This window comes from Pseudomonas sp. PAGU 2196, assembly GCF_022179005.1.
GTDB lineage: Bacteria > Pseudomonadota > Gammaproteobacteria > Pseudomonadales > Pseudomonadaceae > Aquipseudomonas > Aquipseudomonas kermanshahensis.
In genome coordinates, this window is sequence record NZ_BNTL01000005.1 from 1 (window position 1) to 104501 (window position 104501).

133 protein-coding genes and 1 tRNA gene (1 of these 134 running past the window's edge) are annotated in these 104501 nt (G+C 61.9%); 64 read left to right on the forward strand and 70 right to left on the reverse strand.

Annotated elements, in window-relative coordinates; genetic code table 11:
- Positions 1-58: 58 nt before the first annotated feature.
- From MFF34_RS05210 to MFF34_RS05225, 4 genes are read right to left on the reverse strand one after another with little or no spacing between them, the layout of a single operon-like run.
- The gene (locus MFF34_RS05210; RefSeq protein WP_238210809.1) at positions 59-1339 is read right to left on the reverse strand and encodes a TRAP transporter large permease; all 1281 of its coding nucleotides are present in this window, start codon (positions 1337-1339) and stop codon (positions 59-61) included.
- Positions 1333-1968: a TRAP transporter small permease subunit gene (locus tag MFF34_RS05215; protein ID WP_238210810.1), complete on the reverse strand. Its 636-nt coding sequence runs from the start codon at positions 1966-1968 to the stop codon at positions 1333-1335. Before MFF34_RS05215 ends, MFF34_RS05210 begins: the two co-directional genes overlap by 7 nt.
- Positions 1965-3032 (reverse strand): TRAP transporter substrate-binding protein, encoded by a 1068-nt coding sequence (locus MFF34_RS05220; protein WP_238210812.1) that lies wholly within the window; start codon positions 3030-3032, stop codon positions 1965-1967. The genes MFF34_RS05215 and MFF34_RS05220 overlap by 4 nt, the downstream gene beginning before the upstream one ends.
- A 47-nt stretch (positions 3033-3079) precedes the next feature.
- On the reverse strand, positions 3080-3748 hold the full coding sequence (locus MFF34_RS05225) for an RraA family protein (protein WP_238210820.1): 669 nt from the start codon (positions 3746-3748) through the stop codon (positions 3080-3082).
- Positions 3749-3860: 112 nt separating this feature from the next.
- On the opposite strand from MFF34_RS05225, the gene MFF34_RS05230 reads away from it, so the two are divergent.
- On the forward strand, positions 3861-4760 hold the full coding sequence (locus tag MFF34_RS05230) for a LysR family transcriptional regulator (RefSeq protein ID WP_099428862.1): 900 nt from the start codon (positions 3861-3863) through the stop codon (positions 4758-4760).
- Between the two features lie 63 nt (positions 4761-4823).
- On the opposite strand, the gene MFF34_RS05235 is transcribed toward MFF34_RS05230, so the two are convergent.
- The 5 genes from MFF34_RS05235 to MFF34_RS05255 are packed head-to-tail and all read right to left on the reverse strand — an operon-like array spanning position 4824 to position 9328.
- On the reverse strand, positions 4824-5624 hold the full coding sequence (locus tag MFF34_RS05235; RefSeq protein WP_238210822.1) for an HpcH/HpaI aldolase/citrate lyase family protein: 801 nt from the start codon (positions 5622-5624) through the stop codon (positions 4824-4826).
- 25 nt (positions 5625-5649) lie between these two features.
- Positions 5650-6453 (reverse strand): carbon-nitrogen hydrolase family protein, encoded by an 804-nt coding sequence (locus tag MFF34_RS05240; protein WP_238210824.1) that lies wholly within the window; start codon positions 6451-6453, stop codon positions 5650-5652.
- Between the two features lie 50 nt (positions 6454-6503).
- Positions 6504-7499 carry a TRAP transporter substrate-binding protein gene (locus MFF34_RS05245; protein ID WP_085273087.1) on the reverse strand — a complete coding sequence of 332 codons (996 nt, stop codon included), beginning with the start codon at positions 7497-7499 and terminating at the stop codon, positions 6504-6506.
- A gap of 27 nt (positions 7500-7526) precedes the next feature.
- Positions 7527-8810, reverse strand: coding sequence for a TRAP transporter large permease subunit (locus MFF34_RS05250; protein ID WP_238210826.1), 1284 nt, complete (start codon positions 8808-8810; stop codon positions 7527-7529).
- Positions 8810-9328: a TRAP transporter small permease gene (locus MFF34_RS05255; protein WP_027596106.1), complete on the reverse strand. Its 519-nt coding sequence runs from the start codon at positions 9326-9328 to the stop codon at positions 8810-8812. Before MFF34_RS05255 ends, MFF34_RS05250 begins: the two co-directional genes overlap by 1 nt.
- A gap of 341 nt (positions 9329-9669) precedes the next feature.
- Between MFF34_RS05255 and MFF34_RS05260 the strand changes: the two genes are divergently transcribed.
- The gene (locus MFF34_RS05260) at positions 9670-10239 is read left to right on the forward strand and encodes an SPOR domain-containing protein (protein ID WP_027596107.1); all 570 of its coding nucleotides are present in this window, start codon (positions 9670-9672) and stop codon (positions 10237-10239) included.
- Positions 10240-10416: 177 nt separating this feature from the next.
- Complete coding sequence (locus MFF34_RS05265; protein WP_027596108.1) at positions 10417-10842, forward strand: GTP pyrophosphokinase; 426 nt, start codon at positions 10417-10419, stop codon at positions 10840-10842.
- Positions 10843-10845: 3 nt separating this feature from the next.
- Here the strand turns inward: MFF34_RS05265 and MFF34_RS05270 are convergent, their stop codons facing one another.
- Positions 10846-11538 carry an endonuclease gene (locus MFF34_RS05270; protein WP_238210828.1) on the reverse strand — a complete coding sequence of 231 codons (693 nt, stop codon included), beginning with the start codon at positions 11536-11538 and terminating at the stop codon, positions 10846-10848.
- Between the two features lie 6 nt (positions 11539-11544).
- A complete protein-coding gene (locus MFF34_RS05275) occupies positions 11545-11787 on the reverse strand; it encodes a DUF1654 domain-containing protein (protein WP_027596110.1) in 243 nt (80 codons plus the stop codon).
- A gap of 219 nt (positions 11788-12006) precedes the next feature.
- Here MFF34_RS05275 and MFF34_RS05280 point away from each other — a divergent pair, with 219 nt between their 5' ends.
- On the forward strand, positions 12007-14130 hold the full coding sequence (locus MFF34_RS05280) for a TonB-dependent receptor (protein ID WP_238210835.1): 2124 nt from the start codon (positions 12007-12009) through the stop codon (positions 14128-14130).
- Positions 14131-14248: 118 nt separating this feature from the next.
- Here MFF34_RS05280 and MFF34_RS05285 read toward each other — a convergent pair whose 3' ends face one another.
- The 9 genes from MFF34_RS05285 to MFF34_RS05325 all read right to left on the reverse strand — a co-directional run bounded on the left by MFF34_RS05285 (position 14249) and on the right by MFF34_RS05325 (position 22948).
- On the reverse strand, positions 14249-15004 hold the full coding sequence (locus tag MFF34_RS05285; RefSeq protein WP_238210837.1) for an SDR family NAD(P)-dependent oxidoreductase: 756 nt from the start codon (positions 15002-15004) through the stop codon (positions 14249-14251).
- A 117-nt stretch (positions 15005-15121) separates the two neighbouring features.
- Positions 15122-15883 (reverse strand): GntR family transcriptional regulator, encoded by a 762-nt coding sequence (locus MFF34_RS05290; protein WP_238210844.1) that lies wholly within the window; start codon positions 15881-15883, stop codon positions 15122-15124.
- Positions 15884-15937: 54 nt separating this feature from the next.
- Positions 15938-16963, reverse strand: a complete 1026-nt coding sequence (locus MFF34_RS05295; protein WP_238210846.1) for a proline racemase family protein — start codon at positions 16961-16963, stop codon at positions 15938-15940.
- 9 nt (positions 16964-16972) lie between these two features.
- Entirely contained in the window at positions 16973-18454 is a 1482-nt protein-coding gene (locus MFF34_RS05300) for an aldehyde dehydrogenase family protein (RefSeq protein WP_238210848.1), read from the reverse strand.
- Positions 18451-19731, reverse strand: a complete 1281-nt coding sequence (locus tag MFF34_RS05305; protein ID WP_238210850.1) for an FAD-binding oxidoreductase — start codon at positions 19729-19731, stop codon at positions 18451-18453. Before MFF34_RS05305 ends, MFF34_RS05300 begins: the two co-directional genes overlap by 4 nt.
- A gap of 125 nt (positions 19732-19856) precedes the next feature.
- On the reverse strand, positions 19857-20732 hold the full coding sequence (locus tag MFF34_RS05310; protein WP_238210852.1) for a dihydrodipicolinate synthase family protein: 876 nt from the start codon (positions 20730-20732) through the stop codon (positions 19857-19859).
- Between the two features lie 36 nt (positions 20733-20768).
- The gene (locus MFF34_RS05315; RefSeq protein ID WP_238210854.1) at positions 20769-21434 is read right to left on the reverse strand and encodes an amino acid ABC transporter permease; all 666 of its coding nucleotides are present in this window, start codon (positions 21432-21434) and stop codon (positions 20769-20771) included.
- A gap of 10 nt (positions 21435-21444) precedes the next feature.
- Complete coding sequence (locus MFF34_RS05320; RefSeq protein WP_238210862.1) at positions 21445-22116, reverse strand: amino acid ABC transporter permease; 672 nt, start codon at positions 22114-22116, stop codon at positions 21445-21447.
- 10 nt (positions 22117-22126) lie between these two features.
- Positions 22127-22948: an amino acid ABC transporter ATP-binding protein gene (locus MFF34_RS05325; RefSeq protein WP_238210864.1), complete on the reverse strand. Its 822-nt coding sequence runs from the start codon at positions 22946-22948 to the stop codon at positions 22127-22129.
- Positions 22949-23379: 431 nt separating this feature from the next.
- Here MFF34_RS05325 and MFF34_RS05330 point away from each other — a divergent pair, with 431 nt between their 5' ends.
- Both MFF34_RS05330 and MFF34_RS05335 read left to right on the forward strand, forming a co-directional pair.
- Entirely contained in the window at positions 23380-24213 is an 834-nt protein-coding gene (locus MFF34_RS05330; RefSeq protein WP_238210866.1) for a transporter substrate-binding domain-containing protein, read from the forward strand.
- 80 nt (positions 24214-24293) lie between these two features.
- Positions 24294-25064, forward strand: coding sequence for an SDR family NAD(P)-dependent oxidoreductase (locus MFF34_RS05335; RefSeq protein ID WP_238210868.1), 771 nt, complete (start codon positions 24294-24296; stop codon positions 25062-25064).
- 8 nt (positions 25065-25072) lie between these two features.
- On the opposite strand, the gene MFF34_RS05340 is transcribed toward MFF34_RS05335, so the two are convergent.
- The 5 genes from MFF34_RS05340 to MFF34_RS05360 all read right to left on the reverse strand — a co-directional run bounded on the left by MFF34_RS05340 (position 25073) and on the right by MFF34_RS05360 (position 31259).
- Complete coding sequence (locus MFF34_RS05340; protein ID WP_238210870.1) at positions 25073-26368, reverse strand: FAD-binding oxidoreductase; 1296 nt, start codon at positions 26366-26368, stop codon at positions 25073-25075.
- 55 nt (positions 26369-26423) lie between these two features.
- On the reverse strand, positions 26424-26846 hold the full coding sequence (locus MFF34_RS05345) for a RidA family protein (protein WP_099428869.1): 423 nt from the start codon (positions 26844-26846) through the stop codon (positions 26424-26426).
- Between the two features lie 27 nt (positions 26847-26873).
- Positions 26874-28013: a tyramine oxidase subunit B gene (locus MFF34_RS05350; protein WP_238210872.1), complete on the reverse strand. Its 1140-nt coding sequence runs from the start codon at positions 28011-28013 to the stop codon at positions 26874-26876.
- Between the two features lie 258 nt (positions 28014-28271).
- Positions 28272-29582, reverse strand: coding sequence for an alginate export family protein (locus MFF34_RS05355; RefSeq protein ID WP_238210874.1), 1311 nt, complete (start codon positions 29580-29582; stop codon positions 28272-28274).
- Between the two features lie 189 nt (positions 29583-29771).
- A complete protein-coding gene (locus tag MFF34_RS05360; protein WP_238210876.1) occupies positions 29772-31259 on the reverse strand; it encodes an aldehyde dehydrogenase family protein in 1488 nt (495 codons plus the stop codon).
- 277 nt (positions 31260-31536) lie between these two features.
- On the opposite strand from MFF34_RS05360, the gene MFF34_RS05365 reads away from it, so the two are divergent.
- The 3 genes from MFF34_RS05365 (at position 31537) to feaR (ending at position 34654) form a co-directional block, all read left to right on the forward strand.
- The gene (locus MFF34_RS05365; protein WP_027596117.1) at positions 31537-33033 is read left to right on the forward strand and encodes an APC family permease; all 1497 of its coding nucleotides are present in this window, start codon (positions 31537-31539) and stop codon (positions 33031-33033) included.
- Positions 33014-33598: a DUF3156 family protein gene (locus MFF34_RS05370; protein WP_238210883.1), complete on the forward strand. Its 585-nt coding sequence runs from the start codon at positions 33014-33016 to the stop codon at positions 33596-33598. Before MFF34_RS05365 ends, MFF34_RS05370 begins: the two co-directional genes overlap by 20 nt.
- A gap of 114 nt (positions 33599-33712) precedes the next feature.
- Positions 33713-34654 carry a transcriptional regulator FeaR gene (gene feaR, locus MFF34_RS05375; protein WP_238210885.1) on the forward strand — a complete coding sequence of 314 codons (942 nt, stop codon included), beginning with the start codon at positions 33713-33715 and terminating at the stop codon, positions 34652-34654.
- Positions 34655-34796: 142 nt separating this feature from the next.
- Here feaR and MFF34_RS05380 read toward each other — a convergent pair whose 3' ends face one another.
- Positions 34797-35162 carry a cupin domain-containing protein gene (locus tag MFF34_RS05380; RefSeq protein ID WP_238210887.1) on the reverse strand — a complete coding sequence of 122 codons (366 nt, stop codon included), beginning with the start codon at positions 35160-35162 and terminating at the stop codon, positions 34797-34799.
- Positions 35163-35192: 30 nt separating this feature from the next.
- Entirely contained in the window at positions 35193-36491 is a 1299-nt protein-coding gene (locus tag MFF34_RS05385) for an FAD-binding oxidoreductase (RefSeq protein WP_238210889.1), read from the reverse strand.
- Positions 36492-36731: 240 nt separating this feature from the next.
- Here MFF34_RS05385 and hpaR (MFF34_RS05390) point away from each other — a divergent pair, with 240 nt between their 5' ends.
- The 3 genes from hpaR (MFF34_RS05390) (at position 36732) to MFF34_RS05400 (ending at position 39541) form a co-directional block, all read left to right on the forward strand.
- Positions 36732-37154, forward strand: coding sequence for a homoprotocatechuate degradation operon regulator HpaR (hpaR, locus tag MFF34_RS05390; RefSeq protein WP_085273095.1), 423 nt, complete (start codon positions 36732-36734; stop codon positions 37152-37154).
- Between the two features lie 203 nt (positions 37155-37357).
- Complete coding sequence (locus MFF34_RS05395; RefSeq protein WP_238210891.1) at positions 37358-38527, forward strand: p-hydroxyphenylacetate 3-hydroxylase oxygenase component; 1170 nt, start codon at positions 37358-37360, stop codon at positions 38525-38527.
- A gap of 75 nt (positions 38528-38602) precedes the next feature.
- Entirely contained in the window at positions 38603-39541 is a 939-nt protein-coding gene (locus MFF34_RS05400) for a p-hydroxyphenylacetate 3-hydroxylase reductase component (protein ID WP_238210893.1), read from the forward strand.
- A gap of 108 nt (positions 39542-39649) precedes the next feature.
- Here MFF34_RS05400 and hpaI read toward each other — a convergent pair whose 3' ends face one another.
- The 8 genes from hpaI to MFF34_RS05440 all read right to left on the reverse strand — a co-directional run bounded on the left by hpaI (position 39650) and on the right by MFF34_RS05440 (position 47069).
- Positions 39650-40453 carry a 4-hydroxy-2-oxoheptanedioate aldolase gene (gene hpaI / locus MFF34_RS05405; protein ID WP_238210895.1) on the reverse strand — a complete coding sequence of 268 codons (804 nt, stop codon included), beginning with the start codon at positions 40451-40453 and terminating at the stop codon, positions 39650-39652.
- A 10-nt stretch (positions 40454-40463) separates the two neighbouring features.
- Entirely contained in the window at positions 40464-41267 is an 804-nt protein-coding gene (gene hpaH, locus MFF34_RS05410) for a 2-oxo-hept-4-ene-1,7-dioate hydratase (protein ID WP_027596126.1), read from the reverse strand.
- Between the two features lie 17 nt (positions 41268-41284).
- A complete protein-coding gene (locus tag MFF34_RS05415; RefSeq protein ID WP_238210897.1) occupies positions 41285-42592 on the reverse strand; it encodes an MFS transporter in 1308 nt (435 codons plus the stop codon).
- Positions 42593-42643: 51 nt separating this feature from the next.
- Positions 42644-43054, reverse strand: a complete 411-nt coding sequence (locus MFF34_RS05420; RefSeq protein WP_238210903.1) for a 5-carboxymethyl-2-hydroxymuconate Delta-isomerase — start codon at positions 43052-43054, stop codon at positions 42644-42646.
- Positions 43055-43113: 59 nt separating this feature from the next.
- The gene (gene hpaD / locus MFF34_RS05425) at positions 43114-44037 is read right to left on the reverse strand and encodes a 3,4-dihydroxyphenylacetate 2,3-dioxygenase (protein WP_027596129.1); all 924 of its coding nucleotides are present in this window, start codon (positions 44035-44037) and stop codon (positions 43114-43116) included.
- A 130-nt stretch (positions 44038-44167) separates the two neighbouring features.
- On the reverse strand, positions 44168-45628 hold the full coding sequence (gene hpaE / locus MFF34_RS05430) for a 5-carboxymethyl-2-hydroxymuconate semialdehyde dehydrogenase (RefSeq protein WP_027596130.1): 1461 nt from the start codon (positions 45626-45628) through the stop codon (positions 44168-44170).
- A gap of 5 nt (positions 45629-45633) precedes the next feature.
- Positions 45634-46398, reverse strand: coding sequence for a fumarylacetoacetate hydrolase family protein (locus MFF34_RS05435; protein ID WP_027596131.1), 765 nt, complete (start codon positions 46396-46398; stop codon positions 45634-45636).
- An 11-nt stretch (positions 46399-46409) separates the two neighbouring features.
- Entirely contained in the window at positions 46410-47069 is a 660-nt protein-coding gene (locus tag MFF34_RS05440; protein WP_238210918.1) for a fumarylacetoacetate hydrolase family protein, read from the reverse strand.
- A 172-nt stretch (positions 47070-47241) separates the two neighbouring features.
- Here MFF34_RS05440 and hpaA point away from each other — a divergent pair, with 172 nt between their 5' ends.
- Together hpaA and hpaR (MFF34_RS05450) are read left to right on the forward strand one after the other, a co-directional pair.
- Entirely contained in the window at positions 47242-48147 is a 906-nt protein-coding gene (gene hpaA, locus MFF34_RS05445; RefSeq protein ID WP_027596133.1) for a 4-hydroxyphenylacetate catabolism regulatory protein HpaA, read from the forward strand.
- 175 nt (positions 48148-48322) lie between these two features.
- Positions 48323-48745, forward strand: a complete 423-nt coding sequence (hpaR, locus tag MFF34_RS05450; protein ID WP_238210920.1) for a homoprotocatechuate degradation operon regulator HpaR — start codon at positions 48323-48325, stop codon at positions 48743-48745.
- A 54-nt stretch (positions 48746-48799) separates the two neighbouring features.
- Here the strand turns inward: hpaR (MFF34_RS05450) and MFF34_RS05455 are convergent, their stop codons facing one another.
- Positions 48800-49888, reverse strand: coding sequence for an asparaginase (locus MFF34_RS05455; RefSeq protein ID WP_027596135.1), 1089 nt, complete (start codon positions 49886-49888; stop codon positions 48800-48802).
- Positions 49889-50233: 345 nt separating this feature from the next.
- On the opposite strand from MFF34_RS05455, the gene MFF34_RS05460 reads away from it, so the two are divergent.
- The 7 genes from MFF34_RS05460 to MFF34_RS05490 all read left to right on the forward strand — a co-directional run bounded on the left by MFF34_RS05460 (position 50234) and on the right by MFF34_RS05490 (position 57254).
- Positions 50234-51190: a sugar ABC transporter substrate-binding protein gene (locus MFF34_RS05460; RefSeq protein WP_238210922.1), complete on the forward strand. Its 957-nt coding sequence runs from the start codon at positions 50234-50236 to the stop codon at positions 51188-51190.
- A gap of 21 nt (positions 51191-51211) precedes the next feature.
- A complete protein-coding gene (locus tag MFF34_RS05465; RefSeq protein ID WP_238210924.1) occupies positions 51212-52765 on the forward strand; it encodes a sugar ABC transporter ATP-binding protein in 1554 nt (517 codons plus the stop codon).
- On the forward strand, positions 52762-53757 hold the full coding sequence (locus tag MFF34_RS05470; protein WP_238210926.1) for an ABC transporter permease: 996 nt from the start codon (positions 52762-52764) through the stop codon (positions 53755-53757). The genes MFF34_RS05465 and MFF34_RS05470 overlap by 4 nt, the downstream gene beginning before the upstream one ends.
- A gap of 4 nt (positions 53758-53761) precedes the next feature.
- The gene (locus MFF34_RS05475) at positions 53762-54784 is read left to right on the forward strand and encodes a LacI family DNA-binding transcriptional regulator (protein ID WP_027596139.1); all 1023 of its coding nucleotides are present in this window, start codon (positions 53762-53764) and stop codon (positions 54782-54784) included.
- Between the two features lie 9 nt (positions 54785-54793).
- Complete coding sequence (gene rbsK / locus MFF34_RS05480) at positions 54794-55702, forward strand: ribokinase (RefSeq protein WP_238210940.1); 909 nt, start codon at positions 54794-54796, stop codon at positions 55700-55702.
- Positions 55699-56097, forward strand: a complete 399-nt coding sequence (gene rbsD, locus MFF34_RS05485) for a D-ribose pyranase (RefSeq protein WP_027596141.1) — start codon at positions 55699-55701, stop codon at positions 56095-56097. Before rbsK ends, rbsD begins: the two co-directional genes overlap by 4 nt.
- Before the next feature lie 152 nt (positions 56098-56249).
- Positions 56250-57254, forward strand: coding sequence for a nucleoside hydrolase (locus MFF34_RS05490; protein ID WP_238210943.1), 1005 nt, complete (start codon positions 56250-56252; stop codon positions 57252-57254).
- Here the strand turns inward: MFF34_RS05490 and MFF34_RS05495 are convergent.
- The gene (locus MFF34_RS05495; RefSeq protein ID WP_027596143.1) at positions 57226-57438 is read right to left on the reverse strand and encodes a hypothetical protein; all 213 of its coding nucleotides are present in this window, start codon (positions 57436-57438) and stop codon (positions 57226-57228) included. The two genes, MFF34_RS05490 and MFF34_RS05495, sit on opposite strands and share 29 nt — an antisense overlap.
- 288 nt (positions 57439-57726) lie before the next feature.
- Between MFF34_RS05495 and MFF34_RS05500 the strand changes: the two genes are divergently transcribed.
- A complete protein-coding gene (locus MFF34_RS05500) occupies positions 57727-58044 on the forward strand; it encodes an I78 family peptidase inhibitor (protein WP_238210951.1) in 318 nt (105 codons plus the stop codon).
- Positions 58045-58105: 61 nt separating this feature from the next.
- Here the strand turns inward: MFF34_RS05500 and MFF34_RS05505 are convergent, their stop codons facing one another.
- Positions 58106-58318 carry a cold-shock protein gene (locus tag MFF34_RS05505; protein WP_027596145.1) on the reverse strand — a complete coding sequence of 71 codons (213 nt, stop codon included), beginning with the start codon at positions 58316-58318 and terminating at the stop codon, positions 58106-58108.
- Between the two features lie 162 nt (positions 58319-58480).
- Positions 58481-58783, reverse strand: a complete 303-nt coding sequence (locus MFF34_RS05510; RefSeq protein ID WP_238210953.1) for a hypothetical protein — start codon at positions 58781-58783, stop codon at positions 58481-58483.
- 334 nt (positions 58784-59117) lie between these two features.
- Here MFF34_RS05510 and thrS point away from each other — a divergent pair, with 334 nt between their 5' ends.
- The 9 genes from thrS (at position 59118) to MFF34_RS05555 (ending at position 66592) form a co-directional block, all read left to right on the forward strand.
- Positions 59118-61040: a threonine--tRNA ligase gene (gene thrS, locus MFF34_RS05515; protein WP_027596147.1), complete on the forward strand. Its 1923-nt coding sequence runs from the start codon at positions 59118-59120 to the stop codon at positions 61038-61040.
- A complete protein-coding gene (infC, locus tag MFF34_RS05520) occupies positions 61040-61591 on the forward strand; it encodes a translation initiation factor IF-3 (protein WP_016487884.1) in 552 nt (183 codons plus the stop codon). Before thrS ends, infC begins: the two co-directional genes overlap by 1 nt.
- 60 nt (positions 61592-61651) lie before the next feature.
- Positions 61652-61846, forward strand: a complete 195-nt coding sequence (gene rpmI / locus MFF34_RS05525) for a 50S ribosomal protein L35 (protein ID WP_008100408.1) — start codon at positions 61652-61654, stop codon at positions 61844-61846.
- A 28-nt stretch (positions 61847-61874) separates the two neighbouring features.
- Complete coding sequence (gene rplT / locus MFF34_RS05530) at positions 61875-62231, forward strand: 50S ribosomal protein L20 (protein WP_003250671.1); 357 nt, start codon at positions 61875-61877, stop codon at positions 62229-62231.
- Positions 62232-62340: 109 nt separating this feature from the next.
- Entirely contained in the window at positions 62341-63357 is a 1017-nt protein-coding gene (gene pheS, locus MFF34_RS05535; protein WP_027596148.1) for a phenylalanine--tRNA ligase subunit alpha, read from the forward strand.
- Between the two features lie 33 nt (positions 63358-63390).
- On the forward strand, positions 63391-65772 hold the full coding sequence (gene pheT, locus MFF34_RS05540; RefSeq protein ID WP_085273105.1) for a phenylalanine--tRNA ligase subunit beta: 2382 nt from the start codon (positions 63391-63393) through the stop codon (positions 65770-65772).
- 4 nt (positions 65773-65776) lie between these two features.
- Positions 65777-66079 carry an integration host factor subunit alpha gene (ihfA, locus tag MFF34_RS05545; RefSeq protein ID WP_003250679.1) on the forward strand — a complete coding sequence of 101 codons (303 nt, stop codon included), beginning with the start codon at positions 65777-65779 and terminating at the stop codon, positions 66077-66079.
- A complete protein-coding gene (locus MFF34_RS05550) occupies positions 66060-66416 on the forward strand; it encodes a MerR family transcriptional regulator (protein WP_008100384.1) in 357 nt (118 codons plus the stop codon). Before ihfA ends, MFF34_RS05550 begins: the two co-directional genes overlap by 20 nt.
- 99 nt (positions 66417-66515) lie before the next feature.
- A tRNA-Pro gene (locus MFF34_RS05555) sits at positions 66516-66592 on the forward strand.
- Between the two features lie 79 nt (positions 66593-66671).
- On the opposite strand, the gene MFF34_RS05560 is transcribed toward MFF34_RS05555, so the two are convergent.
- From MFF34_RS05560 to MFF34_RS05690, 27 genes are all read right to left on the reverse strand, one after another.
- Complete coding sequence (locus MFF34_RS05560; RefSeq protein WP_238211283.1) at positions 66672-67838, reverse strand: tyrosine-type recombinase/integrase; 1167 nt, start codon at positions 67836-67838, stop codon at positions 66672-66674.
- A complete protein-coding gene (locus MFF34_RS05565; RefSeq protein ID WP_238210956.1) occupies positions 67724-68128 on the reverse strand; it encodes a hypothetical protein in 405 nt (134 codons plus the stop codon). The genes MFF34_RS05560 and MFF34_RS05565 overlap by 115 nt, the downstream gene beginning before the upstream one ends.
- Positions 68129-68156: 28 nt before the next feature.
- A complete protein-coding gene (locus MFF34_RS05570) occupies positions 68157-68333 on the reverse strand; it encodes a hypothetical protein (protein ID WP_238210957.1) in 177 nt (58 codons plus the stop codon).
- A gap of 35 nt (positions 68334-68368) precedes the next feature.
- Positions 68369-69010 (reverse strand): hypothetical protein, encoded by a 642-nt coding sequence (locus tag MFF34_RS05575; protein WP_238210959.1) that lies wholly within the window; start codon positions 69008-69010, stop codon positions 68369-68371.
- Between the two features lie 56 nt (positions 69011-69066).
- Entirely contained in the window at positions 69067-69300 is a 234-nt protein-coding gene (locus tag MFF34_RS05580; protein ID WP_238210961.1) for a hypothetical protein, read from the reverse strand.
- A gap of 46 nt (positions 69301-69346) precedes the next feature.
- A complete protein-coding gene (locus MFF34_RS05585) occupies positions 69347-69586 on the reverse strand; it encodes a hypothetical protein (protein ID WP_238210963.1) in 240 nt (79 codons plus the stop codon).
- Complete coding sequence (locus MFF34_RS05590) at positions 69579-69974, reverse strand: phage protein NinX family protein (protein ID WP_238210965.1); 396 nt, start codon at positions 69972-69974, stop codon at positions 69579-69581. Before MFF34_RS05590 ends, MFF34_RS05585 begins: the two co-directional genes overlap by 8 nt.
- Positions 69971-70306 carry a hypothetical protein gene (locus MFF34_RS05595; protein ID WP_238210967.1) on the reverse strand — a complete coding sequence of 112 codons (336 nt, stop codon included), beginning with the start codon at positions 70304-70306 and terminating at the stop codon, positions 69971-69973. The genes MFF34_RS05590 and MFF34_RS05595 overlap by 4 nt, the downstream gene beginning before the upstream one ends.
- Positions 70303-70554 carry a hypothetical protein gene (locus MFF34_RS05600; protein ID WP_014591205.1) on the reverse strand — a complete coding sequence of 84 codons (252 nt, stop codon included), beginning with the start codon at positions 70552-70554 and terminating at the stop codon, positions 70303-70305. The genes MFF34_RS05595 and MFF34_RS05600 overlap by 4 nt, the downstream gene beginning before the upstream one ends.
- A complete protein-coding gene (locus MFF34_RS05605; protein WP_238210969.1) occupies positions 70551-71141 on the reverse strand; it encodes a hypothetical protein in 591 nt (196 codons plus the stop codon). The genes MFF34_RS05600 and MFF34_RS05605 overlap by 4 nt, the downstream gene beginning before the upstream one ends.
- Before the next feature lie 92 nt (positions 71142-71233).
- Positions 71234-71887, reverse strand: a complete 654-nt coding sequence (locus MFF34_RS05610) for a hypothetical protein (RefSeq protein WP_238210971.1) — start codon at positions 71885-71887, stop codon at positions 71234-71236.
- Complete coding sequence (locus MFF34_RS05615; protein ID WP_238210973.1) at positions 71884-72471, reverse strand: hypothetical protein; 588 nt, start codon at positions 72469-72471, stop codon at positions 71884-71886. Before MFF34_RS05615 ends, MFF34_RS05610 begins: the two co-directional genes overlap by 4 nt.
- Before the next feature lie 10 nt (positions 72472-72481).
- A complete protein-coding gene (locus MFF34_RS05620; protein ID WP_238210975.1) occupies positions 72482-74143 on the reverse strand; it encodes a DNA cytosine methyltransferase in 1662 nt (553 codons plus the stop codon).
- Between the two features lie 326 nt (positions 74144-74469).
- Complete coding sequence (locus MFF34_RS05625) at positions 74470-75033, reverse strand: hypothetical protein (RefSeq protein ID WP_238210981.1); 564 nt, start codon at positions 75031-75033, stop codon at positions 74470-74472.
- Positions 75008-75355 (reverse strand): hypothetical protein, encoded by a 348-nt coding sequence (locus tag MFF34_RS05630; RefSeq protein ID WP_238210983.1) that lies wholly within the window; start codon positions 75353-75355, stop codon positions 75008-75010. Before MFF34_RS05630 ends, MFF34_RS05625 begins: the two co-directional genes overlap by 26 nt.
- A 253-nt stretch (positions 75356-75608) precedes the next feature.
- Positions 75609-76121 carry a hypothetical protein gene (locus tag MFF34_RS05635; RefSeq protein ID WP_238210985.1) on the reverse strand — a complete coding sequence of 171 codons (513 nt, stop codon included), beginning with the start codon at positions 76119-76121 and terminating at the stop codon, positions 75609-75611.
- On the reverse strand, positions 76118-76885 hold the full coding sequence (locus MFF34_RS05640; RefSeq protein WP_238210993.1) for a lambda exonuclease family protein: 768 nt from the start codon (positions 76883-76885) through the stop codon (positions 76118-76120). The genes MFF34_RS05635 and MFF34_RS05640 overlap by 4 nt, the downstream gene beginning before the upstream one ends.
- Positions 76882-77643: an ERF family protein gene (locus MFF34_RS05645; RefSeq protein WP_238210995.1), complete on the reverse strand. Its 762-nt coding sequence runs from the start codon at positions 77641-77643 to the stop codon at positions 76882-76884. Before MFF34_RS05645 ends, MFF34_RS05640 begins: the two co-directional genes overlap by 4 nt.
- A gap of 10 nt (positions 77644-77653) precedes the next feature.
- Positions 77654-78778, reverse strand: a complete 1125-nt coding sequence (locus MFF34_RS05650; protein ID WP_238210997.1) for a hypothetical protein — start codon at positions 78776-78778, stop codon at positions 77654-77656.
- A gap of 165 nt (positions 78779-78943) precedes the next feature.
- Positions 78944-79165 carry a hypothetical protein gene (locus tag MFF34_RS05655; protein WP_238210998.1) on the reverse strand — a complete coding sequence of 74 codons (222 nt, stop codon included), beginning with the start codon at positions 79163-79165 and terminating at the stop codon, positions 78944-78946.
- Positions 79162-79383, reverse strand: a complete 222-nt coding sequence (locus tag MFF34_RS05660; protein ID WP_186663796.1) for a hypothetical protein — start codon at positions 79381-79383, stop codon at positions 79162-79164. Before MFF34_RS05660 ends, MFF34_RS05655 begins: the two co-directional genes overlap by 4 nt.
- Complete coding sequence (locus MFF34_RS05665; RefSeq protein ID WP_232555101.1) at positions 79380-79574, reverse strand: hypothetical protein; 195 nt, start codon at positions 79572-79574, stop codon at positions 79380-79382. The genes MFF34_RS05660 and MFF34_RS05665 overlap by 4 nt, the downstream gene beginning before the upstream one ends.
- A complete protein-coding gene (locus tag MFF34_RS05670; protein WP_238211000.1) occupies positions 79571-79984 on the reverse strand; it encodes a hypothetical protein in 414 nt (137 codons plus the stop codon). Before MFF34_RS05670 ends, MFF34_RS05665 begins: the two co-directional genes overlap by 4 nt.
- A gap of 407 nt (positions 79985-80391) precedes the next feature.
- Entirely contained in the window at positions 80392-80697 is a 306-nt protein-coding gene (locus MFF34_RS05675) for a hypothetical protein (protein ID WP_238211002.1), read from the reverse strand.
- Between the two features lie 26 nt (positions 80698-80723).
- Positions 80724-81290 (reverse strand): hypothetical protein, encoded by a 567-nt coding sequence (locus MFF34_RS05680; RefSeq protein WP_238211003.1) that lies wholly within the window; start codon positions 81288-81290, stop codon positions 80724-80726.
- Between the two features lie 82 nt (positions 81291-81372).
- Positions 81373-81585, reverse strand: a complete 213-nt coding sequence (locus MFF34_RS05685; RefSeq protein WP_019751323.1) for a hypothetical protein — start codon at positions 81583-81585, stop codon at positions 81373-81375.
- 74 nt (positions 81586-81659) lie between these two features.
- Positions 81660-81812, reverse strand: coding sequence for a hypothetical protein (locus MFF34_RS05690; protein ID WP_238211005.1), 153 nt, complete (start codon positions 81810-81812; stop codon positions 81660-81662).
- Between the two features lie 530 nt (positions 81813-82342).
- Between MFF34_RS05690 and MFF34_RS05695 the strand changes: the two genes are divergently transcribed.
- Positions 82343-82663, forward strand: coding sequence for a DUF1654 domain-containing protein (locus MFF34_RS05695; RefSeq protein ID WP_238211007.1), 321 nt, complete (start codon positions 82343-82345; stop codon positions 82661-82663).
- A 50-nt stretch (positions 82664-82713) separates the two neighbouring features.
- Here the strand turns inward: MFF34_RS05695 and MFF34_RS05700 are convergent, their stop codons facing one another.
- Complete coding sequence (locus MFF34_RS05700; protein WP_238211009.1) at positions 82714-83538, reverse strand: S24 family peptidase; 825 nt, start codon at positions 83536-83538, stop codon at positions 82714-82716.
- Positions 83539-83627: 89 nt separating this feature from the next.
- On the opposite strand from MFF34_RS05700, the gene MFF34_RS05705 reads away from it, so the two are divergent.
- From MFF34_RS05705 to MFF34_RS05770, 14 genes are all read left to right on the forward strand, one after another.
- Positions 83628-83837, forward strand: coding sequence for a Cro/CI family transcriptional regulator (locus tag MFF34_RS05705; protein ID WP_238211011.1), 210 nt, complete (start codon positions 83628-83630; stop codon positions 83835-83837).
- Between the two features lie 32 nt (positions 83838-83869).
- The gene (locus MFF34_RS05710; RefSeq protein WP_020193011.1) at positions 83870-84073 is read left to right on the forward strand and encodes a hypothetical protein; all 204 of its coding nucleotides are present in this window, start codon (positions 83870-83872) and stop codon (positions 84071-84073) included.
- Between the two features lie 319 nt (positions 84074-84392).
- On the forward strand, positions 84393-85193 hold the full coding sequence (locus MFF34_RS05715; RefSeq protein ID WP_238211013.1) for a transporter: 801 nt from the start codon (positions 84393-84395) through the stop codon (positions 85191-85193).
- Positions 85190-85600 (forward strand): DNA translocase FtsK, encoded by a 411-nt coding sequence (locus MFF34_RS05720; RefSeq protein WP_238211021.1) that lies wholly within the window; start codon positions 85190-85192, stop codon positions 85598-85600. Before MFF34_RS05715 ends, MFF34_RS05720 begins: the two co-directional genes overlap by 4 nt.
- Complete coding sequence (locus MFF34_RS05725) at positions 85597-86373, forward strand: hypothetical protein (protein WP_238211023.1); 777 nt, start codon at positions 85597-85599, stop codon at positions 86371-86373. The genes MFF34_RS05720 and MFF34_RS05725 overlap by 4 nt, the downstream gene beginning before the upstream one ends.
- Positions 86370-87095, forward strand: a complete 726-nt coding sequence (locus MFF34_RS05730; protein WP_238211025.1) for a replication protein P — start codon at positions 86370-86372, stop codon at positions 87093-87095. The genes MFF34_RS05725 and MFF34_RS05730 overlap by 4 nt, the downstream gene beginning before the upstream one ends.
- A complete protein-coding gene (locus MFF34_RS05735) occupies positions 87095-87493 on the forward strand; it encodes a hypothetical protein (protein ID WP_238211032.1) in 399 nt (132 codons plus the stop codon). Before MFF34_RS05730 ends, MFF34_RS05735 begins: the two co-directional genes overlap by 1 nt.
- The gene (locus MFF34_RS05740; RefSeq protein WP_238211034.1) at positions 87493-87933 is read left to right on the forward strand and encodes a hypothetical protein; all 441 of its coding nucleotides are present in this window, start codon (positions 87493-87495) and stop codon (positions 87931-87933) included. Before MFF34_RS05735 ends, MFF34_RS05740 begins: the two co-directional genes overlap by 1 nt.
- The gene (locus MFF34_RS05745) at positions 87933-88283 is read left to right on the forward strand and encodes a hypothetical protein (RefSeq protein ID WP_238211036.1); all 351 of its coding nucleotides are present in this window, start codon (positions 87933-87935) and stop codon (positions 88281-88283) included. The genes MFF34_RS05740 and MFF34_RS05745 overlap by 1 nt, the downstream gene beginning before the upstream one ends.
- Before the next feature lie 121 nt (positions 88284-88404).
- Complete coding sequence (locus tag MFF34_RS05750; RefSeq protein ID WP_238211038.1) at positions 88405-88806, forward strand: ead/Ea22-like family protein; 402 nt, start codon at positions 88405-88407, stop codon at positions 88804-88806.
- Complete coding sequence (locus MFF34_RS05755) at positions 88799-89266, forward strand: recombination protein NinB (RefSeq protein ID WP_238211039.1); 468 nt, start codon at positions 88799-88801, stop codon at positions 89264-89266. The genes MFF34_RS05750 and MFF34_RS05755 overlap by 8 nt, the downstream gene beginning before the upstream one ends.
- Complete coding sequence (locus tag MFF34_RS05760; RefSeq protein WP_238211290.1) at positions 89266-89868, forward strand: recombination protein NinG; 603 nt, start codon at positions 89266-89268, stop codon at positions 89866-89868. The genes MFF34_RS05755 and MFF34_RS05760 overlap by 1 nt, the downstream gene beginning before the upstream one ends.
- On the forward strand, positions 89865-90011 hold the full coding sequence (locus tag MFF34_RS05765; protein ID WP_238211041.1) for a hypothetical protein: 147 nt from the start codon (positions 89865-89867) through the stop codon (positions 90009-90011). The genes MFF34_RS05760 and MFF34_RS05765 overlap by 4 nt, the downstream gene beginning before the upstream one ends.
- Complete coding sequence (locus MFF34_RS05770; RefSeq protein ID WP_238211043.1) at positions 90008-90679, forward strand: hypothetical protein; 672 nt, start codon at positions 90008-90010, stop codon at positions 90677-90679. The genes MFF34_RS05765 and MFF34_RS05770 overlap by 4 nt, the downstream gene beginning before the upstream one ends.
- A gap of 376 nt (positions 90680-91055) precedes the next feature.
- Here MFF34_RS05770 and MFF34_RS05775 read toward each other — a convergent pair whose 3' ends face one another.
- Positions 91056-91481 carry a type II toxin-antitoxin system HicB family antitoxin gene (locus MFF34_RS05775; protein WP_238211045.1) on the reverse strand — a complete coding sequence of 142 codons (426 nt, stop codon included), beginning with the start codon at positions 91479-91481 and terminating at the stop codon, positions 91056-91058.
- A gap of 79 nt (positions 91482-91560) precedes the next feature.
- On the reverse strand, positions 91561-91743 hold the full coding sequence (locus tag MFF34_RS05780) for a type II toxin-antitoxin system HicA family toxin (RefSeq protein ID WP_186663778.1): 183 nt from the start codon (positions 91741-91743) through the stop codon (positions 91561-91563).
- 98 nt (positions 91744-91841) lie between these two features.
- Here MFF34_RS05780 and MFF34_RS05785 point away from each other — a divergent pair, with 98 nt between their 5' ends.
- From MFF34_RS05785 to MFF34_RS05820, 8 genes are all read left to right on the forward strand, one after another.
- Complete coding sequence (locus MFF34_RS05785; protein WP_238211047.1) at positions 91842-92171, forward strand: MFS transporter; 330 nt, start codon at positions 91842-91844, stop codon at positions 92169-92171.
- Positions 92168-92515, forward strand: a complete 348-nt coding sequence (locus MFF34_RS05790) for a hypothetical protein (RefSeq protein WP_238211049.1) — start codon at positions 92168-92170, stop codon at positions 92513-92515. The genes MFF34_RS05785 and MFF34_RS05790 overlap by 4 nt, the downstream gene beginning before the upstream one ends.
- A gap of 57 nt (positions 92516-92572) precedes the next feature.
- Complete coding sequence (locus tag MFF34_RS05795) at positions 92573-92803, forward strand: hypothetical protein (RefSeq protein ID WP_238211051.1); 231 nt, start codon at positions 92573-92575, stop codon at positions 92801-92803.
- A gap of 221 nt (positions 92804-93024) precedes the next feature.
- Positions 93025-93315 (forward strand): hypothetical protein, encoded by a 291-nt coding sequence (locus MFF34_RS05800; RefSeq protein ID WP_238211053.1) that lies wholly within the window; start codon positions 93025-93027, stop codon positions 93313-93315.
- 220 nt (positions 93316-93535) lie between these two features.
- Positions 93536-94144, forward strand: coding sequence for a hypothetical protein (locus tag MFF34_RS05805; RefSeq protein WP_238211054.1), 609 nt, complete (start codon positions 93536-93538; stop codon positions 94142-94144).
- A 2-nt stretch (positions 94145-94146) separates the two neighbouring features.
- Positions 94147-95634 carry a terminase gene (locus tag MFF34_RS05810; protein WP_238211062.1) on the forward strand — a complete coding sequence of 496 codons (1488 nt, stop codon included), beginning with the start codon at positions 94147-94149 and terminating at the stop codon, positions 95632-95634.
- Positions 95635-95642: 8 nt separating this feature from the next.
- Complete coding sequence (locus MFF34_RS05815; protein ID WP_238211064.1) at positions 95643-97067, forward strand: DUF4055 domain-containing protein; 1425 nt, start codon at positions 95643-95645, stop codon at positions 97065-97067.
- Positions 97057-98100, forward strand: coding sequence for a phage head morphogenesis protein (locus MFF34_RS05820; protein WP_238211066.1), 1044 nt, complete (start codon positions 97057-97059; stop codon positions 98098-98100). Before MFF34_RS05815 ends, MFF34_RS05820 begins: the two co-directional genes overlap by 11 nt.
- A 37-nt stretch (positions 98101-98137) precedes the next feature.
- Here MFF34_RS05820 and MFF34_RS05825 read toward each other — a convergent pair whose 3' ends face one another.
- Positions 98138-98440 carry a hypothetical protein gene (locus MFF34_RS05825; protein WP_238211068.1) on the reverse strand — a complete coding sequence of 101 codons (303 nt, stop codon included), beginning with the start codon at positions 98438-98440 and terminating at the stop codon, positions 98138-98140.
- 126 nt (positions 98441-98566) lie between these two features.
- Here MFF34_RS05825 and MFF34_RS05830 point away from each other — a divergent pair, with 126 nt between their 5' ends.
- From MFF34_RS05830 to MFF34_RS05875, 10 genes are all read left to right on the forward strand, one after another.
- Entirely contained in the window at positions 98567-99286 is a 720-nt protein-coding gene (locus tag MFF34_RS05830) for a hypothetical protein (protein ID WP_238211070.1), read from the forward strand.
- 10 nt (positions 99287-99296) lie between these two features.
- Complete coding sequence (locus MFF34_RS05835) at positions 99297-100241, forward strand: major capsid protein (RefSeq protein WP_238211072.1); 945 nt, start codon at positions 99297-99299, stop codon at positions 100239-100241.
- 48 nt (positions 100242-100289) lie between these two features.
- Entirely contained in the window at positions 100290-100886 is a 597-nt protein-coding gene (locus MFF34_RS05840; RefSeq protein WP_238211079.1) for a hypothetical protein, read from the forward strand.
- A gap of 39 nt (positions 100887-100925) precedes the next feature.
- Entirely contained in the window at positions 100926-101318 is a 393-nt protein-coding gene (locus tag MFF34_RS05845; RefSeq protein WP_238211081.1) for a protein singed, read from the forward strand.
- A gap of 2 nt (positions 101319-101320) precedes the next feature.
- The gene (locus MFF34_RS05850; RefSeq protein ID WP_238211082.1) at positions 101321-101713 is read left to right on the forward strand and encodes a hypothetical protein; all 393 of its coding nucleotides are present in this window, start codon (positions 101321-101323) and stop codon (positions 101711-101713) included.
- 1 nt (position 101714) lies between these two features.
- Positions 101715-102389, forward strand: a complete 675-nt coding sequence (locus MFF34_RS05855) for a hypothetical protein (protein ID WP_238211084.1) — start codon at positions 101715-101717, stop codon at positions 102387-102389.
- Positions 102386-102799: a phage tail terminator-like protein gene (locus MFF34_RS05860; RefSeq protein ID WP_238211089.1), complete on the forward strand. Its 414-nt coding sequence runs from the start codon at positions 102386-102388 to the stop codon at positions 102797-102799. The genes MFF34_RS05855 and MFF34_RS05860 overlap by 4 nt, the downstream gene beginning before the upstream one ends.
- A gap of 104 nt (positions 102800-102903) precedes the next feature.
- The gene (locus MFF34_RS05865; RefSeq protein ID WP_238211090.1) at positions 102904-103428 is read left to right on the forward strand and encodes a hypothetical protein; all 525 of its coding nucleotides are present in this window, start codon (positions 102904-102906) and stop codon (positions 103426-103428) included.
- A gap of 68 nt (positions 103429-103496) precedes the next feature.
- A complete protein-coding gene (locus tag MFF34_RS05870) occupies positions 103497-104156 on the forward strand; it encodes a phage tail protein (RefSeq protein ID WP_238211092.1) in 660 nt (219 codons plus the stop codon).
- Between the two features lie 9 nt (positions 104157-104165).
- On the forward strand, positions 104166-104501 hold the 5' portion of the coding sequence (locus MFF34_RS05875; RefSeq protein WP_238211094.1) for a phage tail assembly chaperone. It continues 48 nt past the right edge of the window; 336 of the gene's 384 nt are visible here — the first part of the coding sequence; its start codon is at positions 104166-104168; its stop codon lies off the right edge, out of view.

Sequence of the window (104501 nt, forward strand, 5' to 3'; positions counted from 1 at the left end):
TTGTGCCTACCAAATCGAAAAAGGGCGATCTACACAGATCGCCCTTTTTTATTGCCTGCTAGAAAGCTGCTGGCAACCACAGCGCCAGTTGCGGGAAAGCGATCAACAGTCCGATCAGCACCAGCAACGCCAGGCAGAACGGCAGCGCGCCGTACACCACGTCCATGAAATTGCCACGCCCACGGATGCTCTGCACCACAAACAGGTTCATGCCGAACGGCGGCGTAATCTGGCCCATCTCGCACAACACGATCAACACCACCCCAAACCACAGCGGATCGAAGCCCAAGGCGACGACAATCGGCACGATCAGTGGCGCGGTGGTGATCAGCATGGCCAGTGTGTCCATGAAACAGCCCAGTACGATGTAGAAGAGGATGATCGCCAGCAGTGTGGCCATCGGCGACAGGTTCAGGTCGGTGACAAAATTGACCAGTGTGGTGGTCAGTCCGATGGACGCCAGCACAAAGTTGAGAAAGAACGCCGACAGGGTGATGAAAATAATCATGCCGGTGGTGCGCAGGGTAGCCTCGAACGCCTGGCCCAGGCTTTGCCAGGTGAATGCCCGGCGCCACAGGCCCAGGCCAAAGGCACTGAGCACCCCCAGCGCGGCTGATTCGCTGGCCGTGGCGAAACCGCTGTAGATCGAACCAATCACCAAAGCGAAGATGGCCAGCGGCGGTAGCAGGTCAGGCAGGCAGGCCAGGCGCTCGGCCCAGCGGGTAGTCTCCTTGCGGCCGCCCAACTGTGGGCGAATCAGGCAGGCCACCACGATCAGTGCGGTGAACAGCATGCTCAGGATGATGCTGGGAAGCGTCGCGGCCAGGTACAGCTTGGGCACTGACACGTTGGCGATCAAGGCAAACAGGATCATGTTGATCGAGGGCGGAATCAGGATGCCCAGCGTGCCGCCGGCGGCAATCGAGCCGAGAAACAGCGGCGCGTTGTAGCCTTTACGTTCCTGTTCAGGGATGGCCAGGGTCGAAATGGTAGCGGCGGTCGCCACGCTGGAGCCACTGGTGGTGGCGAACAGTGCGCTGGCGCCGATGTTCGAATTCATCAGGCCACCCGGCAACCACGACAGCCACTTCTCGACGGCCTGGTACATGCGCCCGGCGACGCCTGAACACACCAGCAGCTCACCCATCAGGATGTACAAAGGGATCGCCACCAGCAGGAATTCGCTGCTGGTGTTCCAGGCAATTTCGCCCATGGCGCTACTCAACGGCAGCGTCGAGAACAGCTGCGACAGCGACATCCCCAGCAGGCCGACACTGACGGCGGCGGCTACGCTCAACGCCAATAGCGCCAGCAGCATGAACAGGGTAAGGCTCAGCATGGCGTGCGCTCCTTGCCCGGGGTGCTGTCTGGGTAACGTTCTGCCTGGATGTCCTCTTCCACCGAGTTGATGCCGATCAGTGGGCTGATAGCGTGCCAGCGGCCCTTCAGCAAGTGGCCCAGGCAGGTGATCGCCAGGCTCGCGAGGGTCAGGGCAAAGAACAGGTAGCCGGCGAACCACAGCGACTGGGGTATCCACTGTGGTACCTGCAAGGGCGTGTTCGACACCGAACGGTATTCGATGGAGTCCCACAGCACGTTCCCTGCGTGGTAGGCCAAGGTGCTGACCAGCAGCGCCATGCAGGTGAGGGCGAACAGGTCGAGTGCCACCCTAGGCCGCAGGCCTAGGCGCGTGTAGAGGATGTCCACGCGTATGTGCGCGCGTTTCAGCAAGGTGACCGGAAACGCCCAGGCGCTGGTGATCGCCAGCACGTACCCGGCCATTTCATCGGCGCCGCCCAGGGAAACACCCAGGGCCTTGCGCAATATCAAGTCGATGCTGATCAGCAACGCACAGGCGAGCAGGGCGAAGCCGCCGACCCAGGTGCTGGCTTTGGCAATGGTGCTGATGACACCCATGCCTGAGCGGGCGGTGTGCATGTCGGTAGTCTCCGGGGCAAGGTGGCTCATGGGGCGAGGCGCATGCCGATGGCATCGCCCACGGTGGCATTCCAGCGCGCTACGCAAGGGCCGCCGCAGCGTTTGCCCCAGTCATTGGCGATGTGCAGCGCAGCCTGGCGCAGCGCCTGTTTTTCGCTGGCGGTCGGGGCCGAGGCGGTCATGTGCGCGGGGTGGTGAATCTGGCAATCAGGGCTGCCGACATTGCAGGCTTCGGCATAGCGGTTTTCATTGGCGGTCTCGCGCCACAAGGCGTCTTCCAGCACCTGCGATTGCGCCTGCAGCAATTGCTGTACCTCGGGCGGCAGTTGCTGCCAGCGCTTCAGGCCGATGCCATAAAAGCCGATCGACCAATCGACGGGCAGGTTGTAGAGGTAGCCTGCAACGTCGTACCACTTGGCGGCATTGCCAGAGCCAATACCGGTGATGGCGCAGTCGATGACGCCGGTCTGCATGGCGGTCACTACTTCGGCAAAGGGCAGGGTGACCGGCGCGGCACCGATAGCCTTGACCAGTTCGGCCATGCTGCGCCCGCGTGTGCGGATTTTACGGCCCTGCAGGTCGGTCAACGCGTGCACGGCGTCGCGGCAGAAGAACACCTGCGCGGTATACGGCACGGTGGCCAGCAGCTTGATGCCGTGGCGCTCGGCCATGCGTTGTTCCAGCACCGGCTTGTAGGCGTCGGCGATGGTGTGGGCAGTGTCGATGGTATCGGCCAGGCCGGGCAGGTCCACGCCCTCGAAGGTGGCATCGTCGCCGGCCACGAAGGCGAACACGCCCATGCCGATATCGACTGCGCCAAAACGCATCAGGCGAATGATCTCCGGCCCTTTCAGGCCACTCTCCGACAACCCCAGCAACTGCGCGGTGACCTTGCCTTGCGATTGCGCTGGCAACGTCTGGTTCCAGAACGGCTGTTCAACCGCGCGGAACGTGTAGTTGTGGCTGCCACCGCCGACCACGTTGAAGCGGATCACAGGCGGCGCTTGTTGCGGCGCAGGCGTGTCCGCAAACGCAGGCGAATGACTGAGCAGCGCGCCGAGCGCCAGGGGGATGAGCAGGGGGCTGAACTTCACGGTAGTCCTCTTGTTCTTGTTCGGGAGCTACTTCAGGCGATGTTGAGTCAGCGTGGGCGGGACGCCGCCTCGATGGTCGGCCGCGAGCCGACGATATCAGGGAACTTCTCACCCTTGGCCAACCGCGCCAGTGTGTGCTTTTCGTTGCGCTGAAAGTCGATGGCACGCTGAGCCAGTTCGATGACCTGGCCCGGGCGCAGAAACACCATGCCGTTTTCGTCGGCCACCACCGCATCGCCGGGGTGGACAATCACCCCGCCACATTGGATGGCCGTGCAGAACTCGCCTTCCTGGCCGATCACGCGGGTGGTGATCGCGCTGGCGCCGCGGGACCACACAGGCACCCCATGCTCGCGGATTTCGCCCAGGTCGGTGACATAGCCATCGACGATGATCCCGGCCACGCCCGCCTGTTTGGCGGCGTACGCCATGGCGCCACCCAACGCGGCGGTAATGCGCTCGCCGCATCGGTCTACTACCAGGAAGTCGCCTGGGCGCACGCAGCCCATGGCGTAGTGCAAAATCCCACCATCGTTACCGGGCATCCTCACGGTGACCGCAGTACCGACGGCCCGCACATTCTGAAAGTGGGCCTTGATGTGGGGGTTGGCAATACCGTGGGTAATGAAGTGGCCGATCGTTGCCGGTTCGGCGTTGATCAGTACTTCAAGTTCGGTGGCGTTGATCGGGGCGGGCAGTGCTTCGATAATATACATAGGAAGTTCTTGTTATGCCGGATGCTTTTTCGAAGGGTTTCGGTCATCCTAACAAGCACGCCGAACGGTCGATAATAAAAATCCGTAAGCAGTTACCGGAGCAGTTTTTATCATGCGTATTACGCTGATGCAGATCGAGGCGTTCTACTGGACCGCCCGCCTTGGGGGTGTTCACGCGGCCTCCCGCCATCTTCACCTGACCCAACCTGCGGTGTCGGCGCGGATCAAGGAAATGGAGTCGCTGCTCAGCGTCAAGTTGTTCGACCGCAGCAAGCAGCGCATGAGCCTCACCGCAGATGGCCATACCGCCTTGCGCCATGCCGAGCTGGTGCTTAACAACAGCACGCAACTCGAGCAATTTGCCGCACAGCAAAAAAAGCACCGGCGCTTGCGCCTGGGCGCGGACGAGTGCTCGGCCATGGTTGGGCTGACCGCGGTGATCAGCGATATAAAGGCGCACTTCCCGGAGATCACCCTGGAGATTTCCATCGACGTCGGCGCCGTGCTCAACCGCAAGCTGAACGATCATGAACTCGACATCGCGCTGCTGACCAACCCGGCCACGCGTGAGGATGTGACCGATGTGTTTCTCGGCTGGATGACCTTCCAGTGGGTGGCCGCGCGGCACCTGGACGTGGCCCAGGGGCCTTTTTTGGCGGAGCATGCCCGGCACTATTCGATCGTGACCCACAGTGCGCCATCGACACTGTATTCAGTGGTGGACCGCTGGCTGAAAGAAAGTGGCTCGGTCAGCCATGCCTTTCATTCAAGCAATTCGCTGGCCTTTATTGCCAAGATGGTCTCGGCGGGGCATGCCATTGGAATTTTGCCTGTGCCATTGATTCGCGACATGTTGGCCGTGGATATGCTGAAGACCTTGCCGTGCGATCCGCCGATTCCGCCAGCCAAGTTCTGCCTGTCGTATTTGACCGAACGCCCGGATATGCAACTCGACACCTTGGTGTCGATTATTCGCGCGACCTTGGTCAAACAGAATTTCTTGGTTGATTAGTTAGTCGCTTTTATAAGGCAGCAATCGGGCCGGCCGGGCGCATGCACCCTGGCCGGCCGGCATTTACGCCAACGCGTGTTTCACGGCCGCTATCTGTTGCCCGGCCTGGTTCAGCCAGGACAGGTCACTGCCCATCAACAGCATGTCGCTGCCCATTTCGATCAAGCGTTGCGCCGTGGCCTGGTCTGCGGGGAAGCACGGCACCATCACCTGGATCGAGCGGGCGTGGCATTTCTCGATCAGCAACTGCAAACGTTGCAGCACTTCCGGGTTGCCCAGACGATAGTCGACCGGCAATTGTCGCGACAGGGAGTAGTCGGCAGGGCCGAAATGCACGGCGTCGATCCCCTCCACATCGAGTATTTCATCGATGTTGTCAAAGAACTCGTAGCTCTCGGCCATCGGCACGATCACGCTGCGGGTGTTCTCTGCCTGGGTATACGTGGCCCAGTCGAAGCCAGGCCCGGCGTAGCCTGCCGAGCGTACCGAGCTGTCACCGCCGCGGCGCCCGAGCGGGGGGAACTTGCTGTAGCGGATGATCTCGCGCATCTGCGCCGCTGTGTGCACCTGCGGCACGATCACGCCCGCCGCGCCCATTTCCAGCGCCTTGCGAATGTCCCACTCCAGCGTGCCACGCACCCGCACCAGGCCGGGGATGGCCGCGCTGGTGGCGGCCAGCAAGAGTTTTTCCATATGGCTGTCGACACCCAGCGCAGTGTGCTCGGCGTCGATGAAGACAAAGTCCAGCCCCCAGTTGCCGGCCACTTCGATGGCCATGCAGGCTGTGCTGTAGATGTTCATGCCAAAGGTGGTACCGCGTGCCATGCGGGCCTTCAGCGATGTGTGTGGGGTGTTTGGGTTCATGCTTGAGGTCTGCCTTTGGCGGGTATCAGATGCGGTAGGTTTCGGGCAGCCGGTCGCGGAACGGGTGCACTTCGAACACGCCAGGGTCGCGGATCAGCGATTTGTTGCGGGCCTTGGCCAGGTCGATCTCGACGCTGTACACACCGTCTTCGAGCCCTGCGCGTACCAAGGTCTTGCCGGAGGGTTCGATGATGTGGCTGGTGCCGATGAACTGCATGCCTTCATCCATGTCGTTGCGGTTGGGGGCGACGAAATAGACCATGTTCTCTGCCGCGCGGACGGTGCTGAAAATGTCCGGCAGCATGCGCGCCTGCTCGGGCCATGCGGCGGGCAGCACGACAATGTCGGCGCCTTCGAGCGCCAGCGTGCGCACTACCTCGGGGAAGCGGATTTCATAGCAGATGGCCAAGCCGATACGACCGATCTCGGTGTCGAATACCGGCGGTGTCCACTCGCTGGGGCGGTCGGTGAAGCGGTCGCCGATCATGAATGGCAGATGGCGCTTGCGGTGCAGGCCGATGATGCCCTGTGGGCCGATCAGCGCGGCGGTGTTGTAGACCGAGGCCTCATGCCGTTCGTAAAACCCGACCACGATCAGGATGCCGCTCTGTTCCGATACCTGCAGCAATGGCGCCAGGGCGTCGAGGGTGATGGCGCCGCGTTCGAGGTCTTCGCGGCTGTCGAAGGCGCCACCGGTGATCAGGCATTCTGCGAAGGCGATCAGGCGTGAACCTTCGGCGGCAGTCTGGCGTGCCAGTTCGGCGACTTTTTCAAGGGTGCGCGCCGGGTTGCCGGCCACCGGGTGAATCTGGGCGACGGAGATTTTCATGCTGTTCCTTATTGGCAATAGAGGGCGCCGCGGGGGCGGCGCGGGTAGCGTCACTGCGCCTGGTAGCCCATGGCCTGGTAGACCTTGCTGACCAATTCGGGGTTGATCTGGGCGGCGTACTTGTCGACCACAGGGCGGATCTTGGCCTGGATGCGTGCGAGCTCTTCGGCCGGCAGGTCGTTGACCTGCATGCCATCGCTGCGCAGGTCGGCGATGGCCTTGATATCGGCCTCGCGAGAGATCCGGCGCTGCTCCAGGCGCACTTCCTGGGCGACCTCGGTGAGCAGTTGCTGCTCGTCGCGGTTGAGGGTGTCCCAGAAGGTTTTGCTGATCAGCACGATCTGCGGGTTGTAGTTGTGCCGGGTCAGGCTCAGGTACTTTTGCACCTCGTTGAAGCGTGAGGCGAGGATCAGTGCCGCCGGGTTTTCCTGGCCATCCACGGTGCCGGTTTCCAGCGCCGTGTGCACCTCGGTGAAGGGCAGCGGGGTGGGGTTGGCGCCCAACGCCGCCCACACGTCGAGGAACAATGGCGATTGCTGGGCGCGGATCTTCAGGCCCGCGATGTCTTCAAGGTTTTGCACCGGGCGCACGTTGTTGGTCAGGTTGCGCACGCCCAGCTCCCAGAACGCCAGGCCTACCAGGTTTTTCTCCGGCAGCTGGTCGGTGAGCATCTTGCCCACTTCGCCATCGAGCATGGCATCCACCTTGGCGGTGTCGGTGTACAGGAACGGGAAATCGAGGATGCCGAAGTCGGTGACGTGGTTGATCATCAGCCCGGCGTTCCAGGTCATCATTTCCACTACGCCACCTTGCAGCGACGACAGCACCTGCACGTCGCCACCCAGCACGCCATTGGGGAAGGTGCGCACCTTGATCTTGCCATCGCTGCGTTCTTGCACTTTCTTGGCGAACAGCTCCATGCCGATGGCCGGTGGCGTGCCCTTGGGGCTGGTGGCGGCGAATTTGATCACGCGCGCGTTGTAGTCGGCGGCCATGCTCAGGCTGCTGGAAAGCAACAGGGCGGCGATGACGGCGAGCTTCTTCATGCTGTGTACCTTTTATTGTTGTGGGGATCAGTGGCCGAACCACTGGGCAGGGACGGTGACCAGTTCGGGGAAGATGACCAGCAGGGACAGCACGATGACTTCGGCGATCAGGAACGGGATCGTGCCCTTGAGCAGCGCTTCGTAGCGCATCCTGCCGATGCCGCAGACCACGTTGAGTACTGTGCCCACGGGCGGGGTAATCAGGCCGATTGAGCAATTGATCATGAACAGCACGCCGAAGTAGATCGGGTCGATGTTCGCCGCGGTCACCACCGGTACCAGGATGGGGGCGAGCAGCAGCACGGTCGGGGTCAGGTCCATGACCATCGAGATCACCAGGATCAACAGCATCAGCACCACGATCAGCAGGCGCGGGTTGTCCATCACCGGCTGGATCAGGTCGATGATCTGCCCGGGGATATCGGCGATGGTGATCATCCAGGCCGGTATCGAGGCGGCGGCGACCAGGAACATCACGGCGGCGGTGGTCTTGCCGGCGCGCAGCAGCAGGTCATTGAGCGACTTGAGGCTCAGTTCGCGGTAGATGCACGACGACACCAGCAGTGCATAGACGCTGGCCACAGCACCGGCCTCGGTGGGGGTGACCACGCCAAAGCGCAGGCCGACCACGATGATCACCGGCAGCATCAGTGCCCAGAAGCTGTCGACCAAAGCCTTGAGGCGCTCTTTGCCGCTGGCCTTCGGGCTCAGTTCGACGTCAGTGTTGCGCCGTGACATCAGCCACCAGGCCACGACCAGGGCGGCGGCGATCATCAGCCCAGGGGCGATGCCGGCCAGGAACAGCTTAGTGATCGACAGGCCGGACGCGACGCCCAGCACGACGAACCCGATACTGGGCGGGATGATCGAGCCAAGCACCGATACCGAGGCGATCAGGCCGCCGGAGCGGTCGCGGTTGTAGCCGGCGAGGACCATCATCGGCAGCAGCAGGGCGGTTAACGAGGCGGCGTCGGCCAGTGCCGAACCGGACAGGCTGGACAGCAGCACGCCGGCGAAGATGGTGACGTACCCGAGCCCGCCGCGCAGGTGGCCGACCAGGGTGATGGCCAGCTTGATGATGCGCTTGGACAGGCCACCGCTGTTCATGACCTCGCCAGCGATGATGAACAACGGAATGGCCAGCAGGGGGAAGCTGCCTGCCGAATTGATGATGTTCTGCGCGATGATCTGGCCATCGAACAAGCCCAGCAGCCACATCAGGGCCACGCCGCAGAGGATCAGGGCGTAGGCGATGGGTGCGCCGATCAGGATGGCGGCCATCAGCACGCCGACGAAGACTGACAGGGCCATTATTCGACTGCTCCGTGTTCTGCTGCCGAGGGTTCGGCCGGGGTGTGCGCGGGAAGGGTGCCCATCAGGTTTCTGACCAGTTGGGTGAAGATCAGCAGCCCGCTGAGGATGCAAAAGACCAGGCCCGCCCCATGGAACAAGGCCATGGAAATGCCGGTGGAGGGGGCGCCGACATGCAGGTTGATCACGGTCTGCTTCCAGCTGCCGTCAAGGAACAGCCAGGTCACGTAGAGCATGAGTAGTTGCGTCAGTGCCAACAGGCACCTGGCCACACCAGGCGAAACCCGGCGGGTGACGATGTCGACACCGATGTGGCCGTTTTCGTGAAGCATCAATTGGGCGCCGGCAAACACCAGCCAGACGAATGCCAGGCGGGAGATCTCTTCGCTGAAGAACAGGCCCGAGTTGAAGCCATAGCGCAGCACGACATTGGTGAAAATCAGGCAGGTGATGGCCACAAGGCAGGCGATCACCAGCGTTTTCAGAACCAGAAAGTAACTATCGATCAGTGTTTTCATGGCGCCTCCTGGAGCAGAGCTGCCCAGGGAGCGCCGAAAGCGCTTGGTGCGAGAGCGCGGACAGCAACATCCACCTGTAGGTGTAAGCGGGGCATGGGGTCACCTTTTTATTATTGGACATACGTCGTCGTACGACTGCCTGGATTGTTGTCTGAAACGCCCGGTTTCGGCTGCCTCAAGTTTTTTATCAGGGGGATAAGAAATGGCGATCAGTGCCCGGGCCGTGGCTGCGCAGGGGGCGGTGGTCGGCACATCGCGGTAGCAGGGTGTAACGTATGGTCGCGGTCCTTGCCCGGGGGCGGCATGCTAGAATCCGCCCCTTCGAATCTGGAGGTACACGCGTGCGCAAACTGGCTGTGGTAATGGCAGTGCTCGCCCTGGCGGGCTGTGAGAACGAAGTCGAAGGCGTGCACAAACAGGTGGCCGAGCACCTGCACAACCCCAAGACTGCCAAGTTCGGCAACGTGCGGATCGACACCCATGGCACCATTTGCGGCCAAGTCCGCGGCAAGGACGACGCCGGGCAGTACGAAGCCTACCGTAGCTACGTGGCGATCAAGCGTGATGGCCAATACGAGATCATCGTCGACGACAGCGGCAACAACCTGCGCATCCGCGAGCTGTGCGGTGGTGCCGACCTGCAGCGCCGCGCCGAGGCGCTGGCCGGTGAGCCGGCCCCGGAAGGCTGGGATGTCGAAGTGGTGCAGGGGGCGAACATGGGGGCCTTGAGCGACATGACGGCGCGCCTGATCGAGAAGGGCATCCCGTCTTCGGTCGAATACCGCAACGGCAAGCCAGTGGTGCTGATGGGGCCATTCCCGACCAAGGAAGAAGCCGAGGCGCGCAAGGCCGAGGTGATGGCCAAGTTGGGCACCGATTCGGTGGTCATCCAGCATGGCGCCCAGCGCTAACCCCGCAACCCACACCGTGTAGGCGCAGCCTTGTGCTGCGAAGCGGCCGGTGCAGCCACCTGAATACAGGGCGTCTGCACCGGCCTCTTCGCAGCACAAGGCTGCGCCTACAAAGGCTGGGCGTATATGCCCGTGCGGGCTATGCTTGCACTGGGAGAGCTGAACGGGGAGGGCCTCATGTCTACACTGGAGCGGGCCATTGCCGTGGCTGCCAGGGCGCATGAAGGGCAATACGACAAGGGTGGGGCGGCCTATATCCTGCACCCGCTACGCGTGATGATGCGGGTTTCCACGCCCGAGCAGCGGATCGTCGCGGTGCTTCATGATGTAATCGAAGACACCCCGATGACCCTGTCCGACTTGGCGCGTGAGGGCTTTGCACTGAAAATTCTTGCCGCGCTGCTGGCGCTGAGCCGACGTGATGGCGAGTCTTACCAAGACTTCGTCCAGCGCCTTGGTGGTGACCCCTTGGCGCGCACCGTCAAACTGGCCGACCTGGCCGATAACAGCGACCTCTCGCGCATCCCAGTTCCTGGCCCCGCCGACCTGGCGCGGCTGGCCCGTTACCGGGAGGCCAGCGCCTACCTGCAGACACTGGCTTGAGCCTCAGCCGCAGGCCTTGAGGTTCACCGGCCCGACAAACGCATTACCGCGCCCCATCACGCAGGCCACCTGCTGGTTGCGCTGCAGCTCCCATACTTGCGGCGGGTACGTTTTGTTCCACGCTTCGAACAGCTGCCGGTCCTGCTTCGACAAGCGCAGGTTGTACTGCTTGCTCATGTAGAAATACGTGCGTGCGATCATGCCGCGGATCGAAGGACGTGGCATGACCTTCTTGGCCTTGAAGTCGACTTGGGTCAGGCAACTGCCGTACTGGCCCTGCTGCTCAGGCAGCCAACCGAAACTGAAGTTGCTGCGGTCGCCATTGACCTCACCGATGCTGGGCACCAGGTTGTGCAGGTCGGCCTCGGCGCGTTTGTACACCTCATCGTGCTGCGAGCACTGTTTGCGCCCACCGTCCTGCCAACACTGGCGCTGGTGGCCGATCTGCCAGGCCGGCACGATGTGCTCCCATTCGATGCGCGAAGCCCGTTGGGCGTTCTTGCGCGGTGTATAGCCGCAAGAGGCCAGGTCAACCTTGTTGCCTTTGTACTTGCAGCCGCAATAAAACTCCGTCGATTGTGGCGCGTACAGCTTCCAGGCGACCTTCTTGGCCTCCTGGAACGTGCGTGGGGCATCGGCATGGGCGAACGGGGTGGACAACAGCAGGCAGGCTGCAGCGAAAAGCGAAACTCTCATGCGCAGTCAGTCTTCCTTGGGCACGGTCCAGAAAATCTGCACGCCGCCATCGTCGCGATGGGCGAGGGTGACGTTGTCGTTCTCGGCGATTTCTTCGAGCAGGGTCTCCCAGTCATCCGGGGACTCTTGCTCCAGGCGGAAGATCAGCGCTGCACGGCTGCGTTGGGCGGTGGGGCTGTTGATGATCTTCTGGATACGTACGCCCAGTTGTTCATAGCTGCTCGGTGTTGCTGAGGAGGTGCTGGCCACAGGCATTTCCTTGTTTTTGCTGTATGTGCGTACAGTATTTCACCGTAAGTAAATTCGCAACTGCCTGTAAGGCAAAAGTGTGTGTGGCCGAGGTGAAGGATTGGTACCATCTGTGCCATCACCTCTCCGCTATCATTCGCGCGCTCTGTGCCTGGACACAGCAGTGACGCCTTGGGCATGACGCGAAATCGGTCAGGCCCAAGCTTCAGGAAGCTTCACATGTACCCATTCCGTTTGCATCGACCTGCCCCCTTGCGCACAGGCCTGACCCTGTTGCTGACCGGCAGCATCAGCCCGTTGAGCCATGCCAGCAGCGAGGCAGTCGATGTGCTGATCACCGACCCGGTGGTGGTCACTGGCGCCTACGCGCCAACCGGCAGTTTCGACCTGCCTTTTTCGATCGATACCGTGGACCTTTCCCATGGGACCGACGGCCAGTTGGGCGTCAATCTTTCAGAAGTGCTGACCAAGGTGCCCGGCCTAGTGGTGCAAAACCGGCAGAACTATGCGCAAGACCTGCAAGTGTCATCGCGGGGTTACGGCGCGCGCTCGGCCTTTGGTATTCGCGGCCTCAAGCTGCTGAGCGATGGTATCCCGGCCAGTACGCCAGACGGCCAGGGGCAGGCCGCCTCGCTCAACCTGGATGTGGCCGATCGCATCGAGGTGTTGCGCGGCCCCGCAGCGACCCTATACGGGAGCAACGCCGGCGGCGTTATCCAGATGTTCAGCCGGGACGGGCAGGGGCCTGCAAGGGTAGGGGCCGAAACCACCTTTGGCAGCGACGGTTTCAACAAGAATCACCTGTCGGCCGAGGGTGGCAACGAAACCGCCGGCTTCGTGCTCGATGCATCGCGCATGGACACCGACGGTTACCGTGACCACAGCGCCGCCCGCCGCGACCAGACCTTCGCCAAGGTGCACGTAAGGCCCGACGCTGACTCGCGCCTGGCGCTGATCTACAGCAGCCTCGAACAGAACAACACGCAAGACCCGCTGGGGCAAACCTGGGACGCCTATAAACATGACCCTCGCTCCACCGCAGCGGTGGCGGACCTCTACAACACCCGCAAGAGCATTGACCATCAGCAGTTGGGCATGAACTACGAGCGCTATTTCGGCGATGCCACGTTGCAGTTCAACCTCTACGCGGGGCAGCGTAGCGTCGTGCAGTACCTGTCCATTCCGAAGACAGTGGCCTCCAACAGCCAGCGTGGCGGTGGGGTAGTGGACTTCGACCGTGCGTTTCACGGCGGCACCTTGCGCTGGATACAGCCGGTTGTAGCCGCCCCCGGCAACCTTACGGTCACGGTTGGCGCCGACTATGACCAGAGCAAGGACGACCGCCGCGGCTTCCAGAATTTCAGCGGCGACACGCTGGGCGTCAAAGGTGAGCTGCGGCGTGACGAGCAAGACACCGCCACCAGCCTGGACCCATATATCCAGGCGCATTGGGAGCTCGGCAACTGGACCACTGACCTTGGCCTGCGCCACAGCTCGATGCAAATGCGCGTCGATGACCACTACCTGGCCAATGGCGATTCCAGTGGCAAGAAGACGTACCAGCAGAACACGCCGTCGCTGTCGGTGATGTATGCGTTTACGCCGGACGTGCGTGGTTACGTGAGTGTCGGCAAGGGTTTCGAGACCCCGACCCAGGCCGAAATGGCCTACGCCCCTGGCCAGGTTGAACGCTTTAACTTCGGGCTCAAGCCAGCCTCCAGCACTCAGTATGAAGTGGGCGTCAAATACCGGCTCGGCGAACGTACCCGGCTCAACGCCGCGGTTTACGAAATCCATACGGAAGACGAAATCGTGGTGGCCAGCGCCACCGACGGCCGTACCAGTTACCGAAACGCCGGGAAGACGTTGCGCCGCGGGTTTGAGGCGAGCCTGCAAAGCGACCTCAGCGATCAGTGGCAGACGACCGTGGTGTACACCCGCACCGATGCCCGCTACGCCGAAGACTTCGCCCAAGGCACGCAGACCATCGAGGATGGCAACCGCCTGCCGGGCGTGCCGCTCGACAACCTGTTCGGCGAGCTCGTGTGGAAACCAGCGACGTTTGTCAGCATGGGGGTTGAAGGGCAGTACCGCAGCAAGGTGTATGTGGAGGACAGCAATACCGCAAAACCGGCGCCGGCCTATACCGTCTTCAACTGGCGGACGCGCTTCGAACAGCACGCTGGGCCGTGGACGTTCCACCAGCTGATCCGCTTGGACAACCTGTTTGATCGGCAGTATGTGGGGTCGGTGATCGTAGGTGACGGCAACGCACGCTACTACGAAGCTGCGCCGGGGCGGTCGTGGTATGCGGGCGCCGGGTTGGAGTATCAGTTCCGCTGATATAGGTAGGAGCAGCCTTGTGCTGCGAAGAGGCCGGTAGTAGCACAGTGATCTTTACTGCTGCTACCGGCCTCTTCGCAGCACAAGGCTGCTCCTAACCTGGGGGTGCATGCTGCAGTCAGGCCACCGCTTGCGCGCCCGTGATCTCGACCAGCGAGCCGCACATGAACGCCGCCTCGTCCGAAGCCAGGAAGGCCACCAGGGCGGCGACCTCTTCCGGTTTGCCGATGCGCCCGAACGGGACCATGCGGTCCAGGTCGGCGATGGTGCGCCCCGAGCGCAGCACACCGGCTTCAAGCATGGGCGTGTGGATCTCGCCGGGGCATACCGCATTGACACGGATTTTGTGCGGCGCATAGTCGCGCGCCAGGTTTTGCGTAAACGATGCCACCGCCGCCTTGGTGACGTTGTAGGCAATATGCCCAGGTGCCGGGTAGAGGCCCCACTGCGAGGCCGTGTTGACGATCGCGCCACCCCCCGCTTCGATCATGCCAGGCAGCACGGCCCGGCACAGATGGAACATGGCATCCAGGTTGATCGCAAAGCTGCTGTGCCAATCCTCTTCGCTCAAGGCCAGCAGGTTGCCGCGACGGTTGATGCCGGCGTTGTTCACCAGCACATCGATGCGCCCGAACGTTGCTGCGACCTCTTGCACCAGGCCCCGGCAGGCCTCGCCCGACGCGATGTCCGCCGCGATGGCGTGCGCCTTGCCGCCGGCCTGCTCAATGGCCTGCGCCACAGTCTTTGCTGCTTCCAGGTTGACGTCACTGACCACCACCGTTGCGCCTTCGCTGGCCAGCCGGCCAGCAATGGCAGAGCCGATGCCGCCAGCGCCACCGGTCACGATCGCCACGTTGTTCACGAATCTTTGCATTTTTGACTCCTGATTTATTGTATGCAGAGTTGCATGCAGGCTGGTAAAGGGTGTGAGTGTGCCAACAGGGCTGAGCGGTCTCAGCCCTGGCGGTGTCAGCGGGTGCTGATAAGGGCGTCAGGCGATAGACATGCGCGCTGTCAGGTTCTGCTGCAGGTAATCCAGGAACCGGCGCTGGAACAGCATCGTATGTTCATGGGCCGCGGCTTCTGCGGCATCGGCATCGCGGGCGGCAATGGCCTCGATCATTTCATCGTGGTCACGGCCAAGGCGGTGGGCGGTGGCCGAACTGACCACGTGGTCGAAGTGCAGGTGCAGCAGGCGCTGGCCTTCACTCAACAGGCGTTCGTAGTAGTTGATGAAGTAGGGGTTGCGCCCAGCCTGCGCGATAGCCATGTGGAAGGCCTTGTTCAGCTCGGACATGGCTTGGAAGTCGCCACTGGTCACGGCCTCCAGATACGCCGCGTCGGCCTTGCGGATAGCGTCCAGGTCTTCTGCGCGATGCTGGGTTGCAGCCAGGCGGGTGACGGCGCGCTGGATCAGGTCCAGGGCTGAGATGTAATTGGGGAACTCCTCGATCTCGAAGGGGGTGACCAAGGTGGTGCGGTTCGGCAGGATGACCACCAGCCCCTCGGTGATGAGCCGTGCCAATGCATCACGCACCGGTGAGCGAGAGAGCCCGAACTGCGCGGCCAGTGAGACTTCGTCCAGTTGCACGCCCGGTTTGAGCTTGAGGGTGAGGATCTGCTTGCGCAGTTCCTCGTATATGTAGCGACCGCTGTGGCGACGTGGCGCGCCTTCGGTTTCGGTGTCTTTGGCCATCATCAGGTCTCGGTTGGGCTCGGTCGTATCATACAGGCCGGTCTTTGTTGTTTTCATCTGCAGTGCGCTGCAGGCCCCTTCGCAGCCGTGCCGGCGAGAGGCCGCTGCGGCTCAGGCAGTCCCCGCGCCCCAGGTATCGCTGAGCATGAACCCGGCCGCCAGCGGGTCATCCGGGTCCACCCCCAGTTGCTGCAGCCCATAAAGCCAGGCGCGCCCGGTTACCCGCGGCAGCACTGCAGGCCGGCCGGCGACCTCGGTATGCCCGAGCAGAGTGACCTGGAACTGCCCGCCGATAGTCGAGCGCGACACCAGCTCGTCACCCGCCTGCACCAGGCCGCGTGCCGCCAAGGTGGCCAGGTTGGCCGAGCTGCCGGTGCCGCACGGCGAGCGGTCGACCCGGCCCGGCGGCAGGGTCGTGCAGGTTTGGTAGGTGCGGTCGTCAAGGCGATTGCGGAACATCACATACGCCACCTCGTTGACCGACGGCAGCAACGGGTGCTGGATGTTCAATTGCCGATTGATCAAGTCTTTCAACGCCACACCGGCGTCGGCCAACGCCCGGGCATTCTCCGGACTGATGGACAGCCCGGTCTGCTCGACGTCTACCAGCGCGTAGTACACACCCCCAAACGCCACATCGAGCTTGATCGTGCCGAACGCTTCTGTCTCGACGGCCAGGTCCAGGTGCTCGACGAACGCCGGCACCATGTCCAGCGACACGCTCAGGCAGCGCCCGTCCGCGCACTGGGCACGGGCGGTGACCAGGCCGGCCGGGGTGTCGAGCACCACGGTGGTTTCTGGCGTCTGCATTGGCACCATGCCCAGTTCGAGCAGGGCGGTGACCACACAGATGCAGTTGCTGCCGGACATCGGGTGGGCCTTGTCGGCCTGCAGCACGATGAAGCCGGCGTGTGCATCAGGGTGGGTCGGCGGCAGCAGCAGGTTCACCGACATCTGCAGGCAGCCACGCGGTTCCAGCGTCACCAGGCGCCGTAGGCTGTCGTCGACCTCGTTGATGTAGTTCATCTTGTCCAGCATGCTGGCGCCGGGGATGCCCAAAACGCCACCGGTGATGACCTTGCCGATTTCGCCCTCGCAGTGCACTTCGGCCAGTTGCAGGGTCTGTTTCCAACGCATGGCGTTACCTCACTTGATGTACCAGCCCCAAGGCTGTTCGCTGTCGTAGCGGGTGATCTGCTTGGTTTCGAGGTAGTTGTTCAGGCCCCATTCACCCAGCTCGCGGCCAATCCCGCTTTGCTTGTAACCGCCCCAGGGGGCTTCGGTAAAGGTCGGCTGGGAGCAGTTGATCCAAACGATACCTGCGCGGAACTTGCGGGCCACGCGCTCGCAGCGCGCCAGGTCTTTGGACATGACCGCGGCGCCCAGGCCGAAACGTGAGTTGTTGGCCGCGTCGATCGCTTCCTGTTCGCTGTCGAAGGGGCGGATGCACACCACTGGGCCGAAGATTTCTTCGTTCCAGATCCAGCTGTGTTCCGGCACGTCGGCAAACACAGTGGGCTGCAGGTAGAAGCCTTTGTCCAGGTGTGCCGGGCGCTCGCCGCCCACCACCAGGCGGGCACCTTCTTCCAGGCCCCGGGCGATGGCGCGCAGGGTGCCATCGTACTGGTTACGGTTGACCAGCGGGCCTAGCAGCACGCCTTCTTCCATGCCGTTGCCGATCTTGATCTTGCGCGTTTCTTCGGCAAGGCGTGCCAGCAACGGCTCGTACACCGAACGCTCTACCAGCACCCGTGAGGTGGCCGAGCAGACCTCGCCCTTGTTCCAGAAAATCCCGAACATGATCCACTCGACCGCAGCTTCGATATCGCTGTCGGCAAAGATCACGAATGGCGACTTGCCGCCCAGCTCCAAGGTGACGTTCTTGATGTCCTGTGCGGCCGCTTGCATGATGTGGCTGCCAACCGGGACGCTGCCGGTGAAGGCCAGTTTGTCTACGCCGGGGTGCGCGGTCAGCGCTGCACCGACGGTGGTGCCGGGGCCGGTGACGATGTTCAGCACACCGGCAGGCAAGCCGGCTTCATCGGCGATGCGCGCGAGCTCCAGCGCGGTCAGCGAGGTTTGCTCGGCGGGCTTGAGGACGATGCAGCAGCCCGCCGCCAGGGCCGGGGCGATCTTCCACGAGGCCATCAGCATCGGGAAATTCCACGGCACGATGGCGCCGGCAACACCGATGGGTTCCTTACGCGCCACGCAGCTGAAACGGTCATCGGACAGCGCGACGGGTTTTTCGCGTTTCTCATCCAGTTCTTCAGCCAGGTTGGCGTAGAACTCGAAACAGCCCGCTGTGTCGCCGATGTCCCACATCGCTTCCGGAAAGGGTTTGCCGTTATCGCGCACTTCAAGAGTGGCCAATTGTTCCTGACGGGCACGGATGCCCTCGGCGATCTTGCGCAGGTAGGCGCCACGTTCGGCGCCGCTCAGGCGTGGCCATGGGCCTTCGTCGAAGGCAACGCGAGCTGCTTTGACGGCCACGTCGATGTCTTCGGCACTGCCAGACGCCACCTGGGCGATCAGGCTTTCGTCACTGGGATCGAAAGAAGGGAAGCGTGCGCCCAGGATGGGGCTGACCCATTGGCCATTGATGTAAAACTGGTCGTAGCGATTCATGCTGCTCCTCCAATGAGTGCGAAACGTCGGGCGCTGAAGGCGTTCAGGTCTTGTGCGGGCGTGCGCTGCGCGACCAGGTCGGCAACCAGGCGGCCGGTGGTAGCGCCGAGGGTGAGGCCGAGTTGGCCATGCCCGAAGGCCATGACCACGTTGTGCAGGCGTGGTGCGCGGTCGATGACGGGTTTGGTGTCCGGCAGGAAGGGCCGGTAGCCGACGCCAAACTGCATGCCTTGGGTGTTCAGTTGCGGCAGTACCCGGCGTGCCTTTTCCATGATGATCTCGGCGCGCTTGAAGTTCGGTTCGGCGCCTGGCGCTGCGAACTCTAGGGTGCCGCCAATCTGCAGGCCTCGGGTCATGGGGGCAAAGCAGAAACCACCGTCGGCATAGATCACCGAATGGCGGATCTCAACCCCAGGCTGGGGCAATACCGCCTGGTAGCCGGCAATCCCAGCCAGCGGTATGTTGACCCCAAGGGTGTCGAAAAACGCGCGGGCACCGGTACCGGCGGCGACGACGACCTGCTCGGCCGGCAAGCGCGTGCCGTCGGCCAGGGTCACGCCGGTGGCGCGGTCGTGGGTGTGGTCGATTTTCACCGCGGCTTGGCGCACGCGCACGCCCCCTTGGGCAATGAAACTTGTGGTCAGGGCTGCGATAAACCCTTCGGTGTCATTAACGGCGCGCCAGTCGGGGAACAGCAAACCATGCTGGAACTTGCCTGCCAGGGCCGGCTCCAGGTCAGCGATGGCCGCGCCGTCCAGCTCTTCTGATTTGAAGCCAAGCTGCTTGCGCAGGTCCAGGTGAGGGCGTTCGTGGGCCAGCCCGGCCGGGGAGTCGAATACCTCAAGGATGGGGCGGTCGCCTAGCAGGGTCTTGTCCGGGCAGGCGTTCAGCAACGGCGCATAGTCGTCGTAGACATGCTGGGTGAGCCGGGCCATATCTTGCGCGATCTGGTTGATCTTCGAGGAGCGCGCGCAGGCCAGGAACCGCAGAAACCACGGCAGGATGCTAGGCAGTGCGCTGGGGCGCAGGGCCAGGGGGCCTTTCTGGTCGAGCAGCCAGCCAGGGATTTTCATCAAGATGCCAGGCTTGGACAGCGGGATGACTTCGCTGACCGCCAACTGGCCGCAGCTCCACTTGGCGGTGCTGTCGCCAGGGGCGGCGGGGTCGACCAGGGTGACCTGGTAGCCGTCGCGCTGCAGGTACAGCGCGCAGCAGACGCCGACGATACCGCCACCGATGACGATGGCCTGTTGCGCTGAAGGGTGCGGGTTGTTCATGGTGCAGGCTCTACGTTGTTGCGAGGGCAAGCCCTCGATCGCGGGCTTGCCCGCTCCTACAGGTTTGCGCCGCTCCTTGTGAGAGCGGGCTTGCCCGCGATGGGCCGCAAAGCGGCCCCTGGCACTTATTGCTGCGAAGCTTCGTATACCGTGCGGAACTCGGCCTTTTCTTCATCGGTCAGCGGCAGCAGCGGCGCACGGGCATTGCCAACCTTGAAGCCTGCCAGCTCCGCCCCGTACTTGACCTTTTGCACGAACTTGCCGCTTTCCAGGTTGGCCATGGCTGGGAACAAACTGCGCATCACTTGCTGGGCACCGCGGATGTCGCCAGCCGTAAAGGCCTTGTGGAAGGCCACGACCTTCTCCGGGAAGATGTTCGCCGGGCCACAGATCCAGCTGTCGGCGCCCCACAGGTAGAAGTCCAGCGCTTGGTCGTCCGAGCCGCAGGACAACTGCATGCCCTTGTATTTCTCACCGATCTCGATGGCACGCAACAGGTTGCCGCTGCTTTCCTTGATGCCGATCACACGCGGGTGTTGGTGCAGCGCCGCGATCACGTCCAGGCCCACTTCGACGTTGGTGCGGATGGGGTAGTTGTAGAGCACCACGTTGATTTCGGGGAAGGCCTGAAGGATGGTGTTGTAGTGGGCCAGCAGCTCTTCCTGGGACGGCAGCGCGTAGTACGGCGGGGCAATCAGCAGGTTGGTGTAGCCAGCGTCGACGGTCTGCTTGATCTGCTCCAGCACTTCACGGGTGCACGAACCGTTGGCCCCCGCGATCAGGGTGCCGCGGTCACCGACCACCTCTTTGACGGTGGCCAGTATCTGACGGCGTTCGTCATTGGCCAGGGCATAGTATTCGCCGGTCGAGCCCAGTGGCACGAAACCGCTGACCCCCGCGGCCAGTTGATGCTCGAGGATCGAGGCCAGGGTGTCGTGATCGACTTTGCCCGCGGCGTCGAAAGGGGTGACCAGGGCAGGCAGGATACCGTTGAGTTTCATGATGTCGTCTCCGGGGTTGGTTTCAGATCAGTCAGGTCAGTAGGCGTAGCGACGCAGCAGGCGCCCTTCGACCACGCCTACCAGGCGGGTCAGCGGGAAGGCCACGAGGAAGTAGATGACGGCCACCGCCGAGAGGAACTCGACCGGGCGGGCGGTGCTGTTGGAAATGTTCTGGCCGACGAACATCAAGTCGGCGACCCCGACCGAGGAGATCAACGCACTCTCCTTGAACAGGCTGACCACGTTCGACAGCAGCGGGGGCACGGCGCGCAGCAGTGCCTGGGGGAAGATCACATAGAGCACCTTGACCTTCGACGTCAGGCCCAGGGCGGTGCAGGCGTCGTGCTGTTCGCTGGCGATGGACTTCAGCGCGCCGCGGAAGGTCTCGCTGGTGATTGCCCCCATGAACAAGGTCAGGGCGATCAACACCGAGGCATAGGGCGGGATGTTCAGGCCGAAGACCACCGGGAAGCAGAAGAACACCCAGAACAGCTGGATCAGCAGTGGCGTGCCGCGGAAAAACTCCACGTACAGGGTCAGCGGAAGGCGCAGCAGCGGCGTCTTGGCCTGGCGCAGCAGGCTGACCACAAAGCCCAGCAGGCTGCCCAGCAGGGCGCAGATACCGGTGAATGCCAGGGTCAGGGCCAGGCCTTTCAACAGCACTGGCCAGTAGTTCAGAACAACCGAGAAATCGAGTGGCATGGCTGTCTCCTCAGCGCTGGGCGGCCAGGTCCTGGCGCCGCTCGAACCACTGCACCAGCTGGGCGATCGGAAGGGACAGGGCGAAGTAGACCAGGGCGATCAGGGTGTAGGTTTCCAGCGGGCGATAAGCCTCGGTGGCCAGGCTCTTGCCGACGTACATCAGGTCGGCGACGGCGACGATCGCCACCAGCGCGCTTTGCTGCAGGGTGCCGATGCCGTTGGTGATCAGCACCGGCAAGGCGCTGCGCAGCGATTGCGGCAACACCACGTACAGCGTGCGCTGCCAGGACTTCAGGCCCAGTGCCACGCAGGCATCGAGGTGTTCGCGCGGTACCGCTTGAACGCCCGCGCGGTAGGCCTCGGCGTTGAATGCCGTAAGGTTCAGGCCCAGGGCCAGGAAGCCCATGGCGATTGGGTCGATGAACACGTCGAACAGCATCGGAACGCAGTAGAAGAACCAGACGATCTGCAACAGCGCCGGGGTGCAGCGGAAGAACTCGATGAACAGCTGCGCCGGCCAGCGGATGAAGAACCATCGGCTCAGGGCCATCAGGCACAGCACGAAACCGCACACCAGCCCGATCAGGTTGGACACCAGGGCCAGCTCGAGGGTGACCTTGAGGCCGTCGAGCAGGGCCGGCAGGCTGCCGTTGAGGAAGTGGAAGTCAAATTGGTAGTTCATCGCAGCGCCCTCAGTCCAGGTGCAGGACTTTTTCCAGAAACTCGCGGGTACGGGGTTCGCGCGGGGCGGTAAAGAGCTGGTCTGGGTGGCCCTGCTCGACGACCTTGCCGTTGGCACAGAACACCACGCGGGTGGCGATGTGGCGGGCGAAGTGCATGTCGTGGGTGACGATGACCATCGCCATCTTCTGTTCGGCCAGCTGCAGCATCACGTTCTGCACCTCGATGACCATTTCCGGGTCGAGCGCCGAGGTGACTTCGTCGAACAGCATCAGCCGCGGTTCGAGCATCAGTGCGCGGGCGATGGCCACACGTTGTTTCTGGCCACCGGAGAGCTGGCTGGGGTACGCGTGCAGCTTGCTTTCCAGGCCCAGCCGGGCGAGGTAGGCGCGGGCTTTTTCGGTGGCCTCGGCCTTGCTCAGGCCATGCACCTTGACCGGGGCGAGGATCAGGTTGCCCAGCACCGAGAGGTGCGGGAACAAGGTGTAGTGCTGGAACACCATGCCGATCTGTTTGTGCAGGGTTTCATCCAGCGGCCTGCCCTGCTTGCGGCAGCCATCGATGTAGGGCTTGCCCTGGAAGCGGATGGTGCCGCCCTGGATACCTTCCAGGCCCATCAACACCCGCAGCAACGAGCTTTTGCCGCTGCCGGATGGGCCGATGATCACCAGCCGGTCATCGGCGCGCATGTCCAGGTTCATCTGGTCCATCACCACCAGTTGCTCGCCATAGGCCTTGCGAACGTCACGCAGCTGGATGAAATCACCGCCGTTGACGGAATTCGGGGTGAGCGAAGCCAGTGGCTGGGCAGCCACTAAATGAGGCGTGTTCATGACAGTCGTCTCCGCGAGATTGCCCCTGGCCAGGGCCCTCGGCATGTCAGCAGGCGTTACCGGGCTTTCAGGCCCGCTGTGTTTTAGGCAGTAGCCGCAGGGTTGCAGCGAGACACGGGACGGCGGGGAAAGGGGGGCGTGGCATTTTGAGTCTCTCCGGTGATTGTTTTTGTAGGCAGAAGAGCAAGCAAAAAAGAGCGCGGTAATTCTAATGAGTGCCGCTATGTGTGCAGCGCTGTATTCAGGCTAGTGTGATTTCGCTGAGCCTGTCAACAGATGCGTAATCGGAAAATTTTTCATCAGCATTCCAAACGGCTATTGACAGGCCAGCTCAACCCTTTCTACTGTGAATACAGCATTGCATACATGCAAGCATGCAGATAAACGCCTTACCTTCCTGCCAACAACAATGATTATCAGTGAGGTCAAAAATGGTTGTTTCCGTCCGCTCTTCGTTCAACGCGCTGTTGGCCAGTGCCAGCCTTTGTGCCGCACTGCTGGCTCAAGCGCCGGCCCAGGCCGCTGAAACTTCGCTGTGGCAAGACGTGCAAAAAGCCGGGGTGTTGCGCTGTGGCGCCGCCGTGGCAGCGCCGTACGTGATGCGAGACGCCAGCACTAGCGCCTACAGCGGCTACTTCGTCGACCTGTGCCGGGACTTCGGCGAGAAGGTGCTCAAGGTCAAGGTGGAGTTCGTCGACACCAGTTGGGACAACCTGGTGGCGGGCTTGCAAAGCAGCAAGTGGGACCTGGCCATGGCCCTGAACCAGACCCCGGAACGTGCCCTGGCGGTCGCATTCACGGTGCCGGCAACCGACTATCAGGTGTCGCTGCTGGTCAACAAGAACAACCCCAAGCTCGCTGACGTGAAGGACGACATCGTCACCCTCGACAAACCGGACGTGACGTTCGCGGTGATGTCTGGCACAGCCCAGGACAAGGCCATCAGCGCGGTCGTGCGCAATGGCAAGATCATGCGTTTGCCCGGCATGGACGAAGCGCGCCTGGCGGTGATGTCCAAACGTGCTGATGTGCTGGTGGATGCCAGCGACACCAACCACCTGTTTGCCCTGGCCAACCCTGACTGGACCCGCGAGATACTGCCCAAGCCAGCACTGGCCAAGCAGGGCGTTTCATTCGGTGTACGCCGGGACATCACGGCGGCCGACCTTGAAGTGCTGAACATCTACCTGAGGCAGCGACGCGACACTGGTGAAATCCAGCAGTTGGTCGACAACGCTTCGCTGGCGGCCAACGCTGCCAAGTAGGGCGTAACACTGCTACATGCCGCGCGCTTGGAGCCAGGCACGCGGCATTTTTTGGGCCGCATAGAAAGAAGGTGAACCTCATGAGTGAACGCACACGGCCCCTGCATGGGCAGGTAGTCCTGGTCACGGGAGCGTCAGGGGGTATTGGCGCCGCGATTGTCGAACAGCTGGCGGCCGAGGGCGCCAAGCCGCTGATTCATTACAGCCGCGATGCCAGAGGTGCCCAGGCCCTGTTGGAGCGGATCGCGGGCAATGGCTGGACCGTGCAGGGTGACCTGAGCCAGGACACCGGCCCCGAGGCCCTGTGGCATGCCGCCCTTGAGCTGGCCGGTGGGCGCATCCATGGCCTGGTCAACAACGCAGGCATCCGCACCGAGGTCCCGCTGGATTTGCCCTCAGCGCAATGGCGGGCGGCGTGGCGTCGCGAGTTCCAAGTCAACTTCTTCGCCGCAGCCGACTTGTGCCGTGAAGCAGTGGCGCATTTTGGCGCCCATGGCGGCGGGCGTATCGTCAACATGGCCAGCCGCGCCGCCCAGCGAGGTTATGCCGCCGAGGCATTGCCCTACGGCAGCAGCAAGGCCGCGCTGATCAACCTGACCAAATCACTGGCCCGCAGCGTGGCGGGGCAGGATGTGGTGGCGGTGGCGATTGCCCCGGGTTGGGTGCGCACCGACATGGCGGAACAGTTTGTCGCCCAACATGGCGAAGCCGCCGCCGTGGCAGACATCCCCCTTGGGCGTATGGCTAGCCCGGCTGAAATCGCCGAGCTGGTGGCGTTCACTTTGCGCCCGTCCCAGGCGTCGCTCAACGGCGCGACGCTGGATGTGAACGGCGGCAGTTACATCCGTTGAGGCGCCGCTCAGGCGAAGCGCTCGAACCGGTAGGGGCTCGGGTCGATCAACGTGGGTGACTGCGAAACCAGGTCCGCCGCCAATTGGCCCGCTGCCGGCGAGGTGCCGAAGCCATGCCCGGAAAACCCGGTCGCCAAGGTCAGGCCGGGAATGGTCGGCACCGGGCCGATCACGGGGTTTGAGTCTGGGGTGACGTCAATCGTGCCTGCCCAGGCTGAGGCGATCCGGGCCTGCTCGAACACTGGCCAGGCTGCCTGCAGGTTACGCAGGGCTTCATCGTTCAATGCCGTGTTGGCCTGCGGGTCCTGAACCCTGACGCGCTCGAAGGGCGTCACCTGCGAGGCACCCCAACGCCGGGCCAGGGCCAGGTCCTTGAAGAAGTACTTGCCGAAGCTGATGCGCAAAAAGTCACGCTGTGCCCGCAGTTGCGGCAGGTAACGCCTGCCCAACAGCAGGTGATCCAGGGTCAGGAATGCATCGAGCGCCCCGCGCTGGGTAATGATGTAGCCGCCATCCTTGTGTTTGCGGAAGGAAAAGTCCGGTGCGCCCACGGCAATGTCGGTCGGGCCGTCCAGCGGGTGGGTGCGCAGTACTGAACAGGTCAGCGGCAGGGTGGGCAGGTCGATATTGAGGTTGCCGAGAAACTTGCGAGACCACAAGCCGCCGGCCAGCAATACCTGGTCGCAGCGAATCTCGCCTTGCTCGGTGACTACTCCGCTGACCCTGCCAGCGGCGGTGACCAGCGTGCGCACCGCGCAGTTTTCCACGAGCACCGCGCCTTTGGCGATCGCTGCACGGGCGATGGCGCTGGCGGCCAGGGTCGGCTCGGCACGCGCGTCCGAGGCGGTGTAGATGCCCCCGGCCCAGTCGGCACGGCCGCCGGGCACCTTGTTGGCAATCTCCTTGTTGCTGAGCAGCCGAGAGTCCAGGCCGAGGTGCTCGACGCTCTTGAGCCAGCTTTCGTGCATGCCCATCTGCGTGTCGTTGCGGCCGATGAACATGATGCCTGCTTGCCGGTAGCCGACATCGCTGCCGACCCGTTCCGGCATTTTCGCCCACAGTTGGTCGGCCGCCAGGGCCAACGGAATATCATGCGCATGGCGGTTGGTCTTGCGCACCCAGCCCAGGTTGCGCGACGACTGCTCACCCGCAAGGCGTCCCTTCTCCAGCAGCACCACAGGGATGTTGCGTTCGGCCAGGGTAAGGGCCGCAGTCAGGCCAATGATGCCTCCCCCGATGATCACCACGCTCGTGGCCTGAGGGTGGGTGGTAGGGGTGTGCACAGGGTCGATGACGGGGGACATGGCTTCACTCGGCGGCAGTGTGAACGGAATGTTGCGGTTCAAGGCTGGCGGCGCATCACTCGCCCAGGCGGATCAGCGTGACCTGCGCGCGCGAAGCCCCCCGGTACGCCGTCACTTCCAGCTCGACTTTGTAGACGGTCGAGCCCAGGGGCGGGCAGGTGACGGTGGTAGCCGGGTCGATGCCTCGGAATTTTTCGCCGATCACTTCCATGACCGTTGGCACGTCGGCCGGGTCCTGGATGAACACACGCGAGCTGATCACATCGCCCAGCCCGGCATCGACTGCCGCCAGTGCGGTTTCGATGTTGGCGAATACCTGGTGGGTCTGTTCGATCACGTCTTCAGGGATGACCTGGGTCTGCGGGTTGCGCCCGGCGGTGTTGGAGACGTGGATCCAGTTGTCCACCGCCACCAGGCGGGAATAGCTGGCCAGGTCTTCGAATTTCGAGCCGGTTTTCAATTTGGTGATCTGAGTCATGGGGGAGCCTTTTTAGTGGTTGAGGGATCAGCTAAGGACAGGTTTTTCCCAGAGGTTGAGCTTCACGCCGATGCCTTTCTCGAGCGCGTTGCGGTACACGACGGTGCCCCAGGCAACGTCTTCCACAGGCATGCCACCCACCGACATGAGGATGATTTCCTCGTCGTTCAGACGGCCTGGCGCATCACCACTGATGATCTTGCCGATGTCCTCGACCTGCGCGGCGTCCAGCTTGCCTTCGGCGATCATGTCCATGAAGTGCACGCCTACCAGCGGCACATGGTTGTGCGCAGGCTTGGGCAGTTCTTCGAACCAGGCTTGGTACAGCCCTGTGTTGTCCACCACCTTGCGCACGTCCGCACGCTCCATGCCGTCATCGATGCTGCACGGGGCAGGCATGGCCAGGAACGCACCGGGCTTGACCCACTCGCGCCGCACCAGCGGGTAGGTACTGGGGTCGCCGACTTCGCCCGAGCTGCAGTAGCTGACCAGGTCGGCGTCACGTACCACCTCTTCCAGGGTCTGCACGACCTGGATGTGGGTGATTTGCGGGAAGGTCGCCTGGACCCAGGCAACGAAGTCATCCAGGTTCTTCTGGCCTCGGCCCTTGATCTTGATCGTGTCGATCAGCGGGCACACCGCCATGAACGCGGCAACCGTGGTCTTGCCCATCACGCCCGGCCCGGCCAGGCCGATGACCTTGGCGTCCTTGCGGGCCAGGTGGCGCGCGCCAACCCCGGGGATGGCGCCGGTGCGGTACGCCGACAGCAGGTTGGCCGACATGTGTGCCAGTGGGGCGCCGGTGTCGGCGTCGTTGAGGGTGAACATCAGGATCGAGCGTGGCAGGCCCTTTTCCCGGTTGGCGATGTTGGAGCCGTACCATTTGGCGCCCGCGGTGCGGAAGTTGCCGCCCAGGTACGCCGGCATGGCCATCATGCGACGGTCTGCGGTCGGCTTTGGCATGTGCGGGAACGGCGATTGCTCGGGGAAGGTGATCATCGCGCCGTGGGAGTCGTTGTTCGGGCCGGCCATGCGGTAGTCGCCCTGGTAGAGCAGGTCGAACATTTCTTCCATGGTATCGACACAGGCGGGCATGTCGGTCACGCCGGCGCGGATCATGTCCTGTTCGGACAGGTAGATGAAGTCAATGCGGGTATCGAGGGTCATGGCGGGTCTCGCAAGGCGGCCGTTGTCAGGTTTTGTTCTTGTGGGCGGGGGCTGTCATTCGTGGTGTCAGTTTCGCCAACGAGCGGCTGGCCGTCTTGCGTCAGCGTGCCAGGCGACTTGACCTGCCGTGCCACGGCTGAGCTTTGTGTGGAGCAGCCTTGCGCTGCGAAGAGGCCGGTGAAGGTAGCGGAGATCTACAGTGCTTTCACTGGCCTCTTCGCAGCACAAGGCTGCTCCTACAGTGGCTTATTTAGCGATCTAGAACGGCACCGCAACAGTCAGCTGGCTGTAGACGTTGGTGCCGTTGCCGCCCACCTGATTGCCGCCGTTGCGCTCGTCCTTGCGGGGCTGATACAGGCCCACTAGCGGGCTGATGATCAGGTGGTCGTTGACCGCCCATTCCAAGTAAAGGTCGAGTTCCCGGGCATCGAGGTTGAGGCTGTCACGGGTACGCACCGTGTCGAAGTCGAAATACAGCGCACCGACCGTGAGGTTTTCCAGTGGGGTCGCCTTCACGCCGACATGGTGGATGCCGGTGTTGCTGTTGAAGGGCCCGGCATAGTTGGCGGCGACTTCACCCTGGAACCAGGTGCCATAGCCACTGGACAGGCCACTGAACAGCGCGTCCCAGCCTGCCGAGTAGCGGGTGTAGCGGTAGGTCACCTGGGGTGCCCAAGGCAGGTCGGCGAAGGTATAGCCGGCCTGCAGGTACCAGGCTTTTTCCGGGCCGCCTTGCTTGTCTTGCCACGCGTATTCGAAGGCGAAACTGGCATTGTCGATGCCGGCGTTGCCTTCGCCACGCAGGCTGTAGACGTCCATGCCCTCACGCGCTTTCTGGAACGCGCTGGCCCATTGGTCGGTGACGTCGATACCGTGCACCCAGGTCAGCCCCAAGGTGCCCAGAGCATGGGTGTAGTCCAGGGTGCCGGCGGCCAGTTCGGTTTCGGCCTGCGCGCGGTTATCGGACTTCAGCCACAGCAGGCTGCCATGCAGGCCATCCTGCCCGCCCAGGCGCAGTACTGCGGTGCGGTCGAAGGCGTGACGCGCCGCTAGGTAGTAGGCGCCGCCGCGGTCCAGGTGTCCGTCGGCCACGCCGTTGCCCAGGTTCGGGCCGTCGTCGTTTATCAGGAAGCCGCTGCCCAGGCGGACCACCTGCCGCCCCCCAGAAAGGTCTACGCCATCCTTGCCCAGCCAGGGCAGCAGGTCGCCTGAACGCCAGCCTAGGTAGGCGTCTTCGATCTTGGTGGTGCGCTCGGAACCATCGGTGTTGCCAGCAGCATCGCCATCGCCCCAGGTGGCGGAGCTCACCCAGTTCAAGGCGCCGTAAAGGCTGCCGTTGCCTGCCAGGCCCTGGTCACCGCTCAGGCCATACTTGATGAAGCCCTCGCGCCAGGTCGAGCCACCGGCCGTGCCGTCATAATTCTTGCGGCTGTTGAACATGCTCCACACCGCGAGCATGTCGGCATTCACGTGGCTGTCTTCGTCGGCGTAGAGTTCGTAGGCCGGCGCGGCCTGGCTGGCCAGCAGCGTGGCCAGGGCCAGGGTGGACAGCCGTTGCGGTTTGAACATTGCACTTCCCTCGATTGTTCTCGGCACCTCGCAAGGCGGCCTTTGTTGTTCGGGGGCAGCCTCGTGGAGGCGAGGCGCCGTCGCGGTTGGCTGCGACGGCACTATTAGTGCGTGGATGGCTGGGTGGGGTCTTGTTCGTGGCTGCCAAGGCGTTTGCCCGCCTTGGCCAGGTGCATGCAGCAGGGCGCTTCAGTAACGGATCATCACCGACTTGAGCTCGGTGAAGTCATCGATGAACGCCGAGCCGAACTCGCGGCCGATGCCGGAGGCCTTGATACCGCCGAAAGGCACGGCGGGGTCGAGCAGGGTGTGCATGTTGACCCACAGCGTACCGGCCTGGATTTGCGGGACCATCCGCATGGCTTTGCCCAGGTCGTTGGTCCACAGGCTGGCGCTGAGGCCGTAGGGCGTTGCGTTCATCAGGTGCAACAGTTCGTCTTCGTCGTCGTACGGCAGGAAGGTCGCCACCGGGCCAAAGGTTTCCTGGTTGAGCAGGGTGTCGCTGGCGCCCTTGGCGAGAATCACCGTCGGCTCGACAAAGCAGCCTGGGCCATCGCCAATGTGCCCACCATGAATGATCTGGCTGCCTTCGGCGCGTGCGGTGGCGAACAATTCGGCCAGCTTCTGCTGGTGTGGCTTGTTGGCTACCGGGCCGAACTGGGTCGACTCATCCAGCGGCGAACCGACCTTCAGCTGGCCCAGGCGCTGGCACAGTGCGTCAAGCAGTGGGTCGATGCGCGAGCGGTGGACGAAGAAGCGCTCACCGGCGGCGCAGATCTGCCCGGAATGCAGAAAGCCAGCTTCAATGATGCCGTCGACGGCTTTGTCGAGCGCTACATCGGGCAGGAACGCTACCGAGTTCTTGCCGCCCAGTTCCAGTGTCGCACGGGTCAGCTTGGCGCCCATGGCGGCTTGGCCGACGGCGATGCCGGTGGGCACGGAGCCGGTGAACGAGACCTTGTCGGTACCGGGGTGCTCGACCAGCGCCTTGCCCACCAGGCCGCCGCCGGTCAGCACGTTGAGGGCGCCCGGCGGCAGGCCGGCCTCGCTGGCCAGTTCGGCGATGCGCAGCAGCGTCAGGGGTGTGAACTCGCTGGGTTTGAGAATGATGCTGCAGCCAGTGGTCAGCGCCGAGGCCAGCTTCCAGATGGCGATCATGGTGGCGAAGTTCCACGGCACGATGCCCACCACCACGCCGATCGGTTCGCGCAGGGTGAAGGCGCTGTAGCGCTCACCGGCGAACGAGGGCAGGGACGGGGTGATGGTTTGGCCGGTGATCTTGGTGGCCCAGCCTGCGTAGTAGCGCAAGAAATGCGCGGCCTGCTCTACCTCGAACGCGCGCGCGATGCCGATCAGCTTGCCCGACTGCAAGGTCTCTAGCTGGGCCAATTCTTCGCGGTTGGCTTCCAGCAGGTCGGCCAGCTTGAACAGCACGCCGGCGCGGGCGGCCGGGCTGGTGCACGACCAGGTGCTGAAGCCTTGGCGCGCCGAGCTCACGGCATGGTCAATGTCGGCCTGGTTGGCATCGGCGATGCGCGCGAGGGTTTCGCCATTGGCCGGGTTGACCACGGCAAGGGTCGAGGAAGATTGGCTGGCGATGGAGTGGCCATGAATGAACACGCCATGTTGGCGGGCCAAGAATGCCGTGACCGCGGGAAGAAGGGTAATGTCGCTCATGCTGGCTCCTGAGGCAGAGGAACGCGGCCTGACCGGCCGCCAAAGCGTCGAGCATAGTGAACGGGCCCGGTGCTGATCTTGCATCTCCCTGACGGCGGCATGACGCTGCCTGCCAGGCATGCAGGTGCTGGCAGGCAGCAACAAGGGCCACGGCAGCCAGGGGCAAGACGCCCCGCCGGCTGCGGCGCACAGTGATGACGCAGGGAGGCAAACAACAGCCGTGCGTGCAGGTTCACTTGCCGCGTTCAACGCCACAAAAACAAGCCGGGGCATAACGATGTCACTCAACAATAAGCTCACCGAGCATCTCAACCGGGGCAGTGTCGGTTTTCCTACGGCGCTGGCCAGCACCGTCGGGCTGATCATGGCCAGCCCGGTGATCCTCACCGCGACCATGGGGTTTGGCATTGGCGGCAGTGCCTTCGCCTTGGCCATGGTCATCGCGGCATTGATGATGCTGGCGCAGTCGACCACCTTTGCCGAAGCGGCCTCGATCTTGCCAACCACAGGGTCGGTCTACGACTACATCAACTGCGGCATGGGCCGCTTCTTCGCCATCACCGGCACGTTGTCGGCCTACCTGATCGTGCACGTGTTCGCCGGTACTGCCGAAACCATCCTGTCTGGGGTCATGGCGCTGGTGAACTTCGAGCACCTCAACACCCTGGCTGAGTCGGCGGGCGGTTCGTGGCTGCTGGGTGTCTGCTTCGTGTTGGCGTTCGCCGTGCTCAATGCCTTTGGGGTCAGTGCGTTCAGCCGGGCCGAAGTGATCCTCACCTTCGGCATGTGGACCACGCTGATGGTGTTCGGCGTGCTGGGCCTGATCGCCGCACCGGCGGTGGAGCTGGAAGGGCCGTTCGGGGCGTCGCTGGTCGGTACCGACCTGATGACCATCCTCTCGCTGATCGGCATGGCCATGTTCATGTTCGTCGGCTGTGAGTTCGTCACGCCGCTGGCGCCGGAGCTGCGCCGTTCGGCCTGGGTGTTGCCGCGGGCCATGGCCTTGGGCCTGTTTGGCGTGGCCAGCTGCATGTTCATCTATGGCGCAGCCATGAAGCGCCAGGTGGAAAACGTCGTGCTCGATGCTGCCAGCGGCGTGCACTTGCTCGACACGCCCATGGCCATCCCGCGTTTCGCTGAACAGGTGATGGGCGATATCGGCCCGGTGTGGCTGGGTATCGGCTTTTTGTTTGCCGGCGCGGCCACCATCAACACCTTGATGGCCGGGGTGCCTCGCATCCTGTACGGCATGGCGGTGGACGGCGCGTTGCCCAAGGCTTTCGCCTACCTGCACCCGCGGTTCAAGACGCCCTTGCTGTGCATTCTCGTGGTTGCCCTGATTCCTTGCCTGCACGCCTGGTACTTGGGCGGCAACCCGGACAACATCCTGCACCTGGTGCTGGCGGCAGTGTGTGCCTGGAGCACGGCATACCTGCTGGTGACGCTGTCGGTGGTGATCCTGCGCATCCGCCGGCCCGATCTGCCACGGGCCTACCGCTCGCCACTGTTCCCGCTGCCGCAGATCATTTCCAGTGGCGGTATCGTCATTGGCATGGCGTTCATCACCCCACCAGGCATGAACCCGGCCGACATCTATGTGCCGTTCGCCATCATGCTGGCCGGCACCGCCACCTATGCGCTGTTCTGGACGCTGTGCGTGCAGAAGGTCAACCCGTTCAAGCCGGCGCGGGTCGAGGATGTGCTGGAAAAAGAATTCGCGGCAGAGCCGGGCCATGCAGTGGAGCACCTGCACCATGATCAGACGTTTGCGTGATCGCCTGCTGGCGCCGCGTGCCCCGGCCGGCTACCGGCCCGGGGCCACGCTGGGGCTGCTGTCGCGTAACCTGGGGCAGGTGCACATGCAGTTGCTGGAACCCGCCCGCGGGGTGATCGACAACCCGGCGCTGGGCTGGCGTGCCGAGGTGCGTGAATGTGTCGAGGCGCACTTGCTGATGCATGTGGTCACCTGCGAATTCCGCCTGTGCCTGCCTGCCCTGCAAGGGGGCGGGGTAATGCTTGAAATGCGTCATGCGGGTGCAATCCGTCGTACCGGCCTGGCGTGCGTGTACCGCAGCGGCGACAAGGCGCGTTTCACCCAGGTACGTGAGCAACTGCTGAACAATGCGCAACTGACCGCCGCCCTGATGCCGCTGGATTTCAAGCGCCTGACCCTGGAATGCCGCGATGGCCACTGGTGGCTGACCTTGGAACACATGGGCGGCAGCGAAGTGGTCAACCGCATGCCGGCGTTTCGTCGCTACATTCAGATCAGCCCGCCGCAACGCGCGCACCTGATGGCCTGCCTCGGCCTGTTCGGACAATCGCTACCCCGTCTCTAAGCCTTTTTTGGCACGTGCCTTGCTCAAGCTTTAGACGAGAGATCACAGTTGTGCGCTCATTGATAACATGTTAACAATGGCTGCATAACAACAAATTCTGCGTCGAGGGCATCCATGCACACTCAACAACCCAACCGTCAGGGGCTGGAACGCTGGACCACGGCCATGCAGCAGATCTGCGGCCGTTTCGAGACCGAGCTGGCCTCCAACCCGGCGTTGTTCATCGGCGAAGTGTCGACGTTTTCCCGCGCGGGGTTACCACTGGCCAATCTGCGCACTAATGCCGGCAACATCCGCCGCCTGGGCGAAAATCCGACCCTCGACGATGACCAGCATTGCTTTCTGGTCAGCCAGCGCATGGGCTACTCGACGGTGGCGCAGGGCGGCATGCAGGTCACTCTGGCGCCGGGGGAGTTGCTGCTGATGGACTCTGTCGGGCGTTGTGAGATCACTCCCAGTGGGCTGATCGAGCATGTTTCGCTGGCCCTTTCCCGCGAGCAGGTGCGCAAGCATGTGCAAGGCAGCGGTGCGATGTTCGGCAAGATTTCCTCATCCAATGCCTGCGGGCGCATGCTGCATGTTTTGATGGACCAGCTGTGCAAGGACGACCATGCCAGTGGCGATGGTGCGCAAGGCGATGCGTTGCAGACAGCATTCATTGCATTGCTGGAGCCCGGTTTCGAGCGCAATGGCGACTCGCCGCACACCCTTGGCCCGCTCAGTGGGGCCAACCTGCGTAGCTATGTGCAGCAGGTGATTGACGAGTCCTTGTCACAGCCCGGGCTGACACCGGCCAATCTGGCCGGCCGGCTGAACATTTCGGTTCGGCATTTGTACCGCCTGTTCGAGGAGGAGGGCGACAGCGTCTGCCGCTACATCCAGCGTGCGCGCCTGAAGCGCAGCGCGGACGACCTGGCCAACCCGTTCTTCAAGCGCGAGTCGATCACCTCGATCGCCTACAAGTGGGGCTTTACCGACTCGGCGCATTTCAGCCGCTCGTTCAAAAAGCAGTTCGAGCAATCGCCCAAAGACTTCCGCGCCCAAGCCATGGCCTGACACGCGCTTTCCGCGACCCAGGTAGGAGCAGCCTTGTGCTGCGAAGAGGCCGGTGACAGCAGTGAGATTCACTGTGTTTTCACCGGCCTCTTCGCAGCACAAGGCTGCTCCTACCCGGGTCGTGTCAATCCGGGGGCAAGCCTCAGGTCACTGCCAGGTAATGCTTGACGAACGATTCGCTCAGCACCTCCCACAGCACCGGCGTACCTTTGCTGACGAACCAGGCATCCCCGGCCTTGAAGCGGGTGACTTGCCCCGTGGATTCATCGGTCAGCTGGATTTCGCCGGTTACGATCACCGCCTGCTCGTCGAACGGGTAGACCATGCGGAACTTGCCACGCGTGGTGCCGAAGTAGGCGCTGCTGACTGGGTCAGTCGGCGCGCCGTGGGTCATCTTGCCGAAGGCGTTGACGTCGCCTTCAAGAATATCCGAGCCCAAGTCAGCAACGCTGCCCCACGGGTCGAGTTCGGACAGTTGGACGCCTTGTTTGGCGGCGGTGAGGGTCATGGCAGTGCTCCAGTGATGAGAGGGAAAGGCTCAACGGCGGCCGTTGAAATAGCCCGACAGCTGGTGCGCGGCCTTGCCGGCGGTGAGCAGCAGCGGGCGGAAATGGTCTTTGCCGAGGATTCGCGCATGCTTGACCGAGCTGAGCAGGCCATAGCGTGCGGACCCTTCGTGCATGCCTTCGGCGAGGATCTTGCAAATGATGTGGCTAGGCGTCACGCCAAAGCCTGAATAGCCCTGCACATAGAACGCATTGGGGCGGTTGCTCAGCGTGCCGATCTGCGGGAACAGGTTGGCGCTGGTGGCCATCGGGCCGCCCCAGGCCAGGTCGATGCGCACGTCCTTGAGGTACGGGAAGATCTTCAGCATCAGTGCACGGTTCCACGCCTTGAGGTCCAGCGGGATATGTTCGATGCAGGACGTGGCAGCGCCGAACAGCAGGCGGTTCTCGCGGGTGACCCGGTAGTAGTCGATCACCGGTCGGATATCGCTGTAGGCACCGCGGATCGGGCTGATGCGGTCGATCAGCGCCTCCGGCAGCGGCTCGGTCATCATCTGGAAGGCGTAGGTGTTGATGGTGCGGCTGTGCAGTTCGGGCTCCAGCTTGTTGAGGAAGCTGTCGCAGGCCCACAGCAGCTTGCTGGCGCGCACCGAGCCGCGCCCGGTACGCACTTTGATGCGCTCACCGTAGGTCACTTCCAGCGCCGGGCTGTGCTCGAAAATGCGTGCACCGTGGCCGACCAGGGCCTGGGCTTCGCCGAGCAGGAGGTTGAGCGAATGCACGTGGCCACCGCCCATGTGCAGCAGGGCGCTGCTGTAGGCGTCGCTGCCGATGATCTGCCGCACTTCCGAGCCGCCCAGAAAACGGATTTCGTCATGTGGGTTGATGGCCTTGAATTGCTTTTCCCAGGCGCGCAGGGTCTTTTCCTGACGGCTGTTGAAGCCCATGTAGCCATAGCCGTGGCAGAAGTCGGCGTCGATGTCGTAGCGGGCGATACGTGCCTTGATGATGCCGGCGCCCAGTTCGCTGATCGCGAAGATCTCCTGCAGGCCCTTGTCGCCGACACTGCGCCGGATCTTCTCAAGGTCATGGCCGATGCCCGCCATGATCTGCCCGCCGTTGCGCCCGGTGCCGCCGTAACCCAGGTAGCGCGCTTCGAGCACGACGATGTTGGTCACGCCCTTTTCCGCCAGTTCCAGCGCGGTGTTGATGCCGGAAAAGCCGCCCCCGATGACCACGACATCGGCGTCGATGTCACGTTCCAGCGTGGGGAAGTTCAGGTTGTACTTTTTGGTCGCGGAGTAATAGGTCGGGCTCTCGAGGGTGATCATGACGCCGCCTGCTGAATAGAAGTGTGATAGGGCCGTTTGGCAAGCGCTCTGGCACATGTAGCCATTGAGCGCCTGACCATCGGCAGGTGTCTTGTCCTTGCCTGCCAGCGAGTGTAACCAGCCTGCCAGTGCCACTGGCAGCGGTTGCACAGGGCTGCCAGCGGCTGATTGGTTAATGTATTAATGAGCCCGTGCTGGCATACTGGCCTGCTCGCCACTTTCCATGATGCTCGGGCACGCATGACCACACCAAGACCCTCCCTGACCCTTACCCTGCTGCAGGCTCGCGAAGCCACGATGGCGTTCTTTCGGCCGGCATTGAATGCCCATGACCTGACCGAACAGCAGTGGCGGGTAATTCGTATCCTGCACCAGCAAGGCGAACTGGAAAGCCATCAGCTTGCCGAGCTTGCCTGCATCCTCAAGCCCAGCATGAGCGGTGTGCTCAAGCGGCTCGAGCGCGATGGGGTCGTCGCCCGGCGCAAGTCGCCAGAAGATCAGCGCCGGGTGTTCATCAGCCTGACCGACAAGGGGCAGCAGGCGTTCATGGCCATGAGCGAGGAAATGGCCCGCAACTATGAACGGATCCTCAGCCAGTTCGGCGAAGACAAACTGCAGCAATTGATGCAGCTGCTCAACGAAATGAAAAAGATCAAACCGTGACCTGCCAGAGGCCACCGCGCCTCGGTTGATCAACACCATGGAAAGTGCAATTTTCCCGCCGTAACGTGCATTTCGAGGCGCATTCGCACCTCACATACTGAACGCGTCTTTACCGACTTGCCGGCTGTGCCATAGCACCGTAACGCCTGCGCCACAGGGCGTGCGCAGCCGCAGCTGACTCTCCAATAATAAAGAGACCGTTCATGAAAAAGCCAAATCCCCTGCTGGAAGACCTCAAGTCGATCCTGCCGACAATTGCTGCGAATGCGGTGCGTGCAGAGCAAGATCGCAGTGTCCCGGCAGAGAATATCGCGCTGCTCAAGAGCATCGGCATGCACCGTGCCTTTTTGCCTAAACACTATGGCGGCATGGAGATCTCGCTGCCGCAGTTTGCCCAGTGCATCGCCTTGCTGGCAGGCGCCTGCGCCAGCACCGCGTGGGCCATGAGCCTGCTGTGCACCCACAGCCATCAGATGGCGATGTTCTCGTCCACGCTGCAGCAGGAGGTCTGGCAAACCAACCCGGATGCCACGGCCAGCAGCAGCATCGCGCCCTTTGGCCGTACCGAGGAAGTCGAAGGCGGCGTGACCTTCAGCGGCGAAATGGGCTGGAGTTCCGGCTGTGACCATGCCGAGTGGGCGATCATGGGGTTCCGCCGCAAGAATGCCGAAGGCACGCAGGACTACTGCTTTGCCGTTCTGCCGCGCAGCGACTACGAAATCCGTGATGACTGGTATGCCGTGGGCATGCGCGGCAGCGGCAGCAAGACCTTGATCGTGCGTGACGCCTTCGTGCCGGAGCACCGCATCCAGAAGGCCAAGGACATGATGGAAGGCAAGTCGGCAGGCTTTGGTCTGTACCCAGACAGCAAGATCTTCTTCGCCCCGTACCGCCCGTATTTCGCCAGTGGTTTTTCCACCGTCAGCCTCGGTGTCGCCGAGCGCATGCTGGAGGTGTTCCGCGAGAAAACCCGCAACCGCGTACGTGCCTACACCGGCGCCGCAGTGGGGGCTGCAACCCCTGCGCTGATGCGCCTGGCCGAGTCCACCCATCAAGTGGCCGCCGCCCGCGCCCTGCTGGAAAAAAGCTGGGATGAAATCGCCGAGTACAGCGAACGCCACGAATACCCCACACGCGCCACGCTGGCGTTCTGGCGGACCAACCAGGGTTATGCCGTGAAGATGTGTATCCAGGCGGTAGACCGGCTGATGGAAGCGTCCGGCGGCGGCGCCTGGTTTGAAAGCAACGAGATGCAGCGGCTGTTCCGTGATGCGCACCTGACCGGTGCCCACGCCTACACCGACTATGACGTTTGCGCGCAGATCCTCGGCCGCGAGCTGATGGGCCTGGAGCCTGATCCGGCGATGGTCTGACCCGCGCGCGGGTCAATTCCCCTTACAACCACAACAACAAACAGGGCGGGCCCTTGGCCTGCCCGGGAGTCTTGCATGTCCACTGAAAACACCACGGCCTTCGATAGCCGAGCCTTCCGCCGCGCGCTGGGCAACTTCGCCACCGGCGTCACCGTAGTCACCGCCGCTGGCGCCAGCGGGCGCAAGGTCGGCGTCACCGCCAACAGCTTCAACTCGGTCTCGTTGGAGCCTGCGTTGATCCTGTGGAGCATCGACAAACGCTCCACCAGCCATGAAGTATTCGAAGAAGCGTCGCACTTCGCCGTGAACATTCTGGCGGCGGACCAGATCGAGCTGTCCAACAACTTCGCGCGGCCCAAGGACGATCGGTTCGCAGGCATTGATTACCAGCAAGGGGCGGGGGGCGCACCGCTGTTGGCTGACTGCTCGGCGCGCTTCCAGTGTGAGAAGTTTCAGCAATTAGACGGCGGCGACCACTGGATTCTGGTCGGCAAGGTGGTGGCGTTCGATGACTTTGGCCGCTCGCCGTTGCTGTACCACCAAGGCGCCTATTCGATGGTGTTGCCCCACACGCGCATGACCCAGCGTGCAGAGGGCCAGGCGCCGAGCAGCCACTTCCAGGGCCGCCTGCAGCACAACCTGTACTACCTGATGACCCAGGCGTTGCGTGCCTACCAGGGTGATTACCAGCCACGTCAACTGAGCACCGGGTTGCGTACCAGTGAGGCGCGCATGTTGATGGTGCTGGAGAACGATGCCGGGCTCAGCCTCAACGACCTGCAGCGCGAAGTGGCGATGCCTGCGCGTGAGATCGACGAAGCGGTTGCCAACCTCAAGCGCAAGGGCCTGATTGCTGACGATGAGGGGCGGGTGCGGCTTTCGGTGAAAGGCGTGGATGAGACCGAGGCGCTGTGGACCATTGCCAGGGAGCAGCAGGACAAGGTGTTTGGGCAGTTCAGTGAAGAGCAGCTGGATACCTTCAAGACGGTGTTGAAGGCGATCATTCAGATGTGAGCTGTTGATAACCGGGGGCCGCTTTGCGGCCCATCGCCCCAGGGATCACGCGGTCCCTGTAGGAGCGAGCTTGCTCGCGAAAGGGCTGCAAAGCAGCCCCATTGCTTTTCAGTAAACCCCGCCCCCGTCACTCACCGACGCCGACGTACCTTTGAACTTCCCCGCCAGATCCTGCAGCCCACGCATCAGCACCGTGGTATCCACCCCCACCGCCACAAACGCCGCGCCCAAGGCGATGTAGCGCCGCGCCAGCTTCTCGTCCGCACTGAGAATACCCGCCGCTTTGCCCGCCTTGCCGATGCGCACGATCGCGTCCTCGATGGCTGCCTGCACCTCAGGGTGCCCAGGGTTGCCGCGGTGGCCCATGGCGGCGCTCAGGTCGGCCGGGCCGATGAACACGCCATCGACGCCCTCGACCGCAACGATCTCATCCAGGTTGGCCAGCCCTTGTTTGTTCTCGATCTGCACCAGCAAGCACATCTGCGCGTCGGCTTGGTCGAGGTAACCCGGGATGCTGTTCCAGCGCGACGCCCGCGCCAGAGCGCTGCCCACGCCGCGTATGCCCTTGGGCGGGTACTGCATGGCCTGCACCAGCTGGCGTGCTTGCGCGGCGGTTTCCACCATGGGTACCAGCAGGGTCTGCGCGCCGATATCCAGCACTTGCTTGATCAACGCTGTGTCACCAATGACCGGGCGAATTACCGCCTGGCTCGGGTAGGGCGCCACCGCCTGCAACTGCGCGAGCATGCCGCGCAGGTCGTTCGGCGCGTGCTCGCCGTCGATGAGCAACCAGTCGAAGCCGGCATTGGCCGCCAGCTCCGCGCAGTATGCATCGGCCAGGCCGAGCCACAGGCCGATCTGCGGCTCGCCACTGCGCAGGCGTTGTTTGAAGCGGTTGACGGGCATGTCCATGGGCAAGTCCTCAAACGAAACGGCAGGCAATCGAGCCGAGCAGGTCATAGTCGACGTGGAAGGTGTCGCCAGGCCGTGCGGCTACTGGGCGAGTGAAGGAGCCACCGAGGATGATCTGGCCCGGCTGCAGGGTGACGTCGTACGCGGCCAGCTTGTTGGCCAGCCACGCGACACCCTTGGCCGGGTGGTTGAGCACCGCGGCGCTGACGCCGGACTCTTCGATCACACCGTTGCGGTAAAGCACGGCCGGCACCTTGCGCAGGTCGATCTCGGTGGGGCGTACTGCGCGCCCGCCCATGACCACGCCGGCGTTGGCGGCGTTGTCGGAGATGGTGTCGAACACTTTGCGCGTGGCTTGGGTCTGCGGGTCGACCTGTTGAATGCGCGCGTCGATGATTTCCAGCGCCGGGATGACCCACTCGGTGGCGTCCAATACGTCGAACACCGTCACATTCGGGCCCTTGAGCGGCTTGCCGAGAATGAAGGCCAGCTCGACCTCGACGCGCGGCACGATGAAACGCTCAAACGGAATGTCGCTGCCTTCATCGAACAGCATGTCGTCCAGCAGCGCGCCGTAGTCAGGCTCGGTAATGTTCGACGAGACCTGCATGGCGCGTGAGGTCAGGCCGATCTTGTGGCCGACCAGCTTGCGCCCGGCGGCGAGCTTCTTGGCCACCCAGGCACGCTGGATGGCGTAGGCATCTTCGATAGTGATGGCGGGCTGGTCGAGCGAGAACTGGCGCACCTGTTCGCGCGAGCGCTCGGCCTGGTCGAGCCGCTCGGCGGCCTGTTGGATGAATGCGTTATCGAGCATGGTTGAAGTCTCAAGGTTCAAGGGTTGACGATGGCGGCGCGGGTACGCAGCACCAGCAGGCCGCCGAGGGTGATGAACGCAGCCAGCACATACAGCGCGAGGCTGGCGCTTTGCGTGGTGTCGCGGACCCAGCCGATGAAATAGGGCGTGGCGAACGAGGCGATGCTGCCCAGCGAGCTGATCAGGGCGATGCCGGCAGCCTGGGTGCGGTCATTGAGAAACGCCGTAGGCAGTTGCCAGAACATCGGCAGGGCGGCGCTTGCCCCCATGCCTGCCAGCACCAGGCCGGCCAATACGGGCAGTGCCTGGTTGGGCGCGAGGGCGGCGATCGCGATACCGGCCGCGGCCATCAGCAGGGGGATGGACAAGTGCCAACGGCGCTCGCGGTGGCGGTCGGACGAGCGTCCGCAGGCCAGCATGAACACGCAGCCGGCCAGGTACGGCACGGCGCTGAGCAGGCCGACACTGGCGTCGCTGCCGATGCCGGCGGTGTGGATCAGGCTGGGCATCCAGAACGCCAGCGTGTTCACCGCCAGCATGACCGCGCAGTACACCGCCACCAGCAGCCACACGGCAGGGCTGGCGAGGATGCCGGCGAACGAGGTGACCGGCTTGCGCTGTTCTTCCTGGCCGAACTGGGCGCGCAGGGCGGCTTTTTGCTGGGCGTCGAGCCAGGCCACCTGCTCGAAACGCTCGGGCAGGACCGCCAGCACCACCAGGCCGAGCAGGATCACCGGGGCGCCTTCGATCAGGAACATCCACTGCCAGCCACGCAGGCCCGCAGCGTCATGCATGAACGCCAGAATGCTGCCCGACAGCGGCCCGCCGACCACGCCTGCCAGCGGCACGGCAATGGCGAACAATGCCGTGACCTGGGCACGGCGGCCCGCGGGGTACCAGCGGTTGAGGTACACCAGAATGCCTGGGAAAAACCCGGCTTCCGCCGCGCCCAGGGCAAACCGCAGCAGGTAGAACGCGCTGCTGCTCTCGATCAGCAGCATGCAAGTCGACAGTGTGCCCCACACCACCATCAGGCTGGCGATCCAGCGGCGCGGGCCGACGCGGTCGAGCATCAGGTTGCTGGGTACGCCAAACAACGCATAGGCGATGAAAAACAGCCCGGCGCCCAGCCCGTAGACCGTGTCGGACAGGTGCAGGTCCTGGCTCATCTGCATCTTGGCGAAGCCGATGTTGATGCGGTCCAGGTGGGCGAACAGGTAACAGACCAGCAGCAACGGCATCAGCCGCCAGGTGACGGCCCGGTGTGTACTGTCGATGAGTGTGGCTTGCGCCGTGCTGCGCGAGGCGTGCTCGAGTGTGCTCATATTTGTTGTACTTGTTGTGTGATGAGACGGTGAAAGGTGTCGGCCGTTGGCTCAGGCCGGTTTGTTGAACAGCGGGTGCAGGGTGCTGTGCTTGGCGTCGTAGACCTGCGCGTTACTCTCGTCGATCTGCAGGGTGATGCCGATGGGGCGCTGCTGGAGCAGCGCGTCCAGGTGCTGCTTGAGCACCTGCAACAGGCTGTCGCCGACCGCTTTGTGAACCTCCGCGGAGCGGCCGTTGGCCATCCGCAGGTTGGCGTACAAAAAGCCATAGTCGCCGTTGCCATCCGCCACTGCGCAGTGCGCGGCGGGGTAGGCCAGCACGCGGGTACCGCCGGTGGGGAACACGGCCTTGCCGGCGGCATCGCGTTGTTCGAGCATGGTGTTGGCCAGGGCACGGCACAGGCCCGGGATGTCGGCGTCTGTTTCCAGGTCGGGGGTGTAGAGCAGAACCAGGTGTGGCATGAAGGGCATCCTCTTGGCAGAAACGCCTGGCCGCCCGGCAGAGCGGCCAGGCAGCGGAACTACAGGCGGCTGGTGGACACCACCGCGGCCGGGTTGGCGGCCTGCGCGGCGGGGATGGCAGCACCATCCTGCGGGGTGACCGGGAAGATCGCGTTGATCTGGCCGGTGCCCGACGAGCCGAAGTAGGGCGTTACCACGTCGGCCTTGCCGTCGTACTTCGACCAGCCCAGGGCTCCGAGCAGCATCGCGGTGTCATGCATGAACCCTTCACCGTGGCCCTTGGCGGCGTATTCGGGGAGCATGCCGCAGAATTCTTCCCATTCAGCGTTCTCCCACATCTTCACCACGCGATGGTCCAGGGTTTCCAGGAACGGGCTCCACACCTTGGTGGCGAAATCCGGCGCCTGGCCGTTCTGCGCAAAGCGGTGTGACAGCGAGCCACTGGCCAGGAACGCCACGGTGCCGTCGTAGTGCTCTTCCACGGCCTTGCGCATGGCCCAGCCGAGGCGGGCGCTGTCGGCCAGGTAGTGGGAGGTGCACAGCGCCGAGACCGAAACCACCTTGAAGTGCTGGTCTTGGTTCATGTAGCGCATCGGCACCAGGGTGCCGTACTCAGGGCCCAAGGTGGTGGCGTGGTGGGCCATGGTCTCGACGTTGAAGCGGTTGCATTCGGCTGCCAGCAGTTGGCCGAGTGCAGTGTTGCCCGGGAACTCGTATTCCATGTTGCTGATGAAGTGCGGCAGTTCGTTGCTGGTGTAGACGCCCTTGAAATGCGGGCCGCAGAGCACGTGGTAGTTGGCATTGACCAACCAGTGGGTGTCGAACACGACAATCGTGTCGACCCCGAGCTCACGGCAGCGTCGGCTGATCTCGTAGTGCCCGTCGATGGCGGCTTGCCGAAAGCCCTGACGCGGGCCAGGCAGCTCGGACAGGTACATGGACGGTACATGGGTAATCTTGGCAGCGAGAGCGAGTTTGCCCATGGAAATCTCCGGTAAGAGGATGTTGTTAGGGTGTAGAAGCCTGTGAGAGCGGGCTTGCCCGCGAACACGGGCGCAGCCCGTGCCATGCACCGTGGGCTCCCACAGGGTTACCCGCTTGATCGAGACGGTTTTATACACCCCAGCGCGGGATGTGGTGGCTGCCCATGGAAATGCACACGTTCTTGATCTCGGCGAACACTTCGAAGCTGTATTGCCCACCTTCACGCCCGGTGCCGGAGCCTTTTACGCCGCCGAACGGCTGGCGCAGGTCGCGCACGTTCTGGCTGTTGATGAAGACCATGCCAGCTTCGATGCCACGCGCCAGGCGGTGCGCCTTGCCGATGTCCTGGGTCCAGATGTACGAGGCCAGGCCGTACTCGGTGTCGTTGGCCAGTTGCAGTGCTTCGGCCTCGTCCTTGAACGGGATCAGGCACACCACTGGGCCGAAGATTTCTTCCTGGGCGATGCGCATGCTGTTGTTCACGTCGGCGAACACGGTGGGCTGGATGAACTGCCCCTTGGCCAAGTGCGCCGGTAGGTTGGCCGGGCGCTCCAGGCCGCCGGCAACCAGGCGTGCGCCTTCTTCGATGCCGATGCGGATGTACCCGGTGACCTTGTCATAGTGCTGCTGGGTGATCATCGAGCCAACTTGCGTTTTCGGGTCGGTCGGGTCACCCACGATCAGGCGCTTGGCGCGGGCGGCGAACTCGGCGACGAACTGCGGGTAAACGCTTTCCTGGATGAAAATGCGGCTGCCGGCCGTGCAGCGCTCGCCATTGAGCGAGAAGATGGTGAACAGCGCTGCATCCAGGGCGCGTTCCAGGTCGGCGTCTTCGAAGATCACCACCGGCGACTTGCCACCCAGCTCCATCGAGTATTTTTTAAGGCCGGCGGTCTGCATGATCTTCTTGCCGGTGGCGGTGCCGCCGGTAAAGGAAATCGCACGCACATCGGGGTGGCGCACCAGCGCATCGCCAGCGGTGGCACCGTAGCCTTGGATCACGTTCAGCACGCCGTTGGGGATGCCGGCTTCAACGGCCAGGCGGCCGAGTTCGTTGGCAGTCAGCGGCGACAATTCGCTCATTTTCAAAACGGCGGTGTTGCCCAGGGCCAGGCACGGCGCAGTCTTCCAGGTGGCCGTCATGAACGGCACGTTCCAGGGGCTCACCAGGCCGCACACACCCACCGGCTGGTACAGGGTGTAGTTGAGCATCTGGTCGTCGACCGGGTAGGTGTGGCCATCCATGCGTGTGCACACTTCGGCGAAGAAGTCGAAGTTGTGCGAGGCACGCGGGATCAGCACGTTCTTGGTCTGGTGGATCGGCAGGCCGGTATCGAGGGTTTCCAGCTCGGCCAGTTTCGGCACGTTCTGGTCGATCAGTTCGCCCAGCTTGCGCATCAGACGCGCACGTTCCTTGGCTGGGGTGTTGGCCCATTTCGGGAAGGCTTCCTTGGCCGCCGCAACCGCCTGCGCGACCTCTTCGGCACCGCCGCTGGCGACTTCGCAAATCGCGTCGCCGGTGGCCGGGTTGTAGTTGACGAAGGTGTCTTTGCTCTCGACCTCACGGCCGTTGATCCAGTGCTTGATCATGCTGCTCATGCCTTGTTGTTCTTGAAGAAGTCAGCTTCGCTGACGATGCGGTTGACCAGGCGACCGACGCCTTCCACTTCCACCACCACTTCATCGCCTGGCACCACATCGGCCAGGCCTTCTGGGGTGCCGGTGGCTATCATGTCGCCCGGTTGCAGGGTCATGAAGCTGGAGAAGTATTCGATCAGGTAAGGGATGTCGAAAATCATGTCCGAGGTGCTGCCTTCCTGTTTCAGCTCGCCGTTGATCCAGGTGCGCAGCTTCAGGTTGGACGGGTCTGGCACGTCGGCCGCATCGACGATCCACGGGCCGACCGGGGTGGTGGCGTCGCGGTTTTTCACCCGCAGGTTGGGGCGGTAGTAGTTTTCTAGGTAGTCGCGGATGGCGTAGTCGTTGCACACGGTGTAGCCGGCCAGGTACTGCAGGGCGTCCTCGCGCTTGACGTTACGCGCCTGCTTGCCGATCACCGCCACCAGTTCGCACTCGTAGTGCATGTAGGCGACGTTGTCCGGGCGCCAGGTGACCTGCTTGTGGCCGGTGTAGGTGCCCGGCGATTTGATGAACGCCAGCGGCTCGGTGGGCGGCGTGAAGGCGAGTTCCGCGGCGTGGTCGGCGTAGTTCAGGCCAAGGGCGAACATGCTGCCGGTGGCCGGAGGCAGCCAGGTCACCTGGTCTTCATGCACCAGGCGGCCGTCGGCCAGGCGCAGGTGGTCGTCTTCGACGGTGACGTTATGGACCTGGCCGTCGAACTGAATACGGGCGTGTTTCACAGGTGCAATCCTCATTCGGCGACGATGTGGTTGGTGAGCGTGCCCAGGCCATCGATCTCGACATCGACGCGGTCGCCTGGCTGCACATCGACGCGCCCCTCGGGGGTGCCGGTAATGAGGATGTCGCCCGCATGCAGGGTCATGAATTCGCTGATCTCGGCGATCAGCTGGGCAACCGTGCGCACGCAGTTGGCGGTGGTGCTCTGCTGGCGCACTTCACCGTTGACCCGCAGGCGCACGCCCAGGGCGTCGGGGTTGGCCACCTGGGCTGCCGGTACCAGGGTGGGGCCGACCGGGCAGAAGCCATCGCGGCACTTGGCCTTGACCGCAGGGCGGTAGTAGCTGGTCTCAGGCAGGCTTACTTCGTTGACGATGGTGTAGCCCGCCACGTAGCCCAGCGCGTCTTCGGCGCTGACCCGGCTGGCATCCTTGCCGATCACCACGCCCAGGGCAGGGCCCGGTTGCAGGCGCTCGACACCGGCCGGAAACACCACGTTGCCTTCATGGTGGTTGCGGGTGTTGGGCGTCTTGACGAACAGCACCGGCTTGACGGGCGGTTGTTTGTAGGGCGCTTCGTGAAACGCCGCTTCGTGCTGCTGCAGCAGACCCTGGTAGTTCAGCGCAACGCCGAACAGGGTGCCGGTCGCAACGTCATGCAGGGCATGGCTCATGCTTTTCTCCAGGCGGTGCAGGGCGAGGGTCGTCCTGCTGAGATTGTTAATGTGTTAATGTTATAGTTAATATGTTAACGAAGGTCAAGGCTTCACCCAGTGGCATCTGCCAAGCAGCCGGGGCACCATGGGTGATCGTCAATACGGGCAAGCGCTTTGCGGGTAAGCAGTCATGAGTGATCGGCATCCCATTCCGAACATCAACATCGGCCAGGTCTATGACCAGCGCTACAGCGACAGCGAGGTGCACTACGACCGGCTGGGCAACCTTGCCGGGTTTTTCGGGCGCAACATGCCCGTGCACCGGCACGACCGGTTTTTCCAGGTGCATTACGTGAAGTCCGGTACGGTGCGGGTGTACCTGGATGATCAGCAGTACATCGAGGCTGGGCCGATGTTCTTCCTGACGCCGCCGACGGTGGCGCATGCCTTCGTCACCGAGCCAGACAGCGACGGTCATGTGCTGACGGTGCGTCAGCAACTGGTCTGGCAACTGATCGAAGCCGACGCCAGCCTGTTGCCAGCCGGGGTGCAGGTGCGGCCTGCCTGTGTTGCCCTGGCCAAGGTGCCGGCTGCGTACAAGGCCGAGGCGCGCAGGCTCGAACGCTGGCTGGAAGCGCTCAGCGACGAAGTTGCCACGCCTCATCCGGGGCGCGATGCTGCGCTGCAGTCGCTGACCCGGCTGATCATGATCAGCTTGCTGCGGCTGTGCCCCAACTCCCGCGAGGCCACGCCGGCCAGGCACGAAGACCTGAAAATCTTCCACCGCTTCAACGCACTGATCGAAGCGCATTACCTTGAGCATTGGCCCCTTGCGCGCTACGCGCAGCAGATCGGCGTGACCGAGGCGAGGCTGAACGATGTGTGCCGGCGCATTGCCGACTTGCCGTCCAAGCGCCTGGTGCTTGAACGCGTGATGCAGGAAGCCAAGCGCCTGCTGTTGTTCTCCGGCAGCACGGCAAACGAAATCTGCTACCAGCTGGGCTTCAAGGACCCGGCCTATTTCAGCCGGTTCTTCAACCGCTACGCCAAGCTCACGCCCGGCGAATACCGCCAGCGGCAAGCGGAGTTGTTGTGAGAGGGCCATGGCTTACCGCCCAGATCGCGTCGTTGTTGTTTGATCCGGATGGTCGCAGCTTGGCGGGCGGCCTTGAATGGGTTTTCCATGGAAGAGCTTGCACTTTCCAGGCGTCTTGTCCCTTTTTGCCTATGCCCCTAATCTTGCCAGTCGTACCCCAAACACAGGCGCCCACATGACCAAGACGCAACCCTCGCTGACATTGAGCCTGCTGCAGGCCCGGGAAGCCGCAATGGCATTTTTCAGGCCGTTGCTGAACGAACACGACCTGACCGAGCAACAGTGGCGAGTCATTCGTATTCTTAGCCAGCAAGGTGAATTGGAGAGCTACCAGCTCGCCCACCTGGCGTGCATCCTCAAACCGAGCATGACCGGGGTGCTGAGCCGTTTGGAGCGCGATGGCCTGGTGCGCCGGCAGAAGGCCGCGCAGGACGCGCGGCGTGTGTTCGTGAGCCTCACCGAACGCGGCGAGGCCTGTTTCGAGTCGATGCGCGAGGGCATGGAGGCCAACTACCGCAAGATTCAGGCGCAGTTCGGCGAAGACAAGTTAGCGCAACTGATGGGTTTGTTGAACGAGCTCAAGCGCATCGAGCCGTAGGCCGGTGAGGGGGAGGGCCGGTGCAACCGTGCACCGGCCTTGGCATTACAGCACTCAGTATTCCCAGAAAATCCGCTGCAGCTCTTTGCTGTCCTGGGTCTTGGTCATTGCGACCATGGCCAGGATGCGGGCTTTTTGCGGGTTCAGGTCGTGGGCAACGACCCAATCGTTCTTGTCGTCCGGCTGCTCGGCGTTACGCAGCACGAAACCGCCTTGGTTGACGTGGGACGAACGGATGATCTGCACGCCGTTCTTGCGCAGCTCTTGCAGCGCCGGTACTACCCGCGACGACACCGAGCCATTGCCGGTACCGGCATGGATGATCGCCTTGGCGCCGTTCTGCGCCAGTGCCTTGTAGGCGGTGTCGGTCACGTTGCCATAGCCGTAGGCGATGTCCACGGCCGGCAGGCTGCTGATCTGCTTGATGTCGAATTCCGAATTGACCGTATGGCGCTTGGCCGGCAGGCGGAACCAGTAGGATTTGCCTTCAACGACCATGCCCATCGGGCCCCAGGCGCTCTTGAACGCTTCGGTCTTGATGTTGACCGACTTGCTGACATCGCGGCCAGACTGGATCTCATCGTTCATGGTCACCAGCACGCCCTTGCCACGCGACTGCTTGTCGCTGGCCACGGCCACGGCGTTGTACAGGTTGAGCATGCCGTCTGCCGACATGGCGGTGCCAGGGCGCATCGAGCCGACCACCACGATTGGCTTGTCGGTTTTTTCCACCAGGTTAAGGAAGAAGGCGGTCTCTTCCAGGGTGTCGGTGCCGTGGGTGATGACGATGCCGTCAACGTCGTTGCTGTCGGCCAATTCGGCGACGCGCTTGCCCAGTTTCAGCAGGTCTTCGTTGGTGATGCTTTCGGAGGCGATCTGCATCACCTGTTCACCGCGCACGTTGGCGAGGTCGGCGAGCTCGGGCACACCGGCGATGAGCTTGTCGACACCCAGTTTGGCCGCTTGGTAGGTAGCGCTGTTGGCCGCGCTGGCGCCCGCACCGGCAATGGTGCCGCCGGTGGCGAGGATGACCACGTTGGCCAGCTTCTGTTGGGTTTCGGCTTCTTTGGCGGAAACGGCGGTCGGCAGGATCAGCAGCAACGCGAGTGCGCTGGGGGCGAAGGATTTAAGTGCAGCATTCATAGTTATTGTTCTCTCTCTTCCTATTGAGGCGATTGCTGTATCGCACAAGAAACAACGCATGTTTCGTACCATCCCTGGCAAGAGCCCGTATTTGCCTGCGCAACCCTGCACCTGTGGGAGCGGGCTTGCCCGCGATGGGGCGCGCAGCGGCCCTATTCATTCGGAATCCCGAACAAGCATAGGAAAACCTGTTCGGTTTTTCGGAAAAATTCCGGATAATCTGCGCCAGGCGTGACTCGCCCTTAACAGCCAAACGGATTTGACAAAACCAGGTCCTGTTTCCATAGTGAGTCAACGCAAACGTTTGCGATCCGATAAAAAACACAAGATTCGGAGTCATCGTCCATGAAACTGCCGTTCCCCGGTCGTCTGCTGGCCCTCGCTGTCGTCTCGTCACTTTCCCTGGCCCTGCCGCTCAGTGCTGCGCACGCCGAAGAAAAGCCCAAAGTCGCCTTGGTGATGAAGTCCCTCGCCAACGAATTCTTCCGCACCATGGAAGACGGCGCCAAGGATTATCAAAAAAGCCACGCCAATGATTTCGACCTGATCGCCAACGGCATCAAGAACGAAACCGACACCGGCGAGCAAATCCGCATCGTCGAGCAGATGGTCAACGCAGGGGCCAAAGCCCTGGTAATTGCGCCAGCGGACTCCAAAGCCCTGGTTTCAGCCGTTAAAAAAGCCATGGATCAAGGCGTGGTGGTGATCAACATCGACAACCGCCTAGACCCCGAACTGCTCAATAGTAAAGGCATCAGCGTACCCTTCGTAGGCCCCGACAACCGCAAAGGCGCCCGCCTGGTGGGCGACTACCTGGCGCAGCAGAAGCTCAAGGCCGGTGACCAGGTCGGCATCATCGAAGGCGTGCCGACCACCACCAACGCCCAGCAGCGCACCGCCGGCTTTAAGGATGCGATGGAAGCCGCGCAGATGAAGATCGTTTCGGTGCAGTCTGGCAACTGGGAAATCGACAAAGGCAACGCCGTTGCCGCCTCCATGCTCAACGAATACCCCGAGCTCAAGGCCCTGCTGGCCGGTAACGACAGCATGGCTCTGGGCGCCGTGTCGGCCGTGCGCGCCGCAGGCAAGGCCGGCCAGGTGCAAGTGGTCGGTTACGACAACATCAATGCCATCAAACCCATGCTCAAGGACGGCCGCGTACTCGCTACGCTTGACCAGGCCGCCAGCCAGCAGGCGGTGTTCGGTATCGAGGCGGCGCTGAAGATGATCAACGGTGAGAAGCCGGACGTGGATGCCGACAATGTCATCCAGACCCCCGTCACGCTCATCACCCAGCCCTGATACCCGCCAGGAGAGAGGGCCATGCCTGCAACGGCCAATGAAGTGGTGCTCGCCGCCAGCGGGCTGGGCAAGACCTACGCCCAGCCGGTGCTTGGTGACGTCGGCCTGAGCCTGCGCGCCGGTGAAGTGTTGGCCCTGACGGGCGAGAACGGTGCTGGCAAGAGCACGTTGTCCAAGCTCATCAGTGGCCTCGAGGTGCCCACCACCGGGCACATGACCTACCGCGGCCAGGCCTACGCGCCCGGCAGCCGCAGCGAGGCCGAGCGCCTCGGTGTGCGCATGGTCATGCAGGAACTCAACCTGCTGCCAACTCTGACCGTGGCCGAAAACCTGTTCCTCGACAACCTGCCCAGCCGCTTCGGCTGGATCAGCCACAAGCGCCTGCGCCAACTGGCCACCGCTGCCATGGCCCAGGTCGGGCTGGATGCCATCGACCCGGACACCCCGGTCGGCGAGCTGGGCATCGGCCATCAGCAGATGGTCGAAATCGCCCGCAACCTGATCGGCGATTGCCATGTGCTGATCTTCGACGAACCCACCGCCATGCTCACCGCGCGTGAAGTGGAATTGCTGTTCACCCAGATCGAACGCCTGCGCCAGCGTGGCGTGGCCATCGTTTATATCTCCCATCGGCTCGAAGAACTGCAGCGCGTGGCCCAGCGCATCGTCGTGCTACGTGACGGCAAGTTGGTGTGCGACGAGCCGATCCAGCGCTACAGCAGCGCCGAGCTGGTCAACCTGATGGTCGGCCGTGAGCTGGGCGAACACATCGACCTGGGCCGCCGCGAAATTGGCACGCCTTTGCTGAAGGTCGACCGGCTTAGCCGGGGCGACAAGGTGCGTGAGGTGTCGCTCGAGGTCAGGGCAGGGGAGATCTTCGGTATCTCTGGCCTGATCGGCGCCGGCCGCACCGAGCTGCTGCGCCTGATCTACGGCGCCGACCGCGCCGACAGTGGCAGCATCGCCCTGGGCCAGCCGCCACAGGCAGTGACCATCGACTCACCCAAAGCCGCCGTCAAAGCCGGTATCGCCCTGATCACTGAAGACCGCAAAGGCGAAGGCCTGCTGTTGACCCAGTCGATCAGCGCCAATATCGCCTTGGGCAACCTTGGCGCGATATCGCGCGCCGGTGTGCTCGACAGCGAGGCTGAAATGGCCCTGGCCGAACGCCAGATCCAGGCCATGCGCATCCGCAGCGCCGGCCCGCACCAGGCTGTGGGCGAACTGTCCGGTGGCAACCAGCAGAAGGTGGTGATCGGCCGTTGGCTGGAGCGTGATTGCCAGGTGCTGTTGTTCGATGAGCCAACCCGAGGCATCGACGTCGGCGCCAAGTTCGACATCTACGGCTTGCTGGCCGAACTGGCGCGCCAGGGCAAGGCCTTGGTTGTGGTGTCCAGCGACCTGCGCGAACTGATGCTGATCTGCGACCGCATTGCCGTGCTCTCGGCCGGTCGCCTGATCGACACCTTCGAGCGCGACCATTGGAGCCAGGACCAGCTGCTTGCCGCAGCCTTTGCCGGCTATCAGACACGTGACGCACTGCTGCATGACGCAGCACCCAGGATGGATGCATGAAAACCACTCCCCTCGACAGCCAGAACGCCGCCCCCGTGCGCCGCAGTGGCACGTACTTCGGCCTGGGCACCTACTTGGGCCTTGCCGGCGCGCTGCTGGCGATGATCGTGCTGTTCTCGTTCCTCAGTAGCCACTTCTGGTCCTATGCCACTTTCAGCACCCTGGCCAACCAGATCCCCGACCTGATGGTGCTGGCGGTCGGCATGACCTTCGTGCTGATCATCGGCGGCATCGACTTGTCGGTCGGCTCGGTACTGGCGCTGGCGGCTTCGACGGTCAGCGTGGCCATCCTCGGCTGGGGCTGGGGCGTGCTGCCCTCGGCGCTGCTCGGCATGGCCGTGGCAGCCCTGGCCGGTAGCATCACCGGCGGCGTAACCGTGGCCTGGCGCATCCCCTCGTTCATCGTTTCGCTCGGCGTGCTGGAGATGGCCCGCGGCCTGGCCTACCAGTTCACCGACTCGCGCACCGCCTATATCGGCGATGCCTACTCCTGGTTCTCCAACCCGATCGCGTTCGGTATTTCGCCGGCATTCCTCATCGCCTTGCTGGTGATCGTGTTGGCCCAACTGGTGCTGACCCGCACGGTGTGCGGCCGCTACCTGATCGGCATCGGCACCAACGAAGAGGCCGTGCGCCTGGCGGGCATCGACCCGCGCCCCTACAAAGTGCTGGTGTTCGCCCTGATGGGGCTGCTCGCCGGCCTGGCTGCGCTGTTCCAGATTTCGCGCCTCGAGGCCGCCGACCCCAACGCCGGGTCCGGCCTTGAGCTACAGGTAATTGCCGCCGTGGTGATTGGTGGCACCAGCCTGATGGGTGGCCGCGGTTCGGTCATCAGTACCTTCTTTGGCGTGCTGATCATTTCGGTGCTGGCCGCAGGGCTGGCGCAGATCGGCGCATCGGAACCCACAAAACGCATCATCACCGGGGCGGTCATCGTCATCGCCGTGGTGCTCGACACTTACCGTAGCCGGCGTGCAGGCCGGCGGAACTGAAAACATGGCAACCATTAAAGACGTCGCGGCACTGGCGGGTATTTCCTACACCACCGTGTCCCATGTGTTGAACAAGACCCGCCCTGTCAGTGAACAGGTGCGGCTCAAGGTCGAGGCCGCCATCGTCGAGCTCGACTATGTACCCAGCGCGGTGGCGCGCTCGCTCAAGGCGCGCAGCACCGCCACCATCGGTTTGCTGGTGCCCAACAGCGTCAACCCATACTTCGCCGAACTGGCGCGAGGGATCGAAGACGCCTGCGAGCGCAACGGCTACTGCGTGATCCTGTGCAACTCCGACGACAACCCGCAAAAGCAGCGCAGCTACCTGCGTGTGCTGCTGGAAAAACGCATCGATGGCCTGGTTGTAGCGTCTGTAGGTGAAGACAGCGACCTGTTGCAAAGCCTGGCCTGCGTGCGCACGCCCATGGTCATCGTCGACCGCGAGCTGGACGGCGTTGACGCCGACCTAGTGCGCATCGACCACGAGCACGGCGCTTACCTGGCCACCCGGCACCTGCTGGAGCTTGGCCATCGCGACATCGCCTACATCGGCGGCCCGGCCGAAACCGGTGTCAGCCAACTGCGCCTGGCCGGTTTCCGTCGCGCCCTGCAAGAGGCGGGCGTAGCGGTGGAGCCCAGCCGCGTGCTGCATTGCGATTTCACCAGCCCAGGCGGGCACGGCGCGGCCGCACAGTTGCTGGACGGCAACCGGCCGACGGCGATCTTCGCCGGTAACGACATGATCGGCTTTGGCGTGCTGCGCGCCGCCGCCGAGCGCAACATCAACGTACCGGGTGAACTGTCGGTGATCGGCTTCGATGACATCGAGCTCAGCCGTTACGTCTACCCGCCGCTGACCACCGTGGGCCAGTCGATCCGCGAGCTGGGCGAAAACGCCGCCGCGTTGCTGCTCTCGCGCATCGCCACGCCTCGGCAGGGTTCGGCAGAGCAGCGCATCGTCGCCCCGCGCATCGTACAGCGCGAGTCCACCGGGCCACGCCCGGACCTGTTCAATGATTACCGCTAAGGAGCGCTTATGCATGCCAAGGTAGTGGTGGTCGGTAGCCTCAACATGGACTTGGTCGCCCGCGCCCAGCGTTTGCCACGGGCGGGCGAAACCTTGCCTGGCGAGGCGTTTTTTACGGCGCCCGGCGGCAAGGGCGCCAACCAGGCGGTGGCGGTGGCACGGTTGGGTGGCAGTGTGGCGATGGTCGGCAACGTCGGTGATGACGCCTATGGCCAGCAACTGCGCAAGGCGCTGGAGCGCGAAGGCGTTGATTGCCAGGCGGTGAGCGTGTGCGAAGGGGTTTCCAGCGGTGTGGCGTTGATCACCGTCGACGCCGCCAGCCAGAACTGCATCGTCATCATCCCGGGTGGTAATGGCCTGCTGACGCCGCAGACGGTGCAGCGTTTCGATAAGTTGCTGCAGGCGGCCGACGTTATCATCTGTCAGTTGGAAGTGCCGGCCGAAACCGTGGCCTGGGCCTTGGCCAGGGGGCACGAACTGGGCAAGCGTGTCATCCTCAATCCGGCGCCTGCTACAGGCCCGCTGCCTTCAACCTGGTTCGGCCATATCGATTACCTGACCCCAAACGAAAGCGAGGCCGAAGCACTGACCGGTATTACCGTCACCGACCAGGGCAGCGCCCTGCGCGCCGGTGAGCGATTGCTGCAACTGGGCGCTGGCAAAGTGATCATCACCCTCGGCGCCCAAGGCGCCCTGTTGGTGACCGCGCAGGGCCATCAGCACTTCCCCGCGCCCGTGGTGCAGCCGGTGGACACCACGGCCGCGGGCGACACCTTCGTGGGTGGTTTTGCCGCAGCTTTGGTGCGGGGCCTGGAGGAGGGCGAGGCAATCGCCTTCGGCCAGCGCGCCGCGGCATTGTCGGTCACCCGCGTGGGGGCGCAACCGTCGATTCCCTACCTCTCGGAGCTGCAGCCATGAAGAAGACCGCGCTGCTCAATATCGCCCTGTCACGGACCATTGCCGGGTTGGGGCATGGCGACATCCTGGTGATTGGCGATGCCGGGCTTCCGGTGCCGCCTGGCGTCGAGCTGATCGACCTGGCGTTGACGCCAGGCATACCGGACTTTGCCAGCGTGCTACGGGTGGTGCTGAGCGAGATGCAGGTAGAGCGGCATGTGCTGGCCGAGGAGATGCAGAAAGTAGTGCCACCCGGGCTGGTCGAGATTGAACGCTTGCGCGGTAAGCTGGGCAAGCGGGAGTGGATGAGCCATGAGGAATTCAAAGTGCTGTCGCGCAGTGCGCGTGCCGTGGTGCGCACGGGGGAGTGCCAGCCGTACAGCAACATTGCCCTGATATCCGGGGTGACCTTCTAGCCGAGGGCGCTGCCCTCGATCGCCGGCAAGCCGGCTCCCACAGGTCCTGTGCAGTTTGCCGAAGTATTCACAATCTCTGTAGGAGCTGGCTTGCCGGCGATTGGGCCGCAAAGCGGCCCCGCAACCTTTAACCAAGGCAACAGGAGTGCCCCATGCTCAAACCCCTGCTACAAGGACTCACCCTCATGGCCGCAGCCACCACCAACCTCCAGGCCGCCCCGCGCGACCTGATCATCGACACCGACCCCGGTGCCGACGACGTGGTCGCGCTGTTCCTGGCCATGGCCTCGCCCGATGAGCTGAACATCCGCGCCATCACCACCGTAGCCGGCAACGTGCGCCTCGATAAAACCTCGCGCAACGCCCGCCTGGCCCGCGAATGGGCTGGCCGCGAAGACATCCCCGTGTACGCCGGGGCCGGCCGCCCGCTAGTACGCACGCCCATCTACGCCGCCGAAGTGCATGGCGAAGAAGGCCTGACCGGTGTGCAAGTCCACGCGCCGCAAAAGCCGCTGGCCCAAGGCAATGCCGTGCAATACCTGGTCGACACCCTCGGCAGCGCACAACCCCACAGCATCACCCTGGCCATGCTCGGCCCACAGACCAACCTGGCCTTGGCGCTCATCCAGCGCCCGGAGATCGCCCAAGGCATCAAAGAAGTCGTGGTCATGGGCGGCGCCCATTTCAACGGCGGCAACATCACCCCTGCAGCCGAATTCAACCTGTACGCCGACCCACATGCCGCCGAGGTAGTGCTGGCCAGTGGCGTACAACTGACTTACCTGCCGCTGGACGTCACCCACAAGCTGCTGACCAGTGAAGCACGCCTCAAGCAACTCGCGGCGGTCAACAACCAGGCCAGCAAGCGGGTCGTGGACATTCTCAATGCCTATATCACCCACGACATGGACCTGTACGGCATGCCTGGCGGCCCGGTGCACGACGCCAGTGTCATTGCCTACCTGCTAAAACCCGAGCTGTTCAGTGGGCGACGCATTCACATGGCCATCGACAGCCGCGAGGGCCTGACCTTTGGCCAGACCATCGCAGACTGGTATGGCGTGCTGAAGCAGCCAGCCAACGTCATGTGGGTAGAGGAGGGGGACGCTCAGGGCTTTTTCGACCTGCTCAGCGCGCGCCTGGCTCGATTGCAATAGGGGAATGCCTGGCGAAGCGCTCGAACGCTTGGTCCATAAAGCTGCGCGCCGCTTCGCTGCCGCGATCGCGCACCAGCAGGTCGATGGCAATCAGTAGCAACTCCTCCGGCGTGCTGGGGCTGTAGGCGCTCTGGCCCTCCGCCCATTTGACCTTGATATCGGCGTCGATGCTGTGGCTGCTCATGAAAGGCTCTCACTGGGGGCCTGGGACGAAGGGGCGAACACCGGATCCTGATGTTCGAGGGAGGCACGGCGCGCTCCACTTCTTGCAGTAAATCATGCCTTTGCGTCAATGACTCTGCGACATAAGAATAAAAAGCTTTGCGCGGCAAACCAAGCGTATTGTGCAAAATCCAGTCACGATTGCATTTCGCCTCCACCGGCATGTTCAGGCAGACTTGTGCGGTTTTGCAACAAACAATGCGCGCAGCTGTCGGATCAGACAGTGCCCAGATCGATTTTAGGAGGATTCATGTTCCGTACCCGTGCTTACCTGGCGACCCTGGCGGTGGCTGCTGTGCTGGCTGGTTGCAGTACAGGTGGCAATTCTGCTGGCAGTACGCCTGCCGCACCGGCAGGCAACGACGGTCGCTGCGAAGCCAGCGGTGCCGATTTTGCCATCGGCAAGCCGGGCAGCCCAGACCTGCTGGAGCAGGCCCGCAAGGCCAGTGGCTCGCAGATGGCGCGCATTCTCAAGCCGCACGACGTGGTGACCCTGGAGTACCGCTCCGAGCGCCTTAACCTGAATGTGGATGAGCAAGGTGTGGTAACCCGCGTCAACTGCGGCTAAGCCGTTGCGAACCCCATAAAAAAACCCGCCACTTGGGCGGGTTTTTTTACAGCTGTCCGAATTACTCCGGACGAACCTGTGCAGCCTGCATGCCTTTCTGGCCTTTTTCGGCCACGAAGGAAACAGCCTGGCCTTCTTTCAGGCTCTTGAAGCCGTCAGATTCGATGGCCTTGAAGTGTACGAAGAGGTCGTCGCCGCCGCTTTGTGGGGTGATGAAGCCGTAGCCTTTTTCATCATTGAACCATTTGACGGTGCCGTTTTGGCGATTGGACATGGGGTGAATCTCCAGACATTTGATTTTTTCAGTGGTGCGATGTTGCCGAGGCTCCGAAGCACCGGCAACATCATAGTCTAATTCTGCGCATCTAGCGCCTTTTACGTTCGCCAGATGTTGATCCAGCGCAAACAATGGGTGGCGAACCCCCGCTTTATGGTTTCAGCCCTTCGTGCATGCTTGCTTAACAACCGATTGAGCTTTCTGCATCAGTTTAGCGTCCACGCCATCATTGCTGTTCAAGTCCTTGATCTCGTCATCGCTGAAGTTCTTTTCGATAGCTGTTGCGCCACAGGTGCAGTGCTGCTGCGCCGCCTTGGCGTCCAGGCCCTGGCCGGAGGCGACCTTGGTGCACTGGGACATGTAGTTTTGCTTCGCGCCAGCCGGGAACGAACCCGCGTTGGCCGCAACCGGCAGCAGCAGGGCGCCAGCAACGCTCAGGGCCAGAAGAGACGGAAATCTCATAACCAGACACTCCTTGGTTTAGGTCTCATCAAGAGTAGGATGCTTCCCAAAGTCTGATAGGAATTTTTCCGCGTAAGTTCACCCCGGTTGTGTAATTTCCAAATATTTCTGCATCGTGCCCAACCCCGCGTGCTAGCATGCTCGGCTTGTAGCTGACAACGTGCAGCTCACCTGTTTTTTACCTCCCAGTCACTCTGGTTCGCCCCTGGTAAGCCGAAAGGCTTCTGCCACTGTGAGGCAGGCTTTCTCTTGAGAAAGACAGCGCGGATCTTGTACTGGCTCATCCCAACCCACGTGACCTTTGGTAGGGGTCACCACTAGGAGAGGAGGCGCCATGCCCACTATTACTCTTCCCGATGGCAGTCAACGTTCGTTTGATCACGCCGTATCCGTAGCCGACGTCGCCGCCTCCATTGGTGCTGGCCTGGCCAAGGCCACCCTGGCCGGCAAAGTCGACGGCAAGCTGGTCGACGCCTGCGATCTGATCACCCACGACGCCACCCTGCAGATCATCACCCCTAAAGATGAAGAGGGACTGGAGATCATCCGTCACTCGTGCGCCCACTTGATCGGCCACGCGGTGAAACAGCTGTACCCGACCGCCAAGATGGTGATCGGCCCGGTGATCGACGAAGGCTTCTATTACGACATCGCCTATGAGCGCCCCTTCACCCCAGAAGACATGGCCGCCATCGAAAAGCGCATGCTGCAGCTGATCGAGAAGGATTACGACGTCGTCAAGAAGATGACCCCGCGCGCCGAAGTCATCGACGTGTTCAAGGCCCGTGGCGAAGACTACAAACTGCGCCTGGTCGAAGACATGCCGGATGAACAGGCCATGGGCCTGTACTACCACGAAGAATACGTCGACATGTGCCGTGGCCCGCACGTGCCGAACACGCGCTTCCTCAAGGCATTCAAGCTGACCAAGCTGTCCGGCGCCTACTGGCGCGGCGATGCCAAGAACGAGCAGCTGCAACGCGTCTACGGCACCGCCTGGGCAGACAAAAAGCAGCTGGCCGCCTATATCCAGCGCATCGAAGAAGCCGAAAAACGCGACCACCGCAAGATCGGCAAGCAGCTCGACCTCTTCCACCTGCAGGAAGAAGCCCCAGGCATGGTGTTCTGGCACCCGGACGGCTGGACCGTCTATCAGGTGCTCGAGCAGTACATGCGCAAGGTTCAGCGCGATAACAACTACCTCGAAATCAAGACCCCGCAGGTTGTTGACCGTATTCTGTGGGAGCGTTCCGGCCACTGGTCCAACTACGCTGAGAACATGTTCACCACTTCGTCGGAAAACCGTGACTACGCGGTCAAGCCGATGAACTGCCCGTGCCACGTGCAGGTGTTCAACCAGGGCCTGAAGTCGTACCGCGACCTGCCGATGCGCCTGGCCGAGTTCGGTGCTTGCCATCGTAACGAGCCGTCCGGCGCCCTGCACGGCATCATGCGTGTACGTGGCTTCACCCAGGACGACGCGCACATCTTCTGCACCGAAGATCAGGTGAAGAAAGAAGCCGCCGACTTCATCAAGCTGACCCTGGACGTCTACAAGGACTTCGGTTTCAGCGATATCGCCATGAAGCTCTCGACTCGTCCAGCCAAGCGCGTGGGCTCTGAAGAGCTGTGGGACCGCGCCGAAGGCGCCCTGGCCGATGCCCTGAACGAGTCTGGCCTGGAGTGGGAATACCAGCCGGGCGAGGGCGCGTTCTACGGTCCGAAGATCGAATTTACACTGCGCGACTGCCTCGGCCGTAACTGGCAGTGTGGTACCCTGCAGTACGATCCGAACCTGCCAGAGCGTCTGGACGCCAGCTACATCGCCGAAGACAACAGCCGCAAGCGCCCGGTAATGCTGCACCGCGCCATCCTCGGTTCGTTCGAACGCTTCATCGGCATGCTCATCGAGCATTACGCGGGTGTGTTCCCGGCATGGCTGGCGCCGACCCAGGCAGTGGTCATGAATATCACCGACAAACAGGCCGATTTCGCCCTTGAGGTTGAGAAATCTCTGAACGGTAGCGGTTTCCGTGCCAAGTCGGACTTGAGAAATGAGAAGATCGGCTTTAAAATCCGCGAGCATACTTTGCTCAAGGTCCCGTACCTTTTGGTTATAGGGGACCGCGAAGTCGAAACGCAAACCGTCGCTGTGCGTACTCGCGAAGGCGCAGACCTGGGTTCCATGCCCGTCGCGCAATTCGCTGAGCTCCTGACACAAGCGGTTTCCCGGCGTGGTCGCCAAGAATCGGAGTAATGACTATTAAGCGTGAAATGAGAAACGATAAACGTGCTGTACCGAAGGCCCCGATCAACGAGAATATCTCGGCCCGCGAGGTTCGGTTAATTGGCGCAGACGGCGAGCAGGTTGGCATCGTCTCGATTGATGAAGCGCTGCGTATCGCTGATGAAGCGAAGCTGGATCTGGTGGAAATCTCTGCAGACGCGGTACCGCCGGTCTGCAAGGTCATGGACTACGGCAAGCACCTCTTCGAAAAGAAGAAGCAGGCTAACGAAGCCAAGAAAAACCAGAAGCAGATCCAGATCAAAGAAATCAAGTTTCGTCCAGGGACGGAGGATGGGGATTACCAGGTAAAACTACGCAACCTGGTACGTTTCCTTACCGATGGGGACAAGGCCAAGATCTCTCTGAGATTCCGTGGCCGTGAGATGGCCCACCAGGAGCTGGGCATGGAGCTGTTGAAGCGGGTTGAAAATGACCTGCTTGAATACGGCACCGTTGAGCAGCATCCTAAGATGGAAGGACGCCAGCTTATGATGGTCATCGCCCCCAAGAAAAAGAAGTAATCTCCCGGGCACGGCAGGCCTGATGATTATGTGTAATTTTATCGAATGCGGAGTTCCAACATGCCAAAAATGAAAACCAAGAGCGGTGCTGCGAAGCGTTTCCTGAAGACAGCTTCGGGCTTCAAGCACAAGCACGCTTTCAAGAGCCACATCCTGACCAAAATGTCGACCAAGCGTAAGCGTCAACTGCGTGGTAGCAGCTTGCTGCACCCGTCTGACGTCGCGAAAGTCGCGCGCATGCTGCGCGTTCGTTAATTCTGGTCAAAGATAGAGGAAGTTACTCATGGCTCGTGTAAAGCGCGGCGTTATCGCTCGTAAGCGTCACAAAAAAATTCTGAAACTGGCTAAAGGTTACTACGGTGCACGCTCGCGCGTATTCCGCGTAGCCAAGCAGGCTGTCATCAAGGCCGGTCAATACGCCTACCGTGACCGTCGCCAGAAGAAGCGTCAGTTCCGCGCACTGTGGATCGCTCGTATCAACGCCGGTGCCCGCACCAACGGTCTGTCTTACAGCCGTCTGATTGCTGGCCTGAAAAAGGCGTCGATCGAAATCGACCGTAAGGTTCTGGCCGATCTGGCAGTGAACGAAAAAGCGGCGTTTGCTGCGATTGTCGAGAAAGCTAAAGCCGTTCTGGCTTAAGTACCCGCGACAATCACCCGGCGGCGCTAGCGTCGCCGGGCATTGAACGTCATCGATAGGGGAAGAGCCTTCAAAGCTCTTCCCCTATTTTCGTATCTGGAGTCTGTACATGGAAAACCTGGATGCGCTGGTCTCCCAAGCCCTTGAGGCCGTAGAGCGCGCTGAAGACATCAATGCCCTGGAACAGATCCGGGTTCAATACCTCGGCAAGAAAGGCGAGCTGACCCAGGTGATGAAGACCCTGGGCAACCTGCCAGCCGAAGAGCGGCCGAAAGTCGGCGCGCTGATCAACGATGCCAAGGAACGCGTCACCGAGGTGCTCAACGCACGCAAGGCCGCCTATGAAGAAGCCGAGCTCAGCGCTCGCCTAGCTGCCGAATGCATTGACGTGACCCTGCCAGGCCGTGGCCAGACCACCGGTGGCCTGCACCCGATTACCCGTACACTCGAGCGCATCGAGCAGTTCTTCACCCACATCGGCTACGGCATTGCCGAAGGCCCAGAGGTCGAAGACGACTACCACAACTTCGAAGCGCTCAACATCCCCGGCCACCACCCGGCACGGGCGATGCACGACACCTTCTATTTCAATGCCAACATGCTGCTGCGCACCCACACCTCGCCGGTGCAGGTGCGGACCATGGAGTCCAGCCAGCCGCCCATTCGCATTGTCTGCCCGGGCCGCGTCTACCGCTGCGACTCGGATATCACCCACTCGCCGATGTTCCACCAGGTCGAAGGCCTGCTGATCGATCGCGATATCAACTTCGCCGACCTCAAGGGCACCATCGAAGAATTCCTGCGCGTCTTCTTCGAAAAAGAACTGGCTGTGCGCTTCCGCCCGTCGTTCTTCCCCTTCACCGAGCCGTCCGCTGAAGTCGACATCCAGTGCGTGATGTGTTCTGGCAAAGGCTGCCGCGTCTGCAAGCAGACCGGCTGGCTCGAAGTCATGGGCTGCGGCATGGTCCACCCGAACGTGCTGCGCATGTCCGGCATCGACCCTGAAGAATTCCAGGGCTTCGCCTTCGGCATGGGCGCCGAGCGCCTGGCCATGCTGCGCTACGGCGTCAACGATTTGCGTCTGTTCTTCGACAACGACCTGCGCTTCCTCGCGCAATTCCGCTAGGTCAATGCCCGACGCAACTTTCAGGAGAACAGCATGAAATTCAGTGAACAGTGGCTGCGCGGTTGGGTAAACCCGCAAGTCTCCCGTGACGAACTGGTCGCCCGCCTGTCCATGGCCGGCCTCGAAGTCGACAGCGTGACCCCCGCTGCCGGCCAGTTCAGCGGCATCGTCGTGGGCGAAATCCTCGCCACCGAGCAACACCCGGACGCCGACAAGCTGCGCGTCTGCCAGGTCAGCAACGGCCAGGAAACCTTCCAGGTTGTCTGCGGCGCCCCCAATGCGCGCCCGGGCATCAAGATCCCGTTCGCCATGATCGGTGCCGAACTGCCAGGTGACTTCAAGATCAAGAAGGCCAAGCTGCGCGGCGTCGAGTCGTTCGGCATGCTGTGCTCGGCGGCCGAGCTGCAGATCAGTGAAGAAAACGACGGCCTGCTGGAACTGGCGGCTGACGCCCCGGTTGGCGAAGACATTCGCCAGTACCTGAGCCTGGACGACGCCAGTATCGAAATCGGCCTGACTCCGAACCGCGGCGACTGCCTGTCCCTGGCCGGCCTGGCCCGCGATGTCAGCGCCCTGTACAACGTCCCGGTCACCCGCCCAGTCGTCCCGGCTGTACCGGCTGCCCACGACGAAGTGCGCCCGGTCGAAGTGACTGCCCCGGCTGCCTGCCCACGCTACCTGGGCCGCGTCATCCGCAACGTCGACCTGTCCAAGCCGACCCCGCTGTGGATGGTGGAACGCCTGCGCCGCAGTGACGTGCGCAGCATCGACGCTGCCGTCGACATCACCAACTACGTGATGCTCGAACTCGGCCAGCCGATGCACGCCTTCGACCTCGCCGAAATCAACGGCGGCATCCGCGTCCGCATGGCTGAAGAGGGTGAAAAACTCGTCCTGCTCGACGGCCAGGAAGTCGCCCTGCGTGCCGATACCCTGGTCATCGCCGACCACACCCGCGCCCTGGCCATTGCCGGCGTCATGGGTGGCGAGCACAGCGGCGTCAACACCGAAAAAACCCGCGACCTGTTCCTCGAAAGCGCTTTCTTCGAGCCAATCTCCGTTGCTGGCAAGGCCCGTTCCTACGGCCTGCACACCGATGCCTCGCACCGCTACGAGCGCGGCGTCGACTCGCAGCTGGCCCGCGAAGCCATGGAACGCGCCACCGCGCTGATCCTGGAAATCGTCGGCGGCGAAGCCGGCCCGATCGTCGAGGCCGTCAGCGAACAGCACCTGCCCAACGTCGCCCCGGTAACCCTGCGCGCCGAACGCATCACCCAGATGCTTGGCATGGAGCTGGAAGCCGCCCAGGTCGAGCAACTGCTCAACGCCCTGGAGCTGACCACCACGGCGAACGGGGCAGGGCAGTGGACCGTCAACGTTCCAAGCCACCGCTTCGACATCAGCCTGGAAGTCGACCTGATCGAAGAACTGGCCCGCCTGTACGGCTACAACAACCTGCCGGTCCGCTACCCACAGGCGCGCCTCGCGCCCCAGGGCAAGCCGGAAACCCGCGGTGACCTGCCGAACCTGCGCCGCCTGCTGGTCGCCCGCGGCTACCAAGAAGCCATCACCTACAGCTTCATCGACCCGAAGTTGTTCGAGCTGTTCACCCCTGGCGTCGAGCCCCTGCTGCTGGCCAACCCCATCTCCAGCGACATGGCCGCCATGCGCGCGTCCCTGTGGCCGGGCCTGGTCAAGGCGCTGCAGCACAACCTCAACCGCCAGCAAGACCGCGTACGCCTGTTCGAAAGCGGCCTGCGCTTCGTCGGCCAGCTCGGTAACCTCGAGCAGCAACCGATGATCGCTGGCGTCGTCACCGGCAGCCGCCTGCCAGAAGGCTGGGCCAACGGCCGCGACGGCATCGACTTCTTCGACGTCAAAGCCGACGTGGAAGCCCTGCTGGGTTACTCCGGCGCGCTGAGCGACTTCACCTTCAGCGCCGGTAAACACCCCGCCCTGCACCCAGGCCAAACCGCCCTCATCGAACGCGACGGCAAGCCCGTCGGCCACCTCGGCGCCATTCACCCCGAGCTTGCCAAAGCCCTGGGCCTGGATCGCCCGGTGTTCCTGTTCGAGCTGGTGTTGGGTGACGTGGTCGAAGGCCGCCTGCCGAAGTTCAGCGAACTGTCCAAGTTCCCAGAAACCCGTCGTGACCTGGCGTTGATTGCAGGACGTGATGTAGCTTCTAACGCGGTGCTTGAATTAATTCGTGACAATGCAGGCGAATGGCTCACAGACCTCAGGCTGTTTGATGTCTACCAAGGTAAAGGCATTGATCCTGATAGAAAAAGCCTGGCCGTCGGCTTGACCTGGCAGCATCCATCGCGCACTCTTAACGACGATGAGGTGAACGTTACCCTGCAAAATATCCTCACCTCGCTCGAACAAAGGTTGAACACCACGTTAAGGAAATAACGGCATGGGTGCTCTGACGAAAGCTGAGATGGCCGAAAGGCTGTACGAGGAGCTGGGGCTTAACAAGCGTGAGGCCAAGGAGTTGGTCGAGCTGTTTTTCGAAGAAATTCGGCACGCACTTGAAGAGAACGAGCAGGTTAAGCTGTCCGGTTTCGGCAACTTCGACCTTCGCGACAAACGCCAGCGGCCGGGCCGCAACCCCAAGACAGGGGAAGAGATCCCGATCACCGCTCGCCGCGTCGTCACCTTTCGTCCAGGGCAGAAGTTGAAGGCCCGGGTTGAGGCCTATGCTGGAACCAAGCCATAACGACGAACTGCCCCCCATACCGGGCAAACGCTACTTCACCATTGGTGAAGTCAGCGAGCTTTGCGCGGTAAAGCCGCACGTGCTGCGGTATTGGGAGCAGGAGTTCCCTCAGTTGAACCCCGTGAAGCGGCGGGGGAATCGGCGGTATTACCAGCGCCAGGACGTGCTGATGATCCGCCAGATTCGAGCGCTGCTGTATGACCAGGGGTTCACCATTGGCGGGGCGCGGTTGCGGCTCTCCAGTGATGAGGTGAAGGATGAGTCAAGCCAGTACAAGCAGCTGATTCGACAGATGATTGTTGAGTTGGAGGATGTGTTGGTGGTGTTGAAGAAGTGATTTGCTCCGACGAATGGAAATTTTTTTGAGAAAAAGCTTTCATTTATCAAAAGGTTAGGGTAGATTCTTCAACGTTCTCAGCGGTATCGAGAATAGAGTCGGGGCGTAGCGCAGCCCGGTAGCGCACTTGCATGGGGTGCAAGGGGTCGAGTGTTCGAATCACTCCGTCCCGACCAATAATCCCAATGGGAAAGGCCAATGTTCAGAGCATTGGCCTTTTTCATTTGCGTGACTTTTGCGTGACTTCTCCGTTTTTCATGCCTTCCTCCTGGTCAGCATCGTAAGTACCGGTCCGCGCGAATCGGTTGCGGACACCTTGTTGGCTGCCTCGATCAGTTGACCGATCTCTGCGCCAGAGTAGTGACTGGTGATGCTGCCGTTCTTGTGTCCGAGCAGCGCCTTTCGATCTTCCTCCGAAACACCTGCAGCCTTCAGTCGCCGACCGAACGTGTGTTTGAGATCGTGCACACGGAACGATGCGAACCCGTCGTGCGCCGGCCTCAGGTTCTTCTCCTGCCAAACCTTGGCCGCCCTGGCCCTGGCCTTCTTCCATGCCGAGTCGTTCATTCGATGCATCGGCGTCTCATCGTGGTATGGGAATACCCATTCCTTGCTGATCCCGCGCTGTCGGTTGACGATCAACCGGGCAACGCTGTTCAGCACCACCAGCCTCTCGTCGCCGTTCTTGACCCCGGACTTCTCCGTTCGACCGCCGAAGTCGGCAGGGATCAGGAACACGGTAGCGTCGATCTCGGGCACATGAATCTCCCAATCCCAGCGAAGTTTGCAAACCTCCTGCTCCCGGCAGCCCGTGTTCACCTTGAACAGGGCCATCTTGTGCAGGTGGTCAGGCAGTTCCGCAAACAGCACAGCCTGCTCTTCCCATGACATCGGGTAGGGCTTCCGTGCTGACCGTTTCTCCTCCAGCATCGAGATCATCGGCACGTTGTCCAGCCACGGCCGCTGCTCGGAGTCCCGCCACTTCCTGGCGCACAAGTTCAGAACCCTGACCACTCGCTGCAAGGCGATGTTGATAGTCCTGTTCGATGCGCCCGGCTTGATCTTCCCGGTTTTCGTCTTCCCTGGCATCTTCCGGTCCTTGATGTACTGAGCCAGCGTCCCGTCATCAACGTGACTGACGGGAAGGTGGCCGATGTACGGATCAAGCTGCTCCAGATAGGTGGCGGTCAGCCAGATTGATGGCTGGTCGGCAAAATCCACCAGGTACTTCGTGGCGGCCTCTCGCCACAACCTGACCTGCTTGACGCCGTAGATCTTCCGCTGCCGCAACTGCTCCAGCCGGAATATCAGGTAGCGCTCCGCTTCTTCCCTTTCGCGAGCGCCAGTGCTTTCGTAAAGTCGCTCACCGTTGACCCTCTTGTCGATGTGCCAGATTCCGTTCCTCTGCGAGAGGCCCGTGATGGTTTTTCGCGCCATGTATTTCCTCCAACCTGGCGCTCGCTGCAGGGGGATTCTGTTCCCTTGGCGCCTTGTTTCGCAATTGCTGTGGTCAGGATGTAGTCAGTTGCCCAGGCGTCGAGCTCCTGCCGGTCGAAGCCGATGCCGCGCTCGCCGATGGGGAACTCGCTGACGTAGGGCCTGACGGTCTTGTTGAACTCGGCGCGACTCATGCCGAGGTAGGCGGGGGCCTTGCCGGCGCGGAGAATGCGCGGCAGGGCAGGCGCGGGCTGTGCCGCGCTGGCTGCTGTCATGTGGTGATCTCCAGGCTAGGCGGCCAGATCATGCCGTGAATTTGTGCCCGACCTGCGCCGCGCGGGCGGCTTCCTCGGTGCGGAACATGAGCCGGGTGGTGCTGACGCTGCCCCAGCTGTTGTATTCGACGTCGACCCACCAGGCGCCGAACTTGCGGTACGGCTCGCCGAGGATCTTCGTGACGTAGCAGTCGATCAGGTTCATGGATGGTCTCCACGCCGCCGGTGGCGGCAGGTTGGTTATTCTTCGTCGTCGGTCCGGCCTGTAACTCCACGGGCGAAGTCCCGCCACTTGTCTTGCTGGGCTTCGGTCATTTTGTTCCACGGTCCAGCGCAGTCCTGCTCCACCAGGGCGCCACCCTTTAGCTTCAGCGTGCCGCAGTTGCTGCCGAGGTCTTCGGCGGCGAACACGACTGTGATTTCTTCGGTCGGGTGAAGGGCAGAAAGAGCCTTGAAAACCGGCACCGGCGCGTTCCAGGCCGTATCGAAGGACAGCGAGCAGCCTTCAACATCGATCTTCTGGCTGTAGGCGTTCCACTTGGTGCCCCAGGCATGGCGGGCGAAGTCCATGCAGTGCATGTATCCGGTCTTGCGGTGATTGCGCAGCATCTGGACGAACTGCTCGAAGCTTTCGTCGCTGAGCTTCGTCACCGAGGATGTTTCGCGACTGTGCCGCTGCATGCCGGCGAGCATCGGGTTGTTACTGAGGGGTAGATTGATCGCTGCCTCCGCAGCGGTTTCAGCTGCGCCGCAGATGAAGTCCCAGGTGAACTCGCCCTCAAACTTAATGAGCTTGCCGAAGTCGATCCGGCCGTCTCCGTTGATCAGCGATGTGAGGACGTGAGCTGGCGCGCTGACTTTGTTGGTGATGTGGTTTGGCATGGCAATAGCTCTCCATGCCCGCGCATTTCGGCGGGCCTGAGTGGTAGGGGAATGGGTTACTTGATACGGCCGGTGAGCCGTTCGCGCCAGGTCAGGCGCCGGGGTAGGTGCTCGCGGTCATCGATCTCGACAACCACATAGGCCGTGCGGTCGAACGCGGCGTCACGGCGCGCTGCGAGCAGGCATGCTTCGTCATCCGCGCCCTGTGCAGTTCTGGCGATCAGCTCATGGATGTCGAAGCCTTTGCTCTCCACGTGCCAGCCGTGCACCACAGCAATGAATCGACTCATCGCGGCCCCCTGTAGATCAGGTAGGCCATGTACATCAGGGGCAGGATCATGGCTGCGCCTCCATTGCTAGGTCGATCGCCTGGCGTTTCTGCTCTGGGCTGGGCTCAAAATCATCAAGACCTTCGAGGTGGATGCACCCGTACTTCGCGTCTGGCCAGATTCCCTCTTGCACGTAGAGCTCGTAGAAGAAGGTGCCACGCCCGTTGGTGCCCATTCCTTCCAGGACGACCTGCCGGCCTCGCGCCAGGATGAAGTCCAGACGCTGCGTATCGTTGAACTCAGCCATGGATCAGCTCCTTGGGCACCTGGACGGTATCGCCGAGCTTGTACCGGACATAGCCTCGGCAGAACGCGACAAGACCTGTTGGGCCGTAGCACCATCCGGCGTCGGCAGGTCCACCAGCGCAGCGAATATCCTGAGGAAGGCCGGGGATGTGCTGTGCGCTGCCATTGTGCTTATCGATCATCGGGCCGCCTACCGCCCAGTCTTCCCAAGGGTTGAAGCGCTTGGCGTGCTCGATGGCCTGGCCCTGGTACAGGGCGAACACTCGCCAAGGAATGCCGTTGTAGCCGGGCGGCTCCAAGTACACATCCAGACCTTCGGCTTTGCCAACTGCCCAACCCAGCGCCTCGCCGGCCAGGTCTGCCGTCTTCACTTCGATTAGGTCGGTCATGACATCTGCTCTCCACGCTGGGCGGCAACGCTAACGATGGCTGTCCGCGCAGCCTTCCGGCGATCGCCCTGGGCATACTCGCTATTCACCCAGATCATGGTGTCATCAGCCCATACGGCCTCATCCTCACCAGATCCTTCGACGTTGATCTGCATGCCCAGACCGATAGCCAGTTTGAAAGCATCGCCGTCGTTGATGTAGGGATTCCAATGCGCCCGGGTGCCCGACTGACCTTTGATGCGTAGGGGCCATTTCGGATCACGGCAGGTGCAGGGCTCGACCTCTATCCCGGCAGCCTTGGCAGCCAGCAGCAGTTCTTCGAGTTCAGTCACAGCTGATACCTCTCATCAATCCAGCGCCCAGGCGCCAGAGCGGGTGTAGGTTCGGGTTGGGTTTCGTGCGGGGAGAGCTGGCGCTGGTTGCCTGCCTGCAGCTGGCTGTCGGGGATGCAGCTGATGCCGACCCCATTCAGCAGGTAGCAGGTGACACCGCGCTGGCTGTCGTGCTGAACGTCGATGACGTTCTCGGTTGCACTGGCGCCGGTGGCCAGCAGCAGGAGGCAGAGGGCGAGGCGGGTCATTCCTGAGCCTCCAAGCGTTCGTTGGCAACCATGTCGATGAAGGCCTGCGGCAACTCGACCGCCTCATGACCCGGCGACCAAGACAATGGCGGGCACTTGCTGATCATCTCGTTGAGCAATTCGAATGCCGCGAGCAGCTGGTCGTCGTTCACCTCGCCGTCTTCTGGCAGGTCGTCACAGAAGTGGTCGTTCGGGTCGATCTGCCTGGGGTAGTTCGGGGTGCAGAACACCAGCCGCAGGTCGGCCAGGTCCACCTCGTGTTCGATGAGGTAGTCCCGCAGGTCTTCCTCGTCGAAGAAGTACTGGTCGCCGTCGTATTCAGTGATCGCTTCGCCGGCCCATACGCGCTTCGGCATGGCTGAGAATTTGGCAGCCCGGCTCTCTGCGTGGCAGGTCTCGCACCACCCGTTTGTGGCATGGATGGGGTGCTCTGGGTTCTTCGCGCAGTGGCGGTGAGTGGACCCGCAGTAGCGGGCCATGTGCTCATCCTTGCCCCAGAACCGACCGGAAGGGTCGACCCAGCCGGTAACGGTCTGGAGGCTGGCGGCTTCGGGGGATTCGTACATCACGACTTTTTCTTCGCGCACGGGGATTCCTTGGCCGCCATATCGCGGCAGTGAATAGAGGGGAGAGGGGTTACAGTGGGGTGGAGTACAAATGTGCTCTTGTCGCGGTGCAGTCAATCAACCGCTGGTGCAAGGCCCAATTCGATCAGGATCTCGCTGACTAGGCCGCGCAGGTTGTCGCCTGGGCAGGCAAAAGTGTCTTGGTTGCCTTGGGTGTAGTTGTCGAAGACAGACAGAGCCTTGAGCCATTGCTGCTCGCCGAGCTCCACCTGGTACGGCCCGGTATCGAAAAAGTATCCTGAAGGCGGATCCTGCTCTTCATCGCAAGATAGTGCGGCGCTGATGCGCTCCGGCAGCGAAACGGCGTGGCAACCGCCCTCAATGGCAAGCAATGCCTCAGCAAGTAGTGCATCGAGCTTGGCAGCACGGTCGCGAAGCCCGCGGGCCTCATCGCTCAAGGCAGAGCGCTCATCCTCGCATTCGCGCAACTCCTCGCGGCACAGCAAGTAGCGGTCGTCGTCGTTGAACTGCCCGGACCCTACGCGCTCCTTCGGTGGCTCGCCGGTGACGCGCGCCTTGATGGCGGCCCAGGCCGGCTCGTACTCGGGCCAGTCACTTTCGATGACTAGGCACTCGCGGCTCGGCAGGTGAGCCTGCAAATGAAAAACTGGCTCAACCAGCGCGCTTCGGTAGTTGACCGGCACCTTTGCCAAGTCGCTAAGCTTGATGACGATGTACCGGCCTTCTCGCTCGAATTCCTTGCTCATGACTTCGGTCCCTTCTCTGTGCTGGCGGAAATAGCTGCCTCGATAAGCTCTCGCGTCTCTTCCAGGCCGGCGTACTCATCCCAATATTCGCGTTGAATGGTCTCTTTCAGCTTGTGCAGCAGCGCATCCTGCTCGGCCAGCTGGGCGCGCTGATTCGAAATGCGCAGGCTCTGTCGCTGGATGTTCGAGTCAGAATGCTTGATGACTTCGCGCAGCTTCTCGTTCTCCGCGCGCAGCCGCTCAGCCTCATCTAGTTGCTCCAGATGCCGGCGAGCGTACTCAGTGTTCGCAGCTACAAGCTGCTCAAGCTCGCTGGTATCGGGCATCGGCCCCAGCCCAACAATCGGCAGCCCAGTCGCCGCCGCATCCCTCTCTGCCTCTTCTTTGGTCCACCAGATGGCAGTACCAACCATCCAGGCTATAGGCTCGGGGTGGGGCTGCGGGGCTGGATGATCGAGGAGGGCTCTCATGCGCCGGGAGAAATCGAAGATCTGCGCTTTGGCGAAGCGTGCGCATGCGGCTTCAATATCTTCGCGCGGCACGCTGACCATCTCGGTGTTGCTGGATCGGTTTTCTGTGGGCATGGGGGTAACCTCAAGCGAGACGTTCAAGTTGTTGTTGGATGCGCTGGCCGATCCAGCGGACGACGAAGACGGCCTTGCTGTTACCGATCGCCTTGTAGCGTGGGCCGTCCGGGCATTCGTCGGCGGGTTTGCCACGATAGGGGATGCGGGTGTGATCGCCGGGGAAGCCCTGGAGCCATTCGCACTCGCGCGGGGTGAGGCGTCGGACCGAAGCCATAATCAGGGCGTGTGGCTTATCTCCGCCACCAGATGCCGCGCGAAGACACCCGGCCACGTCGTCTCCAGCCTCAATCGTTCCTCCACCGTCTCTGCCGCGCAGGGCGACGGAAACAATGGGCTGGCCACGGCCGGTGCCGTCCTCGCTTGCGTCGAAACCCTCGGCCTTCAGGGTGTGGGTAATCTCGCCGGTGATGCATACGGCTACCTGTCCGCCGGCGTTGGGGTGGCTGGCGCCATGTCCCATGGCCCGGAGCGTAGGTGCCAGGTGGCCGGCATCTGCCCCGTGGTCCTTGCAGCTGAAGGCAAGGAGGGCGTTTTCTTGTCCGCTGTTCCGACCCAGCGGGTGGACCAGGTCATGCAGCACGTCAGGATCCTGCGTTCCGTGCACCACAAGCATGCCGTTCTCGGCGTCCTTCTGAGTTGCGCTGCCGGCCGCTTTGCCGTTCGCCTGCAGTGTGCCGGCGACAATGTGGCCTGCCATGGCGTGGTCAACATCGCTGCCGCCATCAGTGCTTCGCAGCGTCCCAGCGACCTGGCCCTGGATGCAGAAAGTCTCGCTCTCCATGTCCAGCCGTGTGTCCTTGGCGGTCAGCGTGGCGGCCTGGCTGACATCGCCTTGGAGGCTATGGCCGCCATAGGCAGGCACGCCGGCCAGTACCTCGACAGCCGGTCCTTCGTCACCCTCGCAGTTCGGGCAGCCGTACTGGCCCAGGTCTAAGCCGAAGACGTATCCGCATCCGCACTGCAGCGCAGGGCCGAATGGAGCTCGTCCGGCAAGGTCTTGCCCCTCGCCTCGGCGCGGCGGAGTATCCCGGCGCAGGCCTTCGCGCTCAAAAAGTACTTCGAGTGGATCGAACCCTGCTCGAGCACTTGCGACAACGAACACACGGCGGCGTCGTTGGGCCAAGCCGAAATATTGGGCATCCAGAATCCGCCATGCGGCTGTTCGCGTGGGTCCATACACACAACCAGCGTCCTTCCATTTGCCCCCTGGCGGTTGGAGTTCTTCGGATTCGCCCACCAGGGCGCCGAGGAAGCAGCCAAACGCGTTGCCTTTGTCGGAGAGGACGCCGGGAACGTTTTCCCAGAGGCAGGCGGCCTCGGGCTCGCCGCGCTTAATTCGAACATGGTCAATTGCATCTAGCAGCTCCACGTATTTGATGGTGAGGGCGCCGCGGGGATCGGCAAGGCCTTCGCGCATGCCGGCAACGCTGAAAGCCTGGCAGGGCGTGCCGCCGACCAGCACCTCGGGCGCTGGAATCTTGCCGGACAGCACCATGGCCGCCAGGCGGGTCATGTCGCCGTGGTTCGGCGTCTCGGGGTAGTGATGAGCCAGCACGGCGCAAGGGAATGGCTCGATCTCGGCGTACCACTCGGCATGCCAGCCCAGCGGGTGCCAGGCTGCGGTCGCAGCTTCAATGCCGCTGCAGACGCTTCCGTAAGTGATGGGCATTGGTGATCCTCGCCGGGGTGGCGTTGATATGAGGTTTGGGGTATGAGATAGGATCCGGCAAGTGGCCGGGGAGGGCGGAGCTATGAGCAATAGACCCAGTAACAAAGTGATTGCACAGGTACTAAAGGTGTCAGAGAGGGACGTCGAACTGTGGCTATCGAATGCCACGCCGATGACGAGCCCCAATCGGTGGCTTCTAGACTTTTCTCACGATATGCCCTGGGATCTGCGGAAAAGGCTGAAAATGAAAGCCCTCTCGTTGATTACGGTGCTACCCCCTGAAGGTTGATAGTTGAATAGGGGAAGGCGCTGGCGGGCAGCGCGGGTCAGGAATTGGCGAGCAGCAGCAAGCCTTTGTCGTCAGGATCGGCGCCAAGCCTGATGTCTGGCGCACGAAATTCACGCTGCATCCGCCATTGATCCAGGGCGCGCGCCACGGAATTGCTCAACGCGAATTTGTGGCGCGGTGGCAAACAGAGCAGCGTGAGGGCCTGAATCGGCCCAAGCGCATGAGCGCGCTCAATCAACACTCGGACGATACCGCTTCGGTCGGCGATGTTGATCCACTCGCCCATTTCATCAAGCTGCTGGATGGTGCCGCGCCTTGCCATGAGCCTGATTTCGATTCGTTCTGCCTTGATGTGCTGATCGCTTTCGATCTCAAGGTGGGCGCCGGCGGCGAAGTACGGGAACTTAGAACGACCAAGCTTGTGGGCGTTGTAGATCAGCAGGGTGAGCGCTTCGCCGCTTTCCTCAATCTCGCCCCAGGACATCAGGTCAGTAAGCTGGCTGGCGTGGGTGGTGGTCACCTTCAAGCGCAAATCTTGCTCGCCCAGGCGCTCCTGCTTCTCGCGCCGGCGCTCGTCACGCTGCTGCTGCGTCAGAGCCATCATCGCCTCCATTGCGCACAAAGGTGGTACCCGGCCCGATGTCTAGAAGGTCGCACACCCGGTTGATTATCTTGAGTGCGGCGTCGAACACCTTAGCGTCGTCGGGCTCGCGCGCCAGGCGCTTCATGTTCGGCTGGCGCTCAAGACATACCTTTTCAGCCAGGCGTCGCGCCAAAGCCCGAAGCTCGTCCGCGCTGTCGTGGAAGCGCAGGCTCAAGGCAAAAGCCAGGGCCACTTCCTCAGGCCGGTACTGACCGCCGCTGCGGGTGATGTACAGCTTGCGCACCGGCTTGCGCAGCGGGGAAACGATTGCTTGTGCCATGCTCGACCTCCTGCAGGCCGCTTGGGGGAAGGTGGGATTGCTCACGCCGCCTGTGCAGTTGCAGCGATCGGCGGATTTTTCGGTTCATGGGATAGCTCCATATCGCAGTCATGCCAGCCCGCGAGCCACCAGGCGCTATCGACCGACATTTCTGGGTGAGGCTGGTAGGCTCGGCACCGGCCAGCAGCCCGAGTTGTACGTCCGTGGTAGTAGGGCAGTGGGTGAATCTTTTCCGGCTTGACCCTTGGCATGGCTACCCCCGGTGCCGCTGAAGCGGGAAGTTGATCTTGAATGCCGCCAGGATTCGCTCGAGCTTGCGATTCCCGATCCCCAGCTTCGCGGTTACCCGGGTCCGAGAATTGCCGGCGTCCCGGAGAGCGATGATCTGATCGGCGAGCGCTCGATCTTCCTTTTCCTGATCCGCCGCGGACTTCGTTGGCCGGGCCGCCCTGGGCGGGGAGAAGAACTTGAAGCCCTCCCGCGCAGCCACACCCCACAGCGCACCTTTGGTTTCCCCAAGGAGCTCCGCAACCTCACCGCAGCTCATGGTCTTGGCCAGCTCGGCGATCTTTGCAGCGCGGGTCCTGGCTTTGGTTACCTGCTGTCTTTCGGCCTTGCGCGCAGCAGGCTTGGCCGGCTTCTGCTTGGGGTCTGGGTGCTTGCGCTCGGGCAGTGGTCGGTAGGTGAAGCCCTCCAGCACGACAAGCTGGCCACCAGAGGCAAAGAAGGCCGCTTGTGCGGCCTCCAGGTCGATTGATGGGTTCATGCTGCCTGGCTCCTCAGCTGCTTCTCGTAGCCGTCAACCAACAGCTTAAACTCCCACAAGTCCTGCTCAAGCTGTTCGATGTAGTCGTCATCGCGCTTGAACTCGCGCCACCAGAGCTGGCGGCCCACAGGCTTGAGGAGGGGGCAGTACATCCCGATGTGCCACCATTTGCGGCCGGTGATCCACATGCAGCCCTGCACCTGGTCGATGACTTCGCTGGCGTCGTTGTTGATGTGGAAGGCCCGCAGCTTGTCCGGGGCTAGGAAGCACTTGTACTCGCTCCCGCCATCCTCGCCGATGAAGCCGTCTGCGCTTGCGCCGAACGCGCCGTCATCGGTTTTGACCAGTCCGACCTGCGTAACGATCAGGCCGGTCTGGATCTCGTGCTCCATCCTGGCCTCAGGCTCCAGCTCGTGGCCACGGCGCATCTGCCAAGTCTCGAATCCACCATCGAGCGGTGCGCCACCGATTCGCTCGACGGCCAGCTCGAAGGCGTAGGTGAGGGCGGCATTTGACGGCTCTCCGACCTTTTCTCCGTCCAGCGCCTTCTGAACCACTTCTGCCTTCGGTGCGGCCTTGTAGCCGGCAAGGTCGCGGGCTTTCGATTCGCTATGGCCGGCGTTGATGGCGTCAACGTATGTGCGCTGCTGGGCAGTCAGCCCATTCACCTTGGATCTGGCGGCGCTGAACATGCTGGCAGTGATCACTCCAGCGCGGGCCTGCAGCCACTCTGGGGAGCCCTGGGTGCAATTGACGATAATCATGGATTGGCCTCCAGTACTGTCTTCCGCTTGGTCACGGCGATCTTCACCGTGTCGTAACCGGCCTTGTCTCCGCTGGCTTGCAGAACCTTCAGCGATGCCTGCCAGACATCCTTCAGCTCGTCAGGTGTGGCTGCTGCTTCGACTTTGGCGAGGATCTCGTTCACCGCCTGGGCGCGCATTTCAGCGGTATCGGAGCCATCCGACGACTGCGCATCATCGTCGCGAACGTCGCTGGTAGTGATGTTCAGCAAGGCGCACATGACGTATCGCTTGCCGTAGGTGGTGGAGGAGCCAACCGCCTGGACCTCGTTCCGGCCTTTGCCGATATCGGCCGGCAGGCTCATGGTGGTCTGTTCGCGGTGACCCTCGCGGTGCATCAGGATGCCGGTGACGCTGATCGACTTCTCCTGATTCTCGACCTTGAAGGTGATCGCGAAGCCATGTCGCTGCATGATCGGCTTGATGATCCGGGTGATGTCATCCAGCGTTGCGTAGGCGTTTCCCGTGTGCAGGTTCACCGCGGCTTCGAACACTGTAGGGATCTCGCACTGCATTTGAGCCATGCCGGCGTTGAATGCCGCTTCGGCGGTCTTGGCGTGCATTCGTTCGTGCATGGCCAGAAGGCGCTCCATCTTCTCGATGTCGCAAGTCGGGTCGGCAGCGGCTCGGCTGATCACTGCCATGATGCTGTTATCGACCGGGCCGGCTGCCGTCACTGCCTGGCGGCGCTGCTCCGGCACAATGATGGTGCTGCTCATGGCGGCTACCTCAGAAGTTGATGGTGATGTTCGGAACTTCGCGGCGGGCGATCTTGAGCACGATGGCCTTGGCCAGCTCCTCGGTGATGTTCATCGACATCAGGGCCTCTTTGGCCTCGCCCATGATCTTTATCTTGTGCGCCTGATCGCGCTCACGGGCCTGCTGCTGGCGAACGATCTCGGCAGCGGCTGCATCGGCGCGGCGGCGTTCATCCTGGCGCGCCTGCTCGGCCGCTTCTTCAGCCCGGCGAGCGGCGGCCTGGCGCTCAGCCTCGGCTTGGCGCAGCACTGCCTGGCGGTCGGCTTCGGCCTGAGCGGCAGCGCGCTCTGCTTGCTCGGCCTGCAACTTGAGCTGAAGACGCTGGTTCTCGGCTTCGCGTTCTTGCGCAGCGGCCTGGTCAATCAGTTCCTGCTCCCGGCGGGCAGCCGCTGCGCGTTCGTTGGCGGCACGTTCATCAGCCTCACGCTGGGCCTTTTCTGCCGCCTCGCGAGCGATGGCAGCTTCCCGGTCGGATTTCTCCCGGGCTTCGGCTTGTGCGCGAAGTTGGGCCAGTTCTGCCTGCTCGGCTTCGAATGCCTCCCGCTTGGTCAAAGCAGCGCGCAGCGCGGTCAGCACCTTGTCCTTCGCGACGCCGGCCTCGGCCTCGAATTCTTCCCAGTGAGCGCCGAGCTGCATGCCCTCAGCCTCAGCAATCAGGCCCTTGATGTGCAGAGAGGTCTGATCGCCCAGGTCGTCCGCCAGAGTCTTCAGCCAGTTCAGGCGGTCGTTGTGGCGGTCGATCCGCGCATCTTCGGCGGCTTCCCACTCGGTGAGCGGTCGGCGAGTCTCGTCCCGCAGCGCATCCATCTTGGTCACGAACTCGCGCAGCTCAGCCTCGACCACCTTAGGCATTTCCTTGAGGCGGCGCAGGTAGTCGCGGCCAGGCTTCTCGACCGCGGTCTTCGACTTGCTGACCTTGGCAGCCAGGCTGGCGATGCGCTCGCGGCCCTTGCGGGTTTTCAGGTCGGGCACTTCGCCCAGGACCTCACCTTTCACCAGATCGATGAATTGCTGAAGGCCGCCGGCCACGTAGATGGCCGGCGCGTTCTCTTCGCTGATCTCCTCGATTGCGATCAGTTTCTGTTCTGCGGACATGCGAAACTCCCGCGCCATCCATGCGGTGGGCGCTGATTATGTGGTTACAGGGTGATGGTTCCGGCCAGAGCGCTCAGGAGGAGCCAGCCGGTGAAGAAGGTGAGGGCGATGAAGGAGCCACGCCAGGTAGCGATACGGCGTGCACGCTGGTAGCTGGTCATGGCTTCAACCTGGAAGGTTTGGCTTGGGGATACGCTTGAAGTTTTGGACTGGCTGAAGCTTCGAGACACCGTACCAATGGCACTGGGGATTTTTGGCGATTGAGCGCAAGGAAGCGAGAATGCATTCCTTGTGCATATGGCCTCGAAAACCTCCGCCCAAGTAATGACGCAGATGGCCATTGAACTTGATCAGGTCAAGGTTGCTGTGGAAGTAGCGCTGGCTCATGCGCGCACCTCATACCCAACTGTCCACTCGCCGCACATCCACCAACTGCGGCTGACAGCCTCAGGATTTTCGATGAACGCCTCGGCAGCGGCTTTCTTGGCGTCAAACAGCGTCGGACCCTTGAAGAGCATTAGCACCCGGTCACCAGGCATGGCTTGGGCCTCGGGCAGTTCAGCGACCTGGTCGTCGATGATCGACGGGAAAACTGGCGTGGTCATGCAACCTCCTTGCGCCCATCAACGATCTTGTTGAGGCGCCCGCAGTAGTGGTTGAACTCTTCGATGGTGATGCGCTGGTCGGCCAGCATTTCGGTGAGGAGCTTGAGGACCATGGCCTGCCAAGACAGTGGCGTCTCAGGGTAAGCCATGGCCTCAAGCTCTTCGTCGATCAGGACGTGAGGGCTTTTCATTGAGCCTCCTCGGCCTGGGCCAGAACTCCTTCTTTGGCGAAGGGGGTGAGCAGCTGGCGGGCGATCTCTTCTAGCGCCGACTCAGGGTTGGCCACGCTCAGGATCTCGTCAGCTGCCGCTGCTGCATCACTGGTTACCTTGCAGCGCGCCGCCAGGACCAGCCGGCCCAGCGCCGAACCGCTGACCTCTGGCAAGCCAAGCTGGCCCATCACGAACTCATCCACCGCTTGGGCGAAGCGCTCGAAGGTCACGCCCTGCTTCGGGCGCATCCGGCGCTGAAAGACCACGTCGCGGCGCGCCATCAGTTCAGCGATGCCGTCGTCGATCCAGCGCTCCTCCGGCGAGTTCTCACTCACCGCCGGCGGCATCCGGTTGTCGTACTCAAACTGTGCTGCTCGAAGTGCGCCCATGGCGTCCTCCTGGTTGGTTGTGCGGCCGCATTGGTCAGGAGCCAGGCGAAGGTGACCAAACCCACCGTGAAAGGTGGCCTGGCGCCTGCCAATGTGGTCTATGTGAAGGGAAGGGTGCAGGCGGTGAGCGCTACCTCACATGCATCTGGTCTGGCCGGGTAGGCCCCGGATTCGCCTGCGTGTGCGTCGATTAATGTTTACTGCAGTGAGCCTTAAACTAGATAAGACTCACGGTGATGAGCTTTAAATCGAGGAAAGCTGCATCGGAATGTGATCTGACGGTTCCGTCTCATCCGCGGCGGGGGCGACCCACCGCTTTGCAACCACGTTGCCGCGCTTAGATGCTTCGACTCAGATCACACTCCGATGCAGCCTGCGATGGGGAGCAGGGCATCGGGCAGTTAGCGTCAGGCTGACGTGGCGCTGGTTGTCTCTTCCGGGGCCTCGCCGGTGCACGCTTTGCCGCACAATGGGCAGTAGTTGGCGACTACCGACACCGTTTTGTTCACGCGCTTCATGCCGCCGGTTTTCTTCGGCGCCATGTAGTGGCCGGTGACTTCGACGCAGAATCGGCGCATGGCCTTTCCGGTCTCGATGTTCAATGAAAGGTTGTGTCCCTCTGCGCGCATGTAGAAAGGCCCGGATCCTGGCGCCTCCTCAGCAAGCTGGTCCGTAACCAGCTTCACGGCATCGCTGATGCAGGTGCAGCTCATCGTCTTGCCCTCCAGGGCGGTTGATTTCAGGTTGCGGCAAGCTGGTCCGCCCTATCCAGAAGGGCGGTGCAGACACGCTCATCGAATCGGTCAGTGGTGCGGTATTGGTCGACAGCTTGCCGGATGACTCCGGCCTTTGCGGTGGCCCAGGCCCTGTGCGCTTCGTGCGGGCAATCAAAGCTGCCAACGCTGGTGCGACTGCCGTCCAGCCAGTGAACTCTTGCCATGAACGGTTTCCCGCGCTTCGTGCGGGATACCCCTACAGGCAGATCGCCGCGCTGGGATGGCCGGTCGATGGCCAGGTTGTTCAGGATGCTGGGCACGAACACCGATGTTTCCGGGTGATAGATCTTCTCGCTAGGACTCAGGATGTACTTGTCCAGGTGATTGCCAATCCAGGGCTGACTCTCCATACAGGCCTTGAAGGCGCTGAAACGAAGCCATTGCTCGGCCACCTGGCATCCTTCGTAGTGGCTGTCATCGCGCTCTCCGAAGCAGCGTCGAAGAATCCCTTTCCATCTGCTGTAGAACGGGCAGTTGTGATAGCGGGGCAGGTCGTTGATGCCGACCCCAAGAACCAATCCTCTCGCCATGTTGATCTCCTGCGCATCGAAGCTGCCTCGGTGAAGCAGCTTTGATGCTGGCCCTGTCGCCAAGGCCAGCCAGTGAAATCGATTAGCGCTTACCCAAGACCGCCTTGGTGACGACCTTGGGAAACTTCTTGGTGCGGATCTCGTTTGCCTGCTTGTCGGTCAGCAGGCCCGCCAGATACAGCGTGGTGATCGACGTGTTGATGTGGTCGAGGCGCTTTGCCTCGTCGGCGTTCATTTCTGGGAACTGCTGCGCGAAGGGACGCGCTGCCCAGCCTTGCTCGAACGTGCCTGACATTGTCTTGCCCTCTGCTATTCAGTGGATTCCCCCTGATGCGCACCGCTTGAGGCGCACCGGGGAATCGTCTGCGGTTACTGGCAGTTAGTGCGCGCCAAGCGAATCGCCTCTTTGGCCAGATCGAAAGCGCGATCAGCGCCTTCATCCCCGCGCTGTCGGCGCATCACTCCGATCTGGTTCCAAAAACGTGCGTCCCTAACTTTTGCCTCGATGTACCAGTGCTTCATGGGCTATCTCCTTGGATTCCCAAAGCACCCGGTCGCCCAGGTGCTTCAGTGAATCGTTCTGTCCCATTACCGCCGGGGTGGCGGGGCGCATTGCATGCCCGGGTCGTTCTCTCGGTTAAGGCGTTTCACCTTCGTCAGCCGTACAGGGTTATCCCTGTCGTGGGCAGCCTTTCGGGGCTGTCTGGCGCCGGTCGCCGGTAGAGGCAATGCGGTCTGTTCACCAGTTCCAGAGCTGGCATGGGGATCGAATTTATTGCTCGCGCTGTGCCGTTGCCGGGATCGATCCGCGAGGTTCCCATCAATGTGAAAGAGCGGTGAGGCTTGAGGGCCTCAACAGGACCGGTTAAGTCGCTGCGTTGAAATCAATTTAGAAAACTAAACAGAAAGCGTCAAGGAGTATTTTAGAAAACTTAACAGGCGGGTCGAGCGAAAAGGTCTGCACCCCTGGAAATGTCAAGGCTTACGGATTTGTAGGAGATGGGATAATCTGCTGTGGTCCCTGTATGCATATACAGTAATTGGAGGATCATATGGCAAGGGCGCAAAAGCAGAAGCAGCAGGAAAAATTCGTCATGTCAGGCGTGGAGCGCCTAGGCCTGCGAGTTTCATCAATGATCAATCACCCGATCGCCCAACAGCAGCGGTGGGTGACGATTCACCGACTGGACACCGACGGTGATCGTGAGTGGGATGAGGTGATGGGGGTTATTGCCGAAACCGATGGGATTGAGATGACTTTCAATGATGAAGACGAATCTGTAACGCTTGCATGGGAAGCATCATCAGACGATGACCCGAGGGTTGAGTGCCTCGACGAATTCGTCGCAATGGAAGAGCCGGCGCCATTCTGACATCCACAAAAAAGCCCGCGCGTTGCGGGCTTTCGGGATCGAGAGGGCGGCTAGGCCTTCTTGGCATTCCAAATCAGCAGGACTTTAGCGTGGATCGTGACGTCATCCATCCGCGCGGTCTGATTCTCGTAATGCGGGTTATCCGAAATCAGCCGGAAGTGGTCTTCATCCAGTCGCATCATGCGCTTGATGTACAGCTCCTGGTGCCAGGTGATGACGTAGATCCCTTCACCAATGAACTCGTTGATGCCTCGGTCAACGATGACCAGGTCCTTGTCATTGATGGTTCCCTCCATGCTCTGGCCCCAGCCGGTAATCATCGCCAGCGCAGTAGCAGAGGTATAGGTCACGCCTTTTTCGCGGAGCGTCTCCTCGCGCACGACCAGGTTTCGGACCGCCTCGTTGTAATCGGCCGGGACCTGGCCATGGCCCATAGCGGCCCGGACGTCGTACTGCGGAATCAAAATCTCATCCTGCTTAGGGCGAAGACTCGAGAAGGCCGCGGGCAGGTATTCCTGAGATGATGCCGGGCTATCGGCTTCGACTGCTGCGGCAATCATTACTTCGCGTGCCTTTTCCGACAGGTTCTTGCCTGCTTTGGAAGCGAGTAGCTGCGCGACCAATTCGGCTGTGGTGGATGCGGCTGCGCCGCCATCAGAAGCCTGGTCAGAAACTGAGCCACTTCCATCTGACAGCCACTGTGGGGAGCAATCCAGGGCTTTTGCCAAGGCGAGCAGGTTCTTGCCCTTGGCGCCGTTCGTTCCATTGATCCAGAAACTCACGGTGGCCTTGGACACGCCAGACAACTTGCTCAGCTCAGTGGAGCTGATATTCAGCTCCTTCATGCGCGCTATGACGCGGTCTTTGAATTCCATATTAAGGATTCTAAACATTTCAATGTTTAGATAACTTGCCTTGTGCTGTTAAGAACTCTAAACTCGGTGTAGACATCGGAGAAACACCCATGACCTACGACGAAGCCCTGAAACATTTCGGCACCGGCCGCGCGATCGGAGACGCCCTTGGCGTTACCGGCAGCCGCGTCTCTCAGTGCCGTGCGACAGGCGGGTTCTCCTACCCAATGCAGTGCGTTTTGGAGAAGGAGTCGAGCGGGGCGCTGATCGCGAAACGCGAAGACGACCCATCCGGCCCGCTCAAGAAATCTGCCGCTTAACCAACTTCATAGCCGCAAGGAGCCACAACAGCATGTACCAAGACCCCAGCCAGAAGCGCGCCATCCCGGTGAAGGTTCGTTTTGAACCAGTGCTCGACCGGATCCTCCGGAAGGCTGCGAGCAAGACCCGCATGCAGCACGCCACCTATCTGTACGAAATCATCGAGTGGGCCGTAGCCAACGGCGTTATCGAAGAGCTGATGCAGGACAAGCAGCAAGAAGATATCGCGGGCTGAAGGCCCTTTGGAGGCCTAAATGACCGTGCAGCTTGATCAGCTGCCGCCAGATGTGCGGCAGCGAATAGAGGGGCTGATGAGGGCCAACAACTGGGACTTCAACACAGCTATGAACCAGGTGTTCGAAGCGGCTGTTGCCAGTGGCGCTCTTTCAGTGGTTGGCCGCCGTAAGGCCAAGGTTCTGCAGTTGGTGACCCCAATAAGGGCCTCACCGAGGGACTCTTCAGGGTAGGGCAGAGGCCCTCTCTGAATTGCAGGCACAAAAAAGCCGGGATTGCGGCCCGGCTCTCTGCTTCACATAAAACTCTTGAGGTGAATTATGCATCTGCAGGAATCCAGTATACAAGCCCAATCGAATCTCGCGCCACAAAACGCGAAGCACGATTTCGTGGCGCGCACGATGAGCAGTTTCGATCTGCTGGTGCTGGTCAACGAAGCCAGGATGCAGCATGGAGAAAGCGAAGTTCGGCGTGCCGACTTCACTGCCCGCTGCAAGGATGAGCTCGACGGCGAATACTACGAAACTTTCGTTTTAAAGAATTCCCGCGGCCCGGCCTCGGAAGGACTGATGCTGACCAAGGATCAGTGCCTTCTGGTGTCTATGCGCGAATCCAAGGCTGTGCGCCGGAATGTCGTGCAAAAGCTCAACGAGCTATCCCAGCCCCGCGAGCTCACTCGCCTGGAACTGATCCAGCTGGCCTATGAGGCAGAGCAGGCGCGCGTGCTGTTGACCGTCGAAGTCCAGGCCCAGGCCACAAAGATCGAGCACCTTGAAAACCTGTTCAAGGAAGGCATGACCGCCACCCAGTTCTGCAAGGGCCTCAATGGGGTCAACGTCATGCAGATCGGGCATTACCTGGAAGGCCGCAACTGGCTCTTCAACGAGAGCAAGTCCGGTACCCGCTGGCGCGTCGGCTCGTACGCCCGCGACAAGTACATGACCGAGCATCAGCACGAGGTCACCCCACACGGCAAAGACCCGTTCATCTCGTTCACGCCTGTGCTTCTGCGCAAGGGCGCTGTGCGCCTGTACGAGTTGTACCTGGCCGGCCAGCTGCCCATGAAGAAGAACTGGGACGGCCTGCACACCCACGACAAGGCAGTGCGGGGTGCAGCATGAGCATTCACGACATGCCGGAGGGCATGAAATCCGAGTTCCTGACCGCGTTCCGCGCAGAGTTCGGCTTCGGCGAGATGACGGCCACGGCCAATGACGATGCTGCCGCCATGCTCAAGGCCGCTGCGTGGGCCTGGCAGGCGGCGCGTGAGTCGGAGAAGGCCGCCGGCATCAGCCCAGAAGTCACGGCTGTGATGCGTCGCCTCGACGAAGAGGAGCGGGACCAGACATTTCTGGCTGAAACCTTCGTGCGAGAAACGGGGCGAGCCTCGATATCTGCGCTGCAGCGCAAATTCAAGATCGGGTACGGCCCAGCTTGCCGGCTTATGGAACGTTTGGTAGCTGAGGGCGTTGTCAGCCCCATCGACTCGGAAGGTCGTCGCCAGGTCCTGCCGAAGGTGACGCCATGAGCAAACCCGTGAACGTGGAGAAGGCCACGCCAACCCTGTTTTACGCCAAGCAGGCGCCGTACAGCTCGGTCAGCAACGACGTGGTGGCCATGATCGCTAACCCCGACGCCCTGGCCATCTGGATCTATCTGCAGACCCGTTCCAGCGACTGGAAGGTGATCGGCTCGTACCTGCAAGACCGGTTCTCGATTGGCCGTGATCGCTACTCGAAGGCCATGGCCTACCTGAAGGAAATCGGCCTGGTCAGCCATGAGGTTGTGCGCGAGGAGGGCACCGGCAAAGTGCTTGGCCGCCGCGTGATCGTCCACTACGAACCGAACCTACAGGTTTCCGAATATTCGGTTAACCGAAGTGTGGGTTCTCCGAATGGTGGGGAAACCGACAACTACTCAATAAAGGATTCTTCTACTCAATCAAGGAGTAAACCCGATGTCGCTGACGCTCCTGAGCTGGTCGACTTTGAGCGCTTCTGGAAGATCTACCCGCGCAAGGTGAGCAAGGCCGACGCCAAGAAGGCTTGGACGAAGATCAAGGTAACCGCCGACCTGTTCGACCTGATGGCCAAGGCCTTGGCTGCTTGGACCGTGTCGACCGACTGGACCAAGGACCACGGCCAGTACATCCCGCACGCATCCACCTGGCTGAACGGCAAGCGCTGGGAAGACGAGCTGCCTCAACCAGCAGGTGCGGGCCAGTCCGCCCCCCGTCGCCAGACCAACGAACCCGACTTCAACGACTCATCCTGGGCCGAAGGGCTGATGGTGCGCACATGAAATCAGCAAACCAACTGATGGCGGTCATGCAGAACCGTCCGCCGGAGCTTCACGGTGGGCCGGTGGTGGTTTCCCTGGAGACTGCCGAGGTGGTCAACGGCCTGTTCCGTCGCCTGCGCGGCATCTTCCCGGCCTGGCGCCAAGCCTGGCCATCCACCGAGGCCCTGGCCGCAGCCAAGGAGGAGTGGATCAAGGAATTCGCCGCCGAGGGCATCCGCACTGTCGAGCAGATCGAGTTCGGCATCGAGAAGTGCCGCAAGCTCAAGAAGCCCTTCGCGCCGAGCGTGGGCGAGTTCATCGCCATGTGCCAGCCGACGCCTGAGGATTTCGGCATGCCGGCTCCGGCTGCTGCCTGGGTCGAGGCGCTGATGGGCTTCTACAGCCACGAGGGAGTGAAGATCGCCGCCGTGGCCACCGGCCTGTTCGACCTGCGATCCGCCCAGCAGAGCGACAAGGGCTTGCAGGCGCGCTTCGACCGTGCCTACGAAATCGTTCTGCGCCGCGCCAAGGAAGGCCAGCCACTGGACGGCAAGATTGCCACGGGCATCGGCCACGACAGCCAGAAGAGCCAACTGGACCTGGCCGATGAGTACGCCAACCAGCGCCAGGCCCGCCTGCTGGACCTGCAGCAGATCCCATCGAGCGCCGCAGCGTGCCGTGCACACCTGCTGGCCAAGTTGAACATCAAGCGCGCCGGGCAGCCGGCCGGGGAGGGGGTGTGATGGATCCTCGATATCAGGAAATGAAGCGTAAGTGGGACGAGCTCGTGAAGGAAGAGACCGCCACCTGGCCCAGTGAAAAACCAAGGATCATCGTCGAGTACTCCGTATTCGGCATGGGCTGGCTGGAGGAAAACGGCATCTACGGCGTTCGCGGCAAGGTGAGCATTGAACAGCTCCAGAGCATAGAGACCCAGCTGAAGACCGATGAGGAAATTGGCGAGGCTCATCATTGCGCCAATGGCGAAGGCGACTACCTGATGGTCGTGGACTATGACCGAGGCGAAACCGACGACTACGGGCGAGTCATCTACTCACCGTACTGGGATATCAGTGTGATCGGCTTCCGCACTTTTGACGAGGTGCTGGCCCGGCGCGTGACGAGCGAGGAGCGCAAGTGATGGACGACCGCGAATTGCTCGAACTGGCGGCGAAGGCTGCTGGCATGGCTCCGCCCTATGACGAGCACGGCATCTTCAGCGCCTGGGTTGGCGATCCAGTGCACGGCCATTGGTGGAATCCGCTCGAAGACGACAGCGATGCCCTCCGCCTGGTCGTGATTCTGAGGCTTCAGGTCGTCATGCACGCCGATTGGGTGGAGGTTCTTCAGGACGGCATCCGCATGGCCAATGCCACCAGCGAATACTTCGCTGGGTGCATGTTCGAAACGGCGCGCGCTGCAATCGTCCGCGCTGCTGCCGAAATTCAACGCCGGCAGGACGAGGAGCGCACCTGCGATCAGTGCAGAGGAGAAGGCCGGGTTGGCGGGATGGACCCTGCCGAGGGGGGTAAGAACTGCGGTGCCTGCGATGGCACTGGCATGTACCAGGAGAAGCACTGATGGACACCAACAAGATGCGCGAGCAGTTCGAGGCGGCATTCGTCGAGGAAATGTGTCGCCGCGGCGGCGAAGGGTTCCGTCCCACCGTCCTGTACTCGCTCAGCCAGAAGAAGCCAGACGGCGACTTTCAGCACATCACCGAGTCCCTTGCATGGTGGGCCTGGCAGGCCTCCCGAGAGGCCGTGGCGGTGGATCTGCCTTCGGCCTGCGCATACGAAGGCCTGACCGAGCACTTGGGTTCAGTGATCGAACTGTCCTACGAGGCTCCGGAGCATGACCCTATTGGCCTTTCTCGGCTCTCTGACGTCCGTGCGGCCATCGAGGCCCATGGCCTGAAGGTGGCGCCATGAAGATCGCAATTGGAATCGTTGGGGCCTTGGTTTTGGCTGGGTGGCGTTTCCCGTCACCGCTTGATGCCAGAGATCGCTACCTGCGCCCAGCGCACACTTTCAGCAGTTGGGGGATGCAGCCATGACCATCAACAAAGCAAAGCTGAAGGCGCTCGCCGAGGCCGCAACCCAAGGTGAGCGAGCCGCCGAGATGTGCATGCGCGGCATACCCCATGTCATCACAGACCAATGGGACATCGCCGAGGTATGCGCTACAGAGGGCGATAACGTGATGGCTGATGCCGAGTTCATCGCCGCCACCGGCCCGGCCACTGTCCTGGCCTTGCTCGCGGAGATTAGCCGAATCGAAATCGACGCGGCATATGTCATGGCTGGCTCTCGTACCAGGGCGGAAGTCATCGACCAGCTCAAGGCCGAGAACGAGAAGATGCGCAGCTTCCTAGCGGATGTCAGCAGAACCTCGGGCGACAAGTGGGCCGTCATGGCTGCGCGCAACCTGCTGAAGGAGTTCGGCCATGACTGAAGCTATCGCGAAACCTCGCCACTTCTGGTCCTCGGGCCCGAGCCGGGTCCGTGACGTATGCAGGCTGGCGTACCTGTTCGCCACTGAGCTTGCCGTGGCTGGGGCCATCGAGATCATAGTCCGACCGGTTAAGTCCCGTCGCACCCTGGAGCAGAACGCGAAGCTCTGGGCCATGTTGGCCGACATCGCGCGCCAGGTTGAATGGCCGGTGAATGGTGTTATGCAAAAGCTCGACAGCGAGGACTGGAAGGCGCTCATGACCGCAGCGGCACGCCAGGAGGTTCGCATGGCCTCCGGCATCAACGGCGGCGTTGTGATGCTTGGCGTCAGCACCCGGCGTATGTCCGTGGCTGAGCTGGGCGACGTCATCGAGTGCATGTACGTGTTCGGCGCCGAGCGTGGTGTGCGTTGGAGCGAGCCCAAAGGGAAGATGCCTGAGCAGTGGGAGGCAGCCGCATGATGCAGGGCAAAGGGATCAAGCCGAAGAAGTGCAAGGCGCCCGGTTGCGGCCGGCATTTCAAACCGACCATGACCACGCAAAAGGTGTGCAGCATCGCCTGTGCCAAGGCCATGGCCAAAGACCCCAAGCTGCAGAAGATCGCGGCCAAGGCCATCACCAAACAGGCCCGCGAGGACCTGCAGGAGCGCCGGGAGAAGCTGAAGACCCGCCGTGAGCATATGGCCGAGACCCAGACCGCGTTCAATGCCTACATCCGCGAGCGCGACGCCGGGCTGCCGTGCATCAGCTGCGACTCGCTGCCGAGCGACCACGACCTCATCACTGGCAGTCGCTGGGACGCCGGACATTACCGGTCTGTGGGCGCCTGCCCGGAGCTGCGGTTCGAGCCGCTGAACGTCCACCGCCAGTGCGTGAAGTGCAACCGCAACCTGTCGGGCAACGCGGTCGAGTACCGGATCCGTCTGGTGAAGCGCATCGGCGCCGATCAGGTGGATTGGCTCGAAGGGCCTCATAAGCCCCAGCGCCTGACCATCGAAGACCTGCAGGCCATCAAGGCCCTGTACAGGCAGAAGCTCAAAGACCTGAGGAGGGCAGCGGCATGACACCAGCATGGGGATTTCTGATTTTGGCCACCCTCATGGTGGTGGGTGGTGTGGCGTTGTCCTGGGCGGGAGCAGTGCGCCGCAAGCGCAGCTACGAAGAATTCATTTTGAGAAAGGCCAAGCGGGCAGGGGGTGAGCAATGATCTATCGAGACGTAATTTCCGCAGTGATTCGCGCGCTGGCGTCGGAGACGATCAACAGCGCAGGCGGCTGTGACTACACCCCAAAGGTGCAGGCCAGCAAGCTGAAGGGCGAGATTGTTGGCAAGGATGCGGCATTCCTGACTGACTGCTGGGTGTTCGGGCGGCTGCATTCCTGCTTGGATCAAAAGCATTGGCTGGCCCTGAATGCGCGCTACTCGACGCACATGGCTTCCAAGGTTGGGGCCATAGGTCGAATTGTTGCTCACGTGACCTCGCCGGCGCCCAGGCTGTTTCTGACCAAAGCAGTGACCGCGTGGGCCTATCCGCAGCTCGGTGGCGCTGAGCGCCCGGCTGCCGAAAGGGTGACACTCGATGTTGACGACGATGCCCCCGCCTGGCGAAAGGCCGCTGTTGCTAAAGCCCAGCAGGCCATCAACGCAAAGCTGAAGCAGCGCCAGGAAGCGCCGTGCGAAGGCGTCATCATCCTGCCCGCGCACAACTACGACATGAACACCTGGGATCTCGATGGGAACCCAGAGCGCACCCGCCGAGACTGGCGCCGCAAAATCTTCAAGGGGCTGGACAAGTTGGTGGATCAAGCGCTGGTGGAGGCTGGCGAGATCCTGGGCAACGAGGGGGTTTTGTTCGATGACCAAGACGCCGCATAGATCGCTTGACATGACATGCCGCTTCGCCGAATATTCACCCATCCTGTCATTCCTGCGCTAGTTGAGGAGTGACCACAAAAGCCCGGCCATTGAGCCGGGTTTTTTATTGGCCCTAAGAGGGCCTCAAGAGTCCCGGCCACGAGCCGGGATTTTTGTTTCAGCAAGAAACGCAACTGCAGCCAGGGCAGGCCCTCACGGGACAGCCTGGACACTGCTAGCCGGTAGTGTGGTGATACGGAAAAACACCGGCAGCCCGCGCATCCATTCCCTCACTGTGCTGATGGATGGCGCGAGACTTGACCGGCGAGACTGGTGCATCAGGGTGCCAGCGCTGGAATGGTCTTCGGCGGACAGGTGGGGAAAGACCCACGCATATTCAGGCCGGCTCGACAGACACCACCAGGCGTTTGCCGAGCGCGGCCAGGGCGCTTTCCAGGGCCTCAAGCTTCGTGCCGTGCATGAAGTCAACCAGTCGGTCACCCTGGCTCTGACTTACGCCGAGCAGGCGACACAAATCGGCCTTGCGCATGCCTTTCTCAACCATCGAGTTCCACAACTCGATTTTTGCCACGGTGAGTGCGGACAGCGCTACTACTGGTTGACCTTCTTCAGGTGCTGGCGCTCTAGGGATCGCTCGACGTTGATCCACGTAAATCGAAAGCGCGAAAGGCATCAGGGTGCCGGCCTCTACCAAGGCTTCGTCCAGGTCATCCCCGGCGGCGTTGAACTCCGGGATGGTGTCGCAGGTAAGCGCGACACCTGGAGTGTCTTCGGTGTGAACTGTTACCGGGTAGTCAAACATTTCTAGCCCTCCCTCGGGCGGCTCTCTGAGTGATGTTCGTCAGGCGAGGCGATGAATCGGTTTAAACGGTGGTAGGGGCTCATTTGAGCCCCAGTTGCTTGATGATTCCTTTCCGGGTTCCTTCTTTCATTTCTTTTGCACCGTGATCCGGAAAGATCGTTTGTTTGCCTTCGAAGTAGATTTTGAAATGGCTCGTTCCGTTTAACGATTCGAACCTCACTCCTCTGGCTTTCAGCCACCGTTTGAACTCGTTGTAACTCATCACCTCGCCTCGCTGTTGTGTGGGCTCAGTATACAGCAAATTTGCTTTGTGTATAGCAAATTTGGGATATTAATTTCGTGCCGCCCGGAGTCGAGTGCATGGATAGTTTTCATCGCCTGCTCGACAGGCTTGATCTCCTGATTGCGGGCCTGTTCGGCGTGATCGTCGCCAGCTGGTGGCACAAAGACGACCTGACCGACTGGCGCGCATGGATGATTTTCCTGATCACCGGTGTGGCATGCGCGCTGTACCTGACGGGAATGGTCAGTTCATACCTGGGCGTCACCGAGCCGAATACCGTCGCTGGTGTTGGCTTTCTGCTCGGCACCTTCGGTGGCTCCCTACTTGCCGCCATCAACCGGGCAATCAAAGCCGCTGACCTTTGGGCGCTCATCCGCCAGAGGTTCGGGGGAGGCAACCAGCCATGAACCTTGAAACCATCAACACCATCGCCTGCGGCCTGATCGCCTTCTGGGCAACCTGGTGCGTGCTGAGCGGAAGGGTGCGCGACGGAGTGATCGGCAAGCTGATCTATTCGGCGATCGCCATCAGCGGGTTTGTCGTTATGGCCCGCAACCAGAGCCTGTTCTTCGGCCAGACCACAGCGGTACTCACCATGCATGCCACGTTGGCCCTGGCCGGGGTGCGACACATCTTCATGGTCATCTGGTGGCCGCGTGTGCAGGTATGGCTCTGCCAGGCCCTGCGCTGCGAGCACTGCCTGAAGGATTGCCAGTACGGTCCGGGCGGTATAGAGCGGCGCAAGCGGTAGGCCGCACCACAAATTCGATAGGCGCCGTTTCGTGGCGCGAAAACCCGAGAATTCATCATGGACAACCAGCACAAGAAGATCACCGGCTACCGCGACCTCACCCAGAGCGAGATCGACGGCATGAACTCGATCAAGGCCCTGGAGGCCGATGCCGGGGAGCTGTTCAAGCAGATCGGCCAGATCGAAGGCGTGGATCAGCGCACCTTGGCCTTGGCCAAGACCAACCTGCAGCAGGGCTTCATGTGGTTCGTGCGCTCGATTGCCAAGCCAGTCGATTCTTTCAGTTGATGACTGCTTTCCTCGCTATCTCTACGGTTTGCCGTTGAGCAAGGGCAAGAAGGTCTTGGCCGACCTAGATGGCGCAATCGTGCACGCACAACGAGACGACTCGCATACGGGACAAGTGATTGTTTTTTTGGTGGTTTGGGCTTTGAGTGTTTAGTTATTGTCTCTTGCCGATGTATTATTGCCACCACAGAAATCATAGGAGTGAGCGAGCCTGGCAGAACATGACCTGCACTGCGGCACCTGTAGTAACGGTGATCGGGAACAACGCCCCAGTAGCCATTACCCAGACCAATGTCAGTAAATGCGACAACCAGGCCGGGGATTCGATTTCCCCTAACGAAACCAAACAAACATCACCTACCGAAATCCCAGGAGGGACGAAGATGAAAAAAAGCACCCTAGGAATCAAATCGTTAGCTCAAAAAGCTCGAAATGTGACTGCAGGCTTTGTGATGCTGGGCTCGTTACTGGATGTGGCTGGGGTACATTCCGCTCAATCCTATGGTTTTTGATTCAGCACCTCTCCTGCCTGGCTAACTCGCATCTAGGCCCTTCAGAAATATTGGGTATGCCCATGAAGCGGCCATACCCTCCTTCAAAACTGCTGGAAACCTCATCTGTCCGGCTTTGGCGTCCGCCTGACATCAGCTCCTGATGTATGGGATTGGCTGCAAGCCGAGATCCTCACCAAAACCGGTAACGCTCCACCATTTCAAGTATCAGGATTTACCAATGACCACAAAGCAACCCGACTGGGAGGCGATCGAACGAGCCTACCGGGCCGGCGTGCTTTCCGTGCGAGAGATCGCAGCCGCTCACGAGGTCTCCCATACCGCCATCAACAAACGCGCCAAGCGTGATGGCTGGGACCGTGACCTGAAGGCGAAGATCAAGGCCAAGGCCGATGCACTGGTTTCCAGGCGAGAGGTTTCCACAGAGGTTTCCAGCAAACAGGCGGAAACCGAAAGGGAGATTATCGAGCTCAATGCCGAGGTCATCGCCAACATCCGGATGGCGCACCGGGGTGACATATCCCGCAGTCGCCGACTGACGAACAAGCTGCTCGACGAGTTGGAAGGGCTGACGGACAACCGCGACCTGTTCGAAGAGCTCGGCGAGCTGATGCGAAACCCTGACGACAATGGCCAGGACAAGCGCAACGACCTGTACAACAAGATCATCGATCTGCCTGGCCGCACCAAGACGATGAAGGAGTTGGCCGAGACGCTGAAGACGCTGGTTGCGCTGGAGCGCCAGGCCTATGACCTTGATGTCAAGCAAGGCGGTAGCGAGGAAGACACCCTCTCCAAGCTGATGGATGAATTATCGAAGGACGCCTGACCATGAAGCCCGAGCACCTGAAACTGCTCCGGGACCGGTTCTGGCGGCTGAACAACCTGTACTTCATCACGGACAAGCAGGGCAAGAAGGTCCGCTTCCGCATGACGCAGGAGCAGGTCGATTACTTCCAGGGGATGCACACTCGGAACATCATCCTCAAGGCCCGACAGTTGGGCTTCACCACGCTGGTGTGCATCGTCCAACTGGATGCCGCGCTGTTCGAGGCTGCCAAGTGCGCCCTGATTGCACACACCCTGAACGACGCCAAACGCCTGTTCCGCGAGAAGATCAAATATGCGTATGACCACCTTCCCAAGGAAATACGCGCTGCTAACCCTGCTCGCAACGATGCTGCTGGTGAGCTTGTGTTCAGCAAAGGCGGATCGCTCTACGTGTCCACATCCTTTCGGGGCGGGACTCTACGGTATCTGCATGTATCCGAGTTCGGGAAGATCTGCGCCAAGTTTCCGCACAAAGCCCGAGAGATCGTCACCGGCGCCTTTGAGGCTGTCGCCGCAGAGTGTTTCGTTACGATCGAGTCGACGGCGGAGGGGCGGGCAGGGTACTTCTTCGATTACTCGCAGAGCGCAGAGAAACAGCAGCTGGCCGGCGTGCCGCTGGGCCTGCTGGACTGGAAGTTCTTCTTCTTCAGCTGGTGGCGGAATCCGCTCTACTGGCTGGACCCGACCGACGTCACGATCCCGGATCGCCTGACCAAGTATTTCGACGAGTTGAGCGCCAAGCACGGCATCGTCACCAACCCAGGCCAGCGCGCCTGGTACAGCGCAAAGGAAAAGACCCTCGGCGACGACATGAAGCGGGAGTACCCGTCGATCCCTGCCGAGGCATTCCAGCAGACGATCGAAGGCGCTTACTACGCCAAGCAGTTCACCAAGCTCTACGCCGCCCAGCGCATCGGCAAACTGCCAGACAACAGCCACCTTCCGGTGCATACCTTCTGGGACATCGGTGTGGGCGACTCCACGGCCATCTGGTTCGTCCGGATCGTCGGCGAGGAATACCACGTTGTCGACTTCTACCAAAACAGCGGTGAAGGCCTGCGGCACTACATGAAGGTGTTGAAGGATCGCGGCTACGAGTACGGCCAGCACTGGGGCCCCCACGACATCGACAACCGAGAATTTGGTAGCGACGGCAAGACTCGCCGAGAACTCGCGCGAGAGGGCTACGAGATCGACGGCCAGGTGTATCGGATGACCTTCCAGGTGGTGCCGAAGCTTGGAGTGGATGAGGGCATTGAGCAGGCGCGGGAAATCCTCCCGAACTGCGCTTTCGACGAATCAAAGTGCGAGGAGGGCATCACTGCCCTTGAAAGCTACCGCAAGGAATGGGACGACAAGCGCGGGTGCTGGAAGGACAAGCCCCTGCACGACTGGTCTTCCCACCCGGCCGACGCCTTCCGCTACTTCGCCGTGGCCAAGACCAAGCGCTCCGTGGTCAAGCACGTTCCAATCTCGTTCACTTTCTGAGGCCATCCATGCCTAACTTCCTCCCCCGGGCAGAGTACTCGGAGGCCTTGCCCGGCTGGCAGCTGGTCAAGCGCTGCGTGGCGGGCGCCCGTGAGGTGCGCAAGCACGATATCTACCTGCCGATGCCTGACCCGGAGAACAAGTCTCCAGAGAACCAGGCGCGGTACAAGCAGTACAAGAAGCGGGCGATGTTCCTGAACATCACCGGGCGCACGCGCACCGGCCTGCTGGGCGCTGTGTTCCGCAAGACTGCGGAGCTGGAGTTGCCCGTCGGGGTCGAGTACCTCAAGGAGAACGCCAGCGGCGACGGTACGAGCCTGGAGCAGCTGTCCAAGGACGCCGTGGGCGAATGCCTGGACGCCGGTCGCGGCGGGTTCCTCGTGGACTTCCCTGCAGTTGAGGGCGTGTCCTCGATGGCTGACATGCAGGGCCGCAGCGCGCTGATTCACCACTACGGCGCCGAGTCGATCATCGACTGGGACGAGCAGGTGGTCGATGGCGTGAAGCGCCTGGTCTATGTCTGCCTGCTGGAGTGCGTGTCCGAGTTCAGTCCGGACAGCCTGGAGCGCACAACGAGCACCCAATACCGCGTGCTGTTACTGGCTGATGGGCGCTATATCCAGCGGGTGTACAGCGAAGACAAGAGCACCTACACCGAGGTCGCGCCCCTCGACAAGAATGGCCGCCCGTTCGATCACATCCTGTTCAGCTTTTACGGCGCCCAGAACAACGACGCAAGCGTCGACAAGTCGCCGCTGGAAGACCTGGCCGACGTAAACATCCTGCACTATGGCAACAGCGCGACGGTGGAGGAGAGCGGCTTCATCAGCAGCCAGCCCACGCTCTTCATCACCACGGACATCACCGCCGACGACTTCGCCAAGCTGAACCCGAACGGCATGCATATCGGCTCGACCCGCGGTTACAACCTCGGCAAGAGCGGCACCGCCACCCTGATCCAAGCAACTGAGAGCCAACTGGCCCGCACGCTGCTGAAGGACAAGGAAGAGCAGATGCTCATGATCGGCGCCCGCATCGTGCAGAAAGCGGGCGGCGCAGAGACGGCTGAGGCGGTGCGCATCCGCTATAGCTCGGACAACAGCGTGCTGGGCACCATCGCCGGCAACGTGTCTGAGGCCCTGAAGCGGGCCATCCTCGACGCCGAGCGCTTCATGATGGGCGAGCCGGACGATGAAGGCACGGTCTTCTGGCTCAACCAATCGTTCTTCGACGAGACAATGACCGCCCAGGACATCCTGGCCCAGGTCCAGCTCTGGCAGCAGGGCCTAATTGCCAAGTCCGACGTCCGCACGAACCTACGACAGGGCGGTGTGCTCGAGGCAGACCGCAGCGACGAGAAGATCGACGAAGAGATCGCCCAGCAGCTGCCGGTGACCGGCAACGACACCGGAGATGGCGGCGATGAGCAGTGACGGCTACCTGTCCGACGCAGCGACTCGCCACCAGGTGCACGTGCAGCGCTACGCCGGGGGAAGCCTCAAGCGGCTGGCCAAGTTCATCACCAAGGCCATTGGCACCGCCAAATCGCGCGTATCAGAAGGATTGAGCCGGTACGGCACCCAGCGGTACGAGAAGCAGATCCAAGAGCTACAGGGTGAGCTGGCGGGCGTGTACGGCGAGATGAAGCAGCAGGCCGTGCTGGACCTCGCCGAATTCGGCGGCTATGAGGCTGAGTTCAACATGACGCTGCTGGGCAAGGTCGTGAAGACGGTCGTCCAGCTGAACAGGCCAAGCATTGAGCAGGTCGCCGCCGCAGCTCTGGCCGATCCGCTCGACCTTGAGGTCGGTAAGGGTCGCCAGCGCATCAGCATCAACGGCGCGCTCGACCAGTACGGCACCAAGAAGAGCGCTGAGATTATCAGCGAGATTCGCATGGGGTCGGCGCTGGGCGAGACGTCTGGTCAGATCAGTCGACGGCTGACGTCACTTGGCGTTCAGCAGCGCGATCAGGCTCAGGCCTTGGTCAATACCATGACCAACCACATCGCCACCACGGCGCGCGTCGAAGTCCTCAAGGACAACGACGACATCCTCAAGGGGATGCGCCGGATCGCAACCCTGGACAGCCGGACCACGCTGTTCTGCATGAGCATCGACCAGACGATCATCCCGCTGGATGGGCCGAAGCCGCCGTACCACTGGCGGTGCCGGACCACGCTCATCCCGGTGCTGAAAGACGAGTTCGCCCGGGAGATCCCAGGCTCAACCCGGCCCTCAGTCGGGCCTGATGGCGTCGAGCAGGTGAGCAGCAAGACCAGCTACGGCGAGTGGCTGGCCAGGCAGCCGGCGGCGTTCCAGTCCGACGTGCTCGGCCCCGAGCGCTACAAGCTGTTCAGCAAGGGCGAGCTGTCAATTGACAGGTTCGTGGACGACGACGGCAAGACTCTAACCCTCAAGCAGCTGCGCGAGCGTGAGCCGATGGCTTTCGAGCGGGCGGGATTATAAAGCGCGAGGCTAGTAGCCCCGCGCTTTTGTTGCTGGGTTATGCAAGAGCCGGATCAGCAGCGCTGCCTTTCTTTGGCTTCACTTTCTTCTCGGCAATCGCCTCTTTAAGCACTGCAGGAAGCTCGGTGCGGCCATCCATCATTGCCTCGACGAAATTTATGCAGGCCTTGGCCTGCATATTTGCGAGGTTGTAATCGCCGTGGGTCCGCCCGAAATCACCGGTCAGGGTGTCTTCAAGTCGGTTGGCGTGGTTGCGTTGCAGCTCGATGAAGGCATCTAGCTCCTTCAGTGCTGCCCCTTTTTTGCGCTTATCAGAGCGCCATTGTTTATCACCAATCATGTTGATGCACTCGGTTTGGCCAGCCATAGGGATCTATGGCTGCAGCCGAGCATAACCATACACCACGCACAGCGTGGGTCGCTCGTATAGCAGGCAGGGCCTGCCCAACGTCTCTGGGAGACAGCAATGACCTTGAAATTCCAACTGGACAGCCTTGAAGGCGTCGAAGAATCGGTAGCAGCCCTGTACGTCGAGAAGGATGGCAGGTTCGTCCTTGGTATTGATGGGCTTCCGCAGCAGGAGGACGTCACCGGCCTGAAGGCCAAGGTGGAAGAACTGCTCGGCGAGAAGAAGGCAGCCGAGAAGGCGCGCCGAGAGGCCGAAGACAAGGCCCGTGCCGAAGCTGAAGAAGCCGCTCGCAAGTCCGGCAACGTCGAGGAGCTCGAGAAGTCCTGGTCCGAGAAGTACGCCCGCCGCGAGGCAGAACTGACCGGCCAGCTCGAAAGCACCAACAGCACCCTGCAAGGCCAGATCCGGGATCTGACCGTGGGCCGCACCGCTACCGAGATCGCGACCACCCTGGCTGTCCCTGGCAGCGCCAAGGCATTGCTTCCCCACATCGAACGCCGGCTGAGCGTCGAGCAGCGCGACGGTAAACCCACCGTCGTCGTGCTGGACGCGGCCGGCAAGCTCTCGGCGGCAACGCTGGACGAGCTGAAAGCAGAATTCACCAACGATCCGGCCTTCGGCCCGCTGATCGCTGGCAGCAAGGCATCTGGCGGCGGGGCCGGCGGACACCAAAAGGGCGGCGGGGCCGCGCAGAAACGCTCCGAAATGACCTCTGTCCAGAAGCGCGAATACATCGAAGCGCATGGGCAGGAGGCATACCTCAAATTGCCAAAATAGGAAGTAACAGATGGCCACTACCCTCAACTCGGACATGATCATCTACAACGATCTTGCCCAAACCGCCTACCTGGAGCGTCTGCAGGACGTACTCGAGGTATTCAATGCATCGTCCGGCGGCGCGCTTATCCTGCGCAACGAACTGATCGAGGGCGACCTCCGTAAGCGTTCGTTCTACAAGATTGGTGGCAGCCTGGGTCACCGCAACGTTAACTCCGATGCAGCTGTAGCTGGCATCAAGATCGGCGCTGACGAAGCGGTCGGCGTCAAGACCCCGTGGAAATACGGCCCGTACGAAACCACGGAAGAAGCGTTCAAACGTCGCGCGCGAAGCCCGGAAGAGTTCTCCATGCTGGTTGGCCAGGACATGGCCGATGCGGCCTTGGACTACTACATCCAGACTGCCTTTGCGTCCTTGGGTGCTGCCATTGGTGCAAACGCCAACATGGTTGCCAGTGGCTCCTTCGCGGTCGATCACAAGAAGGTGCTGACTAAGGGCATGCGCAAGTTCGGTGATCGCTTCAACCGTATCGCGCTCTTCGCCATGGACTCCGCAACCTACTTCGACCTGGTTGACGACGCCATCGACCAGAAGATTTACGAAGAGGCGGGCGTGGTCATCTACGGCGGTTCGCCTGGCACCATGGGCAAACCGGTCCTCGTATCCGACAAGGTCACCGAAGAGCGCATCTTCGGCCTGCAGGTGGGCGCTGTTTCGGTAACTGAGTCCCAAGCCCCGGGTGTGCGCTCGTATCCGGTAAACACCCAGGAAAACTTGGCGATCGGCTATCGCGCGGAAGGCGCTTTCAACGTCGACATCATGGGTTACTCCTGGAAGGACACCGCAGGCGTAAACCCGAACCTCGCAGCGCTCGGCGCCGGCGCGAACTGGCGTAAGCATGCGACCAGCGACAAGGCTACTGCCGGCGTTCTGATCGACCTGTCCGCGCCTTAATCGGCCACAGCAAAGGCGGGTCCAGCGGGCCTGCCTTGGAGATAATCCATGGAACTGATTTACACCACCCAGCGTGACGGCTTCGAGCAAGGCCGGACCTATCGCAACCCACGACATTTTGATCAGGCCGAACCTGGCGTTGAATCGGTTGTGGTGATCGGCGATTGGCCCAAGGTGGTCGATGCTTACGAAGCCGCTGGCGCTGATGTGTCAGTGGTTGAGGTACCTACACGTGTGGCTCTTGTCGAAGGTCCCGATCATGCAGCGCTCGATCGCTTGGTCACCGAGCTTGCATCCATCGGTGTGATCGTCGACTCCTTCGCCGCGCAGCGCCTGGAGCGCCCTGAAGGCGAGCTTGGCGAAACTGCCGGCCACCTATTTCAGGTGTTGGAAGCGGTCAACGCCGGTATCGCGAGCCTTCAGCGCGAGCGCGACGGTGAAGTCGAGAAGGCCAGAGTGCTGCAGAAGCAAGTGGACGATCTGCTGGCCCAAACAGCCAAGCGGGAGCTCGAGACCGACGAAATCCGCGAGGCCAATGAGGTCGCCGAGCTCAAGGCCACGTTGGACGCTGCGAACGTCACTTACCGCGCCAACGCCTCGAGAGAGTCGCTGCAGAAGCAGGTCGCTGAACTCGGCCAGCAGTAATCCCGGGGCTCCGGCCCCACTCATTCAAGCGGAGGCCTGATGGCTACCTACATCACCGTGGCCGACGTGGACACCATCCTCGGGCCTGACTGGGCAGCTGCGGGGCTGAAGGAAGAGGCGGTCTTCGAGGCGAACGCCTACCTAACCGCGCTCAACCTAGCCGGCATCGACATGGGCAACATCCCTGACGATGTGAAGCAGGCGGGCGCCAGGCTGGCCAAATGCGCCTCTCAAGGCAAGCTGTACCAGCAGCAGACCGAGGGTTCGCTCGAATCGAAAACGGTCAAGGCTGACTCGGTATCGACAAGCAAGACATTTGGCTCGATCGATAAGGCAGGCTCTCTCGCCCAGCCAGCCGCCGTACAGCTTGCGCTGGCCATTCTGGCACCCTGGCGCAGTAACCCATTTGCCTTTGCGGTGAAAAGGGGATAGCCATGGGCTTGCGTGAAGATATTCAGTCCGACTTGGCCGAGTCATTCGATGATCCCGACGGATTGGCTGATGCTGTAAGGCCAGTCGCCGGCGTTCGCACGGTGAAAGGGATCTACGACCCAGGTTTAGGAGGTGCTGCCCCAGCCAAGACCATCCAATACTCTGGCCGCGGGGTGTTTGGCAGTTACCTGGCCAAGGAGATCGACGGATCACGCATCCAGACTGAGGATGTGAAGCTGCTGGTACTGCAGAACGAGCTGTTTGAGCAGCAGGCCGGGGTGGTTGGGGAAACCCCGGCGGTTCCCAAGATTGGCGATCAAGTCAGTGGTTACCGGGCGCTCAACGTATCTGAGGACCCGGCTAGGGCTACCTGGACCATCCAATTGAGGAAGTGACATGCCGCGCGGCTCGCATATGGTTCAACGATACGGAGGGCTTGAAGGTGGTTTTGCTGACAGCATTCGAGCATTTACGGAGCAAGCTCAGCAGGCGTTGGACTCCACCTTCAGGACAATTGTGATTGAGATCGGCAGCAGCGTCATCCTCATGTCGCCGGTGGGCAACCCGGAACTATGGGCGGCCAACGTGGCCCACCGGGCCAAGGCCAACAAGGCTGCCGACCACTACGACTTCAAGGTCTCGGTGCGCAATACGCTGATCAACCTAAACCAGGACAACTTCACCAAGGCCGGCAGGTTGCGCAAGGGCGTGAAATACGCCAAGCCCCTCACCAAGACCGAGCGCGAGCAAAACTTTGCTGTGAACGGACTGGTGGCGGGCCAAGGCTATGTGGGCGGACGGTTCCGGGGCAACTGGCAGTTCTCCATCGATTCTCCGGCGGCAGAAGAGCTCGACCGCATCGACCCGTCGGGCAGTCAAGCTATTGCCGAGCTCATGGGCCAGGTGCAGGCGCTGACCATCGGCCAGACCGCGTTCATCGTGAACAACTTGCCGTATGCCATCCCGCTGGAATACGGGCATTCGTCGCAGGCTCCGGCCGGCATGGTCCGGGTCACGCTCGCAAACTTCCAGCGCATCGTCGACGAAGCCATCAGGAAAAACCGCGTATGAGCCAAGCAAAGGCCCGCCAAGCTATCGAAATCAAGCTGATGGCTTGGGCCGCTGCGCGCCCGATCCGTGTTGCGAACTTCGAACAGGAGTTCGTGGCTCAGCAGGGTGAAACATACCTGCACGCGTTTCAGCTACCTGGTGCGACCACCTGCCGCTACCTAGGCGGTGAGGCCTACGAATACACCGGTGTCTACCAGGTGAGCATTGTTTGCCCGGCCGGCCAGGCGCTGACGAATGCCGAGACACTAGTCGAAGAGCTCAGCGGACTGTTCCGGGTCGACTCACTGCTTAGCTGCAACGGCTTCGAGGGTTTGGTCACCGAACCTGTTGACCAGGGCCCAACCATCACCGAGTCGGCCACCTATACGGTACCGGCCAGCTTCACCTACCGCGGTGTCGCGGACCTGTAACACCAGAGCACCTTTCAGGCTACAGCTAGGGGGCACCCGAAAGCGCCTTCCCTGGGGCGTTGCTGTGGCCGATCTATTTCCAGGGCTATTGCAGGGGATACACCATGGACAAATTGATTATCGGAGACATCGAGCTGAGCGTAATTGATCATGGCGGGCAGCCTTGCTTAACGCTTGCGGAGATTGCCACCGCACTCTACGGGAAAGGGGGTGATCAAAGTGATGCACCCTTTGAGCGTGGCATTCGTCAGCTCAATACGCTCTACCGGCGTCATGCTGACGAGTTCACGCCTACCATGACCGGCATGATCAAGATGCAAACCCGGGGCGGCGAGCAAGATGTGCGGGTATTCAGTCTTCGTGGTGCTCACTTGCTTGGCATGTTCGCCCGTACAGATCGGGCCAAATCCTTCCGGCGCAAAGTGCTCGATGTGCTGGATGAGCATGCGCGCCACGGGCAATCGCTCGGTGCCGAATTCCAAAAGACGCTACTCGAGTACAGCGGTAAGCAGGCGGTCGCCAGCCTTTGCGGAAAAGGCCTGCGCCAATGGCAGCGACAGAAGCCTCCACTTGAAGCAAAGCTGAGCGACTTGGCGTCGCAGTTGCAGCCATCACTTCCACTTCACTGACACCACCCTGACGAACGAAAGCCCGCCCAGTGCGGGCTTCGTCGTTTCTAACCAAGAGGAAACACACCATGGCCGCACGCTTCCCGCTGCCGAACGGCGCAGTTCTGGAGATCGCACGTGTCATCGGCGCTGCCGTTCTTTTCACCAAGCTGACCAACGCCAAGCCACCAGTTGCTACTGCTGCCGGCCACACAATCAAAAGCGGCGATATCCTGCTGGTCAACTCTGGCTGGGCACTGATCAATGATCGAGCCGTGAGGGCATCCAATATTGCCGCCGACGCTTTCTCTCTAGGAGGCCTGGATACCAGCAATGTGGAGCGCTTCACCGCTGGTGCCGGCGTCGGCTCAGTGCTTCCGGTATCTGACTGGGTGCAGATCTCCAAGGTCACCTCGTTCACTTCCTCGGGTGGCGAGCAGCAGTATGCGACCGTTGGTTACCTGGAGGATGACGACGACAAACAGTTCCCAACCAACCGGAACCCAACCAGCTTGTCGATTGTGGTCGAGGACCAGCCCACCGCCGCGTACGTCGAGGCTGTGGAAGCCTACGACGCCTCCAAGGAACTGGCCGTGATCCGCATGAAGCTCCGCAACGGCGACCAGATCCTTTACCCAGGCTATGTCAGCATCACCCCCGACCCGACCATGGAGCGGAATAGCGTGATGACTCGGACAATCAGCGTCGGCCTGTCGGCTCGTTCGCTTCGTTACCTGGCCGGCGCGTAAGGAGTCCCCATGGCGAAGATCAAGATTGCGCAGAACCCCACGTTCACCGCGGAGGTGAAGATTCCGCGCGTTGGGGGGGAGCCGGTACCGGTGGAGTTCACCTTCCGCTACCTCGACCGCACTGCGCTGGCCAAGCTCTATGACAGCTGGAATCAAGCGTCTGAAGCAAACGCCGAGAAGGCCAAGACTGAAAACGTGAGCCTAGAGCAGTTCACCGCCGGACAAATCCAACTGCAGGCCGAGCAGATCAAGGCTGTCACCGTTGGCTGGGGCTTCGACGACAAGTTCACTGACGAGGCCATCCTCGACCTGGTGACTACCTGCGTCGGTGCTCCGCAAGCGGTT

Excerpts from the sequence above, each read along its gene's own strand:
- MFF34_RS05210 (WP_238210809.1), bottom strand. The coding sequence starts at position 1,339 with ATGCTGAGCCTTACCCTGTTCATGCTGCTGGCGCTATTGGCGTTGAGC.
- MFF34_RS05215 (WP_238210810.1), bottom strand. The coding sequence starts at position 1,968 with ATGAGCCACCTTGCCCCGGAGACTACCGACATGCACACCGCCCGCTCA.
- MFF34_RS05225 (WP_238210820.1), bottom strand. The coding sequence starts at position 3,748 with ATGTATATTATCGAAGCACTGCCCGCCCCGATCAACGCCACCGAACTT.
- MFF34_RS05230 (WP_099428862.1), top strand. The coding sequence starts at position 3,861 with ATGCGTATTACGCTGATGCAGATCGAGGCGTTCTACTGGACCGCCCGC.
- MFF34_RS05235 (WP_238210822.1), bottom strand. The coding sequence starts at position 5,624 with ATGAACCCAAACACCCCACACACATCGCTGAAGGCCCGCATGGCACGC.
- MFF34_RS05240 (WP_238210824.1), bottom strand. The coding sequence starts at position 6,453 with ATGAAAATCTCCGTCGCCCAGATTCACCCGGTGGCCGGCAACCCGGCG.
- MFF34_RS05245 (WP_085273087.1), bottom strand. The coding sequence starts at position 7,499 with ATGAAGAAGCTCGCCGTCATCGCCGCCCTGTTGCTTTCCAGCAGCCTG.
- MFF34_RS05250 (WP_238210826.1), bottom strand. The coding sequence starts at position 8,810 with ATGGCCCTGTCAGTCTTCGTCGGCGTGCTGATGGCCGCCATCCTGATC.
- MFF34_RS05255 (WP_027596106.1), bottom strand. The coding sequence starts at position 9,328 with ATGAAAACACTGATCGATAGTTACTTTCTGGTTCTGAAAACGCTGGTG.
- MFF34_RS05265 (WP_027596108.1), top strand. The coding sequence starts at position 10,417 with ATGTCTACACTGGAGCGGGCCATTGCCGTGGCTGCCAGGGCGCATGAA.
- MFF34_RS05270 (WP_238210828.1), bottom strand. The coding sequence starts at position 11,538 with ATGAGAGTTTCGCTTTTCGCTGCAGCCTGCCTGCTGTTGTCCACCCCG.
- MFF34_RS05280 (WP_238210835.1), top strand. The coding sequence starts at position 12,007 with ATGTACCCATTCCGTTTGCATCGACCTGCCCCCTTGCGCACAGGCCTG.
- MFF34_RS05285 (WP_238210837.1), bottom strand. The coding sequence starts at position 15,004 with ATGCAAAGATTCGTGAACAACGTGGCGATCGTGACCGGTGGCGCTGGC.
- MFF34_RS05290 (WP_238210844.1), bottom strand. The coding sequence starts at position 15,883 with ATGAAAACAACAAAGACCGGCCTGTATGATACGACCGAGCCCAACCGA.
- MFF34_RS05295 (WP_238210846.1), bottom strand. The coding sequence starts at position 16,963 with ATGCGTTGGAAACAGACCCTGCAACTGGCCGAAGTGCACTGCGAGGGC.
- MFF34_RS05300 (WP_238210848.1), bottom strand. The coding sequence starts at position 18,454 with ATGAATCGCTACGACCAGTTTTACATCAATGGCCAATGGGTCAGCCCC.
- MFF34_RS05305 (WP_238210850.1), bottom strand. The coding sequence starts at position 19,731 with ATGAACAACCCGCACCCTTCAGCGCAACAGGCCATCGTCATCGGTGGC.
- MFF34_RS05310 (WP_238210852.1), bottom strand. The coding sequence starts at position 20,732 with ATGAAACTCAACGGTATCCTGCCTGCCCTGGTCACCCCTTTCGACGCC.
- MFF34_RS05315 (WP_238210854.1), bottom strand. The coding sequence starts at position 21,434 with ATGCCACTCGATTTCTCGGTTGTTCTGAACTACTGGCCAGTGCTGTTG.
- MFF34_RS05320 (WP_238210862.1), bottom strand. The coding sequence starts at position 22,116 with ATGAACTACCAATTTGACTTCCACTTCCTCAACGGCAGCCTGCCGGCC.
- MFF34_RS05325 (WP_238210864.1), bottom strand. The coding sequence starts at position 22,948 with ATGAACACGCCTCATTTAGTGGCTGCCCAGCCACTGGCTTCGCTCACC.
- MFF34_RS05330 (WP_238210866.1), top strand. The coding sequence starts at position 23,380 with ATGGTTGTTTCCGTCCGCTCTTCGTTCAACGCGCTGTTGGCCAGTGCC.
- MFF34_RS05335 (WP_238210868.1), top strand. The coding sequence starts at position 24,294 with ATGAGTGAACGCACACGGCCCCTGCATGGGCAGGTAGTCCTGGTCACG.
- MFF34_RS05340 (WP_238210870.1), bottom strand. The coding sequence starts at position 26,368 with ATGTCCCCCGTCATCGACCCTGTGCACACCCCTACCACCCACCCTCAG.
- MFF34_RS05345 (WP_099428869.1), bottom strand. The coding sequence starts at position 26,846 with ATGACTCAGATCACCAAATTGAAAACCGGCTCGAAATTCGAAGACCTG.
- MFF34_RS05350 (WP_238210872.1), bottom strand. The coding sequence starts at position 28,013 with ATGACCCTCGATACCCGCATTGACTTCATCTACCTGTCCGAACAGGAC.
- MFF34_RS05355 (WP_238210874.1), bottom strand. The coding sequence starts at position 29,582 with ATGTTCAAACCGCAACGGCTGTCCACCCTGGCCCTGGCCACGCTGCTG.
- MFF34_RS05360 (WP_238210876.1), bottom strand. The coding sequence starts at position 31,259 with ATGAGCGACATTACCCTTCTTCCCGCGGTCACGGCATTCTTGGCCCGC.
- MFF34_RS05365 (WP_027596117.1), top strand. The coding sequence starts at position 31,537 with ATGTCACTCAACAATAAGCTCACCGAGCATCTCAACCGGGGCAGTGTC.
- MFF34_RS05370 (WP_238210883.1), top strand. The coding sequence starts at position 33,014 with ATGATCAGACGTTTGCGTGATCGCCTGCTGGCGCCGCGTGCCCCGGCC.
- feaR (WP_238210885.1), top strand. The coding sequence starts at position 33,713 with ATGCACACTCAACAACCCAACCGTCAGGGGCTGGAACGCTGGACCACG.
- MFF34_RS05380 (WP_238210887.1), bottom strand. The coding sequence starts at position 35,162 with ATGACCCTCACCGCCGCCAAACAAGGCGTCCAACTGTCCGAACTCGAC.
- MFF34_RS05385 (WP_238210889.1), bottom strand. The coding sequence starts at position 36,491 with ATGATCACCCTCGAGAGCCCGACCTATTACTCCGCGACCAAAAAGTAC.
- hpaR (WP_085273095.1), top strand. The coding sequence starts at position 36,732 with ATGACCACACCAAGACCCTCCCTGACCCTTACCCTGCTGCAGGCTCGC.
- MFF34_RS05395 (WP_238210891.1), top strand. The coding sequence starts at position 37,358 with ATGAAAAAGCCAAATCCCCTGCTGGAAGACCTCAAGTCGATCCTGCCG.
- MFF34_RS05400 (WP_238210893.1), top strand. The coding sequence starts at position 38,603 with ATGTCCACTGAAAACACCACGGCCTTCGATAGCCGAGCCTTCCGCCGC.
- hpaI (WP_238210895.1), bottom strand. The coding sequence starts at position 40,453 with ATGGACATGCCCGTCAACCGCTTCAAACAACGCCTGCGCAGTGGCGAG.
- hpaH (WP_027596126.1), bottom strand. The coding sequence starts at position 41,267 with ATGCTCGATAACGCATTCATCCAACAGGCCGCCGAGCGGCTCGACCAG.
- MFF34_RS05415 (WP_238210897.1), bottom strand. The coding sequence starts at position 42,592 with ATGAGCACACTCGAGCACGCCTCGCGCAGCACGGCGCAAGCCACACTC.
- MFF34_RS05420 (WP_238210903.1), bottom strand. The coding sequence starts at position 43,054 with ATGCCACACCTGGTTCTGCTCTACACCCCCGACCTGGAAACAGACGCC.
- hpaD (WP_027596129.1), bottom strand. The coding sequence starts at position 44,037 with ATGGGCAAACTCGCTCTCGCTGCCAAGATTACCCATGTACCGTCCATG.
- hpaE (WP_027596130.1), bottom strand. The coding sequence starts at position 45,628 with ATGATCAAGCACTGGATCAACGGCCGTGAGGTCGAGAGCAAAGACACC.
- MFF34_RS05440 (WP_238210918.1), bottom strand. The coding sequence starts at position 47,069 with ATGAGCCATGCCCTGCATGACGTTGCGACCGGCACCCTGTTCGGCGTT.
- hpaA (WP_027596133.1), top strand. The coding sequence starts at position 47,242 with ATGAGTGATCGGCATCCCATTCCGAACATCAACATCGGCCAGGTCTAT.
- hpaR (WP_238210920.1), top strand. The coding sequence starts at position 48,323 with ATGACCAAGACGCAACCCTCGCTGACATTGAGCCTGCTGCAGGCCCGG.
- MFF34_RS05455 (WP_027596135.1), bottom strand. The coding sequence starts at position 49,888 with ATGAATGCTGCACTTAAATCCTTCGCCCCCAGCGCACTCGCGTTGCTG.
- MFF34_RS05460 (WP_238210922.1), top strand. The coding sequence starts at position 50,234 with ATGAAACTGCCGTTCCCCGGTCGTCTGCTGGCCCTCGCTGTCGTCTCG.
- MFF34_RS05465 (WP_238210924.1), top strand. The coding sequence starts at position 51,212 with ATGCCTGCAACGGCCAATGAAGTGGTGCTCGCCGCCAGCGGGCTGGGC.
- MFF34_RS05470 (WP_238210926.1), top strand. The coding sequence starts at position 52,762 with ATGAAAACCACTCCCCTCGACAGCCAGAACGCCGCCCCCGTGCGCCGC.
- MFF34_RS05475 (WP_027596139.1), top strand. The coding sequence starts at position 53,762 with ATGGCAACCATTAAAGACGTCGCGGCACTGGCGGGTATTTCCTACACC.
- rbsK (WP_238210940.1), top strand. The coding sequence starts at position 54,794 with ATGCATGCCAAGGTAGTGGTGGTCGGTAGCCTCAACATGGACTTGGTC.
- rbsD (WP_027596141.1), top strand. The coding sequence starts at position 55,699 with ATGAAGAAGACCGCGCTGCTCAATATCGCCCTGTCACGGACCATTGCC.
- MFF34_RS05490 (WP_238210943.1), top strand. The coding sequence starts at position 56,250 with ATGCTCAAACCCCTGCTACAAGGACTCACCCTCATGGCCGCAGCCACC.
- MFF34_RS05495 (WP_027596143.1), bottom strand. The coding sequence starts at position 57,438 with ATGAGCAGCCACAGCATCGACGCCGATATCAAGGTCAAATGGGCGGAG.
- MFF34_RS05500 (WP_238210951.1), top strand. The coding sequence starts at position 57,727 with ATGTTCCGTACCCGTGCTTACCTGGCGACCCTGGCGGTGGCTGCTGTG.
- MFF34_RS05505 (WP_027596145.1), bottom strand. The coding sequence starts at position 58,318 with ATGTCCAATCGCCAAAACGGCACCGTCAAATGGTTCAATGATGAAAAA.
- MFF34_RS05510 (WP_238210953.1), bottom strand. The coding sequence starts at position 58,783 with ATGAGATTTCCGTCTCTTCTGGCCCTGAGCGTTGCTGGCGCCCTGCTG.
- thrS (WP_027596147.1), top strand. The coding sequence starts at position 59,118 with ATGCCCACTATTACTCTTCCCGATGGCAGTCAACGTTCGTTTGATCAC.
- infC (WP_016487884.1), top strand. The coding sequence starts at position 61,040 with ATGACTATTAAGCGTGAAATGAGAAACGATAAACGTGCTGTACCGAAG.
- rpmI (WP_008100408.1), top strand. The coding sequence starts at position 61,652 with ATGCCAAAAATGAAAACCAAGAGCGGTGCTGCGAAGCGTTTCCTGAAG.
- rplT (WP_003250671.1), top strand. The coding sequence starts at position 61,875 with ATGGCTCGTGTAAAGCGCGGCGTTATCGCTCGTAAGCGTCACAAAAAA.
- pheS (WP_027596148.1), top strand. The coding sequence starts at position 62,341 with ATGGAAAACCTGGATGCGCTGGTCTCCCAAGCCCTTGAGGCCGTAGAG.
- pheT (WP_085273105.1), top strand. The coding sequence starts at position 63,391 with ATGAAATTCAGTGAACAGTGGCTGCGCGGTTGGGTAAACCCGCAAGTC.
- ihfA (WP_003250679.1), top strand. The coding sequence starts at position 65,777 with ATGGGTGCTCTGACGAAAGCTGAGATGGCCGAAAGGCTGTACGAGGAG.
- MFF34_RS05550 (WP_008100384.1), top strand. The coding sequence starts at position 66,060 with ATGCTGGAACCAAGCCATAACGACGAACTGCCCCCCATACCGGGCAAA.
- MFF34_RS05565 (WP_238210956.1), bottom strand. The coding sequence starts at position 68,128 with ATGACAGCAGCCAGCGCGGCACAGCCCGCGCCTGCCCTGCCGCGCATT.
- MFF34_RS05570 (WP_238210957.1), bottom strand. The coding sequence starts at position 68,333 with ATGAACCTGATCGACTGCTACGTCACGAAGATCCTCGGCGAGCCGTAC.
- MFF34_RS05575 (WP_238210959.1), bottom strand. The coding sequence starts at position 69,010 with ATGCCAAACCACATCACCAACAAAGTCAGCGCGCCAGCTCACGTCCTC.
- MFF34_RS05580 (WP_238210961.1), bottom strand. The coding sequence starts at position 69,300 with ATGAGTCGATTCATTGCTGTGGTGCACGGCTGGCACGTGGAGAGCAAA.
- MFF34_RS05585 (WP_238210963.1), bottom strand. The coding sequence starts at position 69,586 with ATGGCTGAGTTCAACGATACGCAGCGTCTGGACTTCATCCTGGCGCGA.
- MFF34_RS05590 (WP_238210965.1), bottom strand. The coding sequence starts at position 69,974 with ATGACCGACCTAATCGAAGTGAAGACGGCAGACCTGGCCGGCGAGGCG.
- MFF34_RS05600 (WP_014591205.1), bottom strand. The coding sequence starts at position 70,554 with ATGACCCGCCTCGCCCTCTGCCTCCTGCTGCTGGCCACCGGCGCCAGT.
- MFF34_RS05610 (WP_238210971.1), bottom strand. The coding sequence starts at position 71,887 with ATGAGCAAGGAATTCGAGCGAGAAGGCCGGTACATCGTCATCAAGCTT.
- MFF34_RS05615 (WP_238210973.1), bottom strand. The coding sequence starts at position 72,471 with ATGCCCACAGAAAACCGATCCAGCAACACCGAGATGGTCAGCGTGCCG.
- MFF34_RS05620 (WP_238210975.1), bottom strand. The coding sequence starts at position 74,143 with ATGCCCATCACTTACGGAAGCGTCTGCAGCGGCATTGAAGCTGCGACC.
- MFF34_RS05625 (WP_238210981.1), bottom strand. The coding sequence starts at position 75,033 with ATGGCTCTGACGCAGCAGCAGCGTGACGAGCGCCGGCGCGAGAAGCAG.
- MFF34_RS05630 (WP_238210983.1), bottom strand. The coding sequence starts at position 75,355 with ATGGCACAAGCAATCGTTTCCCCGCTGCGCAAGCCGGTGCGCAAGCTG.
- MFF34_RS05635 (WP_238210985.1), bottom strand. The coding sequence starts at position 76,121 with ATGAACCCATCAATCGACCTGGAGGCCGCACAAGCGGCCTTCTTTGCC.
- MFF34_RS05640 (WP_238210993.1), bottom strand. The coding sequence starts at position 76,885 with ATGATTATCGTCAATTGCACCCAGGGCTCCCCAGAGTGGCTGCAGGCC.
- MFF34_RS05645 (WP_238210995.1), bottom strand. The coding sequence starts at position 77,643 with ATGAGCAGCACCATCATTGTGCCGGAGCAGCGCCGCCAGGCAGTGACG.
- MFF34_RS05650 (WP_238210997.1), bottom strand. The coding sequence starts at position 78,778 with ATGTCCGCAGAACAGAAACTGATCGCAATCGAGGAGATCAGCGAAGAG.
- MFF34_RS05655 (WP_238210998.1), bottom strand. The coding sequence starts at position 79,165 with ATGAGCCAGCGCTACTTCCACAGCAACCTTGACCTGATCAAGTTCAAT.
- MFF34_RS05660 (WP_186663796.1), bottom strand. The coding sequence starts at position 79,383 with ATGACCACGCCAGTTTTCCCGTCGATCATCGACGACCAGGTCGCTGAA.
- MFF34_RS05665 (WP_232555101.1), bottom strand. The coding sequence starts at position 79,574 with ATGAAAAGCCCTCACGTCCTGATCGACGAAGAGCTTGAGGCCATGGCT.
- MFF34_RS05670 (WP_238211000.1), bottom strand. The coding sequence starts at position 79,984 with ATGGGCGCACTTCGAGCAGCACAGTTTGAGTACGACAACCGGATGCCG.
- MFF34_RS05675 (WP_238211002.1), bottom strand. The coding sequence starts at position 80,697 with ATGAGCTGCACCTGCATCAGCGATGCCGTGAAGCTGGTTACGGACCAG.
- MFF34_RS05680 (WP_238211003.1), bottom strand. The coding sequence starts at position 81,290 with ATGGCGAGAGGATTGGTTCTTGGGGTCGGCATCAACGACCTGCCCCGC.
- MFF34_RS05685 (WP_019751323.1), bottom strand. The coding sequence starts at position 81,585 with ATGTCAGGCACGTTCGAGCAAGGCTGGGCAGCGCGTCCCTTCGCGCAG.
- MFF34_RS05690 (WP_238211005.1), bottom strand. The coding sequence starts at position 81,812 with ATGAAGCACTGGTACATCGAGGCAAAAGTTAGGGACGCACGTTTTTGG.
- MFF34_RS05695 (WP_238211007.1), top strand. The coding sequence starts at position 82,343 with ATGGCAAGGGCGCAAAAGCAGAAGCAGCAGGAAAAATTCGTCATGTCA.
- MFF34_RS05700 (WP_238211009.1), bottom strand. The coding sequence starts at position 83,538 with ATGGAATTCAAAGACCGCGTCATAGCGCGCATGAAGGAGCTGAATATC.
- MFF34_RS05705 (WP_238211011.1), top strand. The coding sequence starts at position 83,628 with ATGACCTACGACGAAGCCCTGAAACATTTCGGCACCGGCCGCGCGATC.
- MFF34_RS05710 (WP_020193011.1), top strand. The coding sequence starts at position 83,870 with ATGTACCAAGACCCCAGCCAGAAGCGCGCCATCCCGGTGAAGGTTCGT.
- MFF34_RS05715 (WP_238211013.1), top strand. The coding sequence starts at position 84,393 with ATGCATCTGCAGGAATCCAGTATACAAGCCCAATCGAATCTCGCGCCA.
- MFF34_RS05720 (WP_238211021.1), top strand. The coding sequence starts at position 85,190 with ATGAGCATTCACGACATGCCGGAGGGCATGAAATCCGAGTTCCTGACC.
- MFF34_RS05725 (WP_238211023.1), top strand. The coding sequence starts at position 85,597 with ATGAGCAAACCCGTGAACGTGGAGAAGGCCACGCCAACCCTGTTTTAC.
- MFF34_RS05730 (WP_238211025.1), top strand. The coding sequence starts at position 86,370 with ATGAAATCAGCAAACCAACTGATGGCGGTCATGCAGAACCGTCCGCCG.
- MFF34_RS05735 (WP_238211032.1), top strand. The coding sequence starts at position 87,095 with ATGGATCCTCGATATCAGGAAATGAAGCGTAAGTGGGACGAGCTCGTG.
- MFF34_RS05740 (WP_238211034.1), top strand. The coding sequence starts at position 87,493 with ATGGACGACCGCGAATTGCTCGAACTGGCGGCGAAGGCTGCTGGCATG.
- MFF34_RS05745 (WP_238211036.1), top strand. The coding sequence starts at position 87,933 with ATGGACACCAACAAGATGCGCGAGCAGTTCGAGGCGGCATTCGTCGAG.
- MFF34_RS05750 (WP_238211038.1), top strand. The coding sequence starts at position 88,405 with ATGACCATCAACAAAGCAAAGCTGAAGGCGCTCGCCGAGGCCGCAACC.
- MFF34_RS05755 (WP_238211039.1), top strand. The coding sequence starts at position 88,799 with ATGACTGAAGCTATCGCGAAACCTCGCCACTTCTGGTCCTCGGGCCCG.
- MFF34_RS05760 (WP_238211290.1), top strand. The coding sequence starts at position 89,266 with ATGCAGGGCAAAGGGATCAAGCCGAAGAAGTGCAAGGCGCCCGGTTGC.
- MFF34_RS05765 (WP_238211041.1), top strand. The coding sequence starts at position 89,865 with ATGACACCAGCATGGGGATTTCTGATTTTGGCCACCCTCATGGTGGTG.
- MFF34_RS05770 (WP_238211043.1), top strand. The coding sequence starts at position 90,008 with ATGATCTATCGAGACGTAATTTCCGCAGTGATTCGCGCGCTGGCGTCG.
- MFF34_RS05775 (WP_238211045.1), bottom strand. The coding sequence starts at position 91,481 with ATGTTTGACTACCCGGTAACAGTTCACACCGAAGACACTCCAGGTGTC.
- MFF34_RS05780 (WP_186663778.1), bottom strand. The coding sequence starts at position 91,743 with ATGAGTTACAACGAGTTCAAACGGTGGCTGAAAGCCAGAGGAGTGAGG.
- MFF34_RS05785 (WP_238211047.1), top strand. The coding sequence starts at position 91,842 with ATGGATAGTTTTCATCGCCTGCTCGACAGGCTTGATCTCCTGATTGCG.
- MFF34_RS05790 (WP_238211049.1), top strand. The coding sequence starts at position 92,168 with ATGAACCTTGAAACCATCAACACCATCGCCTGCGGCCTGATCGCCTTC.
- MFF34_RS05795 (WP_238211051.1), top strand. The coding sequence starts at position 92,573 with ATGGACAACCAGCACAAGAAGATCACCGGCTACCGCGACCTCACCCAG.
- MFF34_RS05800 (WP_238211053.1), top strand. The coding sequence starts at position 93,025 with ATGACCTGCACTGCGGCACCTGTAGTAACGGTGATCGGGAACAACGCC.
- MFF34_RS05805 (WP_238211054.1), top strand. The coding sequence starts at position 93,536 with ATGACCACAAAGCAACCCGACTGGGAGGCGATCGAACGAGCCTACCGG.
- MFF34_RS05810 (WP_238211062.1), top strand. The coding sequence starts at position 94,147 with ATGAAGCCCGAGCACCTGAAACTGCTCCGGGACCGGTTCTGGCGGCTG.
- MFF34_RS05815 (WP_238211064.1), top strand. The coding sequence starts at position 95,643 with ATGCCTAACTTCCTCCCCCGGGCAGAGTACTCGGAGGCCTTGCCCGGC.
- MFF34_RS05820 (WP_238211066.1), top strand. The coding sequence starts at position 97,057 with ATGAGCAGTGACGGCTACCTGTCCGACGCAGCGACTCGCCACCAGGTG.
- MFF34_RS05825 (WP_238211068.1), bottom strand. The coding sequence starts at position 98,440 with ATGATTGGTGATAAACAATGGCGCTCTGATAAGCGCAAAAAAGGGGCA.
- MFF34_RS05830 (WP_238211070.1), top strand. The coding sequence starts at position 98,567 with ATGACCTTGAAATTCCAACTGGACAGCCTTGAAGGCGTCGAAGAATCG.
- MFF34_RS05835 (WP_238211072.1), top strand. The coding sequence starts at position 99,297 with ATGGCCACTACCCTCAACTCGGACATGATCATCTACAACGATCTTGCC.
- MFF34_RS05840 (WP_238211079.1), top strand. The coding sequence starts at position 100,290 with ATGGAACTGATTTACACCACCCAGCGTGACGGCTTCGAGCAAGGCCGG.
- MFF34_RS05845 (WP_238211081.1), top strand. The coding sequence starts at position 100,926 with ATGGCTACCTACATCACCGTGGCCGACGTGGACACCATCCTCGGGCCT.
- MFF34_RS05850 (WP_238211082.1), top strand. The coding sequence starts at position 101,321 with ATGGGCTTGCGTGAAGATATTCAGTCCGACTTGGCCGAGTCATTCGAT.
- MFF34_RS05855 (WP_238211084.1), top strand. The coding sequence starts at position 101,715 with ATGCCGCGCGGCTCGCATATGGTTCAACGATACGGAGGGCTTGAAGGT.
- MFF34_RS05860 (WP_238211089.1), top strand. The coding sequence starts at position 102,386 with ATGAGCCAAGCAAAGGCCCGCCAAGCTATCGAAATCAAGCTGATGGCT.
- MFF34_RS05865 (WP_238211090.1), top strand. The coding sequence starts at position 102,904 with ATGGACAAATTGATTATCGGAGACATCGAGCTGAGCGTAATTGATCAT.
- MFF34_RS05870 (WP_238211092.1), top strand. The coding sequence starts at position 103,497 with ATGGCCGCACGCTTCCCGCTGCCGAACGGCGCAGTTCTGGAGATCGCA.